Origin of the sequence: Pseudomonas helmanticensis (assembly GCF_900182985.1) — a bacterium.
Taxonomy (GTDB): Bacteria; Pseudomonadota; Gammaproteobacteria; order Pseudomonadales; family Pseudomonadaceae; genus Aquipseudomonas; species Aquipseudomonas helmanticensis.
Map to the genome: position 1 here is coordinate 4963867 of NZ_FXUY01000001.1, position 88634 is coordinate 5052500.

76 protein-coding genes and 1 tRNA gene (2 of these 77 only partly in view) are annotated in these 88634 nt (G+C 59.5%); 37 read left to right on the forward strand and 40 right to left on the reverse strand.

Annotated features, from left to right (window positions below; genetic code table 11):
* On the reverse strand, nucleotides 1-518 hold the 5' portion of the coding sequence (locus QOL84_RS22155) for a ComFC family protein (protein ID WP_283438553.1). The gene continues 217 nt to the left of window position 1, outside the view; 518 of the gene's 735 nt are visible here — the first part of the coding sequence; the start codon lies at nucleotides 516-518; the stop codon falls past the left edge of the window.
* Between the two features lie 91 nt (nucleotides 519-609).
* Here QOL84_RS22155 and bioB point away from each other — a divergent pair, with 91 nt between their 5' ends.
* From bioB to QOL84_RS22210, 11 genes are all read left to right on the forward strand, one after another.
* Nucleotides 610-1665, forward strand: a complete 1056-nt coding sequence (gene bioB, locus QOL84_RS22160; RefSeq protein ID WP_283438554.1) for a biotin synthase BioB — start codon at nucleotides 610-612, stop codon at nucleotides 1663-1665.
* Between the two features lie 130 nt (nucleotides 1666-1795).
* Complete coding sequence (gene bioF / locus QOL84_RS22165; protein WP_283438555.1) at nucleotides 1796-2974, forward strand: 8-amino-7-oxononanoate synthase; 1179 nt, start codon at nucleotides 1796-1798, stop codon at nucleotides 2972-2974.
* The gene (locus QOL84_RS22170) at nucleotides 2967-3698 is read left to right on the forward strand and encodes an alpha/beta fold hydrolase (protein WP_283438556.1); all 732 of its coding nucleotides are present in this window, start codon (nucleotides 2967-2969) and stop codon (nucleotides 3696-3698) included. The genes bioF and QOL84_RS22170 overlap by 8 nt, the downstream gene beginning before the upstream one ends.
* Nucleotides 3691-4503: a malonyl-ACP O-methyltransferase BioC gene (gene bioC, locus QOL84_RS22175; protein ID WP_283438557.1), complete on the forward strand. Its 813-nt coding sequence runs from the start codon at nucleotides 3691-3693 to the stop codon at nucleotides 4501-4503. Before QOL84_RS22170 ends, bioC begins: the two co-directional genes overlap by 8 nt.
* The gene (gene bioD, locus QOL84_RS22180; RefSeq protein WP_038363263.1) at nucleotides 4500-5180 is read left to right on the forward strand and encodes a dethiobiotin synthase; all 681 of its coding nucleotides are present in this window, start codon (nucleotides 4500-4502) and stop codon (nucleotides 5178-5180) included. The genes bioC and bioD overlap by 4 nt, the downstream gene beginning before the upstream one ends.
* 108 nt (nucleotides 5181-5288) lie before the next feature.
* Nucleotides 5289-5585: a pyrroloquinoline quinone biosynthesis protein PqqE gene (locus tag QOL84_RS22185; RefSeq protein WP_129395789.1), complete on the forward strand. Its 297-nt coding sequence runs from the start codon at nucleotides 5289-5291 to the stop codon at nucleotides 5583-5585.
* 275 nt (nucleotides 5586-5860) lie between these two features.
* The gene (locus QOL84_RS22190; protein WP_283438558.1) at nucleotides 5861-7666 is read left to right on the forward strand and encodes a phenylacyl-CoA dehydrogenase; all 1806 of its coding nucleotides are present in this window, start codon (nucleotides 5861-5863) and stop codon (nucleotides 7664-7666) included.
* A gap of 272 nt (nucleotides 7667-7938) precedes the next feature.
* Nucleotides 7939-10041, forward strand: a complete 2103-nt coding sequence (locus QOL84_RS22195; protein WP_283438559.1) for a cytochrome-c peroxidase — start codon at nucleotides 7939-7941, stop codon at nucleotides 10039-10041.
* Between the two features lie 198 nt (nucleotides 10042-10239).
* On the forward strand, nucleotides 10240-11529 hold the full coding sequence (locus tag QOL84_RS22200; RefSeq protein ID WP_129395786.1) for a GGDEF domain-containing protein: 1290 nt from the start codon (nucleotides 10240-10242) through the stop codon (nucleotides 11527-11529).
* Nucleotides 11530-11619: 90 nt separating this feature from the next.
* The gene (locus QOL84_RS22205; protein WP_283438560.1) at nucleotides 11620-13416 is read left to right on the forward strand and encodes an acyl-CoA dehydrogenase C-terminal domain-containing protein; all 1797 of its coding nucleotides are present in this window, start codon (nucleotides 11620-11622) and stop codon (nucleotides 13414-13416) included.
* A 178-nt stretch (nucleotides 13417-13594) separates the two neighbouring features.
* Nucleotides 13595-15373, forward strand: coding sequence for an acyl-CoA dehydrogenase C-terminal domain-containing protein (locus QOL84_RS22210; protein ID WP_283438561.1), 1779 nt, complete (start codon nucleotides 13595-13597; stop codon nucleotides 15371-15373).
* Between the two features lie 227 nt (nucleotides 15374-15600).
* Here QOL84_RS22210 and QOL84_RS22215 read toward each other — a convergent pair whose 3' ends face one another.
* Complete coding sequence (locus tag QOL84_RS22215; protein WP_283438562.1) at nucleotides 15601-16515, reverse strand: LysR family transcriptional regulator; 915 nt, start codon at nucleotides 16513-16515, stop codon at nucleotides 15601-15603.
* Between the two features lie 169 nt (nucleotides 16516-16684).
* On the opposite strand from QOL84_RS22215, the gene QOL84_RS22220 reads away from it, so the two are divergent.
* Nucleotides 16685-17968 (forward strand): aspartate aminotransferase family protein, encoded by a 1284-nt coding sequence (locus QOL84_RS22220; protein ID WP_283438563.1) that lies wholly within the window; start codon nucleotides 16685-16687, stop codon nucleotides 17966-17968.
* Between the two features lie 193 nt (nucleotides 17969-18161).
* On the forward strand, nucleotides 18162-18320 hold the full coding sequence (locus QOL84_RS22225) for a YqaE/Pmp3 family membrane protein (RefSeq protein ID WP_003228885.1): 159 nt from the start codon (nucleotides 18162-18164) through the stop codon (nucleotides 18318-18320).
* A gap of 100 nt (nucleotides 18321-18420) precedes the next feature.
* Here the strand turns inward: QOL84_RS22225 and QOL84_RS22230 are convergent, their stop codons facing one another.
* From QOL84_RS22230 to rpsU, 15 genes are all read right to left on the reverse strand, one after another.
* Nucleotides 18421-20232, reverse strand: coding sequence for a S9 family peptidase (locus QOL84_RS22230; protein ID WP_283438564.1), 1812 nt, complete (start codon nucleotides 20230-20232; stop codon nucleotides 18421-18423).
* On the reverse strand, nucleotides 20198-21337 hold the full coding sequence (gene pqqE, locus QOL84_RS22235) for a pyrroloquinoline quinone biosynthesis protein PqqE (RefSeq protein ID WP_283438676.1): 1140 nt from the start codon (nucleotides 21335-21337) through the stop codon (nucleotides 20198-20200). Before pqqE ends, QOL84_RS22230 begins: the two co-directional genes overlap by 35 nt.
* On the reverse strand, nucleotides 21330-21605 hold the full coding sequence (gene pqqD, locus QOL84_RS22240; protein WP_129395779.1) for a pyrroloquinoline quinone biosynthesis peptide chaperone PqqD: 276 nt from the start codon (nucleotides 21603-21605) through the stop codon (nucleotides 21330-21332). The genes pqqE and pqqD overlap by 8 nt, the downstream gene beginning before the upstream one ends.
* Nucleotides 21602-22354, reverse strand: a complete 753-nt coding sequence (gene pqqC / locus QOL84_RS22245) for a pyrroloquinoline-quinone synthase PqqC (protein WP_283438565.1) — start codon at nucleotides 22352-22354, stop codon at nucleotides 21602-21604. The genes pqqD and pqqC overlap by 4 nt, the downstream gene beginning before the upstream one ends.
* A 140-nt stretch (nucleotides 22355-22494) precedes the next feature.
* Entirely contained in the window at nucleotides 22495-23406 is a 912-nt protein-coding gene (gene pqqB, locus QOL84_RS22250) for a pyrroloquinoline quinone biosynthesis protein PqqB (protein WP_283438566.1), read from the reverse strand.
* An 81-nt stretch (nucleotides 23407-23487) separates the two neighbouring features.
* A complete protein-coding gene (gene pqqA / locus QOL84_RS22255; protein ID WP_003422658.1) occupies nucleotides 23488-23562 on the reverse strand; it encodes a pyrroloquinoline quinone precursor peptide PqqA in 75 nt (24 codons plus the stop codon).
* A 156-nt stretch (nucleotides 23563-23718) separates the two neighbouring features.
* Nucleotides 23719-26133: a pyrroloquinoline quinone biosynthesis protein PqqF gene (pqqF, locus tag QOL84_RS22260; protein WP_283438567.1), complete on the reverse strand. Its 2415-nt coding sequence runs from the start codon at nucleotides 26131-26133 to the stop codon at nucleotides 23719-23721.
* 38 nt (nucleotides 26134-26171) lie between these two features.
* The gene (locus QOL84_RS22265; protein WP_283438568.1) at nucleotides 26172-26966 is read right to left on the reverse strand and encodes a carbon-nitrogen hydrolase family protein; all 795 of its coding nucleotides are present in this window, start codon (nucleotides 26964-26966) and stop codon (nucleotides 26172-26174) included.
* Between the two features lie 12 nt (nucleotides 26967-26978).
* A complete protein-coding gene (locus QOL84_RS22270) occupies nucleotides 26979-28661 on the reverse strand; it encodes a flavin monoamine oxidase family protein (protein ID WP_283438569.1) in 1683 nt (560 codons plus the stop codon).
* Nucleotides 28662-28885: 224 nt separating this feature from the next.
* Nucleotides 28886-29347: an Lrp/AsnC family transcriptional regulator gene (locus QOL84_RS22275; RefSeq protein WP_038363402.1), complete on the reverse strand. Its 462-nt coding sequence runs from the start codon at nucleotides 29345-29347 to the stop codon at nucleotides 28886-28888.
* Nucleotides 29348-29919: 572 nt separating this feature from the next.
* Nucleotides 29920-29996, reverse strand: a tRNA-Ile gene (locus tag QOL84_RS22280).
* Between the two features lie 15 nt (nucleotides 29997-30011).
* Nucleotides 30012-33758 (reverse strand): bifunctional diguanylate cyclase/phosphodiesterase, encoded by a 3747-nt coding sequence (locus QOL84_RS22285; protein WP_129395772.1) that lies wholly within the window; start codon nucleotides 33756-33758, stop codon nucleotides 30012-30014.
* Between the two features lie 126 nt (nucleotides 33759-33884).
* Nucleotides 33885-35729, reverse strand: coding sequence for an RNA polymerase sigma factor RpoD (gene rpoD, locus QOL84_RS22290; RefSeq protein ID WP_283438570.1), 1845 nt, complete (start codon nucleotides 35727-35729; stop codon nucleotides 33885-33887).
* A 67-nt stretch (nucleotides 35730-35796) separates the two neighbouring features.
* Complete coding sequence (gene dnaG, locus QOL84_RS22295; protein ID WP_283438571.1) at nucleotides 35797-37761, reverse strand: DNA primase; 1965 nt, start codon at nucleotides 37759-37761, stop codon at nucleotides 35797-35799.
* A gap of 485 nt (nucleotides 37762-38246) precedes the next feature.
* Nucleotides 38247-38462 carry a 30S ribosomal protein S21 gene (rpsU, locus tag QOL84_RS22300; RefSeq protein ID WP_002551877.1) on the reverse strand — a complete coding sequence of 72 codons (216 nt, stop codon included), beginning with the start codon at nucleotides 38460-38462 and terminating at the stop codon, nucleotides 38247-38249.
* Between the two features lie 199 nt (nucleotides 38463-38661).
* Here rpsU and tsaD point away from each other — a divergent pair, with 199 nt between their 5' ends.
* Entirely contained in the window at nucleotides 38662-39687 is a 1026-nt protein-coding gene (gene tsaD, locus QOL84_RS22305) for a tRNA (adenosine(37)-N6)-threonylcarbamoyltransferase complex transferase subunit TsaD (RefSeq protein ID WP_283438572.1), read from the forward strand.
* 23 nt (nucleotides 39688-39710) lie between these two features.
* Here the strand turns inward: tsaD and plsY are convergent, their stop codons facing one another.
* Nucleotides 39711-40280: a glycerol-3-phosphate 1-O-acyltransferase PlsY gene (gene plsY, locus QOL84_RS22310; protein ID WP_129395768.1), complete on the reverse strand. Its 570-nt coding sequence runs from the start codon at nucleotides 40278-40280 to the stop codon at nucleotides 39711-39713.
* A 74-nt stretch (nucleotides 40281-40354) separates the two neighbouring features.
* Here plsY and folB point away from each other — a divergent pair, with 74 nt between their 5' ends.
* Nucleotides 40355-40711, forward strand: coding sequence for a dihydroneopterin aldolase (gene folB / locus QOL84_RS22315; RefSeq protein ID WP_064390789.1), 357 nt, complete (start codon nucleotides 40355-40357; stop codon nucleotides 40709-40711).
* Nucleotides 40702-41217 (forward strand): 2-amino-4-hydroxy-6-hydroxymethyldihydropteridine diphosphokinase, encoded by a 516-nt coding sequence (gene folK, locus QOL84_RS22320; RefSeq protein ID WP_129395766.1) that lies wholly within the window; start codon nucleotides 40702-40704, stop codon nucleotides 41215-41217. The genes folB and folK overlap by 10 nt, the downstream gene beginning before the upstream one ends.
* A 90-nt stretch (nucleotides 41218-41307) precedes the next feature.
* Here folK and QOL84_RS22325 read toward each other — a convergent pair whose 3' ends face one another.
* The 11 genes from QOL84_RS22325 to QOL84_RS22375 form a co-directional block, all read right to left on the reverse strand.
* Nucleotides 41308-42531 carry a multifunctional CCA addition/repair protein gene (locus tag QOL84_RS22325; RefSeq protein ID WP_283438573.1) on the reverse strand — a complete coding sequence of 408 codons (1224 nt, stop codon included), beginning with the start codon at nucleotides 42529-42531 and terminating at the stop codon, nucleotides 41308-41310.
* Nucleotides 42532-42595: 64 nt separating this feature from the next.
* Entirely contained in the window at nucleotides 42596-44158 is a 1563-nt protein-coding gene (locus tag QOL84_RS22330; protein ID WP_129395764.1) for a SpoVR family protein, read from the reverse strand.
* Nucleotides 44155-45426, reverse strand: a complete 1272-nt coding sequence (locus QOL84_RS22335; protein ID WP_008085192.1) for a YeaH/YhbH family protein — start codon at nucleotides 45424-45426, stop codon at nucleotides 44155-44157. The genes QOL84_RS22330 and QOL84_RS22335 overlap by 4 nt, the downstream gene beginning before the upstream one ends.
* Before the next feature lie 121 nt (nucleotides 45427-45547).
* Entirely contained in the window at nucleotides 45548-47470 is a 1923-nt protein-coding gene (locus tag QOL84_RS22340; protein ID WP_007910115.1) for a PrkA family serine protein kinase, read from the reverse strand.
* Nucleotides 47471-47767: 297 nt separating this feature from the next.
* On the reverse strand, nucleotides 47768-48097 hold the full coding sequence (gene glpE / locus QOL84_RS22345; protein WP_283438574.1) for a thiosulfate sulfurtransferase GlpE: 330 nt from the start codon (nucleotides 48095-48097) through the stop codon (nucleotides 47768-47770).
* A gap of 33 nt (nucleotides 48098-48130) precedes the next feature.
* Nucleotides 48131-49012 carry a symmetrical bis(5'-nucleosyl)-tetraphosphatase gene (locus tag QOL84_RS22350; RefSeq protein ID WP_283438575.1) on the reverse strand — a complete coding sequence of 294 codons (882 nt, stop codon included), beginning with the start codon at nucleotides 49010-49012 and terminating at the stop codon, nucleotides 48131-48133.
* Complete coding sequence (gene apaG, locus QOL84_RS22355) at nucleotides 49012-49392, reverse strand: Co2+/Mg2+ efflux protein ApaG (protein WP_283438576.1); 381 nt, start codon at nucleotides 49390-49392, stop codon at nucleotides 49012-49014. Before apaG ends, QOL84_RS22350 begins: the two co-directional genes overlap by 1 nt.
* A gap of 113 nt (nucleotides 49393-49505) precedes the next feature.
* Nucleotides 49506-50324 carry a 16S rRNA (adenine(1518)-N(6)/adenine(1519)-N(6))-dimethyltransferase RsmA gene (gene rsmA, locus QOL84_RS22360; protein ID WP_283438577.1) on the reverse strand — a complete coding sequence of 273 codons (819 nt, stop codon included), beginning with the start codon at nucleotides 50322-50324 and terminating at the stop codon, nucleotides 49506-49508.
* Nucleotides 50321-51310, reverse strand: coding sequence for a 4-hydroxythreonine-4-phosphate dehydrogenase PdxA (gene pdxA / locus QOL84_RS22365; RefSeq protein ID WP_283438578.1), 990 nt, complete (start codon nucleotides 51308-51310; stop codon nucleotides 50321-50323). Before pdxA ends, rsmA begins: the two co-directional genes overlap by 4 nt.
* Entirely contained in the window at nucleotides 51307-52623 is a 1317-nt protein-coding gene (gene surA / locus QOL84_RS22370; protein WP_283438579.1) for a peptidylprolyl isomerase SurA, read from the reverse strand. The genes pdxA and surA overlap by 4 nt, the downstream gene beginning before the upstream one ends.
* Nucleotides 52604-55402 carry an LPS-assembly protein LptD gene (locus QOL84_RS22375; protein ID WP_283438580.1) on the reverse strand — a complete coding sequence of 933 codons (2799 nt, stop codon included), beginning with the start codon at nucleotides 55400-55402 and terminating at the stop codon, nucleotides 52604-52606. Before QOL84_RS22375 ends, surA begins: the two co-directional genes overlap by 20 nt.
* Nucleotides 55403-55532: 130 nt before the next feature.
* Here QOL84_RS22375 and QOL84_RS22380 point away from each other — a divergent pair, with 130 nt between their 5' ends.
* From QOL84_RS22380 to QOL84_RS22390, 3 genes are read left to right on the forward strand one after another with little or no spacing between them, the layout of a single operon-like run.
* Nucleotides 55533-56552, forward strand: coding sequence for an aminoglycoside phosphotransferase family protein (locus QOL84_RS22380; RefSeq protein WP_283438581.1), 1020 nt, complete (start codon nucleotides 55533-55535; stop codon nucleotides 56550-56552).
* Nucleotides 56549-57220 carry an N-acetylmuramate alpha-1-phosphate uridylyltransferase MurU gene (gene murU, locus QOL84_RS22385; protein WP_283438582.1) on the forward strand — a complete coding sequence of 224 codons (672 nt, stop codon included), beginning with the start codon at nucleotides 56549-56551 and terminating at the stop codon, nucleotides 57218-57220. The genes QOL84_RS22380 and murU overlap by 4 nt, the downstream gene beginning before the upstream one ends.
* A 1-nt stretch (nucleotide 57221) precedes the next feature.
* The gene (locus QOL84_RS22390) at nucleotides 57222-57989 is read left to right on the forward strand and encodes a TerB family tellurite resistance protein (protein ID WP_283438583.1); all 768 of its coding nucleotides are present in this window, start codon (nucleotides 57222-57224) and stop codon (nucleotides 57987-57989) included.
* A 90-nt stretch (nucleotides 57990-58079) separates the two neighbouring features.
* Here the strand turns inward: QOL84_RS22390 and QOL84_RS22395 are convergent, their stop codons facing one another.
* Nucleotides 58080-59069, reverse strand: coding sequence for an alpha/beta hydrolase family protein (locus QOL84_RS22395; protein WP_283438584.1), 990 nt, complete (start codon nucleotides 59067-59069; stop codon nucleotides 58080-58082).
* A gap of 73 nt (nucleotides 59070-59142) precedes the next feature.
* Here QOL84_RS22395 and QOL84_RS22400 point away from each other — a divergent pair, with 73 nt between their 5' ends.
* The 10 genes from QOL84_RS22400 (at nucleotide 59143) to trpE (ending at nucleotide 71631) form a co-directional block, all read left to right on the forward strand.
* Nucleotides 59143-61539: a PAS domain-containing sensor histidine kinase gene (locus QOL84_RS22400; protein WP_283438585.1), complete on the forward strand. Its 2397-nt coding sequence runs from the start codon at nucleotides 59143-59145 to the stop codon at nucleotides 61537-61539.
* 85 nt (nucleotides 61540-61624) lie between these two features.
* A complete protein-coding gene (locus QOL84_RS22405) occupies nucleotides 61625-62254 on the forward strand; it encodes a response regulator (RefSeq protein ID WP_008085218.1) in 630 nt (209 codons plus the stop codon).
* A gap of 319 nt (nucleotides 62255-62573) precedes the next feature.
* Entirely contained in the window at nucleotides 62574-63698 is a 1125-nt protein-coding gene (locus tag QOL84_RS22410) for an ABC transporter ATP-binding protein (protein WP_283438586.1), read from the forward strand.
* 48 nt (nucleotides 63699-63746) lie between these two features.
* The gene (locus tag QOL84_RS22415; RefSeq protein ID WP_283438587.1) at nucleotides 63747-64790 is read left to right on the forward strand and encodes a polyamine ABC transporter substrate-binding protein; all 1044 of its coding nucleotides are present in this window, start codon (nucleotides 63747-63749) and stop codon (nucleotides 64788-64790) included.
* Between the two features lie 200 nt (nucleotides 64791-64990).
* On the forward strand, nucleotides 64991-66238 hold the full coding sequence (locus tag QOL84_RS22420) for an ABC transporter permease (protein ID WP_283438588.1): 1248 nt from the start codon (nucleotides 64991-64993) through the stop codon (nucleotides 66236-66238).
* Nucleotides 66239-66250: 12 nt separating this feature from the next.
* On the forward strand, nucleotides 66251-67075 hold the full coding sequence (locus tag QOL84_RS22425) for an ABC transporter permease (protein WP_283438589.1): 825 nt from the start codon (nucleotides 66251-66253) through the stop codon (nucleotides 67073-67075).
* 288 nt (nucleotides 67076-67363) lie between these two features.
* Nucleotides 67364-68512 (forward strand): iron-containing alcohol dehydrogenase, encoded by a 1149-nt coding sequence (locus QOL84_RS22430; RefSeq protein WP_283438590.1) that lies wholly within the window; start codon nucleotides 67364-67366, stop codon nucleotides 68510-68512.
* 79 nt (nucleotides 68513-68591) lie between these two features.
* Nucleotides 68592-69266: a ribulose-phosphate 3-epimerase gene (rpe, locus tag QOL84_RS22435; protein ID WP_283438591.1), complete on the forward strand. Its 675-nt coding sequence runs from the start codon at nucleotides 68592-68594 to the stop codon at nucleotides 69264-69266.
* Nucleotides 69263-70081 carry a phosphoglycolate phosphatase gene (locus QOL84_RS22440; protein ID WP_283438592.1) on the forward strand — a complete coding sequence of 273 codons (819 nt, stop codon included), beginning with the start codon at nucleotides 69263-69265 and terminating at the stop codon, nucleotides 70079-70081. The genes rpe and QOL84_RS22440 overlap by 4 nt, the downstream gene beginning before the upstream one ends.
* A gap of 71 nt (nucleotides 70082-70152) precedes the next feature.
* Nucleotides 70153-71631: an anthranilate synthase component I gene (trpE, locus tag QOL84_RS22445; protein ID WP_283438593.1), complete on the forward strand. Its 1479-nt coding sequence runs from the start codon at nucleotides 70153-70155 to the stop codon at nucleotides 71629-71631.
* A 321-nt stretch (nucleotides 71632-71952) separates the two neighbouring features.
* Here trpE and estP read toward each other — a convergent pair whose 3' ends face one another.
* Nucleotides 71953-73860 (reverse strand): esterase EstP, encoded by a 1908-nt coding sequence (gene estP / locus QOL84_RS22450; protein ID WP_283438594.1) that lies wholly within the window; start codon nucleotides 73858-73860, stop codon nucleotides 71953-71955.
* A 408-nt stretch (nucleotides 73861-74268) separates the two neighbouring features.
* Here estP and QOL84_RS22455 point away from each other — a divergent pair, with 408 nt between their 5' ends.
* From QOL84_RS22455 to QOL84_RS22470, 4 genes are all read left to right on the forward strand, one after another.
* Nucleotides 74269-74862 carry an aminodeoxychorismate/anthranilate synthase component II gene (locus QOL84_RS22455; protein WP_095050324.1) on the forward strand — a complete coding sequence of 198 codons (594 nt, stop codon included), beginning with the start codon at nucleotides 74269-74271 and terminating at the stop codon, nucleotides 74860-74862.
* Between the two features lie 9 nt (nucleotides 74863-74871).
* Nucleotides 74872-75921 carry an anthranilate phosphoribosyltransferase gene (gene trpD, locus QOL84_RS22460; RefSeq protein ID WP_283438595.1) on the forward strand — a complete coding sequence of 350 codons (1050 nt, stop codon included), beginning with the start codon at nucleotides 74872-74874 and terminating at the stop codon, nucleotides 75919-75921.
* Nucleotides 75918-76754, forward strand: a complete 837-nt coding sequence (gene trpC, locus QOL84_RS22465; protein ID WP_283438596.1) for an indole-3-glycerol phosphate synthase TrpC — start codon at nucleotides 75918-75920, stop codon at nucleotides 76752-76754. The genes trpD and trpC overlap by 4 nt, the downstream gene beginning before the upstream one ends.
* Before the next feature lie 125 nt (nucleotides 76755-76879).
* Nucleotides 76880-77581, forward strand: a complete 702-nt coding sequence (locus tag QOL84_RS22470) for a lipoate--protein ligase family protein (RefSeq protein ID WP_283438597.1) — start codon at nucleotides 76880-76882, stop codon at nucleotides 77579-77581.
* Between the two features lie 9 nt (nucleotides 77582-77590).
* Here QOL84_RS22470 and crp read toward each other — a convergent pair whose 3' ends face one another.
* Nucleotides 77591-78235, reverse strand: coding sequence for a cAMP-activated global transcriptional regulator CRP (gene crp / locus QOL84_RS22475; RefSeq protein ID WP_283438598.1), 645 nt, complete (start codon nucleotides 78233-78235; stop codon nucleotides 77591-77593).
* 236 nt (nucleotides 78236-78471) lie between these two features.
* Between crp and QOL84_RS22480 the strand changes: the two genes are divergently transcribed.
* Nucleotides 78472-78894, forward strand: coding sequence for an OsmC family protein (locus tag QOL84_RS22480; protein ID WP_003228794.1), 423 nt, complete (start codon nucleotides 78472-78474; stop codon nucleotides 78892-78894).
* Between the two features lie 237 nt (nucleotides 78895-79131).
* Entirely contained in the window at nucleotides 79132-79926 is a 795-nt protein-coding gene (speD, locus tag QOL84_RS22485) for an adenosylmethionine decarboxylase (RefSeq protein WP_129395745.1), read from the forward strand.
* Between the two features lie 119 nt (nucleotides 79927-80045).
* Here speD and coq7 read toward each other — a convergent pair whose 3' ends face one another.
* The 6 genes from coq7 to hemJ form a co-directional block, all read right to left on the reverse strand.
* Nucleotides 80046-80693 carry a 2-polyprenyl-3-methyl-6-methoxy-1,4-benzoquinone monooxygenase gene (coq7, locus tag QOL84_RS22490; protein ID WP_008077993.1) on the reverse strand — a complete coding sequence of 216 codons (648 nt, stop codon included), beginning with the start codon at nucleotides 80691-80693 and terminating at the stop codon, nucleotides 80046-80048.
* A gap of 228 nt (nucleotides 80694-80921) precedes the next feature.
* Complete coding sequence (locus QOL84_RS22495) at nucleotides 80922-81260, reverse strand: histidine triad nucleotide-binding protein (RefSeq protein ID WP_003228789.1); 339 nt, start codon at nucleotides 81258-81260, stop codon at nucleotides 80922-80924.
* Between the two features lie 80 nt (nucleotides 81261-81340).
* Entirely contained in the window at nucleotides 81341-82129 is a 789-nt protein-coding gene (locus QOL84_RS22500) for an SDR family NAD(P)-dependent oxidoreductase (RefSeq protein ID WP_129395744.1), read from the reverse strand.
* Nucleotides 82130-82190: 61 nt separating this feature from the next.
* Complete coding sequence (locus tag QOL84_RS22505) at nucleotides 82191-83141, reverse strand: DUF805 domain-containing protein (RefSeq protein ID WP_129395743.1); 951 nt, start codon at nucleotides 83139-83141, stop codon at nucleotides 82191-82193.
* A 77-nt stretch (nucleotides 83142-83218) separates the two neighbouring features.
* Nucleotides 83219-84187 (reverse strand): NAD(P)H-dependent flavin oxidoreductase, encoded by a 969-nt coding sequence (locus QOL84_RS22510; RefSeq protein WP_283438599.1) that lies wholly within the window; start codon nucleotides 84185-84187, stop codon nucleotides 83219-83221.
* 33 nt (nucleotides 84188-84220) lie between these two features.
* The gene (hemJ, locus tag QOL84_RS22515) at nucleotides 84221-84649 is read right to left on the reverse strand and encodes a protoporphyrinogen oxidase HemJ (protein WP_047596400.1); all 429 of its coding nucleotides are present in this window, start codon (nucleotides 84647-84649) and stop codon (nucleotides 84221-84223) included.
* Between the two features lie 134 nt (nucleotides 84650-84783).
* Here hemJ and argC point away from each other — a divergent pair, with 134 nt between their 5' ends.
* A complete protein-coding gene (gene argC, locus QOL84_RS22520) occupies nucleotides 84784-85818 on the forward strand; it encodes an N-acetyl-gamma-glutamyl-phosphate reductase (RefSeq protein WP_129395740.1) in 1035 nt (344 codons plus the stop codon).
* A 168-nt stretch (nucleotides 85819-85986) separates the two neighbouring features.
* Nucleotides 85987-86337, forward strand: coding sequence for an iron-sulfur cluster insertion protein ErpA (erpA, locus tag QOL84_RS22525; protein WP_003228776.1), 351 nt, complete (start codon nucleotides 85987-85989; stop codon nucleotides 86335-86337).
* A gap of 73 nt (nucleotides 86338-86410) precedes the next feature.
* Here erpA and QOL84_RS22530 read toward each other — a convergent pair whose 3' ends face one another.
* Both QOL84_RS22530 and QOL84_RS22535 read right to left on the reverse strand, forming a co-directional pair.
* Nucleotides 86411-87502, reverse strand: a complete 1092-nt coding sequence (locus tag QOL84_RS22530; RefSeq protein WP_283438600.1) for an anhydro-N-acetylmuramic acid kinase — start codon at nucleotides 87500-87502, stop codon at nucleotides 86411-86413.
* Between the two features lie 3 nt (nucleotides 87503-87505).
* Nucleotides 87506-88634, reverse strand: the 3' portion of a protein-coding gene (locus QOL84_RS22535; protein ID WP_283438601.1) for a peptidoglycan DD-metalloendopeptidase family protein. 296 nt of this gene lie beyond the right edge of the window; only the last 1129 of its 1425 coding nucleotides appear in the window; its start codon lies off the right edge, out of view — the gene reads right to left on this strand; it ends in the stop codon at nucleotides 87506-87508.

Sequence of the window (88634 nt, forward strand, 5' to 3'; positions counted from 1 at the left end):
GCGCTGGTGTTATGAACCCTGTCTAGAACATCTTCCTCGCAAGGTAAATCCAGCGACTTGCCCAGCCAACGCGCCAACAGCGCCGCTTGATTGAAACCGCGCTGACGCAAGCGTTGTTTCGCCAGTGGCACCGGCAACAACGCATCAGGCCTTGGCAAACCCTCTTCGAAGCGATGTTGCAGGTATTGCCCGAGAACGTCGGCGAGCAGGTGGCCAAACGGCCATTTCGCGTTGTGTTTAAACCGTGTAATCAAACTGTCGAGCGGGAAGCCATACAGCCACGGCACGACCACCTGTTCGAACGCCGGCGGCTCTAGCAGGCACTCGCTACACGTGCGTCCCGCTGCGGTCTGCGGCAAAGCGCAGGTGACGCAATGCTCGCCAAGCCACGGCAGATCGGTTTCGCAGGCGACGCAGATTGGCAATTCTGCGTCTGCGGGCTCATCGCACAACAAACAGGTCTGTACGTTTTTTAAACAGATGTAAACCGACTCTTTGCATGGTGGTTGACAGCGCATGTCTCTTCCTTAAATATGCGGAACATCCGTGTAGCGCCTGTGGGTATTCCATTTCCGCAGTCGCGAGCCAAGCATAACCAAGGAATTACCCATGAGCGCGAGCACCACCGCCACCCTGCGTCACGACTGGTCTGTGGCCGAAGTCAGAGCACTCTTCGTACAGCCTTTCAACGACTTGCTGTTCCAGGCGCAAACGGTGCACCGCGCACATTTCAACGCCAACCGCGTGCAGGTTTCGACGCTGCTGTCGATCAAGACCGGCGCCTGTCCGGAAGACTGCAAGTACTGCCCGCAGTCCGGTCACTACAACACTGGCCTTGAAAAAGAAAAGCTGATGGAAGTGCAGAAAGTCCTCGAAGAGGCGGCACGTGCCAAGGCGATCGGCTCGACGCGGTTCTGCATGGGTGCGGCGTGGAAACATCCGTCGGCGAAAGACATGCCGTACGTGCTGAAGATGGTCGAAGGCGTGAAAGCCATGGGGCTGGAAACCTGCATGACCTTGGGCCGTCTCGATCAGGATCAGACCGAAGCACTGGCCAAGGCTGGCCTCGATTACTACAACCACAACCTCGACACTTCGCCTGAGTTCTACGGCAGCATCATCACCACCCGTACTTACAGCGAGCGTCTGCAAACGCTGGCCTACGTGCGTGAATCGGGGATGAAGATCTGCTCCGGCGGTATTCTCGGCATGGGCGAGTCGCTGGATGACCGCGCCAATCTGCTGATCCAGTTGGCCAACCTGCCGGAACACCCGGAGTCGGTGCCGATCAACATGCTGGTGAAAGTCGCCGGCACGCCGCTGGAAAACGCCGAAGACATCGACCCGTTCGACTTCATTCGCATGCTCGCCGTGGCGCGCATCCTCATGCCGCAATCCCACGTGCGCCTGTCCGCTGGCCGCGAAGCGATGAACGAGCAGATGCAGGCCCTGGCTTTCTTCGCCGGTGCCAACTCGATTTTCTACGGCGACAAACTGCTGACCACCGCCAACCCGCAGGCCGACAAGGACATGCAACTGTTTGCACGTCTGGGCATTCAGCCGGAAGCGCGTGAAGAGCATTCCGACGAAGTTCATCAAGCCGCGATCGAGCAGGCGCTGGTCGAGCAGAAAAGCAGCGAGCAGTTCTACAACGCCGCCGTCTAACCGCCCCATGCATCCCATGTAGGAGCTGCCGAAGGCTGCGATCTTTTGATCTTGTCTGTTAAAAAACAAGATCAAAAGATCGCAGCCTGCGGCAGCTCCTACAGAGTTGTTTTTTACTGTCGAGGCCTGCATGTCTTTCGATCTCGCCGCACGCCTTGCTGCCCGTCGTGCTGAAAATCTGTATCGCCAGCGACCGCTGCTCGAGTCTCCGCAGGGGCCGCACGTGGTGGTCGATGGTCAGCCGTTGCTCGCCTTCTGCAACAACGATTACCTCGGTCTGGCCAATCATCCGCAAGTCATCGAAGCGTGGCGCGCCGGCGCCGAACGCTGGGGTGTCGGCGGCGGTGCGTCGCATTTGGTGATTGGTCACAGCGGCCCGCATCACGCGCTTGAAGAAGCACTGGCCGATCTCACCGGTCGACCACGCGCGCTGCTGTTCACCACCGGTTACATGGCCAATCTCGGCGCCGTCACGGCGCTGGTCGGGCAGGGCGATACGGTGCTGGAAGACCGTCTCAATCACGCCTCGCTGCTGGATGCCGGCCTGCTGTCCGGCGCGCGTTTCAATCGTTATCTGCACAACGACGCGGTGAGCCTGGCCAAGCGCCTGGAGAAAGCCTCCGGCAATACGCTGGTGGTCACCGATGGCGTGTTCAGCATGGACGGCGACCTCGCTGATCTGCCGGCGTTGGCCCGCGAGGCCAAGGCCAAAGGCGCGTGGCTGATGGTCGACGATGCTCACGGTTTCGGCCCGTTGGGTGCCAACGGTGGAGGGATCGTCGAGCATTTCGGTTTGAGTCAGGAGGATGTGCCGGTTCTGGTCGGCACCCTCGGCAAGGCGTTCGGCACGGCGGGTGCTTTTGTTGCCGGAAGCGAGGAACTGATCGAGAGTCTGATCCAGTTCGCCCGCCCGTACATCTACACCACCAGCCAACCGCCGGCACTGGCGTGTGCAACGCTGAAAAGTCTGGAATTACTGCGTTCCGAGCATTGGCGGCGCGAGCATCTTGATCTGCTGATCCGTCAATTTCGCCAAGGGGCCGAGCAGATCGGACTGCAACTCATGGACAGCTTCACCCCGATTCAACCGATCATGATTGGCGATGCCGGGCGCGCCGTACGCCTGTCGCAAATGCTCCGCGAGCGCGGCTTGCTGGTCACGGCAATCCGCCCGCCCACCGTGCCCGCTGGCAGCGCACGACTGCGGGTGACCCTGACCGCTGCCCACAGCGAGGCGCAGGTGCAGCTATTGTTGGAAGGACTGGCCGATTGCTTTGCCCACCTGTCGCCGGAGCCAAGCCATGCGTGATCGCCTGATTCTGCTGCCTGGCTGGGGCCTCGGTGTTTCGCCGATGGAGCCTTTGGCCGCCGCATTGCAAGGCCTCGATGAGCATCTGAAGGTTGAAATCGAGCCGTTGCCGGAGATCGATTCCGGCGACTTGCAAGACTGGCTGGAAGAACTCGATGAACGCATTCCTGAGGATGTCTGGCTCGGTGGCTGGTCGTTGGGAGGCATGCTCGCGTCGGAGTTGGCGGCGCGCCGTGGCGAACGTTGCTGCGGGTTGCTGACGCTGGCGAGCAATCCTGCGTTTGTCGCCCATGAACAGTGGCCGAACGCGATGCCCGCCGAGACTTTCGACGCGTTTCTCGCCGGTTGCCAGGCCGATCCGCGCATGATCCTCAAGCGTTTCTCGCTGCTGTGTGCCCAGGGCGCAGATGACGCGCGCGGCTTGTCGCGGCTGATGCTCGGCGGCGCACCGCACACCACGCCCGCGTCGTTGATGGCGGGGCTGAAATTGCTCGCACAACTGGACACTCGCGAAGCGTTGCAAGCGTTTCGTGGGCCGCAGTTTCATCTGTTTGCCGGCCTCGACGGGCTGGTACCTGCGGAGGCGGCGGGGGACTTGTTCAGCCTGTTGCCGGATATCGAAATTGGCCTGATCGAACAGGCCAGCCATGCGTTTCTTCTGGAGGACCCCCACGGAGTGGCCGGTGCGATCCAGGCTTTTTTACATGAGTGCGGTGATGACTGATTTGTCTCTTGTTGCGCTGCCTGGCGGCTTGCCTGACAAGCGTCAGGTCGCGGCTTCTTTTTCTCGCGCGGCGGCCAGTTATGACAGCGTCGCCGAGTTGCAACGTGATGTCGGTACACAATTGCTGAAGCGCCTGCCGCAGGAGTTCGTGCCTGCGCGTTGGCTGGATCTGGGTTGTGGCACGGGTTATTTCACTCGCGCGTTGGCTTCGCGGTTGGCCGGGAGCCACGGGCTGGCGCTGGACATCGCCGAGGGCATGCTCAATCACGCGCGTCCATTGGGTGGCGCTGAGTATTTCATTGCTGGCGATGCCGAGCGGCTGCCGTTGCAGAATTCGACCTGCGATCTGATCTTTTCCAGCCTCGCGGTGCAGTGGTGCGCGGATTTCGATGCGGTGCTCAGCGAAGCTTTTCGCGTACTGAAACCGGGCGGGATTTTCGCATTTGCTAGTCTTTGTGTAGGGACGTTGTTTGAGTTGCGCGATAGCTGGCGGCAGGTCGACGGGCTGGTGCACGTCAACCGCTTCCGCGAGTTCGCCCGTTATGAGCAGTTGTGTGCAGCCAGTGGCTTGCGCACGTTGAGTCTGGAGAATCAGGCGCATGTGCTGCATTACCCGGATGTGCGCAGTCTGACCCACGAATTGAAAGCCTTGGGTGCGCACAATCTGAATCCCGGGCGGCCGGGCGGGTTGACCGGGCGTGCACGAATCCTCGGGCTGGTCGAAGCTTACGAGCAGTTCCGTGAGGCGTCGGGATTGCCAGCGACTTATCAGGTGGTCTACGCCGTGTTGGAGAAACCCGTATGAGCGCAGCCTATTTCATTACCGGAACGGACACTGATGTCGGCAAGACCACCGTCGCCGCCGGATTGCTGCATGCGGCACGATCCGCCGGGCTGAGTACGGCGGCGGGCAAGCCGGTCGCTTCCGGGTGCGAAGTGACGCCGAAGGGGTTGCGAAATTCCGATGCGCTGGCGTTGCTGGCCGAATGTTCGTTGCCGCTGAGTTATCAACAGGTCAATCCGGTTGCCTTTGAGCCTGCAATCGCTCCGCATCTCGCGGCGCGCGAGGCGGGTGTGGCGTTGACGGTGCAATCGTTGCTGGCACCGATGCGCGAGATTCTGGCGATGAATGCCGATTTCACCTTGATTGAGGGCGCGGGTGGCTGGCGGGTGCCGCTGGCGGATCAGGATAATTTGTCCGACCTGGCAATTGCGTTGAAGCTGCCGGTGATTCTGGTCGTGGGGGTGAGGTTGGGGTGCATCAGCCATGCCTTGCTGACCGCTGAGGCGATCGCCCGCGATGGTCTGCAGTTGGCGGGGTGGGTGGCGAATATCATTGATCCGAAGACATCGCGGCTGGAGGAAAACCTCGCGACATTGGCCGAGCGGATTCCGGCGCCGTGTCTTGGGCGCGTACCGAAACTGAAAGCGCTGAGTGCCGAGGCGGTGGCGGATCATCTGCAACTGGATTTGCTCGACTAAGCTTTTCTCTATGGGCAGGCACTGTGCCATTAGTGTTTTTGACGGGTGTTTTTCTGGCGCCTCTGCTTCAATGGCGACTATTGATCCTTCCCAAGGATGAGAACCGTTATGGAAATCTCCGGTAACACAGCTTTTTATGCGGGTTTGAGCACCATTCAGACCGGGCAGAACCGCGTCGATCAAGCTGCCAGCCAGATCGCCAACAACACGATCGAGCGTTCGGTCACCAGCCAGTCTTCGGAAGCACAGATTGATCGTTTGCGTGGCGTGGATCGCAGCCAGCAAATGGACCTGGGCAGTGACATGGTGCAGATGGCCCAAGGCAAGTTCCAAGTAGAGCTGGGCGCGAAAGTCGCCAAGGCATCCGACGAAGTGCTCGGTACGATCATCGATACTTTCGCCTGAGTTTTTCGCCGTCCGCCTGTTGAGCGCCGCGCCTTGTCGCGGCGTTTTTCGTTGTAAGTCCTTCTCCCTCAACTAATCTTTTTTCAGCGCCCGTGGCTCGTTCGAGTCCATGGCGGTTCGCTGCGTCCGCCGTTTGAAAGAGGCGGGGACGAACGGCAAAACATCGATGCTTGACAAGATTTCGGCGTAAACGTATGTTTCAAACAACTGTTTGACCGTCACAACAAATCAACACGGTCGTTCATTCCCGGTTACATCAGCAGAGGTTTATCGCTATGCCTGACTACAAGGCCCCCTTGCGTGATATTCGCTTCGTTCGTGACGAGCTGCTCGGCTACGAAGCGCACTATCAGAGCCTTCCGGCTTGCGCAGACGCAACTCCGGACATGGTTGACGCCATTCTCGAAGAAGGCGCCAAGTTTTGTGAGCAGGTACTGGCACCGCTGAACCGCGTGGGCGACCTCGAAGGTTGCACCTGGAGCGAGTCCGGCGTGAAAACCCCGACGGGCTTCAAAGAGGCTTACAAGCAATTTGTCGAAGGCGGCTGGCCAAGCCTGGCGCACGACGTTGAGCACGGCGGCCAAGGCCTGCCGGAGTCGCTGGGTCTGGCCGTAAGCGAAATGGTTGGCGAAGCCAACTGGTCGTGGGGCATGTACCCAGGCCTGTCGCACGGCGCGATGAACACCATCTCCGAGCACGGCACGCCAGAGCAGCAAGAAGCCTATCTGACCAAACTGGTTTCCGGCGAATGGACCGGCACCATGTGCCTGACCGAACCGCACTGCGGCACCGACCTGGGCATGCTGCGCACCAAGGCCGAACCTCAGGCCGACGGTTCCTACAAAGTCTCCGGCACCAAGATCTTCATCTCGGCCGGTGAACACGACATGGCCGACAACATCGTCCACATCGTGCTGGCTCGCCTGCCGGACGCACCGGCTGGCACCAAAGGCATCTCGCTGTTCATCGTTCCCAAGTTCATGCCGAATGCTGACGGCAGCATCGGTGAGCGCAACGCAGTGACTTGCGGTTCGCTGGAACACAAGATGGGCATCCACGGCAACGCCACCTGCGTGATGAACTTCGACGGTGCTACCGGGTTCCTGATCGGCCCGGCGAACAAAGGCCTGAACTGCATGTTCACGTTTATGAACACCGCACGTCTGGGTACCGCGCTGCAAGGCCTGGCCCACGCCGAAATCGGTTTCCAGGGTGGCCTGAAATACGCTCGCGATCGTCTGCAAATGCGCTCGCTGACTGGCCCGAAAGCGCCGGAAAAAGCCGCTGACCCGATCATCGTGCATCCTGACGTACGTCGCATGCTGTTGACCATGAAGGCTTTCGCCGAAGGCAACCGCGCGATGGTGTACTTCACCGCCAAACAGGTCGACATCGTCAAATACGGCGTCGATGAAGAAGAGAAGAAGAAAGCCGACGCACTGCTGGCCTTCATGACCCCGATCGCCAAAGCGTTCATGACCGAAGTCGGTTTTGAATCCGCTAACCACGGCGTACAGATCTACGGCGGCCACGGCTTCATCGCCGAGTGGGGCATGGAGCAAAACGTTCGCGACAGCCGTATTTCGATGCTGTACGAAGGCACCACCGGTATCCAGGCACTCGACCTGCTCGGCCGTAAAGTGCTGATGACTCAAGGCGAGGCCCTGAAAGGCTTCACCAAGATCGTCCACAAGTTCTGCCAGACCCACGAAGGCAACGAAGCCGTTGCAGAATTCGTTGCACCGCTGGCTGCGATCAACAAGGAATGGGGCGAGCTGACCATGAAGGTCGGTATGGCCGCGATGAAAGATCGCGAAGAAGTCGGCGCGGCGTCCGTGGACTACCTGATGTACTCCGGTTATGCCTGCCTGGCTTACTTCTGGGCCGACATGGCGCGTCTGGCCGCTGAAAAGCTGGCAGAAGGCACCGGCGACGCAGCGTTCTACACCGCCAAACTGCAAACTGCGCGCTTCTACTTCCAGCGTATCCTGCCGCGTACCCGTACTCACGTGGTCACCATGCTGTCGGGCGCCAACAACCTGATGGACATGAAAGAAGAAGACTTCGCACTGGGCTACTAAGCCTTAACGCGGTCGCTTGAAAAAACCGCTGCGCCTTCGGGTGCAGCGGTTTTTTTTGCGTTGGATTTTTCCCCAACTCCGGGGGCGATTCCCCAGCAGAAACGGTGGCTGCCAGCGCGCGGCCCCGCGTTTATTGATGCAAAATGTTTCTACAAGAGCTGGCCAATTAATTGCACTGCGCAGATTAACCGGCGCTCACGAGAAATCCACCGCTGTTTCACGACGCCTCTCGCCCGGCAAAACTCATAACAACAACCGTCAGGGTGAAGCACATGAACATCTGCCGACTTGTCTGGTTAGCCCTTGCATTTGCGGTCTCTGGCGCGATGGCCGCGACGCCCGCCGAAGTAGATCCGCCCGTGCCGGAAGTGCCGAGCCTGCAATCGCTGCGTGGCATGGTGCCGCCCGATCCCTCCGGGACAGAAGGCGGACGCAAAGTCGACTTGATGACCGACTACGTGCTCAACCGCTCCGCCGCGATCCTGCTGGGCAAAGCGCTGTTCTGGGACATGGAAGTCGGCAGCGATGGCGCTACCGCTTGCGCGTCCTGCCACTACCACGCTGGCGTCGATCACCGCAGCACCAACCAGCTCAACCCCGGCCAGGCGCACACCAACACCAACGTCGCCTCGATCTTCAACAAACCTTTCCTAGCGTCGGACATTCCCGGGGACGTGGCGTCCTACGCGACACTGTCTGGCGGCAAGGGCGGGCCGAACTACACACTGAAGAAAACCGACTTCCCGACTCACGTGCTGAGCAATCCACTGGAGCGTAATTCGCCAATCGTTTACTCAAGCGATGATGTCGTCGGCTCGCAAGGCGTGTTCGACGCCAACTTCGTCAAACCCAACCAGCCGCGTTTCGACAAATGCACCCAGCAACCGGACGGCATTTTCCAGGTCGGTGGCATCAACGTACGGCGCAGCACCGGACGTAATGCGCCGTCGGTAATCAACGCCGCGTTCAATGTGCGTAACTTCTGGGATGGCCGCGCGAATAACGTGTTCAACGGATTCTCGCCGTTCGGCAATCGTGATCCCGATGCAGGGATTTACGTGACCGCCGAGCGCAGCACCGTGGCGACCAAAGTCAGGCTGGCGCTCAACGATGCCTCCGCCGCGTCGCAAGCGGTGGGCCCGCCCGGCAGCGCGGTGGAAATGTCCTGCGGCGGCCGCACCTTTGCCGACATCGGCCGGCGCATGCTCGATCAGTTGATGCTCAAGCAGCAGCGGATCTCCTCCAACGACTCTGTACTCGCCTCGGTATCCGGCGCGCGGCGTCCGACCTATCGTGAACTGATCAAGAACGCCTTCCAGCCACGCCTGTGGAACGCTACGCAAAACGTGCTGGTTGGCGGCGCACCGTACACGCAGATTGAGGCCAACTTCCCGCTCTTCTTCGGGCTGGCAATTCAAATGTACGAGTCCACGCTAATATCAGACCAAGCGCCGATCGATGCTTACCTGCAGGGCGATTCGACCGCCATGAACGCGCAGCAAGTGCTGGGCATGAACCTGTTTCTCGGCAAAGGCAAATGCGTCAGTTGCCATGGCGGCGCGGAGCTGACCAACGCTGCCAGCCGCCTGTTGATGCATCCGCGTGAGCGCATCGAACGTATGGTCATGGCCGACAACCTCACCACTCTTTACGACAACGGCTTCTACAACACCGGCGTGCGTCCGACGTCCGAAGACCTGGCCCTTGGCGGCACCGATGCCTGGGGTAATCCGTGGTCGTTCAGCCGGCAATACAACAAGTTGCTGCAGGGTGGCAGCATTCCCGATCCGCTGGACGTCGATGTCTGCACCTTCGAGGCACCGCTGAGCGCAGCGATTCCGTGCGATGCGACGCTCAAACCCAACGTCAACTTCCGCGATTCGGTCGACGGTGCCTTCAAGACTCCAACCCTGCGCAACATCGCCCTGACCGGGCCGTACTTCCACAACGGCAGCCGCGCGACGCTCAAGCAAGTGATGGAGTTCTACAACCGTGGCGGCGACCGCCGTGGTGAGGATGCCAACAACACCAGCGGTTTCGAACACCCGTCGGCCAATCAGCACAACACCTCGAACCTCGATCCGGACATGACCAACCTCAACCTGACCCCGGATGAGATCGATGCGCTGGTGAAATTCATGGAAGTCGGCCTGACCGACCCACGCGTGGCCTGGGAGCGGGCGCCGTTCGATCATCCATCGCTGGTTATCCCGCAGGGCCATATCGGCGATGAAAACGCCGTGACCCAGCGCCCGGCCAGTCCGAAGGTCACGACTCGTCAGGCAGCGGATGCATCGCTCAATCTCAAGCCTTACGGTGCCGAAGGACGGAGCCCGGCGGAGGGGCCGCTGCTGCCGTTTTACAACGATCTTTGAGGGGAATTTCCCAGCCTGGCCACCATTGATGGTGGCCAGCGGCTGGTCGAAGGCAAAAAACTTGGCAAATTGCTCAGATAGTCAGGTTTTCTGCCGTTAAAGAGACTGCGTGTGATCTGGATCACATTGTGTGTGCTTAACTGCATGCATTGCAGGCACAATGCCACCTCTTTGCCATGACGGGTCGGAGCTTTACCCTTGCCGCGTTCTTCCGCTGTACGTTTCAGCCATTTCCTACCTTCACTGCTGTTGTTACTCGCGGGGTTGGCGGCTGCGTACGTCAAAGACCTCAACGTGTTCTTCACTTCTCTGTTCAACGTGTTGCCGACTCTGGTTCTGCTGCTGGGTGGCGCTTACTGTGCGGTTTACCGACGCCAGCGTGAACTGTTTCTGATGCTCACGGTGTACATCGCCTATTTTCTGCTCGACACCCAGACCGACTATTACCGTGACAACGGCAAGGTGCGCGAAGACGCCGCGGTGGTGTTTCATCTGGTCTGCCTGCTGCTGCCGTTGTTGTTCGGCCTCTTCGCCGCGTGGCAGGAGCGCACGCACCTGTTTCAGGACATGGTTGCGCGGTTTGCCGTGTTGCTGGCATTCGGCAGTGTCGCGCTGGGACTTGAGCAAAGTTATCCCCAGGCGCTGCTGATCTGGCTGTCAGAGATACGCTGGCCGGCGCTGCACGGCGCATGGATGAGCCTGATCCAGCTGTCCTATCCGGTGTTTATCTCGGCATTCCTGCTCTTGGCCTGGCAATACTGGCGCAACCCGCGCCCCTTGCACGCGGCGCAACTGGTCGGCTTGCTCGGTGTGTTCTGGATGCTGCCGAAAACCTTCATCCTGCCGTTCACCCTGAACATCATGTGCAGCCAGGTAATGTTGATGATCGCGGCGGCCGTGGCGCACGAGGCTTATCAAATGGCCTTCCGCGACGAACTCACCGGCCTGCCGGGACGCCGCGCACTCAACGAACGCATGCAGCGCCTCGGGCGCAACTATGTGCTGGCGATGAGCGACGTCGACCACTTCAAGAAATTCAACGACACCCACGGCCACGATGTCGGTGACCAAGTGTTGCGCCTGGTCGCCAGCAAACTGTCGAAAATCAGCGGTGGCGGTAGGGCATATCGCTATGGCGGCGAGGAATTTGCCCTGGTATTCGCAGGCAAAACCCTTGAGGAATGCATGCCGCATCTGGAAGTGATCCGCGAGTCGATCGCCTCTTACAACATCCAGCTGCGCAATCAGGAAAACCGCCCGCAGGATGACCAGCAAGGTCGTCAGCGTCGTGCTGGTTCCGGCGCATCAAGTGTGTCGGTGACGGTGAGCATCGGCGTCGCCGAACGTCTGGAACAACGAACGCCAGAGCAAGTCCTCAAATCTGCCGACGAGGCGCTCTACAGTGCCAAGGGCGCAGGGCGCAACTGCGTGGTTGCGTTCGGTCAGAACCGCCGTGGCGCCGTACGCATGGACGCTGCTGCGGGTTGAGTGATGACGGCGCATTCAGCGTCTGCACAGTGATTGTGAGGCGTGGTGGCCGGCAGTAGGTTGAGGAAATCTGCTGACGGAGAAGCCACCATGCCCGAGTACAAAGCCCCCCTGCGCGACATGCGTTTTCTGATTGACCACGTCTTCGACTTCCACACCAACTACGCCGCGCTCGGCGCCGACGATGCCAGCCCGGACATGATCAACGCGATCCTCGAAGAAGGCGCGAAGTTCTGTGAGAACGTGCTGGCACCGCTCAATCGCAGCGGTGACGAAGAAGGCTGCCATTTCGACAACGGCGTGGTGACAACGCCTACAGGCTTCAAGCAAGCGTTCGCACAATATGTCGAAGGTGGCTGGCACGGTCTGGCGGCAGATCCGGTGTATGGCGGCCAAGGCTTGCCGAGTTCGCTGGGGCTGGTGATCAGCGAAATGGTCGGTTCCAGCAACACGTCCTGGGGCATGTACCCGGGCCTGACCCACGGCGCGATGTCGGCGATCCACGCGCATGGCACCGCTGAACAGAAAGAAACCTATCTGAGCAGACTCACCGCCGGCCAGTGGACCGGCACCATGTGCCTGACTGAAGCCCATTGCGGCACCGACCTGGGCATCATCAAGACCCGCGCCGTGCCCCAGGCCGACGGCAGTTACGCGGTCACCGGCAGCAAGATTTTCATCTCCGCCGGCGAGCATGACATGAGCGACAACATCATCCATCTGGTGCTGGCGAAACTGCCGGACGCGCCGGCCGGCACCAAAGGCATTTCGCTGTTTATCGTGCCGAAGTTCTTGCCGGACACGGCGGGCGAAGCGGGCGAGCGCAACGGCGTGTCCTGCGGTTCAATCGAGCACAAGATGGGCATCAAGGCCTCGGCCACCTGCGTGCTCAACTTCGACGGTGCCACGGGTTACCTGATCGGCGAGCCGAACAAGGGCCTCAATTGCATGTTCACCATGATGAACCACGCACGGCTCGGTACCGGCATGCAGGGTTTGTGTCTGGGCGAGGCAAGTTTTCAGGGCGCGATCAAATACGCCAACGATCGTTTGCAGATGCGCTCGCTGACGGGCGCCAAAGCCCCGGACAAAGCCGCCGACCCGATCATCGTCCACCCGGATGTGCGGCGCATGCTGCTGACCATGAAAGCCTTCAACGAAGGCAATCGCGCACTGACCTACTTCACTGCGCAACTGCTCGATGTCGCACACCTGAGCAACGATGCCGAGGCGCGTCTGGAGGCTGAAGACCTGTTGGCGTTCCTCACGCCGATCTGCAAAGCGTTCATGACCGATACCGGGCTGGAAGTGACCAACCATGGCATGCAGGTGTTTGGCGGCCACGGTTTTATTCGCGAATGGGGCATGGAGCAATTGGTGCGCGATTGCCGGATTGCGCCGATCTACGAGGGCACCAACGGCATTCAGGCGCTGGACCTGCTCGGGCGCAAAGTGCTCGGCAGTCAGGGCAAGTTGCTGCGCGGGTTTACCAAGATCGTCCACAAGTTCTGCGCGGCCAACGCTGAGCATCCGCAGTTGGGCAGTTTTGTTGCGCAGCTCAACGAGCTGAATCAGCAGTGGGGCGAGCTGACCATGAAGGTCGGCATGGCGGCGATGAAGAATCCAGATGAAGTGGGCGCGGCGTCGGTGGATTATTTGATGTACAGCGGTTACATCATTCTCGGTTATCTGTGGTTGCGCATGGCGTTGGTAGCGCAGGCGCAACTGGAGGCGGGCGAAGGGGAGGCGGACTATCTGCGGGGGAAATTGGCGACGTGCGAGTTTTACTTCAAGCGACTGTTGCCGCGTACGGCGGCGCATCGGGCGGCTGTAGAGGCGGGGAGTGATTGTTTGATGAAGTTGCCGGCGGAGGTGTTTGCGCTTTAAGGAAGATCAAAAGATCGTCCGATCGCGGCCCGAGCCTTCGGACGATCTTTTTTCGGTGACTAAAAATAACAAATCAGTCACTGGTTGACCCTATGTGTCGCAAAAGTTGTTGAGGTACACTCCGGCTCAACGAAAACACCCTTCACGAATAACCTGTTTAGATCTTGCGAGGTTTGCCATGGCTGACTACAAAGCGCCGCTGCGCGATATGCGCTTCGTCCTCAATGAAGTGTTCGAGGTCGCCAAACTCTGGGCCGAACTGCCGGCTCTGGCCGACACCGTCGACGCCGAAACCGTTGAAGCGATTCTCGAAGAGGCCGGCAAGGTCACCAGCAAAAGCATCGCGCCCTTGAGCCGTGCCGCTGACGAAGAAGGTTGTCATTGGGCTGACGGCGCCGTCACCACTCCGGCCGGTTTCCCACAGGCCTATCAGACTTACGCCGAAGGCGGTTGGGTCGGCGTCGGCGGTGATCCCGAATATGGCGGCATGGGCATGCCCAAAGCCGTATCGGCGCAGGTTGAAGAAATGGTCAACTCCGCCAGCCTGTCCTTCGGTCTGTATCCGATGCTGACTGCCGGCGCCTGCCTGTCGATCAACGCCCACGCCAGCGAAGAGCTGAAAGCCGCGTACCTGCCGAACATGTACGCCGGCATCTGGGCCGGTTCGATGTGCCTGACCGAGCCGCACGCCGGCACCGATCTGGGGATCATCCGTACCAAGGCCGAACCTCAGGCCGACGGTTCCTACAAAGTCAGCGGCACCAAGATCTTCATCACCGGTGGCGAACACGACCTCACCGAGAACATCATTCACCTGGTGCTGGCGAAACTGCCGGACGCCCCGGCGGGCCCGAAAGGCATTTCACTGTTCCTGGTGCCGAAGTTCATGGTCAATGCCGACGGCAGCCTGGGCGCGCGCAACCCGGCGAACTGCGGTTCGATCGAACACAAGATGGGTATCCAGGCTTCCGCGACCTGCGTGATGAACTTCGACGAAGCCGTGGGTTATCTGGTCGGCGAGCCGAACAAAGGCCTCAACGCGATGTTCACCATGATGAACTACGAGCGTCTGGGCGTCGGCATCCAAGGCCTGGCGACCGGCGAGCGTTCGTACCAGAACGCCGTTGAATATGCCCGCGACCGTCTGCAAAGCCGTTCGCCGACCGGCGCGCAGAACAAAGACAAAGTCGCTGACCCGATCATCGTCCACCCGGACGTGCGTCGCATGCTGCTGACAATGAAAGCCTCGAACGAAGGTGGCCGTGCGTTCTCCACCTACGTGGCGATGCAACTCGACACCGCCAAGTTCAGCGAAGACGCCACCACCCGCAAGCGTGCGGAAGATCTGGTGGCTCTGCTGACGCCGGTTGCCAAGGCGTTCCTCACCGATCTGGGTCTGGAAACCACCGTGCACGGCCAGCAGATTTTTGGCGGCCACGGCTACATCCGCGAATGGGGCCAGGAGCAACTGGTGCGCGACGTGCGCATCACCCAGATCTACGAAGGCACCAACGGCATTCAGGCGCTGGACCTGGTCGGTCGCAAGATTGTCGGTAGTGGCGGCGCGTTCTACAAGCTGTTCGCTGATGAGATCCGCCACTTCACCGCGACCGCCAGTACCGATCTGGGCGAATTCACCAAGCCGCTGAACGATGCCGTCGGCACCCTCGACGAGCTGACCTCGTGGCTGCTGGATCGGGCGAAAAACAACCCGAACGAAATCGGCGCGGCTTCGGTCGAATATCTGCAAGCGTTCGGCTACGTTTCCTACGCGTACATGTGGGCACTGATGGCCAAGGCTTCGCTGGGCAAAGAAGCGCAGGACGATTTCTATGCGAGCAAGCTCGGCACTGCACGGTTCTACTTCGCCCGTCTGCTGCCGCGCATTCACTCGTTGAGCGCGTCGGTGAAGGCCGGTAGCGAGTCGTTGTTCCTGCTGGATGCAGCGCAATTCTGATGAGATAGCGTCATGTAAGCATTTGCTTACATGACGTGCTGCTGTTCTCCCATATGCGTGGATTGGATCCACGGCTAATCTACATTTCATGGACGTCGCGCAGGAAGCGCAAAGCAACAACACGGACACGTAGGATTCTGCCAGGGTGGCGGAGTGAAATGGATGTCAGGGAAACAGTCTGCAAAGCCCCGCTTCGGCGGGGTTTTCTTTTGCCTGCAGAAAAGTGCTCAGACCAAAGGGTCGAGCGGCGGCCTTATCTCGCGCTCCATCACCTCTTCCAGCAATGTCTGCAATAGCGCCAAAGGTGCCTGCTGACGTTGCACATCGCGACAGACCAAGCCCACTTTCAGCGGCACTCGGGGTTCGCTCAGCGGTTTCCACAGCAGATCCTGATCGTCGTATTCCTTTTGCGAACGCCCGGGCAGCACCGTCGCCAGTTTGGTGTGCGGCAGACTGTCGAGAATCCCCACCATATTGTTCAGCTCGGCTTGCACCTGCGGGCGGCGCCCCAAAGCTGTCAGTTGCGCCTGCCAGATCTGGCGGATCTGAAACTCTTCGCCCAACAGCAGCATCGGCAACTCGGCGGCCTGGCGCATCGAGACCTTCTTGAATTCGCGCAACGGATGATCTGCCGGAATCACCAGCGTCAGTTCATCTTCGTACAACATCACACCGTGCAGGCCCGGTTGGCGCGGCGGTAGATAACTGATGCCAATATCCAGCGACCCGTTGAGCAGTCGCCGCTCGATCTCAAGTCCAGTCAATTCATAAATCTGCACCACCAGATGCGGCTGCGCCTTGCGCACCCGTTCGAGCATTTGCGGCACCAGACTGGTATGCACCGTTTGCAGCACGCCGATCGCCAGCGTGCGCAGGGCCTGGCCCTTGAAATTGCCCAGCGCCTCGCGCGCTCGTTGCAAACCGTCGAGCAGTGGCAACGCGTGGTTATACAACGTGTGCGCGGCGAGGGTTGGCAGCAGGCGTTTGCTACTGCGTTCGAACAGAGTGACGTCGAGGTTCTGTTCAAGTTGGCGGATCTGCTGCGACAACGCCGGTTGCGAGATCGACAGACGTTCCGCAGCGCGACCGACATGCCCTTCTTCGTAGACCGCGACGAAATAACGCAGTTGTTTGAAATCCATAAGTAATGCTTATCGAAAATGCTGGGAAATCGAAATGGCCCGAAGCCGTCAGTGCGCCTAGTCTAACCGCATTCACAAGGCTTACAGGGCCAGAAAGCGCGATGAATAGCGTTCGCTTCGACAGTGTTTACATAGGCAGTTCAAAAAACCTCGAACGAGGTTTTTTGCAATGAATCTGTTCAGTTTGCGGCGCCAGACGCCGAGTCTTGATGACCTCGCCTTCGAGGCCAATCCCGCTGAAAACAGCGAAAATCTCAGCGCCGAACGGTTGATGCCCAGCGTCGAACGGCCACAGCAGGTGTTCGTCCGCGGGCAAGGCTCATGGCTGTGGGACAGCAACGATCGTGCGTATCTCGACTTTTCTCAGGCCGGTGGCGCCAACAGCCTTGGCCACAGCCCTTCGGCGCTGGTGAAAGCCATCAGCAGTCAAGCGCAGGCGCTGATCAATCCCGGTTTCAATCTGCACAATCGCGGCATGCTCAGCCTCGCCGAACGCCTGTGCACCGCTACCTCCAGCGATCAGGCATACCTGCTCAACAGCGGCAGCGAAGCCTGTGAAGCAGCGATCAAACTCGCACGTAAGTGGGGCCAACTGCATCGCGGCGGCGCCTCGCGGATCATCGTCGCGAAGCAGGGTTGTCATGGCCGCAGCCTGGCGACAATTTCCGCCTCGGACAGCTGCAACCTGCACAACCGTTTCGCGCCGTTACTGCCGGGTTTTGATCTGGTGCCATTCAACGACTTACCGGCGCTGCACGCCGCAGTCGACGCGCAAACCGTGGCGATCATGCTTGAGCCGATCCAAAGTGATGCTGGGGTTGTTCCGGCCACCGAGCATTACCTCAAAGGTGTCGAACGACTCTGTCGTGAACTGGGCATTCTGCTGATCCTCGACGAAGTGCAAACCGGCATCGGCCGTTGCGGCACTTTGCTCGCCGAACAATCCTACGGCGTGCGCGCCGATATCGTCGTGCTCGGTAAAGGGCTTGGTGGCGGTGTGCCGTTGGCGGCGCTGCTGGCGCGGGGCAAGGCTTGCTGTTTCGAGCCTGGCGAGCTCGGCGGCACCCACCATGGCAATGCGCTGATGACAGCCGCCGGGCTGGTGGTGCTCGACAGTGTGCATGACCGCAGTTTCCTCCAGCAGGTCAACGAGAACGGCCAGCACCTGCGCGAAGGTCTGGCCCGATTGGCACACCGCTACGATCATGGCGAACTGCGCGGCCAAGGGTTGTTCCATGGACTGACCCTGTCAGACGATTGCGCCAACGCAGTAGTCCACGCCGCCCTGCACGAAGGCCTGCTGCTCAACGCCCCGCAAGCCAACTGCCTGCGCTTCACCCCGGCCCTCACCGTGAGCAAAACCAACATCGACGAAATGCTCCTGCGCCTGGGCCGCGCCTTCTCGCGAGTGCGCACCGCCCAACTGCAATGCCGCAAAGGGATTGCCGTCTGAACTGAAGTTTCCCACCTGAATTAAAGAACCGTCTCGCGGTATAACGCACGCCCCACGCCTGATTCTTTTGGCGTGGGGCGTTTTTTTGTCGGTGATGGCGATCAAATGGCAGTTGCACTGAACCCTGACGAACGGCGCGGGTCGATTAGCTTGTATGGCTCAAGTGAGCCAACCCCCATTCAGGAGCTGCCACATGGATTTCATTCGCATCATCATCGCTATTTTGTTGCCGCCACTGGGTGTGTTTCTGCAGGTCGGGTTTGGCGGGGCGTTCTGGTTGAACATTCTGCTGACGTTGTGCGGGTATATTCCGGGGATCGTGCATGCGGTGTACATCATCGCCAAGCGCTGAGTCAGCGGCATAAGCCTGTAGGAGCTGCGGCACGCTGCGATCTTTTGATTTTAAGGATCAAAAGATCGCAGCGTGCCGCAGTTCCTACAGGGAGAGGGTTTCAGTCAGAGAGCCCCATCACCCGGCGGTAAAACTTCCATTCATGTTCCAGCGCATGCGCCTGATTGGCGGCGCGGCGGAAGCCGTGGCGTTCGTCGGGGTAGTAATGGACTTCGACCGGGACGGCGTTCTGCTCCAGCGCCGTGACCATGTCACGGGTTTGTTGCGGGACAACCACGGCGTCCAGTTCACCCTGAAAGAAAATCACCGGCACGCGGATGTTGTTTGCGTGCAGCAACGGCGTGCGGGCAGCGTAGCGTTCGGCATCTTGCTCGGGATCGCCGATCAGCCAGTCCAGATAATCCCCTTCGAACTTGTGTGTCGCTCGTGCCAGCGCAACTGGATCGCTAACGCCGTAAAGGCTGGCGCCCGCACGGAAAACCTGTTTGAACGCCAATGCGCATAAAGTGGTGTAACCGCCTGCGCTGCCGCCCCGAATGAAAGCGCGATTGCCGTCGATCAAACCCTGTTCGGCGAGATAGCTCACTACCGCACAAGCATCCTCGACATCCACCTCGCCCCAGCTCAAGTGCAGTGCCTGCCGATATTCCCGGCCATAACCGCTACTACCGCGATAGTTGAGATCGGCGACGGCGAAGCCGCGGTGCGTCCAGTACTGGATGCGCGGGTCGAGCATCGGGTAGCAGGCCGACGTCGGGCCGCCGTGGATGAACACCACCAGCGGCGGTTTCGTCTCGCCGCTCATGGCTGGATAGAAGAACCCATGCGCCTCGCCCGACCCGCTCGGGTAACGCAGGGTTTGCGGGCGGCTGATGTGCTCGGCGGGCAGGGGCGCCACGTCACCGGCCAGCACCTTCACTTCGCGCGTGGTTCGATCAATGGCGATGACCGCCGCTGGGCTGATCGGCGAGGCAGCGATGCAGTAGAGGTTTTGTGCATCCAGCGCCAGATGACGGAAGCGACTGTAGTCGCCTGTGAAATCTTCATCGCCGAGGGTCAGACGGCCGAAACCACCTTCGGTCCAACTGGCTAAAAAAGAACCCTCGACAGACAACCAAGTGCAGCCGCCCAATTGCCAAGGCGCCGGTGCATGATCGGCCGGCGCTGCGGACAAAGGCTCCAGACCATCGGAAGTCTCAGCCCACGGCTGCCAGAATCCACCGCGATCGGTCAGGCAATACAGCCGACCTTCAGTATCAAATCGTGGTTGTTGAATGGATTCTTCAACCTCACCGCCAGCAACACATCGTGGCGAACCGAATGTGCCGGCAGCCAAGCATTCAGCCACCATCAACCGGGTCGAGGTCCACGGCTGATGCGGCCGACTCCACTCGATCCACGCTAAACGCTGACCATCCGGGCTGATAGTTGGCGCAGCATAGAAATCCGCGCCCTCAGCCAACAAATGCCGCGCGCCGTCAGCCAAATCAATCGCCACCAGCCGATGCTTATCACGCTGTTCTTCCACCGCCAGCACCTGGCCATTGGCAAAATGCAGATCGCCATAACGACACTCACCCGACGTCAGCGCCTCAGGCTCGCCATCCAGCGTCTGCCGATACAACTGCTGATCTGCCTCCGCGACGAAAACCACCCCATCTGGCGTCAGACAAAACGCGCCACCACCATATTCGTACACCCGACTGCGCACGCTGAAGCCGTTCGGCGTCAGACATTTCGCCACGCCATCACGCCAATGCCAGATCCGGCAGGCGGCATCTTCCGGACGATATTCATTCCAGAACAATCCATTGGCACCGAGTTGCAGCTCGGCGAAGTCCATGCCGGCGGCGACGGCTTGCGAGGCGCTGAAAGGCTCAGCCCTTGGCGATGAGGCGCGAGTTTCGTTCATTGCGGAAGGCCAATTGTTCGATGGTTTGGGTGGCGGTCTCGGCTTCTTCGCGGGCCTTGAGGATCACGCCGTGATGTTCGGATTTGCTGCACACCGGGTCGGCATTGCTCGCATCACCGGTGAGCATGAACGCCTGGCAGCGGCAGCCGCCGAAGTCTTTTTCTTTCTCGTCGCAGGAGCGGCACGGCTCGGGCATCCAGTCGTAGCCGCGAAAGCGATTGAAACCAAACGAGTCGTACCAGATGTGCTGCATGCTGTGATCGCGCACATTGGGAAATTGCACTGGCATCTGCCGGGCGCCGTGGCAGGGCAGGGCGGTGCCGTCCGGCGTGACCGTCAGAAAGATGCTTCCCCAGCCGTTCATGCAGGCTTTCGGGCGTTCTTCGTAGTAATCCGGGGTGACGAAAATCAGCTTGCACGGATGCCCTTCGGCTTCCAGTTTCGCGCGGTATTCGTTGGTGATGCGCTCGGCGCGCACCAGTTGCTCTTTGGTCGGCAACAGGCCGACACGATTGAGCTGCGCCCAACCGTAAAACTGGCAGGTGGCGAGTTCGACGAAGTCGGCTTCAAGTGCAATGCACAGCTCGATGATGCGGTCGATCTTGTCGATGTTGTGCCGATGGGTGACGAAATTCAGCACCATCGGATAGCCGTGGGCCTTCACCGCACGGGCCATCTCCAGCTTCTGCGCGAAGGCTTTTTTCGAGCCGGCGAGGAGGTTGTTCACTTGCTCGTCGCTGGCCTGAAAACTGATCTGTATGTGATCGAGGCCGGCCTTCTTGAAGTCGCTGATTTTCTGCTCGGTCAGGCCAATGCCGGAGGTGATCAGGTTGGTGTAGAAACCCAACTGCCGCGCTTCATGAATCAGCTCGGCGAGATCCTGACGCACCAGCGGCTCGCCACCGGAAAAGCCCAGTTGCGCCGCGCCCATCTCCCGCGCCTCGCGGAAGACCTTGATCCACTGTTCTGTGGTCAGCTCTTTGCCCTGCTCGGCAAAATCCAGTGGATTGGAGCAGTACGGGCATTGCAGCGGGCAGCGGTAGGTCAGCTCGGCGAGCAGCCACAGCGGCAGGCCGATTTCAGGCTTGGGCGGCAGATCAGGCAAGTTCGATCCAGTGCTGTGCACGGGCAACCTCCATGAATTGCTCGATGTCGTCACCGAGCTCGGGCACGCCGGGGAACTGCTCATCGAGTTGGGCGATGATCGCCGCGACGTCGCGTTCGCCGTCAATCAAACCGCCGATCAGTGCAGCGGTTTCGTTGAGCTTGATCATGCCTTCCGGGTACAGCAGCACATGGCCTTTCTGCGCCGGTTCGTACTGGAAACGGTAGCCGGGGCGCCAGCTCGGGACTTTGCTGCGATCGAAACTCATAAGGTGATTCCTTTATGCCAGACGCGTTGTTCGGTCACGCTGTGGTACGGCGGGCGGTTCAATTCGTAGGCCATGCTCATGGCATCGAGCATGCTCCAAAGAATGTCCAGTTTGAACTGGAGAATTTCCAGCATGCGCTCCTGGCCTTCGCGCGTCTTGTAGTGCTCGAGCGTGATCGCCAGACCGTGCTCGACATCGCGCCGGGCCTGACCGAGGCGGGTGCGGAAGTATTCGTAACCGGCCGGGTCGATCCACGGGTAATGCTGCGGCCAGCTGTCGAGGCGCGATTGGTGGATCTGCGGCGCGAACAGTTCGGTCAGTGAGCTGCTGGCGGCTTCCTGCCAATTGGCGCGGCGGGCGAAGTTGACGTAGGCATCGACGGCGAACCGTACGCCGGGCAGCACCAGCTCCTGAGAGCGCAGTTGATCCGGGTTGAGACCGACCGCTTGACCGAGTCGCAGCCACGCTTCGATGCCGCCGTCTTCACCGGGGGCGCCGTCGTGGTCGAGCAGGCGCTGAATCCACTCGCGGCGGATTTCGCGGTCCGGGCAGTTGGCGAGGATCGCCGCGTCTTTCAGAGGGATGTTCACCTGATAGTAGAAGCGGTTGGCGACCCAGCCCTGGATCTGTTCGCGAGTGGCGCGGCCTTCATACATCGCCACGTGGTACGGGTGGTAGATGTGGTAGTAAGCGCCTTTGGCGCGCAGGGCCGCTTCGAATTCGGTGGGGGACAGCGGGGTGTCAGTCATTGCGGTTCTCCGGGGAACAACCCTAGAAATATCTAGTGTATGTGCCGGCCTTATCGCGAGCAGGCTCACTCCTACAGGTGATCGCATTCCAATGTAGGAGTGAGCCTGCTCGCGATAGACCGCGCAGCGGTCTCAAATGCTTACAGCACAATACTCATGCCGTCATACGCCACTTCAACATCACGCCGCGCCAATTCCGCACGCTCCGGCGAATCCTCGTCGAGAATCGGATTGGTATTGTTGATGTGGATAAGCACCTTGCGCTGTTCAGGCAGTTGCTCCAGTACTTCGAGCATGCCGCCAGGCCCGTTCTGTGCCAGATGGCCCATCTCGCGTCCGGTGCGGGTGCCGACGCCACGACGCTGCATTTCATCGTCATCCCACATCGTGCCGTCGACCAACAGGCAATCGCTGCTCGCCATGATTTCCAGCAACGGCGCATCGACCTTGCCCAGTCCTGGCGCATAGAACAGCTTGCCGCCGGTGTTCAGGTCTTCAACGATCAAACCGATATTGTCGCCCGGGTGCGGGTCGAAGCGGTGCGGCGAGTACGGCGGCGCGGCGCTGCGCAATGGCAGCGGGGTGAAACGCAGGTTCGGGCAGGCGGCCACGGTGAAACTCTGGTCGAGTTCGATGCGGTTCCAGGCAAGCCCGCCGTTCCAGTGGGTAAGCATCTTGAACAATGGAAAACCGGTGCTGAGGTCTTCGTGAACCATGTCCGTGCACCAGACCTGATGCGGGCAGCCTTCGCGCAGGCTGAGCAGACCGGTGGTGTGGTCGATCTGGCTGTCCATCAGGATGATCGCGCTGATGCCGGTGTCACGCAGGGCGCGGCCCGGTTGCATCGGGGCGAAGCTTTGCAGCTGCGCGCGGATGTCCGGCGAGGCGTTGCACAGCACCCAGTTCACGCCGTCATCGGAAATCGCGATGGACGATTGGGTGCGGGCCTTGGCATTCAGGCTGCCGTCGCGAAAGCCTGCGCAATTGACGCAGTTGCAATTCCACTGCGGAAAACCGCCACCAGCGGCCGAACCCAGAATCTGGACGAACATGAACACTCCATCATTTCAACGCGGAAAATAAAACGCCCCGGCGAGCCGAGGCGTTGCACTGCAGTTCTATGTAAGCAGAACTCAGCGGCTGGCGAAGTACATGGTGACTTCGAAGCCGATACGCAGGTCGGTGTAAGCAGGTTTTGTCCAGGACATGATGTGTCTCCTCGGGGTGGGTGGGATAGCGCTGTCCATAGGTATAGTCCACGGCAGCGCAAAGATGTTCCAAATAGTTAGGCTGCTATGTTACTCAAAATGTCACCGGGTTTGCCCGTGAATCTTTGAGAAAGCTCCTTGCAGCCTTGGTAATGATCATTTTGTCGCTTGCCATGCGGTTTGCGGCGCCGGATCGCTGGCGAGGCAGAGCCAGCCACCTTCTGCGTTGATCACACGCTGAGCAGCGGCGAGCAATGTCTGGCGGTCGAGTTGGCCGATTGCGCTGATCAATTGCTCAAGATAATCCGACGAGTGGCCCGCGAGCCTGGCCTGCCACAGCAGTTCGGCGGCATCTCTGCTGGCCAGTGTGGCGTCACCGAATTGATCCGCGAGATTTTGCCGTTGCTGGCTGAGACTGGCTTCATCAAGTTGTTCGATCAGCGCGGGAATTGCGATGAGAAACTGTTGAATGTGCTTGAGCAACTCCGCAGGTTTGGCACTTGGCGATTGCACGCCGAACAGCAGGGCGGTCTGCCCCTGAATCTGGCGAAGCGCAATGAACACGGCGTAGCCCAATTGCAACTCGACGCGCAAACGCTGATAGAACGGTGTCTGACACAGCTGCGCGAGCATTCGCCATGCAGCTTCGTCGGCGATATCGCGATTGGCGGTTGGGCAGAACAGCAACAAGGCGTGTTCGCTGGAGGCGGTATCGATGTGGCTCCAGTGTTTGTGCGCCGTGATCGCCGCCGGCGTTGGCAACTGATTGTCCGGGGTCCCGGGAATACGGCTCAGGGCCAGGCCCATGGCCGATTGCGTCTGCTGATCAAGACCCAGAGCAAGGCCGTCCCAGCGTGAAGTTGTCCACAGGTGCTTGGCATCGTCCCCGGTTTTGGCTGATGGCAGAACATGTTCCGGCAGCAGTTCAAGCAGTTGGCGAATGAGGATCAGCGGCGGTTTCGGCTCAGCAAGCGTTGAGTCGGCGTCAACCTGTATCAGACATTTCAGCGCGTGCTCGAGAACGCCGGGCATTGGCTCCTGCAGACCGCTGAGCTTCAGCAACCATTGGTTGCCAGTGGCGCTGAAAGTCAGCTCGACGCCGGCCTCACGCGCATCTTGCTGCGTTTGCCGAAGACTGCGCTGCAACCGCGAGTGCAGATCAGTGCTGGCGGCGGCCTTCATCTGCCAGCGCAGATAAATCGCGCCTTCATCAGTGCTGTCCGGCAACGCCTGGCTGAACTGCATCGGCGAGCGTTCACGACGGCCGCGCGATCGATCCTGAGCGAACGTACGCAGGCCTCGGTGGGCGCTGGTCTGGCCGCGAATCAGTCCGGCGTTGGCCAAAGGCTCATTGGCTCGCAGGAATGGATTGGCGGCGGGCAGATGCCAGTGCTCGCTGAAGTTATCCACAGTGCCGATTTCGCTGAGGATCTGTGTGAGGGCTTCAGCGCCTCTATCGGACAAGCCATTTTCAAGCTGCTCACTGTCGAGCCGCGCCAGTTGCAGCGCGCCGCTGACTTGCTGCTGACGTTCAAGCAGGGCCGCGTATTCTTTGCGCAGTGGCGCCCAATCTTGCTGAGCGAAGAAATTCAGCCAATCCAGGATCTGCTCGCGAATGGCATTTAACGATTCCGGTGGCGCGGTGAATTCCAGCTGCAACAACGCTTGCCCGTTGAAGTGATAAACCGGCGCGGCTTTCAAGCCATCTGCCAGCTTCTGCTGCTGCAAATGCGCGGGCAACCCGCCGGGTTTGGTGCTGTTCAGCCAATGACAAAGAAACGCCAAAGCCTCGACAGACGACTCAGGCAAGTAATCAAACGCAAACAGAAAATTGCCGCGTCGCTCACTGACCTGTTGATAACTTTTCACCGTCAGCGGCACGGTTGCCGCCTGCGCAACGTTATCCCCAGCCGGTAAGGCTTGTGAAAACTGCTCAGCCAGCGCTTTCAATTCTTCGAAACTCTGCGGCCCAACCAGGCTCAAGGTCATCTGCCCAGTCTGATAAAACTGCTGATGGAAATCGTTGAGCGCCTGTTGAAACGCAGCCTGCTCGACTTGCAGGCTGTCCCGATTCCCCGCATGAAACCCGCGCAACGGATGCTCTGCCGGTAATCCTTCGAACAAGGCAAATTGCTGCTGCGCCGCAGGATCTTGCGACCAGGCGATAAATTCTGCCTGCAACACTTCCCGTTCCCGCAACTGATCTTCCGGTTTCATACGTGGCTGGGCGAGCATGTCTGACAGACGCTCCAGCCCAGCGCTGAACGCTTTAGTCGGCAACTCAAAGAAATAATCAGTGGTACGTTCCCGGGTGCTGGCGTTCACCTGGCCACCGTGACCTTGCACGTAGGCCATCAGCCCTTCGCCCGCAGGAAAACGCTCGGTGCCGAGAAACAGCAGATGCTCAAGGAAATGCGCCAGCCCCGGCCACGCCAGCGGCACGTCATGACTACCGGCAGCCACGCGCAATGCGGCGGCGCTGCGCTTCAAACCGGGCACATGACGCAGGGTCACACGCAAGCCGTTGGCCAGGGTTTCAGTATGGGGGCGGGGGTGAGTCGGCGCAGGCATGGGCACTTCCAGAACAGTGAAGTGCCAATGCTAGCGGATTAGCGCTGGTTCAGCGCGCCGTAAAGCTCGGGGCGACGATCGCTGAGGTAGAGATTGGCTGCGCGCGAGTCGAGCATCAACTGCCGATCAAGCTCGCCGATGATCAACGCTTCGTCGAGTCCGGCCTGGGCGATGCGACTACCATCCGGCGCGGCGAGGCTGCTTTGCCCGCAATAATGGATGTCGCCTTCGTGGCCGCAATAGTTGGCGTAGGCCACGTAGCACTGGTTTTCGAAGGCGCGCGAACGCACGGTGACATCGGCGACGAAATCGAACGGGATCATGTTCGCGGTCGGCACCAGAATCAACTCGGCGCCGGCGAGTGCCAGACGCCGGGTGTTTTCCGGAAATTCCAGGTCGTAGCAGATCAGGAAACCTAGCTTCCAGCCATTGAGTTCGACGATGGGGAAATCATCCTCACCCGGGCTGAACATCGAGCGATCCAGATCACCAAACAGATGCGTTTTACGGTAATTGCACAGGCGCTCACCGTGCGAATCGATCAACTGCACGGCGTTGTAGATCTGACCGTCAGCGGTGCGTTCCGGATACCCGTAAACAATCGCCAGCCCGGCTGCCTTGGCGATCCGGCCGATCTGTTGCGCCCATTCTCCGTTGTAGACCTCAGCCAGCGTGCTGACCGCCTCGGCCCCGATGTTGTAGCCGGTCATGAACATCTCCGGCAGCACCAGCAAGTCCGCACCCTTGGCCTCCATCGCCAGTTGATGCAGGCGCTGCAGGTTGGCGGCGGGGTCCAGTGGCAGCGGTGGACATTGGTAAAGGGCTACACGCATCAGGGATTCCTCTTACTCGGGCAGGGCGATAGGGCCGATGTCTTTGAACACATCACCTGGGCCGGGGTTCGCTTTATGTGTCGAACCGCCGAAATGCTTCATGATCCCCCACACCGCGTTGAGCGAGGTTTGTACCGCGCCTTCGACCCATGCCGGCGTCCACGAAACGTCGTCGCCAGCGATGAAAATTCCGCGTTGCTCGGCGGGCATGTCGTCCTGCATGAAGTGCGCGTACATGCGCTGGTTGTAGCGGTAGTGGCCGGGCAGTGCGCCTTTGAACGCACCGAGGAAATACGGATCGGCTTCCCAGGAAACGGTGATCGGATCGCCAATGATCCGTGCGGCAATGTCGACTTTCGGGTAGATCTTTTTCAACGCGTTCAGCGCCAGTTCAACGCGTTTTTCCACCGGGTGCGGGAGCATCTTCAAGGCGTCGCTCATCCACGAGTACGACAAGCAGATCACGCCCGGTTTGTCGTCTCCGTTGTCGAACAGATAGGTGCCACGGGTCAGGCGATCGGTGAGGGTCATGCTCATCAAATCGCGGCCGGTCTCCGGGTCCTTGTCCTTCCAGAACGGCCGGTCGACCATCACGAAAGTCTTCGAAGATTGCATGTAGCGAGTGCGATCAAGCGCCATCCACATCTTCTGCGAGAACAGGGTTTCGTCGCACTCGATCTGCGTGGTCAGCAGCCAGCTCTGGCAAGTGGTGAGCACAGCAGCGTATTCGCGGGTGTCGCCGTTGTTGTCGGTGACGGCGAAACGGCCATCCGGCGCATGAGCGATTTTCTTCACGCCGGAGCGCGGCGCGCCACGGTGCAGGGATTTCAGACTGGTGCCTTCTGGCCAATGCACGCAGCGCTCCGGCACATGCCGCCAGATGCCTTGCGGTACTTGCTCGACGCCGCCGACCACCAGGTGTTGGTGATCGTCGCAGTTGGTCATCACCACGCGGAAGATTTCCAGCATCGAGTTAGGGAAATCCGAGTCCCAGCCGCCGGTACCGAAACCGACCTGACCGAATACTTCGCGGTGATGGAACGACAGTTTGGCGAAGGCTTCCGAGGTGGCGACGAAGTCATAGAACGTGCGGTCGTCCCACAGCGGCACCAAGGTGTTCCACAACTCTTTCAGGCGCGGCACATCACGGTCACGGATGGCTTGCTGGATATCGGCGAACTGCGAGCCGGCTTCCAGTGCATCCGCCCAGGCGTCAGCCACTTCCTGGAACAGCGCAGGAAGATCCGCCAGTTTCTGTGCGTAGTGGGTTTTGCCTTCCAGGTCGATCACGGTGCTGCCGGAGGCTGGCGTCAACGGGTTCGGAAAAGGTTTGGTCGCAAGCCCGAGCTTGTCGACGTAGTGATAGAACGCCGTGGAAGAGACCGGGAAGCGCATGCCGCCAAGTTCAGCGACGATGCCATCGGTGCCGTTGAAAGCTTGCGAGCGCAAACGACCACCAAGCTTCGACGCCTCATAAACCACCGGTTTCAGGCCAAGCTTCATCAGCTCGTAAGCGGCCACCAGACCGGCAATGCCTGCGCCGACAATCGCCACTTCGGCGCCGTGATTATGTTCAGGAATACTACCGAGGCCGGCCGGGTGTTCGATCCAGTCGTCAAACGCGAACGGAAAGTCCGGGCCGAAAATGGTGACTGGTTTCTTACCGTCTGCAGGATGGCGATTGTTCTTGTTCATGGTTGACCTTGCTGGCGACCCGACGCGGGATGCGCGTCTGAGTATAGGAAAAGATGCCAGCCATTCTAGGGAGCGTAGAGTACGTTAATAAGACGCAAAGTGTCGTCGTTTTGCCAATAAGCTGATCAATCTGACGAATGCTGCCTGCACACCGACCAAAATGTGGGAGCCGGGCTTGCCCGCGAAGAGGCCTTATCAGCCAACCGAAATGATATGGCCAACACTCAAACCGGCTGCCCCCGATCAATCTTGCTACTCAAAATAATCGAGGTCGTCGTCTTCTCCACCCCATCCACGCTACCAATCTGATCCAGTAACTGATCGAGCTGCTCCGGCGAATCCGTACGCAACCACGCCACATAATCAAACTCGCCACTCACCGCACACAACTGCTGCACCTGCGCCATCGCACTCAACCGGCGCACTACCTCTTTGCCGGAACGCGGCTGCACCTTGATCCCGACGTAGGCCTGCAAGCCGCCATCGACCACGCGCTGGCCCAGACGTACGCCATAACCGGTGATGACCTTGGCCTTTTCCAGCCGCGCCAATCGAGAGGTCACGGTGGTGCGCGCAATGCCTAATTGCCGGGCAAGCATGGCCACACTTTCGCGGGCGTTGATTTGCAGTGCGGCGATTAGCTGACGGTCGATTTCATCGAGTGCGGGCGGGCGGGTGTCTGGCAAGGGGCGGCTCCATGAGGGGGGGTGAATTACGCATGTTACAAGACTACCAAGTTGACACGACGCTGATCCTTGTCAAAGATGTGGGCAAGAGCGCGAAATCTGCTGCCTTGCAGGGCTTCAGCAGACGTAGGTACCTCAGCGATGCTGCTACGTCGGTGTAAGGTGAGACCTCTAATCCAATTTCCTGAGGATGCAGATATCAGGATTTGAATACCCATGGGGCAGCCTTAATGCTGCCCTTTTTATTTGCCTGCGTAAGGGGCGGGCACTATCATCGCCACCTCAGCACTGACCGGAACCTTGGTAGCAAGGGGTGTTGATTTCGGTGGCGCAAGTCACTCCCAGCCAGTGAGCGGGATATGCGGGTAGCCGTGAAAGAACAAGCCGATAGAGATTCACAGAAAGCCCTGATGCGAAAGCGTCGGGGCTTTCTGCTTTCCAGTGCTTCCAAAAGTTAAAAGGCTGAAGGAGAAAAATGGTGTGAGTTGCGCGGTTTCGGATAACTGATGTTTTTTGACGTTTACCGATCGACCGCCCAAGAAAAAGCCGCGCATTTAGCGCGGCTTTCAATTTGGTGGGCCCACACGGACTTGAACCGTGGACCAAAGGATTATGAGTCCTCTGCTCTAACCAACTGAGCTATAGGCCCTCAGTAGGTCGCGGATTATAGCGACGGTTTCTCGGCTGTGCTATCCGAATAATCCGATACGGTTACACGAAGAAACGTTGCCGCGAATTCTTCCGGTGGCAGCGGCAGGCTGACGATGTAGCCCTGGATCTGTTCGCAGCCTTCGGCGGCGAGGAATTGCTGCTGTGCCTGGGTTTCCACACCCTCGGCGATGACGGTGAATTGCATGCTGCGGCCCAGTGCGATGATGGCCCGGACAATCGCCGCATCGTGGGGGTCATCGGGCAGCCCACGGACGAAGGACTGGTCAATTTTAAGGATGTCCAGCGGCAAGCGCTTGAGGTAGCTGAGCGAGGAATAGCCGGTGCCGAAGTCATCGATCGCGAGTTGAACGCCGAGGTGTTTGAGTTGGTGCAGCACGGCCAGCGCCTCTTCGGCCTGACTCATGATGAAATTCTCGGTAATTTCCAGTTGCAGTAAATCCGGCATCAGGCCGTTGTCGTTGAGCAATTGTTCGATGCGGCCGAGCAGGTTCGGCTGACGCAATTGTGCGCCGGCGAGGTTCACCGACAATGGGCCGAGGCTGTCATAGACCTGATTCCACTCGAACATCTGCCGGCACGCGGTCTCCAGCACCCAGTCGCCGATCTGCAGAATCATGCCGTTCTCTTCGGCGAGCGGGATGAAGTGCTCAGGTGGTACTTCGCCGAAGGTCGGGTGCCGCCAGCGGATCAGTGCTTCAGCGCCGACCAGACGGTGGTCGTCGAGGCTGATTTTTGGCTGGTAATAGAGGTGCAACTCATCGCGCTCGATGGCTCGGCGCAGTTCGTGCTCCAGCGCCACACGCTCACTGGCTTGGGCGGTGAGGTCGCGGGTATAGCTCTCGACGCGGTTGCGGCCCTTGGCTTTGGAGCGGTACATCGCCGCGTCGGCGTTTTTCACCAGCGTAGCGACGTCGCAACCGTCACGTGGGTACAAGCTGGTGCCGATGCTCGCGCTGATGAAGAACTCATGCTCACCGGCCTGGAACGGCGCGCCGAAGCAGTTGAGCAGCTTGGTGGCGATGTTGTCGGCGTCGCTGGCCTGCTGCAGGCCGGGCAGCAGGATGATGAATTCATCGCCGCCCAGTCGCGCCACGGTATCGATGTCGCGCAGTTGCTCTTTGAGGCGCACGGCGATGCCCTTGAGCAGCAGGTCGCCGACCGGGTGGCCGAGGCTGTCGTTGATGTGTTTGAAGCGATCAAGATCGAGGAACAGCACAGCGCCCTGACCACCGTTTTCCTGCTGATTGTTCAGTGCCATGAGCAGACGACTTTCGAACAGCGTGCGGTTCGGCAGGCCGGTCAGTGGGTCGTGGTGTGCCTGATAGTCGAGCTTGGCCTGCGCATGCTTGAGACTGGAGATGTCGGCGAACACGGCGACAAAGTGGGTAATGAATTTGTCGCGGTTACGCACGGCGCTGATGGTCAGCCAGCTCGGGTACAACTCGCCGTTCTTGCGTCGGTTGGAAATTTCGCCTTGCCAATGCCCCTCGTCGGTCAACTGATGCCACATCGCCGCGTAGAACGCGCTGTCATGCAGGCCGGAGGCGAGCAGACGCGGCGTGTGGCCGAGCGCCTCGCTTTCGCTGTAACCGGTGATTTCGGTGAAGGCCCGATTGACCGCGCTGATGTGCTGCTGGGTGTCGGTGATCAATACGCCTTCGGCGGTGCTCTCGAACACAGTTGCCGCCTGCTGCAATTTTTCCTGCATCAGATGGCGTTCGGTAATGTCCCGGGCGATGGTTAGCATGCAGTCTTCTTCGCCGATTGGCAGAGGTCGGCTGGAGACTTCGCAAAGGCGGATCAGCCCGTCGCTGCGGCGGATATGGCAGGTGAAGTCGCGTACGAAACCGTCACGATGCAGCAGATCGAGCATCTGTTTGCGTTCGTTGAGATTGACCCAGATGCCCAGATCCAGCGCCGAGCGATCCACCGACATCGCGCTGTTGAAACCGGTGATGCGGCTGAAGCCTTCGTTGACCTCCAGCAGCAGGCCATCGCTCTGGCGTGACAACAGCAAGCCATCGGGCGAGGCATGAAACGCCTTGGCGAACTTCTCTTCCGAGGTTTGCAGTTGCTGCTGGGTTTCCTTGAGCTGAGTAATGTCGCGCACCACTACCACCAGTGCCGGAGTGGTGTCGAGGTCGAACGGCTCGGCGGAAATCAGGCCGGTAAATACTTGGCCGTTGTTGCGGCGAAAGGGCATTTCCAGGTTGCGGATGCTGCCGGCCTGCAAGCGCTGCAACAGGCCCGGACCGACCCCGGGAATGCCCCAGATATTCAGATCGGTGGCGGTCTGGCCAATGACTTCTTCGGCCTTCAGTCCGATCTGTTCCTCAAACGCTTCGTTGACCTCCAGCAAACAGCCATCGGACAGCCGCGCGATTACCAGAATGTCCGGGCATTGCTGGAATACCGAAGCAAATTTCTGCTCGGACAGGCGCAAAGCCTCTTCGGTGCGCTTGGTCTCACTGATGTCGATCATCAAGCCGCGCATCACCGGCTCATGACCGTGTTCGATCAGGCTGACAATGTCGCGCACCCACAGGCAGCGCCCATCGGCGGTGATTACCCGATAGTCGAGCGTGTGATCGCGACCCTCGCGTACGGCGTCATCACAGATGGCCTGAGCTCGGGTCAGATCTGCCGGATGAATGATATTTCGCCAGAAACCCGGAATCAGCCAGTGCGATTGTGGATAACCGAGCAGATCTTCGGCGTGCGGGGACACATAGCTGTAGGTGAAGTCGCTCATCCGCGCTTCCCAGGCGATGGCCGACAGGCTCTCCACCAGCCCGCGATAGTGATACTCGCTGCTGCGCAACTCCTGCTCGAGGTCGATTCGCCGGGCGATTTCCGAACTCAGGCGCCGGTTGATGCGGATCACCACGGCCAGCACGATCACCAGCAGGAGCAAGCCGGGCAGGCCGTAAACCAATAGATCTGACCAGAATGTCCGATGATCGAGAACGTTGCCGACCCAGTGCTCCTGAATGCTGCTGATTTCGTCCGGACTCATGTCGGCCAGGACTTTATCCAGAATGCCCACCAGCATTTTGTTGTCGCGGGGTACGGCCATCGCCAATTGATAGCGATAAGGGGTTTCGCCGCTGACGTACAAACCGTCGAGTTTGAGCTGGCGCAGGCTCCAGACGCTGGAAGCGAGGTCGCCGACCACCGCGTCGACCTCGTCGGTGGCCAGGGCCTGCAAGGCGGAACTGACATTGGGCATGGCCACCAGATTCAGATCCGGGTGGTGCGTGCGCAAAAGCTCATGCGGCGCGTAGTTTTCCACCACGGCGATTTTCAGACCGTAGAGGTCTTCGAGTTTGCGCGGCTGCGCGCCTCCGACGTGGGCGAGGATGACAATCGGGAAGTCGAGGTAAGGCCGGGTGAATGACAGGTAGGTCTGGCGTTCCGGGGTCGACATGATCCCTGGCAACAGATCGATCTTGCCTTGTTTGACCTGCTCCAGCACTTCTGTCCAGCTCACGGGTTCGATGGGCGTGAGTTTGATCGCGAGGCGTTGACGAATAACGTCGATATAGTCGGCTGCCAGCCCTTGGTAGCGGTTTTGGTCGTCGCGGAACTCGAACGGCGGCCACGACGCGTCCACACCAAGGTGCAAATCCGGGTGAGCCGCCAGCCAGCTACGTTCTTCATCGGTCAGAGTCAGCGCGTCAGCCGTTGCGGTCCAGATCATCAGTGACAGCAAAAAAAGCACGGACGCCAGTCTGGGCATAACGCTCTCGTTATGGCTCGGGGATGATTGTTTCGAGTGTAGACGGGGTATGCGGGGGAGGGGTGGTGCGAGGAACTTAATCTGCCATATAAACAAAACCCCCGGCCTGGGCCGGGGGTTCTGGTATCACTCGTCGAGGAAGGAGCGCAGATGCTCGCTTCGCGTCGGGTGGCGCAGCTTGCGCAGCGCCTTGGCTTCGATCTGACGGATCCGCTCACGCGTTACGTCAAACTGTTTGCCCACTTCTTCGAGTGTATGGTCGGTGTTCATGTCGATACCGAAGCGCATGCGCAGTACTTTGGCTTCACGGGCAGTGAGGCCGGACAGTACTTCGCGAGTCGCTTCTTTCAGGCTCTCAACAGTGGCGACATCGATTGGCGACTGCATGGTCGAGTCTTCGATGAAGTCACCCAGATGGGAGTCTTCGTCATCACCGATCGGCGTTTCCATGGAGATCGGCTCTTTAGCGATCTTCAATACCTTGCGGATCTTGTCCTCAGGCATTTCCATGCGTTCGCCCAGCTCTTCCGGGGTCGGTTCGCGACCCATTTCCTGCAACATCTGCCGGGAAATACGGTTGAGCTTGTTGATCGTCTCGATCATGTGCACCGGAATACGGATGGTGCGTGCCTGGTCAGCGATCGAGCGAGTGATCGCCTGACGGATCCACCAGGTGGCATAAGTCGAGAACTTGTAACCACGACGGTATTCGAACTTGTCCACCGCTTTCATCAGACCGATGTTGCCTTCCTGGATCAGATCGAGGAATTGCAGGCCGCGGTTGGTGTACTTCTTGGCGATCGAGATCACCAGACGCAAGTTGGCTTCAACCATCTCTTTCTTCGCGCGGCGGGCCTTGGCCTCACCGATCGACATGCGACGGTTGATGTCCTTGATTTCAGCGATGGTCAGACCGGTCTCGGTTTCCAGCGCGATCAGTTTCTGCTGGCAACGAATGATGTCCGGCTGAACGCGACCGATGGCTTCGGCGTACTTGCTCTTGCCTTTGGCCAGACCGTCGGACCAGCTTTCGTCGACTTCATTGCCCGGGAACTGACGCAGGAAATCGGCGCGTGGCATACGTGCATCACGTACACACAGTTGCATGATCGCGCGCTCTTGCTGACGCAGGCGATCCAGGGCACCGCGAACACGCTCGACCAAACCTTCGAATTGCTTCGGTACCAGTTTGATCGGCATGAACAGCTCGGCCAGAGCCAGCAATTCGGCAATCGCTGCCTTATTGCTGCGACCGTGCTTTTTCAGCGCCTTGCGGGTGACTTCCATCTGATCAGCCACGGCGCCAAAGCGCTGTGCAGCAATGACCGGATCCGGACCGCTTTCGGCTTCTTCTTCGTCATCGGAAGATTCAGCTTCTTCGTCGTCGGTTTCGTCGTCGGCTTTCGCGACTTTCGCTTCGACTGGCGGCGGCACTTCAGCAGGCGGCGCAATGCCGTCGTCCGGGTCGATATAACCGCTCAGGACGTCGGACAGGCGACCACCTTCGGTGGTGACGCGGGTGTACTCGGAGAGAATGTGGTCAACCGTGCCAGGGAAGTGCGCGATTGCGCCCATCACTTCACGAATGCCCTCTTCGATCCGCTTGGCGATTTCGATTTCGCCTTCACGAGTCAGAAGCTCGACCGTACCCATTTCACGCATGTACATGCGCACTGGGTCAGTGGTGCGACCGATATCGGTCTCCACCGCTGCCAACGCAGCGGCTGCTTCTTCCGCAGCGGCCTCGTCGGTATCGGCGTCGGCCAACATAAGGGCGTCCGCATCCGGAGCACTCTCGTGTACGGGGATCCCCATGTCGTTAATCATGCGGATGATGTCTTCCACCTGCTCTGGATCTGAAATATCCTCGGGCAGGTGGTCGTTGACCTCGGCGTAAGTCAGATACTTCTGCTCACGACCCAGTTTGATCAACTCAATAATACGAGACTGCTGTTGCGCTTTTCCGGACATAACACCCTATCCACTGAAGGTCTTGGCGGGCAAAAAACAAGCCGAGGATTATACCTGAGCTATGACCTCACGCGCCAGTTGAGGTCGGGTTTGATGCGGAAACATTGCGACTTAGAAGGTCGCGCAGTTGATTTTTCTCTTCGAGACTCAGTTCGCCTTGACGCGCTTTCCTGAGTAACTGTTCAAGATTTCGCTCGCGTTGGCGGGCTGACAAGCTAGTAATGGTGTCGAAAAACTGTTGTTCAAGGTTATCTCCGTCAATCAACCATTCCTTTTCTGCCAGTGCCTTGAGCAAGCGACCCTGTTCAGTGCCGTGCCATCGCGCGATCAACTGAAATGAGTTTAGCTTGGGATTCTTCTGTACGGCTTCGAGCAGCGCCACAAGTAGCTGGGCGTTGGTCTGATTTTCGTCGGCAATGTGCCCGGCATCTTCGACGCGCTCGGCCAATTGCGGGTGATGAAGCAGTGTGCGCAGGGCGGTCAGGGTCGGCGACTCGACGCCAATCGGCGTGCGCGGGCGTTGCTGATCGCGATCACCGCCACGCTTGCCGTTCTTGTCCCAGGGCTTCTTGTCCCATTTCTTGCCGCCGGCACCGGGTTTCTTCGGCGTCCATTCCTGCTGCGGCACATACATGTCCTGTGCCTGCGGCTGATGGTAGTCGCTGTAGTCCGGCATTGCGTCGTAATTGATGCCCGGATCGTAGGCCGGCGGCGCTTCCTGCGGCGCGCTTTGCGCCAGCTGACTGACGGTTTCGCTGCTCAGGCCGGTGATTTCGCTCAGGCGCTGACGCATCAGGATGCGCAGGTTGGCACCTGGCACCTTGTCGATCAGCGGTGTGGCGAGGGTGGCCATATGGGCCTTGCCTTCGAGCGAGCGCGGATCGGCTTCCTCGGTCAATTGCTGGAAGAAATAGTCGGCCAGCGGCTGCGCGTGCTGATTGATCCGCGCCTTGAACGCGTCAGTGCCTTCTGCGCGAACCAAGGTGTCCGGGTCTTCGCCTTCTGGCAGAAACAGAAAGCGCGCACGACGGCCGTCCTGCAGGCTCGACAGCGTTGCTTCGAGTGCGCGCCAGGCGGCATTACGGCCAGCCTGGTCACCGTCGAAGCAGAACAGCACGTTCGGTACGACGCGGAACAGGCGCTTCAAATGTTCTTCGCTGGTCGCTGTGCCCAGCGTCGCGACGGCATTCTTCAGGCCTTGCTGGGCGAGAGCGATGACGTCCATGTAGCCTTCGACGACGATGATTTCGTCGAGGTTGCGGTTGTTCTTGCGTGCTTCATAAAGACCGTAGAGTTCCTGGCCTTTATGGAATACCGGGGTTTCCGGGGAGTTCAGGTACTTGGGCTTGTCGTCGCCGAGTACGCGACCACCGAAGGCGATGATGCGGCCGCGGGTGTCGCGGATCGGGAACATCACGCGATCGCGGAAGCGGTCATAGCGTTTGCCGGTTTCGGCGTTCTCGATCAGCAGGCCGGCGTCGATCATGGCTTTTTGCTGAAGCGTATCGCTGCTCAAGTGCTTGAACAGGTTGTCCCAGCCCGGCGGCGCGAAGCCAAGGCCGAAATCCCGGGCGATCTCACCGGTCAGGCCGCGGCCCTTGAGGTAGTCCACCGCAGCTTTGCGCGATGGATGGCTCTTGAGCGCCTGCTTGTAAAAGTCGGCAGCGGCGGTGAGCAACGGGTACAGCGGCGAATCGGTCGGCTGGCGCGGTTTGTGCGCGCGGCCGCTTTCTTCGCGGGGGATTTCCATGCCGGCGGCTTTCGCCAGATCCTCGACCGCCTGGGGGAAATCCAGGTTGTCGTGATCCATGAGAAAGCCCAAGGCATTACCGCCGGCGCCGCAGCCGAAGCAGTAATAGAACTGTTTGTCGGGGCTGACGCTGAAGGACGGGGTTTTCTCTTTGTGAAACGGGCAACAGGCGGTGTAGTTCTTGCCGGCCTTCTTCAATTGCACGCGCGAGCTGACCACGTCGACGATGTCGGTGCGGTTCAGCAGGTCGTCAATGAAGCTCTGGGGAATTAGCCCGGCCATGGCATTCTCGTCGTCTGCGCTGCAATAAGTCCGATGCGTAAGGCTGGCGGGCGCGGGTCGTTGTTTGAAGCGCGCAAAAGGTGCGGCTCGACCGGTGTCGTCTGCGTAATCGCTGTCGGGAAGTGTATCTGCCGAAAATCCACTGACGTTAGTACCCATCAGTTTTCGACTATTTGAAAGTGTTGCGCTGAATCCGCTGGCGGCCGTTAAAGGGCCTCGGATAGCTCAATAAAGCGGGCACGCATGCAGGTGCCTTGGGCTGATCGTCGTAAGAGGAATCAGTGGGTGTGCTCGTCAGTAGCCTTGAAAGGCTCGTCAGAAAAGACGTGCACCGCTGGCAAAAGAGCCAGGTCTGACGTTTGAAGCAGATTTGTCTCGGTCGCGTGTGCGGCTTCGACATTGAAGCATCAAGCGTTTTACGCAAATGCCATTAGCCCGGCTCAGAGCCGGGCTTAGGCAAGAAGCTTGCTACGAACGTCTGTGTATTAGTACAGACGAACGGCGCGGCGCTGTTCGCGCTGAACTTTCTTGGCGTGACGCTTAACAGCGGCTGCTGCTTTGCGCTTACGCTCAGAAGTTGGCTTCTCGTAAAATTCGCGGCTACGAACTTCAGCCAGTACACCGGCTTTTTCGCAGGAGCGCTTGAAACGACGCAGAGCTACGTCGAAGGGTTCGTTCTCTTTAACTTTGACGGCTGGCATCCAGAGCTACCTTCATTCATTACCGGGGTCAACATCCTCGCGGCAAAAGAGCACTTGAAGACGTCGGTTTTTAAGGGTTGCGGATGTTAACCCCTCATCGCTCGGAATGCAAAGCCTCTGATCGAAAACCGCTGGTCGGGGCATCCCGCGACGACTATTATGCGCGCCTTCGAATTCAGCCTAAACAAGGCGCAAACCCATGCTAGTACTGGGATTAGAAACCTCCTGCGACGAAACCGGCGTCGCATTATATGACAGTGAACGCGGCCTGCTGGCCGACGCACTGTTCAGCCAGATCGACCTGCACCGCGCTTATGGCGGTGTGGTGCCGGAACTCGCCTCGCGTGACCACGTCAAGCGCATGCTGCCCTTGATTCGTCAGGTGTTGGCCGAGGCTGACTGTGTGCCGACCGAGATCGACGCAATCGCCTATACCGCGGGTCCTGGCCTGGTTGGTGCGTTGCTGGTCGGTGCTTCCTGCGCCCAGGCGTTGGCGTTTGCCTGGGGCATTCCGGCGCTTGGCGTGCACCACATGGAAGGGCATTTGCTCGCGCCGATGCTGGAGCCAGAACCGCCGGAATTCCCGTTCGTCGCTTTGTTGGTCTCCGGCGGTCATACGCAGCTGGTTCAGGTCGATGGCATCGGTCAATACAGCCTGCTCGGCGAGACACTCGACGACGCTGCCGGTGAAGCATTCGACAAAACCGCGAAGATGATGGGCCTCAATTATCCGGGTGGGCCGGAAATCGCCAAGTTGGCGGAGAAGGGCGTCGCAGGACGTTTCACCTTTCCGCGTCCGATGTGCGATCGCCCTGGTCTGCAATTCAGCTTCAGTGGTCTGAAAACCTCTGCGCTCAACGCCTGGCAGCAGTGCGTCAGCGCCGGGGACGACAACGAGCAAGCCCGTTGCGACATCGCGCTGGCGTTCCAGCAGGCCGTGGTGGAGACTTTGACCATCAAGTGCAAGCGCGCCCTGAAACAGGCGGGCATGAAGCGTCTGGTGATTGCTGGCGGCGTCAGTGCCAACAAGGCCTTGCGCGTTTCGCTGGAGAAAATGCTCGGCGACATGAAGGGCGATGTGTTTTATGCCCGTCCCGAATTCTGCACCGACAACGGCGCGATGATCGCGTTTGCCGGTTGCCAGCGTTTGCAGGCCGGTCAGCAGGAAAGCCTGGCGATCAGCGTGCAGGCACGTTGGCCGATGGAGCAGTTGTCGGCGTTGTGATGAGCGGCGCTCATGAGCGGTATTTAAAAATGCCGTTCGCGCCCGGCAAACAGGTCGCGTAGATTGCCGCGGTGACGCCAGACGATCAGCAGTGTCAGCGCGCTCATCGGCAACAGCGCCTCCGGTTCCTGCCAGGCCAGCAACGGCAGGGTCAGTGGCGTGGCGATCAGCGCAGCGAGCGAGCTGGTGCGGGTCAGGTAAAACGTCAGCAACCAGGCGCATACTGCCAGCAGCGCGGCGGGGGGATACAGGCCCAGCAGCATGCCGGCAGCGGTGGCGACGCCTTTGCCGCCACGGAAGCGAAAATACAGCGGGAACAGGTGACCGATCACGGCACACACGCCGATCCACGCCTGATCCTGAAGAGAAAGGCCCACAGCCGCTGCGATCAGCACCGGCACGAGGCCTTTGCACAGATCACCCAGCAAGGTCAGGATCGCCAGTTTGCGACCGACCAGGCGCAGCATGTTGGTGGCGCCGGCATTACCCGAGCCACTCATTCGCGGATCCGGATTTCCGGTCAGGCGGCTGAGCAAAATGGCGAAGGACAGCGAGCCGAGCAGGTAGGCGAGAGTCGCCAGTAACCAAAACATGCTAACTATTCCGGGCGAGGACGCCCTGATTCTAACGGCGCATTGCGCCCTTGTCGTGCAGCGGAGAAAAGTGCTTGGACAGAGTGTTTATCGAGGGCCTGGAAGTTGACACCGTGATCGGTGCCTACGACTGGGAGCGCGGCATCCGACAGTGCCTGCGTCTTGATCTGAGCTTCGCCTGGGACAATCGCCCGGCCGCCGCCGGTGACGATCTGACCCTGGCGCTCGATTACGCCAGTGTTTCCACGCGCATCCAGGCCTTTGCCGAGCAGGCGCAGTTTCAACTGGTCGAGACCTTCGCTGAGCGTCTGGTCGAAGTGCTGATGAGCGAGTTCAAGATTACTTGGGTTCGCTTGAAGCTGACCAAGCCTGGCGCTGTACCGGCTGCGAAGGGTGGCGTGGGTGTGGAGATCGAGCGCGGATGTCGCTGACTCAGGTCTATCTCGGGCTCGGTAGCAATATCGAGCGCGAAACCCATTTGCGCGCAGGTCTCGATGCATTGGCGAAGTTTCTTGTCGATATCCGCTGTTCGGCGGTGTTCGAGAGCGCGCCTGTGGGCATCAAGAGCGGGCCGTTCATCAACTTTGTGGTCTCGGCCTATACCGATCTGCCGTTGATGGAGCTGGATCGCCGCTTGAAATTCATCGAGGCGGATAACGGCCGTTACGCGCCGGATCGCAAGGGTTTGCCGCTGGATATCGACGTGCTGCTGTATGGCGAGCTGGTCGGTAACTTTGACGGACTGGTACTGCCGCGTGCTGAAATTCTGAAGAATGCCTTTGTGCTGTGGCCGTTGTCGCTGATTGCGCCGGATCGCGTGCATCCGGGTGTGGGAAAAAGCTTCGCGACGTTGTGGGCAGAGGCGCAGATTGATCAGGTGCTGGCACCGGTCGGGTTTGAGTGGCGCGGCGAGCAGCTCACGCCTGAGAACCTTTAAAAGCAAAAGATCGCAGCCTGCGGCAGCTCCAGAAAAAACGCGTATTTTCCATGTAGGAGCTGCCGCAGGCTGCGATCTTTTGATCTTGCTTCAAGCGTTGTCTTTGTAAGCCTTCAAGGCCTTGAGCCGCTCACGCTTCAGCGCTTCGCCCAATTCAGGCCCTTTGAATCCCTTCTCCAGCAACGGCTGCACCGCGACCTCCCGCGCAACCTTCGCCGCCCCGCGCAAATAATCCGCCTGTGGGTAACTTCTCTGTTCCAGCCCTTTGCGGCCCCGGGCATCCATCTCGCACGCGGCAATAAACTCTTCAAACCGCTGTGGCCGGCGATAAACATCGAAACTCTGCAACAGTTCCAGCAGCGTCGATGCTTTCAACTCCAGTGCCCGGTGCCCATGGGTGTGATACTTGCCCACCAGCAAGGCTAATTCCTGACAGTCCTTCGGCGCCTTGAAGCGTTCGTTTACGGCTTTGATCAGCTTCAGTCCGGTGTGCTCATGGGCGATATGCCGTGGCCATTCTTCTTCAGGCGTCAGGCCTTTGCCAAGGTCATGCAGCAGGCAGGCCCAGCGTACGGTCAGCGGTTGTTTGTGCAGCGCCGATTGCTCCAGCACGCTGAGGGTGTGCAGGCCGGTGTCGATTTCCGGGTGATGGGCTTCCGGTTGCGGCACACCAAACAGCGCGTCGACTTCCGGCATCAGCACTTTCAATGCGCCGCAGTCGCGCAGTACCTGGATAAATACCTGCGGCTGATCTTCCATCAGCGCCCGGGAGATTTCCTTCCAGCTGCGTTCAGCGGTCAGCGCTTGCAGTTCGCCGGATTCGCTGAGTTGACGCATCAGTTCCAGCGTCTCCGGCGCGACGGTAAATCCTAGCCCGGCATAGCGCGCGGCAAAGCGGGCAACGCGCAGAACACGGAGAGGATCTTCGGCGAACGCCGGGGAAACGTGGCGCAGGATTCGCCCTTCAAGATCGCGTTGGCCGTGGTACGGATCGGTGAGGTTTTGCTGATCGTCCTCGGCCATGGCATTGATGGTCAGGTCGCGGCGGATCAGATCTTCTTCGAGCGTCACTTCCGGGCTTGCGTGAAAGGTGAAGCCGCCGTAACCGCGCCCGCTCTTGCGTTCGGTGCGGGCGAGGGCGTACTCCTCTCCGCTTTTCGGATGAAGAAATACCGGGAAATCTGCGCCGACCGGGCGATAGCCTTTGGCGAGCATTTCCTCTGTGGAAGCGCCGACGACGACCCAATCGATATCGGTGACCGGTTTGCCCAGCAAGCGATCACGAACCGCGCCGCCAACCTTGAAAATCTGCATAAAAAAACCTCCGTTAGCCCGACAGGATAACCCTTGCGTCAGACTTTCGGAGGCCAGAACCGTATCAAAGATGGATGACGGCGAGGTCGAGCCGACCGTAATCCCCTTCGCTGTGTTCACTGCGTGGCGGAACGTGATGGGTTTTCATGATCTGGTCGCCTTGCAGGGTTTCCAGATGAATGTCGAAGCCCCACAAGCGATGCAGGTGTTTGAGTACTTCCTCAGTCGAATCACCGAGCGGTTTGCGGTCGTGCTGCTGGTGACGCAGTGTCAGCGAACGGTCACCACGCCGGTCGATGCTGTAGATCTGCACGTTCGGCTCACGATTGCCCAGGTTGTACTGCGCCGCCAGGGTTTCGCGGATGATCCGGTAACCGGGTTCGTCATGGATTGCCGGCACCAGCAAGTCGTCCTTCTGATCGTCATCCATGATGCTGAACAGCTTCAAGTCACGGATCACCTTGGGTGACAGGTACTGCAGGATGAAACTCTCATCCTTGAAGCTGCTCATGGCGAACTTGATGGTCGATAGCCAGTCGGTCCCGGCGATTTCCGGGAACCAGTGATAATCCTCCTCGGTAGGTTCTTCGCACATGCGCCGAATGTCGCGGTACATGGCAAAACCCAGCGCGTAGGGATTTATGCCGCTGTAGTAAGGGCTGTCGAAGCCAGGCTGGAACACCACGCTGGTATGTGACGTCAGGAACTCCATCATGAAGCCGTCGGTCACCAGGCCCTCGTCATACAGGTCGTTCATCAGCGTGTAGTGCCAGAACGTCGCCCAGCCTTCGTTCATGACCTGAGTCTGACGCTGTGGATAAAAATACTGGGCGATCTTGCGCACGATCCGTACGATCTCGCGCTGCCAAGGCTCCAGCAGGGGGGCGTGTTTTTCGATGAAGTAGAGGATGTTTTCCTGCGGCTCGGCCGGGAAACGTGCGTTGTCCTTGTCGCTGTATTTGTCCGCGCCTTTGGGAATGGTCCGCCACAGATCGTTGATCTGCTTCTGCAGGTGTTCCTCGCGATCTTTCTGCCGGCGCCGTTCTTCTTCGGCGGAAATCGGGTAGGGGCGTTTATAGCGGTCAACGCCGTAGTTCATCAGCGCATGGCAGGAATCGAGCAAGTCCTCCACCGCGTCGATGCCATGGCGCTCCTCGCACTGCATGATGTACTGCTTGGCGAACACCAGGTAATCGATGATCGAGCTGGCATCGGTCCAGGTGCGGAACAGGTAATTGCCCTTGAAAAAGCTGTTGTGGCCATAGCACGCGTGGGCAACCACCAACGCTTGCATGCAGATGGTGTTTTCTTCCATCAGATAAGCGATGCACGGATCCGAGTTGATGACGATTTCGTACGCCAGGCCCATCTGCCCGCGACTGTAGGATTTTTCAGTGCTGAGGAAGTGCTTGCCGTAGGACCAATGGTGGTAACCCAGCGGCATACCCACCGAGGCATAGGCGTCCATCATCTGCTCGGCGGTGATCACTTCGATCTGGTTGGGATAGGTGTCCAGCGCATAGCCGGCCGCGATACGGGCGATTTCGCGGTCGTAGGTCTGGATCAGCTCGAACGTCCATTCGGAGCCGGTGGAAATGGGTTGGCGCTTCTGCTCTTTGGCGGTCATGTCACTAACCTGCGCTGGAAGAGTTCACGGAAGACCGGATAGATATCCCCGGCCGAGACCAGTTGCTGCTGGGCAAAAGTGTCAGAGAAGGCGTCGGCGATGCGTTCGTATTCGTACCACAAGGCCTGATGTTCGCGCGGGGTGATCTCCACGTAAGTGTAGTACTGCACAAACGGCATGATCTGGTTGATCAGGATGTCGCGGCAGATCGGAGAGTCGTCGTTCCAGTTGTCACCGTCGGAAGCCTGCGCCGCGTAGATGTTCCACTCGTTGCTTGGATAACGCTCGGCCATGATCTCCTGCATCAGTTTCAATGCGCTGGAAACGATGGTGCCGCCGGTTTCCCGCGAATAGAAAAACTCCTCCTCGTCGACCTCCCGTGCGCTGGTGTGGTGGCGGATGAACACCACGTCGATCTTGTCGTAGTTCCGTTTCAGGAACAGGTACAACAGGATGAAAAAGCGTTTGGCAATGTCCTTGGTCGCCTGGGTCATGGAGCCGGACACGTCCATCAGGCAGAACATCACGGCTTTCGAGCTGGGGTTCGGTTGTTTGATCAGCAGGTTGTATTTCAGGTCGAAGGTGTCGAGGAATGGTACGCGATGAATACGCGCGCTGAGTTTCTCGATTTCTGCTTCGAGTTCCTGAATATCGCCGAAGTTGTCCGGCTCTTCGCGTTTCAGCCGTTCAAGTTCTTCTTTAGCCTCACGCAGTTTTGCCCGGCTGCTGCCGGACAGGGCGATGCGTCGTGCATGGGCCGAACGCAGAGTGCGGATGATGTTGATGCGCGAAGGATTGCCTTCGTTGCTGATCCCGGCACGTACGGTTTTAAAGGTGTCGGTGCCGCTCAGGTTGCGTTTGACCAGGTTGGGCAGTTCGAGGTCTTCGAACATGAATTCGAGGAATTCTTCCTGAGTGATCTGGAAGACGAACTCGTCCATGCCTTCGCCGGAATTACCGGCCTTGCCCGGGCCACGTCCGCCGCCACCGCCCGGTGGTCGGGCGATGTGCTCGCCGGCAGTGAACTCCTTGTTGCCGGGATGAACCACGGTCTGCTTGCCGCCGCGGCCGTGGTGAAGCACCGGCTCGTCGATGTCGCGACCGGGGATGCTGATCTGTTCGCCGTGCTCCATATCGGTAATGGAACGGCGGCTGACCGCCTCTTCGACAGCCTTCTTGATGTGGTCACGGTAACGCCGCAGGAAACGCTGGCGGTTCACCGTGCTCTTGTTCTTGCCATTGAGACGTCGGTCGATCACATAACTCATAGGAAGCCCTCCGGGCAGCTTCAAGTTGTGAGCCTCAAGCTGCAAGTAAAAGCAGTTTCCCGGGCATCCGTGGGTTACGCGCTTTGTTCTTGCAGCTCGTAGCTAGAAGCTTGCAGCTGCTTCACTGCGACTTCCGTACCCGCAGGTACCATTCGGAAAGAAGCCGTACCTGTTTGTCGGTGTAGCCGCGTTCGACCATTCGAGTGACGAAGTCGTTGTGCTTTTGCTGATCCTCTTTGCTGGCCTTGGCGTTGAAACTGATGACTGGCAGCAGATCCTCGGTGTTCGAGAACATTTTCTTCTCGATGACCACCCGCAGTTTTTCGTAGCTGAGCCAGGTCGGATTCTTGCCGTTGTTGTTGGCCCGTGCGCGCAGTACGAAGTTGACGATTTCGTTGCGGAAATCCTTCGGATTGCTGATGCCGGCCGGTTTCTCGATTTTCTCCAGTTCTTCGTTGAGGGCAACACGGTTGAGGATCTCGCCGGTTTCCGGATCGCGGTATTCCTGATCCTGAATCCAGAAGTCCGCGTACAGCACGTAACGGTCGAAGATGTTCTGGCCGTACTCGCTGTAAGACTCGAGATAAGCTGTCTGGATCTCCTTGCCAATGAATTCGATATAACGCGGCGCCAGGTATTCCTTCAGGTAGCGCAGATAGCGCTCGCGGGTCTCGGCCTGGAACTGTTCCTGTTCGATCTGCTGTTCCAGCACATAGAGCAGGTGCACCGGGTTGGCGGCGATTTCATGCGGATCGAAGTTGAAGACCTTGGAGAGGATCTTGAACGCGAAGCGCGTCGACAGACCGTTCATGCCCTCGTCGACACCCGCCGAATCGCGGTATTCCTGAATCGACTTGGCTTTCGGATCGGTGTCCTTGAGGTTTTCACCGTCGTAGACGCGCATCTTCGAATAGATGTTGGAGTTTTCCGGCTCCTTGAGGCGCGAAAGCACGGTGAACTGCGCAAGCATCTTCAAGGTGTCTGGTGCGCAATGCGCTTTGGCCAGAGAACTGTTGAACAGCAGTTTGTCGTAGATCTTCACTTCGTCGCTGACGCGTAGGCAATACGGCACTTTGACGATGTAGATCCGGTCGATGAACGCTTCGTTGTTCTTGTTGTTACGGAAGGTGTGCCACTCCGATTCGTTGGAGTGGGCAAGCAGGATCCCTGTGAACGGAATCGCGCCAAGCCCTTCGGTACTGTTGTAGTTGCCTTCCTGGGTGGCAGTCAGTAACGGGTGCAGCACCTTGATCGGTGCCTTGAACATTTCGACGAATTCCATCAGGCCCTGGTTGGCCCGGCACAGCGCGCCGGAATAGCTGTAGGCGTCGGCGTCGTTCTGTGGGTATTCCTCGAGTTTGCGGATGTCGACCTTACCGACGAGCGCCGAGATGTCCTGGTTGTTCTCGTCGCCCGGTTCGGTCTTGGCCACGGCGATCTGATTGAGGATCGAAGGGTACAGTTTGACCACGCGGAACTGGCTGATGTCGCCGCCGAATTCGGCCAGGCGCTTGGTCGCCCAAGGCGACATGATGGTGTTCAGGTAGCGCCGCGGGATGCCAAAGTCTTCTTCGAGGATCGCGCCATCTTCGGTGGCGTTGAACAGGCCCAAAGGCGATTCGAATACCGGCGAACCCTTGATCGCGTAGAAGGGCACTTTTTCGATCAGTTGTTTCAGCTTCTCGGCCAGCGACGATTTACCGCCGCCGACGGGGCCGAGCAGATAGAGGATCTGTTTCTTCTCTTCCAGGCCTTGGGCGGCGTGGCGGAAATACGAGACGATCTGGTCGATGCATTCTTCCATCCCGTGGAAGTCTTCGAAGGCCGGATAGCGACGGATCACCTTGTTGGAGAAGATGCGTGACAGCCTCGAGTTGGTCGAGGTGTCGAGCAGTTCCGGTTCGCCGATGGCCAGCAATAGACGCTCGGCGGCGGAAACGTAGGCGCTACGGTCTTTCTTGCACAGCTCCAGGTACTCTTGCAGCGAGAGTTCTTCCTGGCGTGTGGACTCGAAGCGTTGTTGGAAGTGGCTAAAGATACTCATGACGTCACCTCGCTCGATACGTGGAGCCGACGCCGGATCACTCAGTCGATGCTGGCAAACAACCGCTACGGCAGCTGTTTGTTTACCCCCCAGAACACTTTCACGATCGACAATCGCGAAAGTCACTCCCGATGACCCGTGCGCCGGTGTACCGGCTCTCCCCTGTTTTGGATGGCCTGGGCTTAAGGATAGTTGGGAATTCGGGAGGTAAAGGCGAGATACGTAATTATGTGTGGCAAGACCGTTCGTCTGCCCGCGCAGGCCCACGGGAGCCGGGGCCTGCGCGTTGCAAAAAAATTATTCGGCGGTGCCTTGGGCGGTTTCCGCAGGATAAGTCGTACGCCACAGCTCAAAGCCGCCGTCCATGCTGTAGACGTCGGAGAAGCCTTGGCTGATCAGGTAAGCCGCAGCACCCTGACTGGAATTGCCGTGGTAGCAGACAACCACGGTCGGTGCATCAAGGTCGGCGCCTTGGATGAAGGCGTGCAAGGAATGATTGTCCAGATGCTTCGAGCCGCTGATGTGCAGGGCGGCAAAAGTTGCCGGGTCGCGTACGTCGACGACGACAGCACCTTGTTCACGCAGGGTCTGGGCCTGTTCCGGGGGGATTCGTTTGAATTCGCTCATGGCGGGTTCCTGTTGCTCGGCTGAAAGCGCAGTCTAACGCGGTGCGCTGACTGGCGAAGTTTCGGGGATAAGTGGTGCGACAGTCTGGGCGAGGCCGCCGTGTTCGTCGCATTTGCATGACAGGCGTTCGCCGCTGTCGACGTTCATCAGGGTCAGGCTGCCGCCCCAGACGCAACCGGTGTCCAGCGCCGAGATACCCGGCTCATGGATGTTGCCTTCGAGTGCTGCCCAGTGACCGAAGATAATCCGCAAGCCGCGGGTTTTGCGCTCCTTGTGCTGGAACCAAGGTTTGAATCCGGGAGGGGCGGTGTCGAGGCCTTCTTTGCTCTTGAGGTCGAGTTTGCCTTCGGCGGTGCAAAAGCGCATGCGCGTGAAATAGTTGGTGATGACGCGCAAACGGGTCACGCCTTTGAGATCGTTGTCCCATTTCGCCGGATCGTTGCCGTACATGCCGTCGAGGTAGGCAGGGAACAGATTGTCGTCACGCAGGGCGGCTTCGACTTCGGCGGCGCACTTCAGCGCGCGGCTCAGCGACCATTGCGGTGGAATGCCGGCATGCACCATGGCGACATCGCGTGTTTCGTCGTAATGCATCAGCTTTTGCTGGCGTACCCATTCCAGCAATTCGGCGCTGTCCGGCGCCTCGAGAATCTCGCGCAGGGTGTCGGACTTCTTCAGGCGCTCGATGTTTTTCGCCGCTGCCAGCAAATGCAGATCGTGATTACCCAGTACGCAGACCATCGATTCGCGCATGCGGTACAGAAAACGCAGGGTTTCCAGCGATTGCGGGCCACGGTTGACCAGATCGCCGACCAGCCACAGGCGATCGAGCTTGGCGTCAAACGCCACTTGCTTGAGCAGGCATTTGAGCGGTTCGAGGCAGCCTTGCAGGTCGCCGACGGCATACGTTGCCATCAGTGCAGAGCTCCGGGTACGGCGAGACGGAACGGCTTGATGATGGCGTCGAAATGTTTGCCGTCGGTGGCGACCATTTCGTAAGAGCCCTGCATGGTGCCGACCTTGGTGGTCATCACCGTGCCGCTGCTGTAGGTATGGCTCTGGCCTGCGTCGATCAGCGGTTGCTGGCCGACGACACCGGCGCCGCGCACTTCTTCGACATGCCCGTCGCCATCGGTGATCACCCAATGTCGCGACATCAGGCGCGCAGGCTGCTCGCCATTGTTCTGCACGGTGATGGTGTAGGCGAAGGCGAAGCGGTCGTGCTCGGGTTGCGATTGGTCTGCCAGATAGCGGGTAACGACACTGACATCGACCTGGTAACGGGAATCGGACATGCAAAAGGCCTTAAACGAAGCGGAACGCGGGGCGTAGCTGATGGGGAATCAGTCTAGGCAAGTATCGGGCAGTAAACCAGAGTGGCGTCCTGCCCGATAGCGTTCATCGCTTGTCAGTCGGCGGCGGGGGAGGCCGGGACTTGTATGGCGAGCTGGTCGGCCAGGCGTACGAACGCGGCCAGGTCCAGTTGCTCCGGACGCAGGCTGCCATCGACACCGGCGGCTTCGATCTCGGCATTGCTGAGCAATTGCTTGAGCGTGTTGCGCAGGGTCTTGCGGCGCTGGTTGAAGGCTTCGCGGACGACGCGCTCCAGCAGCTTGTGATCCTTGGCCGGGTGCGGCAGCACTGCGTGCGGGACCAGGCGGACGATGGCCGAGTCGACTTTCGGCGGCGGGTTGAACGCGCCCGGACCGACGTTGAACAGGTGCTCTACGCGGCAGTGGTACTGAACCATGATCGACAGGCGACCCCAGTCACCGCCGCCAGGGCCTGCGGCCAGACGCTCGACCACTTCCTTCTGCAACATGAAATGCATGTCGCGAATGATGCCGGCGTTATTCAACAGGTGAAAAATCAGCGGCGTCGAGATGTTGTACGGCAGGTTACCGACCACTCGCAGGCTGTTCGGCGCGGCATTGAGCGAGTTGAAGTCAAACTTCAGCGCGTCGCCCTGGTGCAGGTTGAAATTGCTCTTGCCGGCAAACTGCTGGTTGAGGATCGGGATCAGATCCTTGTCCAGTTCCACCACATCGAGTTGCGCGCCCGAGGACAACAGGCCGGCGGTCAGCGCGCCCTGGCCCGGGCCGATTTCCAGCAGGCGGTCTTCGGCTTTGGCATGGATGGAGCGCAGGATGCGGTCGATGACGCCAGCATCGTGCAGGAAGTTCTGGCCAAAGCGTTTGCGCGCCTTGTGTTGATATAGCTCGGTCATAAACGGGTCTCGGCCATCTGGTAGGCGGTTTCCAGGGCGACTTGCAGGCTGCCGGTGTCGATCTTGCCGCTGCCGGCCAGATCCAGGGCGGTGCCGTGGTCGACCGAGGTGCGGATGATCGGCAGGCCCAGTGTCACGTTGACGGCAGCGCCGAAGCCTTTGTACTTGAGCACAGGCAAACCCTGGTCGTGGTACATCGCCAGCACTGCGTCGCAGTGCTCCAGATATTTGGGGGTAAACAGAGTGTCGGCAGGCAGCGGGCCACGAAGGTCCATGCCCTCGCCGCGCAGGCGCTCTAATGTGGGTTCGATGATGTCGATTTCTTCATGGCCCAGGTGGCCGCCTTCACCGGCGTGCGGGTTAAGCCCGCAAACCAGAATGCGTGGCCGGGCGATGCCGAATTTTTTTTGCAGGTCGCTGTGCAGGATCCGCGTGACCCGCTCCAGTCGCTGCGGCGTGATCGCATCGGCGATCTCGCGCAGGGGCAAGTGAGTGGTGACGAGTGCCACACGCAAGCCGCGTGTCGCCAGCATCATCACGACCTGGGCGGTATGGGTCAGGTCTGCGAGAAATTCAGTGTGTCCGGAGAATGCGATGCCCGACTCGTTGATCACGCCTTTGTGCACCGGCGCAGTGATCATCCCGGCGAAGTCGCCGTTGAGGCAGCCGTTGCCGGCACGGGTCAGGGTTTCAAGGACGAAAGCAGCGTTAGCCTTGTCCAGTTGCCCGGCGACCACGGGTGCGCTGAGCGGTGTATCCCAGACATACAGGCTATTGGCGGGCGCCGGGGCGTCCGGCCAGTGATTCGGGCCGACATCCAGCAAGTTGACGACCAGCCCCAGCTGCGCGGCCCGCTCATTGAGCAGGTCGCGGCTGGTGATGGCAATCAGGGGATGTGGCTGGGCTTGCGAGGCGAGCAGCAGGCACAGGTCGGGACCGATGCCGGCTGGTTCGCCGGGTGTCAGCGCGAAACGCTTGGGTTTCACTGCGCTGCCTGGTCTGCACCAGGGAGTTTGATCTCTACGTACGCTTCGTCACGGATCTGACGCAGCCAGGTTTGCAGCTCTTCGTCGTATTTGCGGTTACGCAGTACGGTCATGGCTTGCTGCTCGCGAGCCTGTTCGGTGCTGTCGGTGGCACGACGGCCAAGGACTTCGAGAACGTGCCAGCCGTATTGGGTCTGGAATGGCTTGGACAGCTGACCTTGTGGAGTCTTGGCCATCACTTCGCGGAATTCCGGCACCAGTGCGTTCGGATCGATCCAGTTCAGATCGCCGCCGTTGAGGGCCGAACCCGGGTCTTCGGAGTAGCTCTTCGCCAATTCGGCGAAATCTTCACCTGCCAGGATGCGGTCATACAGGGATTGAACCAGCGCCTTGGTCTTGGCTTCGTCGCGGATCGGGCTTGGCTTGACCAGAATGTGGCGCACATGCACTTCGTCGCGCATCTGCGCTTCGCCGCCACGCTTGGCCAGCAGCTTCAGGATGATGAAACCACCCGGAGTGCGTGCAGGCTGCGTGATGTCGCCGACAGCCATGCTGCTCAGCTCGCGGTCGAACGGCGGTGGCAGTTGCGCGGCTTTACGCCAGCCCATGTCGCCGCCTTCCAAAGCGTTGTCGCTACCGGATTTGGCAACGGCCAGTTGACCGAAGTCAGCGCCTTGCTTGAGTTGCTGGTAAACGTCCATGGCCTGACGGGCAGCGCTCTGAATGGCTTCAGAGTTGGCGCTTTCCGGTGTCGGGATCAGGATGTTGGCCAGGTGCAGTTCTTCGGACAGTTGCATCTTGCCCAGGTCGGAAGCGAGGAAGTTTTTCACTTCCTGCTCGGACACCTGAATGCGCTCTGCCACACGACGCTGACGAACACGGCTGATGACCATTTCACGCTTGATCTGGTCACGAGCGTCGTCATAAGACAGACCATCGTGAGCCAGGGCCGCGCGGAATTGATCCACGGTCATGTTGTTGCGCTGGGCAATCGTACCGACAGCCTGGTTCAGTTCTTCATCGGTGATGCGGATGCCGGAGCGTTCGCCGATCTGCAATTGCAGGTTTTCGACGATCAGGCGCTCAAGCACCTGCTGATCCAGTACGCCTGGAGGTGGCGAGCCACCCCCACGCTTGGCGATGGTCTGTTGAACTTCGTGAACACGCTGGTCCAGTTGGCTCTGCATGACCACGTCGTTGTCGACGATCGCTACCACTTTATCGATGGACTGTACGGCGGCGTTGGCCGCCGTACCCAGGAACAACGCGCCCAGCATCAGCGGGCGCAGACAATCAGAAAGCTTGGTCTTCACGTTGACGATAACCTTGGATGCCTTTGTCGAGGAAGCTCTCTACCTTGGCGCCGGTGAGGCCGCCGAGTCCCTTCAGAACAATTTGGAGGAAGACGCCGTGGTCGCCTTTTTCGTTTTCCGGGGCGTTCTGACTGAATTCGTCATAGCTGACCCAGTAACGGTTGATCAGGCGCAGTTTCCAGCAGCAGTTGTCATATTCGAAACCACCGAAGGCTTCCAGCGTACGGTTGCGGTTGTAGTCGTACTGCCAGCGGCTGATCGCGCTCCACTGCGGAACGATCGGCCAGATGACCGAGAAATCATGCTGCTGGATCTTGTAGTAGTCCTTCACGTAGCCAGGTTGCCCCGGAGTGCCGTAGTCACCACCACCCACCGACCATTTACCGGTGTTCTGGTCATAACGAACCTGGTCGTTGCGATAGCGATAGCCGAGGTTGACCACCTTGTTCGGGTTGTCTTCCGGCTGGTAGTGGAACATCGCGCTGCCGGAACGTGGGCTGCGGCTGTCCGGATCCCAGTTGTAGTCGGCCGTGGTCCGCCAATCGCGGTTCCAGCGATATTCGTATTCCAGTGCGTAAGGCGAGACATTGGCCTGAGCATCGTCGCGGGTTTTCGCATCGATACCCGGCAGCTGTACTTCACGATCCTTGAAGTACAACGCCTGGCCGACGCTGATGCGTTGACGTTCGAAACCGTCGTCTTCGATCCAGCGGCTGGTTACGCCCAGCGACAGTTTGTTCTCGTCACCGACACGGTCGGAGCCGGAGAAGCGGTTGTCGCGGAACAGCGAGGCGTAGTTGAAGGTGTATTCGCTGGTGTCGAATACTGGAATGTCTTCTTGATCAACCTCGGGTACATAGAGGTAGAACAGGCGCGGTTCCAGGGTTTGACGGTAGTTCTTGCCAAAGAACGAGGTGTTGCGGTCGAAGTACAGGCCGCTGTCGATACTGGCAATCGGTACGCCACGGTTCTGGTTGCTGTCGAACCGGCCGTAGAGTTTCTGTTGTTCGGCAGGCATTGCCGCAATCTGCGACTTGCCGGTGCCGTCCAGATCAAGCTGGTACTGCGTGTACTGGTACTTGAGCGATGGCTTGAGGAAGCCATAAGTCCAGTTCATCGGCAGGCTGACGCCCGGCTTCAGGTTCAGACGATCGCCGTTGGCGCGTGCCAACCCGGTAACGTTGTTGTCGAGGCGCGGCTCGACAGTGCCGTCTTCGTTAGTGAAGTTGCCGTTTTCCAGGTCGCGGTCAAAGCGGACCAGTTCGGTCTCGTAATCGAAATTCAGACCTTCTGGATGATACGGCAGCTGACCAGTGAAGGTGATCTGCGGCAGGCGGTCATACGGCGTGATGTTCGATACGGTGGCCAACTGATACGCCTGAGCGTTCAGACGGGCGGTGTAGCTGTCGCCGCGATAGGTGACCGAACCCTGCTGGTTCACGTAGTCGGCGTTCTTCACACCGATCTGATCGGTTTGCAGATCCTGGAAGTAGTACGGATCGCTGATCTTGGTGTAGTCAACCTGGGTGAGCACGCGGGAGTCGAGACCGCCCTTGTGCTGCCAGTTGTACATGTAGCGATTCTTTTCGTAGTCGGTCTGCTTGCTGCGATCGGTATCTTCGTCGTTCAGATACGCCGCGCCGAACTGACCTTCGGTGGACTTGGTCAGGTAACGGAACTCGCCTTCCACCAACATGCCGCGCTTGCTCATGTAACGCGGGTACAACGTGGCATCGTAGTTCGGCGCCAGGTTGAAGTAGTACGGAGTCACCAGCATGAAGCCGGTATCGCTGCCGGTACCGATGGTCGGCGGCAGGAAGCCCGACTGGCGACGGTCGTCGATCGGGAAGTAGATGTACGGCGTGTACAGGATCGGGATGTCTTTGACGCGCAGCGTCACGTTGGTCGCGGTACCGAAACCGGTCGCCGGGTTCAAGGTGATGTTGTTGCCCTTGAGCTGCCACGCGTTGCTGTTCGGTTCGCACGTGGTGTACGTGCCGTCCTTCAAGCGGATGATCGCGTTTTCGGCACGCTTGGCGTACAGCGCATTACCGCGGATGCGCGATTTGTGCATCACGTATTCGGCGTTGTCGACCTTGGCTTCACCGGTGTCGAGCTGCACATCGGCGTGGTCGCCGACGATCAGCGCGCCGTTGTCACGGATGCGCACGTCGCCATTGAGTTCGGCGCGGCTCTCGGCCTGGTACAGGCTCGCCTCGTCGGACTCGACCTGCATGCTGCCCTGACGCAAGACAACATCACCGGCCAGCGTACCGACTTGATCATCGGTGTTATAGCGCGAGGCTTTTGCGCCGATAAAGGTCGGAGCGTCGCTTTTGTTCGTCTTGTCATTCATGCCAGGACGAGTCGGCTCGATGTAGGCACCCGAGCAATAAGGACCGGTCTCGGCCAGTTGGGCGGCGGTGAGTTTCTCGCGCGGAACCCAGTCGAGGTGACTGAAGTCTTCGCTACGGGATTTCAGGCCACGGCCCTTGGCTTCGGTGACCAGTGCCGTTTTAGGGCCTGTGTCGGCAACCGAACCGTTCTCGCTCGCCGCTTCGCCGGTGGCACTGACGGCACTGCCGTCATGCACTGGACGTGGCGGCAAAGCTGCAGCGGTTGATTTGGGCGCACAGGCCCAACCACCCGAAGCCGAGACGGAGCAGTCATACTGCTCGGCGGCGACAACGAATTGACTGGCCAGAGGTTGCATAGCCAGCAGACTGCCGGTTACCAACAACGGAAATTTTTTACGAAACGCGGGGGATTTCAATGCCATCTTATTAGTCCGGGCTTCCTGCGTGCCATCTGCCCGCGGTGTGGGCCGCACGCCTCTCGATGGTCTGAAAAAGATGCTGGATAATAAAGCATGACCCGCTTGACGGCTAGCGCCGTCGGAGACCCTTGCAATGCCTGATCAAGATGTACGCTTGCAACACCTGAAAGTTTGGCTCGATGAGCAGTTGGCAATCCTTTTTGCAGATCAGGGTTGGGGCGCCGTGCCCCCGGCCACGTTGACTGCGGCCAGTAGCGACGCGAGTTTCCGCCGTTACTTCCGCTGGGAAGGTGCCGGTCGCAGCTTCGTCGTGATGGACGCGCCGCCACCGCAGGAAAACTGCAAACCGTTCGTGGATATCGCTTTTTTGCTGGCGAAATCCGGAATAAACGTGCCGAAAATTTATGCCGAAGACCTCGATCGTGGATTTCTTTTGCTCAATGACCTGGGCAACAAGACCTATCTCGACGTGATCGATGGCGAAAACGCCGAGAAATTGTTCAGCGATGCCCTGCAAGCGCTGCTGGCTTTTCAGCAGTTGCCGATGGTTGCACCGTTGCCGAGTTACGACGTGGCGTTGCTGCGCCGTGAGCTGGAACTGTTCCCGGAGTGGTACGTGAAGCGTGAACTCGGTATCGAGTTCGATGCGACCCAGCAGCAACAATGGCAGCGCATCAGCGATCTGTTGATCGACAGCGCCCTGGCGCAGCCCAAAGTGCTGGTTCACCGCGACTACATGCCGCGCAACCTGATGATCAGCGAACCGAACCCTGGCGTGCTGGATTTTCAGGACGCGGTCTATGGCCCGGTGACGTACGACGTGACCTGCCTGTTCAAGGACGCTTTCCTGAGCTGGCCTGAAGAGCGCGTGCGCGGCTGGCTGGAAAGCTACTGGCAACAGGCTTCGGCGCTGAATATTGCAGTCCAGCCGGACTTCGAAGATTTCCTGCGCGCCAGCGACCTGATGGGCGTCCAGCGCCATCTGAAAGTCATCGGCATCTTCGCCCGCATCTGCCATCGCGACGGCAAGCCGCGTTATCTGGCCGACGTGCCGCGCTTCTTCTCTTATATAGAAGCAGTGATCGCCCGTCGCCCGGAACTGGCGGAGCTGCAAGCGCTGTTCACCAGCCTGCGAGGCGGAGCGACGGCATGAAGGCAATGATTCTGGCGGCAGGCAAAGGCGAGCGCATGCGCCCGCTGACCCTGACCACACCGAAACCGCTGGTGCGTGCCGGCGGTGTTCCCCTGATCGAATATCACCTGCGCGCGCTGGCAGCGGCAGGTTTCAGCGACATCGTCATCAACCATGCCTGGCTCGGTCAGCAGATCGAGGATTACCTCGGTGACGGTGCGCAGTTTGGCGTGAGCATCGAGTACTCGCCGGAAGGCGAGCCGCTGGAAACCGGCGGCGGGATCTTCCGCGCGCTGCCATTGCTCGGCGACGACGCGTTCCTGGTGGTCAATGGCGATATCTGGACCGATTACGACTTCAGCGTGCTGCATCAGCCGATCAACGGGCTGGCGCATCTGGTCCTGGCCGACAATCCGCCGCATCACCCGGCGGGCGATTTCGTGCTCGTCGACGGCAAAGTGCGCGATGGCCAGGCGGATCTGCCGACCCTGACCTACAGCGGCATCGCCGTGCTGCATCCGCAATTGTTCGACGGCTGCGCGGACGGCGCCTTCAAACTGGCGCCGCTGTTGCGCACAGCCATGGCCGCCGGACAGATCACTGGCGAGCGTCTGAAAGGTCATTGGGTGGATGTCGGTACGCATGAGCGTCTGGCGGAAGCTGAACACCTGATAGAAGCGAGTCGCTGATATGTTGTGGCCAGGGACTCTGATTGGAGCCGGAGCAGGTTTTGCTATCGCGAGCATTCCGGGGGCCATGCTTGGTGCATTGCTGGGGCAGGCGCTGGATCGGCGCCTGCACCTGCAGAGCTGGGGGCATTTGCGTGAAAAGCTTGGCGGTCGACCAATGCTGCGCAACGACGAATTGCTTTTTGTGTTGCTCGGGCGGCTGGCCAAGAGTGACGGGCGGGTTACTGACGGCCATATCCATCAGGCGCGCAACGAGATGCGCGCGCTGGAGATGGGAGAGCCTGCGCAGCGGCGGGCCATCGCCGCGTTCAATCGCGGCAAGTCCGGCAGCGATAGTCTGCGCGGTTACCTGCGCCGTCTGAGTACGCAGCCGCATGCCGCCGAGGGGGTGTTGCGTGCGTGTTGGCGAATGGTCTGGGCTGACGGTCGCGCAGGCGTCAGTGAGCGTGAATTACTCGCGCAGTGGGGCAAATGGCTGGGCTGGACGACGCATCAGGTGCAGGCGCTGGCCAGTGATTACGAACCCGGCAAACGGCCGATCGTCAGTGCGGCGGTGAGTTATCAGGAGGCGATGAAACTGCTTGGCGTGTCAGCGACCAGTGAGCCGGCGCAGATCAAACGCGCTTATCGGCGTTTGCTCAGTCGTCATCATCCGGACAAGATTGCCGGCAGCGGGGCGACGCCGGCGCAGGTGCGTGACGCGACCGAACGTACTCGGGAGCTGCACAACGCCTACACGTTGATTCGTGAACGGCGGGATTTTCGTTAGTTGTTGGAAGATCAAAAGATCGCGGCCTGCGGCAGCTCCTACATTGGTTTCCTGTAGGAGCTGCCGAAGGCTGCGATCTTTTTGCTTTTATCAATCGGTGTTCTGCGGACTCAGCCAGCCGCGCACCCGGCGGAACAACTGTTCCTGTTCGGCCTTGTTATCCGGCAACGCCTTCAACGCCACCTGGCTGAACGCTGACGTCTTCAAGCGTTTGCTCGCCTGCATACGTTCCAGCGCCGCGTTGCGATCCAGCGTTTTGTCCATGTAGAAAATGTCTGCGGTCGGCAACTTCAGTGTCGGTGTCAGCTCCGCCAGTTGCGGCTTGGCCTTGGCCGGCATCTGCGCGTCGACCATGACGAACTTCTCCACCTGCGCGGTTTGCTTCTCGCTCAGATAACGCGCCGCCCAATAGGCGCCCGTGCCATGGCCGAGCACGACAATGCGTCGCGCACTCTGCTGTTCGGCATAGCCAATCGCGGCATCGATGCGTGCGAAGATGCGTTCGGCGTCGGCCTTGGCTTGTTCTTCGGTGGTTTCGGCAACGACCTGATCGGCGACTTCCGCTTCCCCACCCGCTGCCTGTTCGATCGGTTGTGCGGTGGTCGAATCCTTGCTGCCGGTTTCTGCTGCTTTCGGTGCGGCGGCGGGCTCGATTACACGCGGTGCGATGGCATCGCTTTGCAGATCGGGCAGGGTGATACTCAGGCTGCTCCACTCGACATCCGGCAGTTTGCGCCGCAACGGACCGATTGCCTGCGGCCAGTCAGCCGTCTCGCCGGCGCCGGGGATGATAATCACCGCTCCTTTGGGTTCGGCGGTGTTGGCCGGTTTCCACAGGGCCAGAAAGGTGTCGCTGCCAGCCTGCAATTGCTGTTGTTCCTGCGCCGGCACCTTACGTTCCAGTGCGGCGGCCTCTTCCTGACTACGCTCAAGCAGTGGCTGGCGTTCGGCCGGTTTTTCTTCGGCAGGTTTTTCTGCCGTGGCGGCGGGCGCCGGGTCGGCGGCTTCAACGGAAAACGCACAAGGCAGGATCAGCGACAGGCACAATGCTGGCATTGCCAGGCGATAAACAGAGGGCATCGGTTATTCCAGGCCAGAAAGTATCCCGGCAGCCTAATGGGTTGGTCAGAATTTGTCAGTGTATGAGACTTCAATGAAGCGATTTTGCTGCCTGTGGGTTATCGGCTGTTTGTGGTTTCCCTTGATGGGCTGGGCGGCGCCTGCGCCACCGGCACACCTCGCGCAATTGTCATCGGGTCAGCAGCAATGGCTGGCGCAGCATGCTGAATTGCGCGTCGGCCTGGTGCTGCAAGCGCCCTATGCGCAATATGACCGACGCTCGCAACGCCTGTCCGGGGCCAACGTTGAGGTGATGAAGTTATTGGCCAAAGCGCTCAATGTCGAACTGAGCTGGCGCAATTTTCAAGACCTCGCGCAACTGGAAGCGGCCCTGAGCGCGGGTGAAATCGATATCGCCCCCGGCCTGACACAGACACCGAGCGCGTTGCGCCTGTGGCAGTTTTCCGATCCGTACATGCGCGTGCCGCAGTTGATCGTCAGCGATCAAAAGGCCAGCGGCGCCATCGATCTGGAAAAGCTCGACAGCCAGACCCGTGTTGCCGTGCGCATGCCGAGTACGACGGCAGACTATCTGCGCGGCAACTATCCACATCTGAACTTGCAAGGCGTGCCGCTGGACCGTCAGGCGTTGCAGTTGCTGTTGAGTCAGCAGGCGTCTTATGCGGTGATCGATGAAGCGCAGCTCGGGCGTTTATCGGTAGAGCCCGAGTTCGCCGAATTGCTGGTGGTCGGCGATATCGGTTTGCCGCAATTGCTGCGCATCGCAACGCGCCGCGACTGGCCCGAGCTTGCCGGCATCGTGCAGAGCGCCTTGCGCGCGATTCCGGGGAAAGACCTGGAGCGCCTGCACAATCAATGGCTGCAACCGAAATATCCGCGACTGTCCGAGTCGCCGGGGTTTTGGCAGAACCTCAGTCTGTTGTTCGCGGTGATGCTGCTCAGTTGCGTGGCGATCGTGTTCTGGCAGCGGCGTCAGCAGCACAGTCTCGAACAGCGTCTGCTCGCCGCCCGCGAAGACATCGCCCTGCGCGCGGCAAGTGAGGAAGCCCTGCGGCTGACGCAGTTTTCCATCGATCAAAGTACCGTCGGCATTCTCTGGGTCAATTGGGACAGCCACGTGCGTTACGCCAATCGCGCGGCAGAAATCATGCTCGGTTATCCCTCGGGCGGGCTGATCGAGCGACCTTTGATCGACTTCGAGCCGGGCCTGCACATGGATCGCTGGCTCAATCTGTGGAAGCGCGCGCGGGCCAGCGAAGAAGGGCCGCTGAGTTTCGAAACCAATTGCGTGCGCGCCGATGGCAGTGTCTTGCCGGCGGATGTGTCGCTGAGTTTTCTGCGCTTTCGCGACAGCGAGTATCTGGTGGTTTATCTCAACGACGTCACTGAGCGTCGCCGTGCATTGGCCGCGTTGCAGGAAAGTGAGGCGCGCCTGCAAGGCATCGCCGCCAACGTGCCGGGGCTGGTGTTTCGTCTGGAGCGGGCGCCGGTGACCGGGCAGATCGACTTTGCCTATATCAGCGAGGGCAGTGAAAGCCTGGTCGGCTACGCGCCGGCCGTGATTGCCCACCGTGACATGGGCCTGCGCAGTCTGGTGCACCCGGACGACAAGGCCAGTTATCACCGCACCCAGGATCAGGCGCTGGACACCGACAGCGACTGGTCGTGGCAGGGCCGGATCGTCACGCGTCAGGGTGAACAACGCTGGGCCGAGATCAAGGCGATCACCCGCCAGCTGGAGGATGGCGCTTACGTGTGGGATGGCATCGTCTGGGACATCACCGAGAGCAAGCGCATCGAGCTGGAACTGGCCGATTCTCGCGAACAACTGCGCGAACTGTCGGCGCACCTTGAGAGCGTGCGCGAAGAGGAAAAGGCGCGGATCGCCCGCGAAGTGCACGATGAACTGGGGCAGATGCTCACCGTGCTGAAACTGGAGACGTCGATGTGCGAATTGGCCTATGCGCAACTCGACCCAGGCCTGAATGAGCGGCTGAACAGCATGAAGCGCCTGATCGCCCAGTTGTTTCAGTTGGTGCGGGATGTGGCGACGGCGTTGCGTCCGCCGATTCTCGATGCCGGGATTGCTTCGGCGATCGAGTGGCAGGCGCGACGGTTCGAGTCGCGTACGCAGATTCCGTGTCTGGTGCAGGTGCCGGACAACCTGCCGCCGCTCAGCGATGCCAAGGCGATCGGGCTGTTCCGGATATTGCAGGAAGCGCTGACCAACGTGATGCGTCATGCTCAGGCGCATACTGTTGAGCTGACACTGGAGCTTGCGGGCGACGAATTGTGCCTGACGGTTGCCGATGATGGCGTAGGATTTGTCGCCGCGACGGGGCGGCCGACTTCGTTCGGGCTGGTCGGCATGCGTGAGCGGGTGTTGATCATGGGCGGGCGGTTGGTGCTGGAGAGTGAGCCGGGGGAGGGCACTAGTCTGGTGGTGCGCGTGCCGGTGAGTGAGGCCTGAAAGTCTGTGGTGTTTGAGCTGACGCTATCGCGAGCAGGCTCACTCCTACAGGGATTAGTGTTTGCTTGAAGTCTGGAGAAAAAATTTGATCCGTGTACTGGTAGCCGAAGACCACACCATCGTCCGTGAGGGCATCAAGCAATTGATCGGTCTGGCCAAGGATCTGCAGGTGGTGGGCGAGGCGAGCAACGGCGAGCAACTGCTGGAGACGCTTCGCCATGTTCCGTGCGAAGTGGTGCTGCTCGATATCTCCATGCCCGGCGTCAACGGCCTCGAAGCGATCCCGCGTATTCGCGCACTGAACAATCCGCCGGCGATTCTGGTGCTGTCGATGCACGATGAAGCGCAGATGGCCGCCCGCGCGCTGAAGGTCGGTGCGGCCGGGTATGCGACCAAGGACAGCGATCCGGCGCTGTTGCTCACGGCGATCCGCAAGGTCGCGGCGGGTGGGCGTTATATCGACCCGGATCTGGCCGATCGCATGGTCTTCGAAGTCGGCCTGACCGATGCCAGGCCATTGCACTCACTGCTTTCCGAGCGCGAATTCTCGGTGTTCGAGCGCCTGGCCCAAGGCGCCAACGTCAACGACATCGCCCAGCAACTGGCGCTGAGCAGCAAAACCATCAGTACCCACAAGGCGCGGCTGATGCAGAAGCTCAACATCACCTCCCTCGCTGAACTCGTCAAATACGCGATGGAACACAAACTCCTCTAAACCCGTCCCCTGTAGGAGCTGCCGCAGGCTGCGATCTTTTGATCTTGCTGTTTATAAAGTCAAAAGATCGCAGCCTTCGGCAGCTCCTACAGTAGAGCGCGTGGGCATATCTGTTAGCGACACACTTTTTCGCCCTCGCTTGCGGCTCGCAGCTTGTCACTCGCCATTGCCGTATCCGTTAGCGCCATCCTTGTAGGGCAATCCCTACCCCCAACCTTCCATCCGGCTGAGGCGATTCTCTCCTGCGCCCCGATTTGCGTGCCTGTCAGCAACCACTAGGCTTAATCCACAAGCAGTCATCAACAACAAAGGTGTGGGTATGAGCCAGGTCGATTCAAACGCAGGGGCCAGTGATGTGCTGGTCAGCTTTCGTGGAGTGCAGAAGAGCTACGACGGCGAGAACCTGATCGTCAAAGACCTTAACCTGGACATTCGCAAAGGCGAATTTCTCACCCTGCTCGGGCCGTCCGGTTCCGGCAAAACCACCAGCCTGATGATGCTCGCCGGTTTCGAAACGCCGACTGCCGGTGAAATCCTGCTGGCCGGGCGTTCGATCAACAACGTGCCGCCGCACAAGCGTGACATCGGCATGGTGTTCCAGAATTACGCGCTGTTCCCGCACATGACCGTGGCTGAAAACCTCGCCTTCCCGCTGACCGTGCGCGGTCTGAACAAAAGCGACGTCAGCGACCGCGTGAAGAAAGTCCTCAGCATGGTTCAGCTCGACGCGTTCGCCTCGCGCTATCCGGCGCAGTTGTCCGGTGGCCAGCAGCAACGGGTGGCACTGGCCCGCGCGCTGGTGTTCGAGCCGCAACTGGTGCTGATGGATGAACCCCTCGGCGCCCTCGACAAACAACTGCGTGAACACATGCAGATGGAAATCAAACACCTGCACCAGCGCCTCGGCGTGACCGTGGTCTACGTGACACACGACCAAGGTGAAGCGCTGACCATGTCCGACCGCGTCGCGGTTTTCCATCAAGGCGAAATTCAGCAGATCGCCCCGCCGCGCACACTTTACGAAGAACCGAAAAACACCTTCGTCGCCAACTTCATCGGCGAGAACAACCGCCTCAACGGTCGCTTGCTCAGCCAGACCGGCGAGCGTTGCGTGGTCGAATTGGGTCGTGGCGAAAAGGTCGAGGCACTGGCGGTCAACGTCGGCCAGACCGGCGAGCCGGTGACCCTGTCGATTCGTCCGGAGCGCGTCAGTCTCAACGGTTCCAGCGATCAATGCGTTAACCGCTTCTCAGGGAGGGTGGCGGAATTCATCTATCTGGGCGACCACGTCCGGGTGCGCCTGGAAGTCTGCGGCAAGACCGACTTCTTCGTGAAACAACCGATTGCCGAGCTCGATCCCGCGCTCGCTGTCGGTGACGTGGTACCGCTTGGCTGGCAGGTCGAGCACGTTCGCGCGCTTGATCCACTTTTAGAGGCGCATTAATCGCCCCGGCAATACCAACACCAACCCTGCACGTGGAGAGAACAATAAATGTTGAGATCCCTGAAGTTCACCGCCCTGACCCTGGGCCTGATGGGTGCGGCAAGCGCGATGGCCGCAGGCCCCGATTTGACCGTGGTGTCGTTTGGCGGGGCGAACAAGGCGGCGCAAGTCAAAGCCTTCTATGCACCGTGGGAAGCGGCGGGCAACGGCAAGATCGTCGCCGGCGAATACAACGGCGAAATGGCCAAGGTCAAAGCCATGGTCGACACCAAGAGCGTGTCGTGGGATCTGGTCGAAGTTGAATCGCCAGAGCTGTCCCGTGGTTGCGACGAAGACATGTTCGAGCAACTCGACCCGGCGCTGTTCGGCAAATCCGAAGACTACGTCAAAGGCGCGATTCAGCCGTGCGGCGTGGGCTTCTTCGTTTGGTCGACCGTGCTGGCCTACAACGCCGACAAGCTGAAAACCGCGCCAACCAGTTGGGCTGATTTCTGGGACACCAAGAAATTCCCGGGCAAGCGTGGCCTGCGCAAAGGCGCCAAGTACACCCTTGAGTTCGCTTTGATGGCGGATGGCGTGGCGCCGAAAGACGTCTACAAAGTGCTGGCCGGCAAGGACGGTCAGGATCGCGCGTTCAAGAAACTCGATGAGCTGAAACCGAGCATCCAGTGGTGGGAAGCTGGCGCGCAGCCGCCGCAATACCTCGCTTCCGGTGACGTGGTGATGAGCTCGGCTTATAACGGCCGCATCGCTGCCGTGCAAAAAGAATCCAACCTGAAAGTGGTGTGGAACGGCGGCATCTACGACTTCGATGCCTGGGCGATTCCGAAAGGTCTCGACGCCAAGCGTGCCGAAGCGGCGAAGAAATTCATCGCCTACTCGGTACAGCCGCAGCAGCAGAAGACCTACTCGGAAAACATCGCCTACGGCCCGGCCAATACCCAGGCTGTGCCGCTGCTGGCCAAGGATGTCCTGAAAGACATGCCGACCACCCCGGAAAACATCGCCAACCAGGTGCAGATCGACGTCAGCTTCTGGGCTGACAACGGCGAGCAACTGGAGCAGCGCTTCAACTCCTGGGCCGCGAAATAACCCGAGCATACGGGCCGACGGCTTTCCGGATGATCATTCCCACGCTCTGCGTGGGAATGCCGCCCGGGACGCTCCGCGTCCCCGTGTGACGCAGAGCGTCACTGGATTCATTCCCACGCAGAGCGTGGGAACGATCAGTAGCAAAAGTTCGAGGTGGTATTCGCCACCTCTGTAACGATCAAAGATTTGCGGAGTACGTCATGGCCATCGCCGTTCCCCTGAACGAGGGCAACAGCCCCACCTTGAAGCAGAAGCTCAAACGCGCCGAGCGGGTCAACCGCTGGAAAGCTCAAGCGCTGATCGCGCCGTTGGTGCTGTTTCTGCTGCTGGTGTTTCTGGTGCCGATCGTGGCGCTGCTCTACAAAAGCGTCGGCAACCCCGAAGTGGTCGGCGGCATGCCGCGCACCGTGGCGGCCATCGCCAGTTGGGACGGTCGCGGCCTGCCCGCTGAACCGGTCTACAAAGCCGCCGGCGAAGACCTCGCTGAAGCGCGTAAAAACCAGACGCTGGGCGATCTGTCCAAGCGCTTGAACATGGAGTTGGCCGGCTATCGCAGCCTGCTGACCAAAACCGCCCGGGCGCTGCCCTTCGCCAGCGAACCGGCCTCTTATAAAGAAGCCCTGGAAGGTCTCGACGAACGTTGGGGCGACCCGGCCTACTGGCAAGCGGTCAAACGCAACACCAGCAGCATCACCCCGTATTACCTGCTGGCAGCGGTCGATCACCGTATCGACGACCTCGGCGAAGTCGCCTCGGCCACTCCGGATCAGGCGATCTACCTCGACATCTTCGCCCGCACGTTCTGGATGGGCCTGATCATCACCGTGATCTGCCTGCTACTCGCTTATCCACTGGCGTACCTGCTGGCGAACCTGCCCTCGCGCCAGAGCAATCTGCTGATGATTCTGGTGCTGTTGCCGTTCTGGACCTCGATTCTGGTGCGCGTCGCCGCGTGGATCGTGCTCCTGCAATCGGGCGGTCTGATCAACAGTGGCCTGATGGCCATGGGCATCATCGATAAACCGCTGGAACTGGTGTTCAACCGCACCGGTGTGTACATCTCGATGGTGCACATCCTGCTGCCGTTCATGATCCTGCCGATCTACAGCGTGATGAAAGGCATCTCGCCAACCTACATGCGCGCGGCAATTTCCCTTGGCTGCCATCCGTTCGCCAGTTTCTGGCGGGTGTACTTCCCGCAGACCTATGCCGGCGTCGGCGCCGGGTGCCTGTTGGTGTTCATTCTCGCCATCGGCTACTACATCACCCCGGCACTGCTCGGCAGCCCGAACGATCAAATGGTCAGCTACTTCGTTGCCTTCTACACCAACACCAGCATCAACTGGGGCATGGCCACCGCACTGGGCGGGCTGTTGCTGCTGGCGACCGTGGTGCTTTATCTGATTTACAGCTGGCTGGTCGGCGCCAGTCGCCTGCGCCTGAGCTAAGGGGAATTCGAGATGCTGAGTCCTTATATGTCACCCATCGAACGGGTGTGGTTCTACGGCTTGCGGATCCTCTGCGGCTTGATCCTGCTGTTTCTGATTCTGCCGGTGCTGGTGATTATCCCGCTGTCGTTCAACTCGGGCAGTTTCCTCGTATACCCGCTACAAGGTTTTTCGCTGCACTGGTACCAGGACTTTTTTGCCTCGGCGGAATGGATGCGTGCACTGAAGAACAGCATCATCGTTGCCCCGGCGGCGACGGTGCTGGCGATGGTCTTCGGTACGCTGGCGGCGATTGGTCTGACGCGCGGTGACTTTCCCGGTAAAGCGCTGGTGATGGCACTGGTCATTTCGCCAATGGTGGTGCCGGTGGTGATCATCGGTGTGGCGAGTTATCTGTTCTTCGCCCCGTTGGGCTTGGGCAACAGCTTCTTCTCGTTGATTGTGGTGCACGCGGTGTTGGGTGTGCCGTTTGTGATCATCACGGTGTCGGCAACGTTGCAGGGCTTTAACCACAACCTGGTGCGGGCTGCCGCGAGTCTCGGTGCTTCACCGCTGACGGCGTTCCGTCGGGTGACCTTGCCGCTGATTGCGCCGGGGGTGATTTCCGGGGCGCTGTTCGCGTTTGCGACTTCGTTTGATGAAGTGGTGGTGACGCTGTTTCTCGCAGGTCCCGAGCAGGCGACCTTGCCCCGGCAGATGTTCAGCGGGATTCGCGAAAACCTCAGTCCGACGATTGCCGCTGCTGCGACATTACTGATTGCCTTCTCCGTGATCCTGCTGCTGACCCTGGAATGGCTGCGTGGCCGCAGCGAAAAACTGCGCACCGCTCAGATTTAAGGTCCAGATCAAGAGCTTACCCCCTCACCCCAGCCCTCTCCCCCATGGGGGCGAGGGGGAAAGGGAGCAGATCTTTATGGTTTTCAAAACCTGAGTTCGACTCGATAATTCAGGTCGGCGTATTGCGAGAGTACAACTCGGTCAGTCCCCTCTCCCTCTGGGAGAGGGCTAGGGTGAGGGGCTCTTGCTCTTGCGCTCGATGAGTCATTCACCACCTGAATAGCAGACAACCCCAAATCCCCAGCTAATCTTGTGCCCAGCTCCCACATCTATAAGAGGCTGCGCACGATGAGTCTGTCCCAGTTCAAAATCGCTCACAAACTGATCACCGGCGCCGGCGCCATCGAACAACTGGCCGCCGAACTCACGCGCCTCGACATCGACAACCCGCTGATTGTCACCGACGCCGCGCTGGTCAAATCTGGCACGGTCGAGCTGGCGCTGGTGCAACTCGGTGGGCGTGACTACGAGATTTTCGACCGCGTGCTGCCCGACCCGGAAATCGCCATCGTCGAGGACTGCATGCGCGTTTACCGCGAGGGAGGGCATGACGGTTTGATCGGCCTCGGTGGCGGCAGCGCCATCGACATCGCCAAAAGTGTTGCCGCCTATGCCGGTTACCACGGCGCGCTGGAAGACCTGTTCGGCGTCGACCAGGTGCCGCGCAAAGGCCCGCCGCTGATCGCCATCCCGACCACCGCCGGCACCGGTTCCGAAGTCACCAACGTGGCAATCCTCTCGGACAAAGTCGCACAACTGAAGAAAGGCATCGTCAGCGACTTTCTATTACCGGACGTCGCGCTGGTCAGCCCGCAGATGACCCTGACCTGCCCACGCAGCGTTACCGCCGCCAGTGGTGTTGACGCGTTGGTGCACGCCATCGAATCCTATCTGTCGGTGAACGCCTCGCCGATCACCGACTCCCTGGCCATTGGCGCGATAAAACTTATCGCCAAAGCCCTGCCCAAGGCTTATGCCAATGGCGCCAACCTGCAAGCCCGCGAAGACATGGCCACCGCCAGTTTGATGGCCGGCATGGCGTTTGGTAATGCCGGGGTCGGCGCGGTGCATGCGCTGGCGTATCCGCTGGGCGGGCGTTTCAACATCGCCCATGGCGTGAGCAATGCCCTGTTGCTGCCCTATGTCATGACCTGGAACAAGATGGCCTGTGTCGAACGCATGCAGGATATTGCCGAAGCCATGGGCGTAAAGACCGCTCATCTGAGCGCAGCCGAGGCGGCGGACAAAGCCGTGCAGGCGATGACCGATTTGTGCGCAACGGTGGAAATCCCGGCCGGTTTGCGCAGTTTCGGTGTGCCGGAAGAGGCGATCCCAGCGATGGCGGTGGAAGCCGCGGGGATCGAGCGCTTGATGCGCAATAACCCGCGCAAACTCAGCGCCGTCGATATCGAGAAGATCTACCGAGCGGCGTACTGATCATCGCGGTCACGGTGCGCGCGCTCAAGCATGAGGCTACAATGCGCGCCATCGTGATTTAGCTCAGAAAAGGTGCGTCATGCAGCCCTTCGTAATTGCTCCGTCGATTCTCTCCGCCGACTTCGCCCGCCTCGGCGAGGAAGTGGACAACGTTCTCGCCGCTGGCGCCGACTTCGTTCACTTCGACGTCATGGACAACCACTACGTGCCGAACCTGACCATCGGTCCGATGGTTTGTGCGGCATTGCGCAAGTACGGCGTCACCGCGCCGATCGACGCGCACCTGATGGTCAGCCCGGTAGACCGTATCGTCGGCGATTTCATCGAAGCCGGCGCGACCTACATCACCTTCCACCCGGAAGCCACGCTGCACGTCGATCGTTCGCTGCAACTGATACGTGAAGGCGGCTGCAAATCCGGTCTGGTGTTCAACCCGGCGACCCCGCTGGACGTGCTCAAATACGTGATCGACAAAGTCGATATGGTCTTGCTGATGAGCGTCAACCCAGGCTTCGGCGGGCAGAAGTTCATTCCCGGCACCCTCGACAAACTGCGCGAAGCGCGGGCGATCATCGATGTCTCGGGCCGTGACATCCGTCTGGAAATCGACGGCGGCGTCAACGTCAACAACATCCGCGAAATCGCTGCGGCTGGCGCTGACACTTTTGTCGCCGGCTCGGCAATCTTCAATGCGCCGAACTATCAGGAAGTCATCGACAAGATGCGTTCCGAACTGGCGCTGGCTCGCCCATGAGCGGGTTTGAGCAGCTGTTCCCGGGAAAACTGCCTCGGCTGGTGATGTTCGATCTGGATGGCACGCTGATCGACTCGGTTCCGGACCTGGCAGCAGCGGTGGACAACATGCTGCTCTCCCTCGGCCGCAAGCCTGCCGGCATCGAATCGGTGCGCGAGTGGGTGGGCAACGGCGCGCCGGTATTGGTGCGCCGCGCTTTGGCCGGTAGCATCGATCATTCGGCGGTGGATGACGTCGAGGCCGAACATGCGCTGGAAGTGTTCATGGAGGCTTACGCCGCCAGCCACGAGCTGACCGTGGTCTATCCCGGCGTGCGCGACACCCTCAAGTGGCTGCAAAAGCAGGGTGTGGTCATGGCGCTGATCACCAACAAGCCGGAGCGCTTCGTCGCGCCGCTGCTGGATCAGATGAAAATCGGTCGCTATTTCAAGTGGATCATCGGTGGCGATACCTTGCCGCAGAAAAAACCTGACCCGGCGGCGCTGTTCTTCGTGATGAAAATGGCCAATATCCCTGCCTCGCAATCGTTGTTCGTCGGCGACTCGCGCAGCGACGTGCTGGCGGCGAAAGCGGCGGGGGTCAAATGCGTGGCGCTGAGTTATGGCTACAACCATGGCCGGCCAATTGCCGAGGAATCGCCGGCATTGGTGATCGACGATCTGCGCAAACTAATTCCCGGTTGCCTCGTCACGGCCGCTGAGATAACGTTGCCCGACGCTTCTCAATCCCATTCTGGAAACGCCATCGTGGTGGTCACTCGCAAACTCTGGATGAAAGTCATCAAGGCCCTGGCCCGCTGGCGTTGGCGCGCCTGACTTGTTCCTCGCCGGCCTGCCGGCACGTTTGCCTACCTGACTGATTTGCCCCTCACACCACGAGGCACCTTATGATCCGCGAAGAATTCCTGCGCTTGGCCGCTGACGGCTACAACCGCATCCCGCTGGCCTGCGAAACCCTGGCCGACTTCGACACGCCGCTGTCGATCTACCTGAAACTGGCCGACCAGCCCAACTCCTACCTGCTCGAATCGGTGCAGGGCGGCGAGAAATGGGGCCGTTATTCGATCATCGGCCTGCCATGCCGCACGGTCATGCGCGTTCACGACCATCACGTCAGCATCACCGTCGATGGCGTCGAAACCGAAAGCCACGACGTCGAAGACCCGCTGGCCTTCGTCGAAACCTTCAAGGCACGCTACAACGTGCCGACCATCGCTGGCCTGCCGCGTTTCAACGGCGGCCTGGTCGGTTACTTCGGTTACGACTGCGTGCGTTATGTCGAGAAGCGCCTGGGCAAGTGCCCGAACCCGGATCCTTTGGGTGTGCCGGATATTTTGCTGATGGTTTCCGATGCCGTCGTGGTGTTCGACAACCTCGCTGGCAAGATGCACGCGATCGTGCTGGCCGACCCTGCGCAGGCCGATGCCTTCGAACAAGGTCAGGCGCAATTGCAGGCGTTGCTGGAGAAACTGCGTCAGCCGATCACCCCGCGCCGTGGCCTGGATTTCAGCAAGCAGCAGTCGGCTGATCCGGTGTTCCGTTCGAGTTTCACTCAGGACGACTACGAAAAAGCCGTCGATACCATCAAGGAATACATCCTTGCCGGTGACTGCATGCAGGTTGTGCCGTCGCAGCGCATGTCGATCGACTTCAAGGCTGCGCCGATCGATCTGTATCGCGCACTGCGTTGCTTCAACCCGACGCCATACATGTACTTCTTCAACTTCGGCGACTTCCACGTCGTCGGCAGTTCGCCGGAAGTGCTGGTGCGGGTCGAAGACAACCTGATCACCGTGCGCCCCATTGCCGGTACACGCCCACGTGGCGCGACCGAAGAAGCCGATGTGGCGCTGGAAGAAGATCTGCTGTCGGATGAAAAGGAGATCGCCGAGCACTTGATGCTGATCGACCTGGGTCGTAACGACACCGGTCGCGTATCGGAAATCGGTTCGGTGAAACTCACCGAGAAGATGGTCATCGAGCGTTATTCCAACGTGATGCACATCGTCTCCAACGTCACCGGCCAGTTGAAGGCCGGGCTGACGGCGATGGACGCGCTGCGGGCGATTCTGCCGGCGGGCACTTTGTCCGGCGCGCCGAAGATTCGTGCGATGGAAATCATCGACGAACTTGAACCGGTCAAGCGTGGTGTGTATGGCGGCGCGGTCGGTTACTTCGCCTGGAACGGCAACATGGACACTGCGATTGCGATTCGCACGGCGGTGATCAAGAACGGTGAACTGCACGTGCAGGCCGGTGGCGGCATTGTCGCCGACTCGGTACCGGCGCTGGAATGGGAAGAAACCCTGAACAAACGCCGCGCGATGTTCCGCGCCGTTGCCCTGGCCGAACAAACCCCGGACTGATCGCAGATCCCTAGTGGGAGAGGCCATGTGTGGTAAGGGGATTTATCTGTGGTGTGGGATTCATTGTGGCGAGGGGATTTATCCCCGCTCGGCTGCGCAGCAGTCGTAAAACCATTACATGCGGTTTGCCTGATACACCGCGGTGTTTGGTTTAGGGGCTGCTTCGCACCCCAACGGGGATAAATCCCCTCGCCACAGGTTAATGTCTCTCACCCCAGAAATGATCCATAAAAAGCGGCGCCTGTGAGGGCGCCGCTTTTTTATGACCTGCAACAACCCTCCGTAGGAGCTGCCGCAGGCTGCGATCCTTTGATCTACCGCTTAAAAATCCAGCACCACCCCAACATTCAAACCCTGCTGGGTAAAGTCATCATCCTTGCGGAACGTATACCCGCCACGCAGCGCCAGATCAGCGGTGAGCTTGTGGCTGACGCCCAGACTCAACCGGTTCAAATGGCTCTGCGGCGTGTAACCCTCAAGTTTGAAGTCGTTCGCCGGCAAGGTATTGAGTGCGATGTTGACCTTTTGCACGTCATCCTCGTACTCACGCTCGTGAGCGTACTCACCATACACCTGGGTTTGCGGAGTGAAGTTGTACTTGCCCTGCAAGCCGAGGCCGAGGCGTTTCGAATCGCGGGTCTGGTCGTCAAAGGTCAGGGCCGTGGCGCGGTTGCTTTTCTCCGAGTAACCGTCGACATCGACGCTGGCGTAGTCGGCGCTGATGAACGGCGACAGGTGCCACTCGCTGCCCGGCTGGGCAATGTCATAACCGATACGCGTGCTGAACGCCCACAGGCTGCCGTCGGTATCGCCTTTTTCTGCACCTTCGCTGACGCCCAGATCAAACTTGCGCTTGAGGTTGTCGTACTCGAGTTTGCCGCCGGTCAACGCCATGTCAGCCCACCAGCGATTCTGCTGGAACTGGGCGAACGCGGTGGCCATGTAGCTGTTGAGTTTGTAGTCGGAATCGTTATGACCAGCCTCGAGGTTCTGCCGGTAGAAACCGCCCGCCACACCGACACGCCACGCCTCGTTGAGACGATAGCTGCCGCCGACGTTGAGGTTGTAACCGCTGCCATCGGCGCTGGCGCCGCTGCTTTGGCTATCGACGTCGACATGCTGACCACCCGCTGAAACGATCGCGCGCCATTGGCCAACCGCTTGCCAGTTTTCCCAATCGGCTTGCCATTGGCTGCGCAGTTCATCCTGATGCGCGCGGACGGTGGCGTGGGCCATTTCCGGCAGCAATGTCAGTTCCCATGGCGCCGCCAGCAGGGAATAGGCGTAGTCGGAGATCAGTTTCTGGCCGGCTTCGGTCGGGTGCACGCCGTCGTTGTAGATCAGCTTGCTCGGATCCGGGGTCGCACTGTTGATGCCGTAACGGGCGTTTTCCGGGCAACTGCTGCCGCTGAAGCAGGTCGCGGTCAGATTCTGATCGGTGGCCAAGCCAAAGCGCCCGGGATTGGCGAACACTTCCGACAGCAGTACCGGAATGTTCAACGGAATGATTTCGGCGTTGATGCCTTGCAGGCGTGTCACCAACTGGCTATTGAATTGCGCGGCGAGCTGGCTGCTGAACGACTGCAGCGGTGTGCCATTGATCGCCGGAGTCAGGCCGACGTCAGGCAGCAACCAGACCATCACGTATTTGGCGCCGGCGGTTTGCAGCGCTTGCACACTGTCGGCCAGGCGATCGGCGCCGGCATTGGCTTGCGGCAGGCTGAGAATGCGACCCTGGAGGAAGTCGTTACCGCCGCCGGAAATGTAATACAGCGCATTCGGGTCGGCACGGAAGCCGTTCGATGGCAGGTAACCGGCGCGGGTGCGTTCGCCTGTGGCGGATTGTGTAGTGATCGAATCGAGGATCTGATCGGTTCGATAACCGCCAACCGCCCAGTTATTGCCGTCGGGCTGACCGTTTTCGGCGCGCACTGCCGAACTCGATGAAGCTGTCTGATCCGGGGTGAAGCCCAGTCGTCCACCGAGTAATTGCGTGGAGTTCAGCGAACGTACTTCGCCGCTGCCATCCAGGTAAACCGGGCCGGTGCGGTTGGTGTAACGCTGGGTGGCACCGGCCGGGCCGCCGGTGTCCCTGAAGGTGCCGGCATCGTTGAGGCTGTCGCCAAACACCACGAAATTCGAGTAAGGATTGGGTGCGGCATTGGCCTGGGCACAGGCCAGTGCGAGGAGGCAGCCGGCCAGCGGTACAAACAACGTCTGTTTGATCATGAGCAAGTCCGTTTATTTATTGTTGTAGGTGAACGAAACGACAGTACCAAAAACTTCCGGCCTTTTGCCATCGGTCGCGAATCCTCCCCTGGATTTATCCCCCAAAGCCCCGGCCATATTGCACGCTCCGCCCAGCTAAGTTACTGTGCCGGAACGTATGAACGAGACCTTCCCCGTGTTGATCACCAGCAAACTTCTGGATCAAGTCATCAAGGCACACGCCCGCTGGCGTTGGCGCGCCTGAATCTTTTCTGCCGGCCCCGCCGGATCTGTATCGCTTTGCCTTCCTTGCCTGTTTGAAATGCCGCTGTGCCGACGCGTCTACCTGCGTCCGACATCGTGCAGCGCCCTGCGGGCAAGTCATCTGAAGGCTGTCTCCAAGTCAGAATTCAAGAGGTTCGAAACGCCATGTTGCTGATGATCGACAACTACGACTCCTTTACTTACAACGTTGTGCAATACCTCGGCGAGTTGGGTGCCGAAGTCAAAGTAGTGCGCAACGACGAATTGACCATCGCCGAAATCGAAGCACTCAAGCCTGAGCGCATCGTGGTATCGCCAGGCCCTTGCACGCCGACCGAAGCCGGCATCTCCATCGAAGCCATCAAGCACTTCGCCGGCAAACTGCCGATCCTCGGCGTCTGCCTTGGCCACCAGTCCATCGGTCAGGCCTTTGGCGGTGACGTCGTGCGTGCGCGTCAGGTAATGCACGGTAAGACTAGTCCGGTATTTCACGAGGACAAGGGTGTTTTCGCCGGTCTGAATCATCCGCTGACGGTTACCCGCTATCACTCGCTGATCGTCAAGCACGATACTTTGCCCGATTGCCTGGAACTGACCGCGTGGACTCAGCACGATGACGGTTCGGTCGACGAAATCATGGGCCTGCGTCACAAGACCCTGAACATTGAGGGCGTACAGTTCCACCCCGAGTCGATCCTGACCGAGCAGGGTCATGAACTGTTTGCCAACTTCCTCAAACAAACCGGCGGCACGCGCTAAGGACTTCCCGTGAATATCAAGACAGCCCTGAGCCGTATCGTCGATCACCTCGACCTCAGCACCGATGAAATGCGCGATGTGATGCGTGAAATCATGACCGGCCAATGCACCGACGCGCAGATCGGCGCGTTCATGATGGCCATGCGCATGAAGAGCGAGAGCATCGACGAGATCGTCGGCGCCGTGTCGGTCATGCGTGAACTGGCCGATCAGGTTGAACTGAAAACGCTCGACGGCGTGGTCGATGTGGTCGGCACCGGCGGTGACGGTGCGAACATCTTCAACGTGTCGACGGCTTCTTCCTTTGTTGTCGCGGCGGCTGGCTGCACGGTGGCCAAGCACGGTAACCGCGCGGTCTCGGGCAAGAGCGGCAGTGCCGACTTGCTCGAAGCTGCCGGCATCTACCTGAACCTGACGCCGGTTCAGGTCGCACGTTGCATCGACAACGTCGGCATCGGTTTCATGTTCGCCCAGACCCACCACAAAGCCATGAAATACGCCGCCGGCCCGCGCCGCGATCTCGGCCTGCGTACGCTGTTCAACATGCTCGGCCCGCTTACGAATCCGGCCGGTGTGAAACATCAGGTGGTGGGCGTGTTCACCCAGGCACTGTGCCGGCCATTGGCCGAAGTGTTGCAGCGTCTGGGCAGCAAGCATGTGCTGGTGGTGCATTCGAAGGATGGCCTGGACGAGTTCAGTCTCGCCGCGCCGACGTTTGTCGCCGAGCTGAAGAACAACGAAATCACTGAGTATTGGGTCGAGCCGGAAGACCTCGGCATGAAGAGCCAGAGCCTGCACGGTCTGTCGGTCGAAGGCCCGGAGGCGTCGCTGGCGCTGATCCGCGATGCACTGGGCAGGCGCAAGACCGAGAACGGCCAGAAAGCGGCCGAAATGATTGTGCTCAACGCCGGCGCCGCGCTGTATGCCGCCGACGTGGCCAGCAGTTTGAAACAGGGCGTGGAGCTAGCGCACGACGCTCTGCACACCGGTCTCGCTCGGGAAAAGCTCGAGGAGTTGGGTGCCTTTACCGCGGTATTCAGAGTGGAGAATGAGGGATGAGTGTACCGACGGTTCTGGAAAACATTCTGGCGCGCAAAGTTCAGGAAGTTGCCGAGCGTAGCGCCCGCGTCAGCCTGAGCGAGCTGGAAAGTCTGGCCAAGGCGGCCGATGCACCTCGCGGTTTTGCCAATGCGTTGCTGACGCAGGCGAAGAAAAAACAGCCTGCGGTGATTGCCGAAATCAAAAAGGCTTCGCCGAGCAAAGGCGTGATTCGCGAGAGCTTCATTCCCGCCGACATCGCCAAAAGCTACGAGAAGGGCGGGGCGACCTGTCTGTCCGTACTGACCGATATCGATTATTTCCAGGGCGCCGATGCTTATCTGCAGCAGGCCCGTGCTGCGTGCAGTCTGCCGGTGATCCGCAAGGACTTCATGATCGATCCGTACCAGATCGTCGAAGCCCGCGCGCTTGGCGCCGACTGCGTGCTGCTGATCGTCTCCGCGCTGGATGACGTGAAAATGGCCGAGCTGGCCGCCGTCGCCAAAAGCGTCGGCCTCGATGTGCTGGTGGAAGTGCACGACGGCGATGAGCTGGAGCGCGCGTTGAAAACCCTCGACACGCCGCTGGTCGGGGTTAACAACCGCAACCTGCACACCTTTGAAGTCAGCCTGGAAACTACCCTCGACCTGCTGCCGCGCATTCCGCGCGATCGCCTGGTGATTACCGAGAGCGGCATCCTCAATCGTGCCGATGTCGAACTGATGGAAATCAGCGACGTGTATTCGTTCCTGGTCGGCGAAGCGTTCATGCGTGCGGAAAATCCGGGCACTGAACTGCAGCGCTTGTTCTTCCCGGAGCGTGGCGTGCCGATCAGCGGTTCGACCCTCGACTGACCGAGTCGACCTCATTCGCGAGCAGGCTCGCTCCTACAGGGGAACGCGTTCCAATTGTAGGAGTGAGCCTGCTCGCAATGAGGTACTAGAAATCCCTAAAGATTCCAAATCTGCCGGAGCCCTCAATGTCGCTGCCCACCCCCCTGACCATCGAAGCCGGCCTGCAAGCCGAACAGGATTTGCTGGCCTCGGTCTGCGGCGGCGACTCAGAATTCGGCCTTCTATTCTGGCAACCCAGCGATCGCGCCTTGGTCATGCCACGCCGCCTCAACCGCTTACCCGCTTTCGATCACGCCTGCGAAGTCTCCGCCGCTGCCGGCTGGCCTGTTCTGCTGCGTGAAACCGGCGGCGAGCCCGTCCCGCAATCCGCCGCCACGATCAATATCGCTTTGGTCTACGCGCCACCGCGCAGCGAAGGCGATCTGAACCGCATCGAAACAGGCTATCGCCGTCTCTGCGATCCGATCTGCCAGTTGCTCGATGAGCTGGGCGGCACGGCATCATTGGGCGAAATTGATGGCGCATTCTGCGATGGTCGTTTCAACGTCAATCTCGACGGCCGCAAAATGGTTGGCACCGCACAACGCTGGCGCCAGAGTCAGGGCGGACAGCGTCCGGTCGGTCTGGTCCACGGAGCGATGCTGATGGATAACGAGCGCGAGTCGATGGTCGCAGCGGTCAATCGCTTCAACGAAGCGTGCGGCCTGGAGCAGCGGGTGAGGGCGCAGAGCCACATTGCCCTGCATGAGAAATTCGACGCGCCAGATGCCTTGGCGCGTCTTGATGAACTGTTTCGTCTGATGCTGGCGCAGATGTACAGCGCCTGAGTTTCGGCTTTAGCGGGTACCGAAGACCACCATGGTCTTGCCCTTCACATTCACCAGGTTGCGTTCTTCAAGATCCTTGAGCACGCGACCAACCATCTCCCGCGAACAACCGACAATCCGGCCGATCTCCTGACGCGTCACCTTGATCTGCATGCCGTCCGGGTGGGTCATCGCATCTGGCTGCTTGCACAGTTCCAGCAGGCAACGCGCGACTCGACCGGTGACGTCGAAGAACGCCAGGTCGCCGACCTTGCGCGTGGTATTGCGCAGGCGTTGTGCGATTTGTCCGCTGAGCACGTAAAGAATGTCCGGATCCTGCTGCGACAGTTCGCGGAACTTGGCGTAGCTGATTTCTGCCGTTTCGCATTCGACCTTGGCCCGCACCCAGGCACTGCGCTCCTGCTCCAGGCCTGCTTGCTCGAACAGGCCCAGTTCGCCAAAGAAATCCCCGGCATTGAGGTACGCAATGATCATCTCGCGGCCGTCGTCATCCTCGATGAGGATGGTCACCGAACCCTTGATGATGAAGTACAGCGTGTCCGAGCGGTCGCCGGCACAGATGATGTTGCTCTTGGCCGCATGACGGCGGCGCTGACAATGCATCAACAGCTTGTCGAGGTTCTTGATTTTGGGTGTGGGGGTAATAGCAACCATGGTTGTATCCCGAAAAGACTGCACGGTAATGTTTGATTTTTTTATGAGGCGCTGAAGGCGGTCGCTACACAGCTGACATGGGCGCCAGCGAATTGGCGCCAGCTTAACAGACACTTCGTCGCAAATTCGAGAAATTACCTACGTTGCAGAGGCATCGGTCCTAGGAACGACGCTCGCTGCCAGAGCAAAGCCCTGTGCTAAGCTGGCGACCCTTTTTTTACAGTGGAGTCTTGGCGATGAAGGCACGCATCCAATGGGCTGGCGAAGCCATGTTCCTCGGCGAATCCGGCAGCGGTCATGTCGTGGTAATGGACGGTCCGCCGGACGCCGGTGGTCGTAATCTGGGTGTTCGTCCGATGGAAATGCTCCTGCTGGGTGTCGGCGGTTGCAGCAACTTCGACGTGGTCAGCATCCTGAAGAAGTCGCGTCAGGCCGTTGAAAGCTGCGAAGCCTTCCTCGAAGCCGAGCGCGCGACCGAAGATCCCAAGGTATTCACCAAGATTCACATGCATTTTGTGGTCAAGGGCCGTGGCCTGAAAGAAGCTCAGGTCAAACGCGCCATCGAACTGTCCGCGGAGAAATATTGCTCGGCCTCGATCATGCTCGGCGCGGCTGGCGTGGCAATCACCCACGATTACGAAATCGTCGAACTCGGTTGAACCGACATTCAACTATCATAAAAGCAGTGCAGACTCTGGCGATCCCCCGCTGACGTCTGCATAATGCGCCACTTTTTTCAGGGCAGTGATCGGTCAGTCGACGGGTCATCCGCCTGAACAGATAACCAAAATCGCCATCGCGAAGAGGTGTTAACCGTCCTACGCAGGTGCGTTGTTCGCATTTGACGGGCATGCTTGATCACGCGGCCGGGCCGCATACATAGAGAGTTTTTAACGGTGAAAAGCAAACTCAAGCTCCACGGGTTCAATAACCTGACAAAGACCTTGAGCTTCAACATCTATGACATCTGCTACGCGGAAACCCCGCAAGACCAGCAGGCTTACGTCGAGTACATCAATCAAGAGTACAACGCGAAACGCCTGACGCAGATTCTCACAGAAGTTGTCGAGATCATTGGTGCCAACATCCTGAACATTGCCAGTCAGGACTACGAGCCTCAGGGTGCCAGCGTCACGATTCTGATTTCTGAAGAGCCGGTGACCCCGACTGAAAGTCAGATCGAAGAATCCCCGGGTCCATTGCCCGAAATCATCCTTGCCCACCTCGACAAGAGTCACATCACGGTGCACACCTATCCGGAGATCCATCCGGACGCTGGTATTGCGACTTTCCGTGTGGACATCGACGTGTCGACCTGTGGCGTAATTTCACCGTTGAAAGCGCTCAACTTCCTCATTCATCAGTTCGATTCGGACATTGTGACTGTGGATTACCGTGTGCGCGGCTTCACCCGTGACGTTGAAGGCAACAAGCACTTCATCGATCACGAGATCAACTCGATCCAGAACTATCTCTCCGAAGACACTCGCGACGCGTATCAGATGACCGACGTGAACGTGTACCAGGAAAACCTGTTCCACACCAAAATGCTGCTGAAGAACTTCGAACTGGATAACTACCTGTTCGGCGACGCCACCAGCAACCTGTCCGCCGAGCAGCGTGCTCAGGTGACTGATCGGGTGAAACACGAAATGCTTGAAATCTTCTACGCGCGCAACATGCCGACCTAAGATTTCCGGGCACAAAAAAAGGCGACTGTCTCAGGGCAGTCGCCTTTTTTATTACTGAAACAAAGCCCCCTGTAGGAGCGAGCCTGTTCGCGATGAGGCCCTCAGCACCAGCACAGACCTCAAATCCGATAAGTACTCTTGGTCATCACCTTCGCCAGAATACTCATCCCGAACTTCACCGGCGCCGGAAAGCGGAAACCCCCAGCCTCCAGCGCACTCTCCGCATGATGTTCTTCATCAATGCGCATCTGCTCGAGAATCGCCCGGGACTTTTCGTCCTCGGCCGGCAATTGTTCCAGATGTTCATTCAAATGTTTGCACACCTGATGCTCGGTCGCCGCGACGAACCCGAGGCTGACCTTGTCGCTGATCAACCCGGCAACTGCGCCGATGCCGAACGACATGCCATAAAACAGCGGATTCAAAACACTGGTATGGCTGCCTAACTGGTGAATGCGCTGTTCGCACCAGACCAGATGATCGATCTCTTCTTCGGCAGCGTGCTCCATGGCCTCGCGTACCTGCGGCAGCTTGGCGGTCAGCGCCTGGCCTTGATACAGCGCTTGGGCGCAGACTTCACCCGTGTGGTTGATGCGCATCAGGCCGGCGACGTGACGGGTGTCTTCGTCGCTCATCTGCGTGTCCGGCTGCAGGATTGCTGGCGACGGACGGTACGGCTGGCCACTGAAGGGCAGCAAGGTACGCATCGCGGCATCGGCTTGCAGCAGAAGACGGTCAATCGGCGAGTAGTGACGTTGGGTAGTCATGCTGACCTCCGGGAAGAATCTCGGCGGCCAGTTTAACCGAATCGGCCGGGGAAGGTTTGCGCTGGGTCATTTGCCACGCTTTATGTGCTGGATGTACGGGGTGTGCTTTATGTAGGAGCTGCCGAAGGCTGCGATCTTTTGATCTTGTTATTGCTAACTCGAAGATCAAAAGATCGCAGCCTTCGGCAGCTCCTACAGGTGACAAACCGCAGGCCTGGTCGGTGAATCTTAACCCGGTGGCCAGTTCATCTGGCGCTGACCGAGGACGTGCATATGAATGTGATAGACGGTCTGCCCGCCCTTTTCATTGCAGTTCATCACGACCCGGAAGCCTTCCTCGCAACCTAGCTCCAGCGCCAGGCGCTGCGCGGTGAACAGGATATGCCCGGCCAATGCCTTGTCGTCTTCGGTCAGGTCATTGAGGGTGCGTACCGGTTTTTTCGGGATCACCAGGAAATGAACCGGTGCCTGAGGGGCGATATCGTGGAAGGCCAGAACCTGGTCGTCCTCGTAAATGATCTTGGCCGGGATTTCCCGGTTGATGATCTTGGTGAACAGAGTATCCACTGCTGTTTTCTCCGTTGTATGGGCTGGCCTGAGTGTACTCATGGGAAATCAACCCGCCCAGTGTTTTGCCGCAGGACCGTTCAGCGCGGGCAGTAAGCCTTGTTGACCATGCCGACGATGGTGCGATTGAGCCAGCGCGAGCCGAGTCGTGGCAGGAAGGCGAACCAGCGGTTGCGTCGTCCCGGAATGATGATCGCGCGGTTCTTGGCGAGGGCGCGCACGGTGTACAGCGCGACTTCCTCGGGGCTCATCAACAACTTGCTGTCTTTGAGTTTGTCGCTGTTCAGTTGCGCCGTGCGGAAAAATGCCGTGCGGGTCGGGCCGGGGCAGAGCACCGAAACCTTCACCGCACTTTGCTTGAGTTCAACCCGCAGCGCCTCGGAAAAGTGCAGCACGTAAGCCTTGCTGGCGTAATACGTGCTCATCCATGGCCCGGGATTGAACGCCGCCACCGAGGCGACATTGAGAATCTGCCCGCCGCCCTGCAGCGCCATGCTGTTGCCGATTGCATGGCACAGACGGGTGAGGGCGAGGATATTCACCTCGATCAGATCCTGTTCGGTCATCCAGTCCTGGGCAAGGAACGGCCCGCAGGTGCCGATGCCGGCGCAGTTCACCAGTAAATCGATCTGCCGGTCGCCTTCTTCCAGCTCAAGCAGAAAACCGGACAAGCGCAAAGGTTCGCCCAGGTCGCAGGCGCGAAACAGCACCTCGACGCCGAAACGTTGGGTCAACTCTATCGCGATACTTTCCAGCTGATCACGCTGTCGTGCCACCAGAATCAGGCTGCGGCCACGGCGGGCCAGCGCTTCGGCCATGGCCAGGCCGATGCCGCTGGAAGCGCCAGTGATCAGAGCGTAACGGGTCATGCAATTCTCCATCGCAACAGCTCCGCGCCGACGACGCGGGTGTCACGGCGGGGAGCGCTGTTCATTCTTTCGCAGAGTCTACAGGGGCCTGCGCCGCTTCGGCTGCATCGTCGGCGGAATTCGCTGCGGGTTCGACTTCCACGTCGATCTCGTCAGTGGTCACCGAGCCGCTTTCGTAGCTGCTTTCCAGGTTGCTTTCGTATTCCTGCTGGATGGCCGAGATTCCGCCAAGAATGCCGCCGACAAAAAACAGCGCGATAAACACGATCCACAGCGAACACAGGACTTTGACCGCCGTGCTGTTCGGTGGCGGTGGCGGGCCATAGCGGTTGGCGACGCTATTGCCCGGAACGATCATGACCACAAACGGGAAGAAGCTGCCCACGAAAGGTACCAGGGTCAGCAACCAGAGCCAGCCGGACCAGCCAATATCGTGCAGGCGTTGGACACTGAACATGATGCTGGCGATGAGCAGTGCCAAGAACAGAAAGACCGCGAAGATGCCGCCGATGATCAGGCCGCTGGTGGAGTCGGCACCGACGAGTCCCAGCGCGATCAATGCAAAGATGCCGATAATCGGCAGCGTCACCAGCGTCAGCACCATCGACCAGGCCAGGTAGCGCAGACGACCGATCCGGCCTTCCACACTAAACGGTTTGAGCGTGGCAAACGCTGGCAGGCTTTCGCCGACGTTCGCGCGAGGTGGCGCGTACGGCGAACTCGGTTCCATCACGGCCGCGGTGTGTTCGTGCACATCCGACAGATTCAGTTCGATGGGGGTTTCGCTTTCGATGCGGGCATTGATGCCGGTTTTGTTCAGCGCTTGCAGATAGGTCTGCGCATCGCTGTGGGAGAGATCACGCTTGATTGCGACGACACTGCCATTGAAGAGCCGTTCGATGGCGGCTACTTCGCTTTTGAACAGGTCGGCCAGATTGAGTTTGGCAGTGGTGATGTCGACACCGGGCTGTAGAGCACCGTCGAAAACGATCTTGTAACGGGTGTCACTCATGGCCGAGGCATCCTTGTCGCGAATAGATTGAAAGGTCGTCAGTGTAAGGCCTGTCCGCTAGCGACTGGCCTGATTTTTTACCGTGGCCAGCGTTGTGGCAACTGCGCTGCGCTTTGCTGGGCCTGCCGGTATTCCGCATCAAGGCGAGCGATCAACTGATCGACGCTGGGCAGATCGTCAATCTGCCCGACGCCCTGGCCGGCCGACCACACAGTCTTCCAGGCTTTGGCTTCGTCGCTGATCGGTTTGAGCTTGTCGCCGAAGTTCACCTCGCCCTTGCCTTGCAGGGCGGCCATGTCGAAACCGGCCGCCTGCAGACTCTGGCGCATGAAACTGGCTGGGACGCCCGACACCGCTGGAGTATGGATGATGTCCGCAGCCTTGGCTGTCAGCAGCATCTCCTTGTAGGCGTCAGGCGCATGGCTTTCTGTGGTGCCGATAAATCGCGTACCGAAGTAGGCCAAATCCGCGCCGAGCAACTGCGCGGCGAGAATCTCATGGCCGTGGTTCAAACATCCTGCAAGCAACAGTGTCTTGTCGAAGAACTGGCGAATCTCGGCGATCAGTGCAAACGGACTCCATGTGCCGGCGTGGCCACCGGCGCCGGCCGCAACAGCGATCAATCCATCGACACCGGCCTCGGCGGCTTTCTCGGCATGTCGCCGGGTGGTGACGTCGTGGAAGACCAGGCCGCCATAGCTGTGCACGGCGTCGACCAACTCCTTCACCGCGCCGAGGCTGGTAATGACGATGGGGACTTTGTGCTCGACGCAGATATTCAGATCCGCCTGCAAGCGCGGGTTGCTGTTATGAACGATCAGGTTCACCGCGTAGGGTGCAGGGTTGTCCAGAGTCGCCAGTCCCGCTTCGATCTGTTCCAGCCAGGCCTTGAAGCCGCTGCTTTCACGCTGGTTAAGCGCCGGAAAACTGCCGACCACACCGTTGCGGCAACAGGCGAGCACCAACTCGGGGTTGGAAATCAGGAACATCGGCGCGGCAACGACAGGCAAACGCAGACGTTGTTCGAGCAGAGCGGGCAGCGACATGATGAACACCCCAGTGATCTGTAGTTATTGAAGTTAGAACGGCTTGACCACGACCAGAATTACGATAGCCAGCAATATCAGAACCGGCACTTCATTGAACCAGCGATAAAAGACATGGCTGCGGGTGTTCTCGCCACGGGCGAAACGTTTTACCTGCGCGCCGCACATATGGTGGTAGCCGATCAATAGAACCACGAGGGTCAGTTTGGCGTGAATCCAGCCACCCATGCTGAAGATGCCCGGGTTGAGGTAGATCAGCCAGCCGCCAAAGATCAGTGTGGCGATCATTGCCGGGCCCATGATGCCGCGATACAACTTGCGCTCCATGATGCTGAAGCGTTCTTTGCTGATCGTGTCTTCGCTTTGCGCGTGATAAACGAACAGTCGCGGCAGATAGAACAGTCCGGCAAACCAGCAAACGATGCTGACAATGTGAAAAGCTTTGATCCATAGATAGAGCATTTTTAGTTATTCCAGGTTCACGGTAAGCCGGATAGTAGAGGCTTGAGCGTCCGCACGTCACCTTGACGGTTGTCGCAGGGGCGCGCGGCCCCTATTATCGACGGCTTTCCAGTGGGTTCGTTGAGGGCAGGTTTATGGTCAAGGTCGGTATCGTCGGCGGCACGGGTTACACCGGTGTCGAACTGCTGCGTCTGTTGGCACAGCATCCGCAGGCAGAAGTGGTGGTGATCACTTCCCGATCCGAGGCTGGCCTGCCTGTGGCTGACATGTACCCGAACCTGCGCGGTCACTACGACGGCCTGGCTTTCAGCGTGCCGGACATCAAGACCCTGGGCGCTTGCGACGTGGTGTTTTTCGCGACTCCGCACGGTGTTGCTCATGCCTTGGCTGGCGAACTGCTCGCTGCCGGCACCAAGGTGATCGATTTGTCGGCGGACTTCCGTCTGCAGGACGCTGAGGAATGGGCCAAGTGGTACGGTCAGCCGCACGGCGCGCCAGAGTTGCTGGACGAAGCGGTTTATGGCCTGCCGGAAGTCAATCGCGAGCAGATCAAAAAAGCTCGCCTGATCGCCGTGCCGGGCTGCTATCCAACCGCTACGCAGTTGGGGTTCCTGCCGCTGCTGGAAGCCGGTCTGGCGGATACTTCGCGTCTGATCGCCGACTGCAAATCCGGCGTCAGCGGTGCCGGTCGTGGCGCCTCTGTAGGTTCGTTGTACTCCGAGACGTCGGAAAGCATGAAGGCTTACGCGGTGAAAGGTCACCGTCACCTGCCGGAAATTCGCCAGGGCCTGCGTCGCGCAGCGGGTAAGGACGTTGGCCTTACTTTCGTTCCGCACCTGACGCCGATGATCCGTGGCATTCACTCCACGCTCTACGCGACTGTGGTTGATCGCTCGGTGGATCTGCAGGCGCTGTTTGAAAAGCGTTATGCCAACGAGCCGTTCGTCGATGTGATGCCGGCTGGCAGCCATCCGGAAACCCGTAGTGTGCGCGGCGCCAACGTTTGCCGGATCGCGGTGCATCGTCCGCAGGATGGCGACTTGGTGGTGGTGCTGTCGGTGATCGACAATCTGGTCAAAGGCGCTTCGGGCCAGGCGGTACAGAACATGAACATCCTGTTCGGGCTGGACGAGCGTTTCGGTCTGTCGCACGCCGGTATGCTGCCGTAACACTTTAATCTGTACAGCAAAAAGGCCCGTCATTCGGGCCTTTTTGCATTCTCGACCATGGGTCGGGTTTATTGATATACCGTAACAATAGTTGACCGATTTTCTAGGACAAGCGGATAATGCGCGTCATCACGCATTATGGCGGCGTAACGCCGGGAGATAGTCAGCATGAGCGTCGAATCCTTCACCCCCACGGCTTTGCAATTCACCCAAGGTGCTGCGCACAAGGTGAAGAGCCTGGTCGATGAAGAGGGGAATGATCGCTTGAAGCTGCGCGTATTCGTTACGGGCGGCGGTTGTTCAGGGTTTCAATACGGTTTCACCTTCGATGAAGATGTGGCCGAGGACGACACCATCGTCGAACGCGAAGGCGTAAGTCTGGTGGTTGATCCGATGAGCTTCCAGTACCTGGCCGGTGCTGAAGTGGATTACCAGGAAGGTCTGGAAGGCTCGCGCTTCGTGATCAAGAACCCGAACGCCACCACGACTTGTGGTTGTGGGTCTTCGTTCTCGATCTGATCGTTTTTCGTTCCAGATAACAAAACGCCGCAGAGCCTTACGGTTCTGCGGCGTTTTGCTGTGTGCGATTTAGTCAGGCTGGGTAGATGGCGCCGAGTACCCGAAGACCGCGTGCACCGGTGACACTGGGGCGATTGGCGGCGATGCCTTCGAGGCAGCAGTGAGCCAGCCAAGCGAAAGCCATGGCTTCGACCCAGTCTGGATCAACGCCGTGGGTCGCGGTGCTCGCAACCGTTGTATTTGGTAGCAGGTCGGCCAGCCGACTCATCAGTGTCGCGTTGTGCGCGCCGCCGCCGCAGACCAGCAGCTCTTGCGTATCGGCTTGAGCACTCTGCAGCGATTCGATGATGGTCAGGGCGGTCAGCTCAAGCAGGGTGGCTTGCACGTTCTCGGCAGCAAAGGCTGGCAGGCGTGCGAGATGTTGTTCCAGCCAAGGCAGGTTGAACACTTCGCGGCCGGTACTTTTCGGGCCTTTGGTGACGAAGAACGGATCGCTGAGCAGTGCCTTCAAAAGGGACGGTTCAACAGAACCTGTTTTTGCCCAGTCGCCATTGCGATCATAGTGTTCGCCACGCTGCTGGTGAATCCAGGCGTCCATCAGAACATTCCCCGGGCCGCAGTCAAAACCGGCTACAGGCCGGGTCGGCTCTATCAGGCTCAGATTGCTGAAACCGCCGACATTCAAGACGGCCTGGTTGCCGGTACGCTCTTCGAATAACGCTTCATGGAAGGCTGGAACCAGAGGTGCACCCTGGCCACCGGCAGCGACATCGCGGCTGCGGAAGTCGCTGACTACGGTGATGCCGGTCAATTCCGTCAGCAGGGCAGGGTTGCCGATCTGCACGGTGAAGCCGCGCGCCGGTTCATGGCGAATGGTTTGGCCGTGGCTGCCAATCGCACGAATGGCGTCGGGTTTGAGTTTCTGCTGATCGAGGAGAGTGTGGATGCCCTGCGCTGCGAGCTTGACCCAGTGTTGCTGGGCAATCGCCGAGCGGGCGATCTCGTCGGGGCCGCTGGCGCACAAGCCAAGCATCTCGGCGCGCAGGGATTCAGGCATGGGGATGTAGTGCGTGGCGACCAGTTTGATCGCCGAAGTCTGTTCGATCAGGGCGATGTCCAGGCCATCGAGGCTGGTTCCGGACATCACACCGATATAAAGAGCCATGGCTTAGCGCTTGCTCGAAGCCAGCATCGTGGCCTTCTCTTGATCCATACGCGCCATCAACGGCTGACTCTGAGCAAGGAAGCGAGCGCGCTCGGCTTTGGCGATCGGATCGGCCATTGGCAGCTTCTGACCCAGTGGATCGACGTGAACGCCGTTGACCTGGAATTCATAGTGCAAGTGCGGGCCGGTGGACAGGCCGGTAGTGCCGATATAGCCAATCACTTGACCTTGCTTGACGGTGCCGCCGGTTTTCACGCCTTTGGCGAAGCCCTGCATGTGGCCATACAGCGTACGGTAAGTGTTGCCGTGCTGAATGATCACGGTGTTGCCGTAGCCACCACGACGGCCAGCCAGCAGCACTTTGCCGTCACCGGCCGCCTTGATTGGCGTACCGCGAGGTGCGGCGTAATCGACGCCTTTGTGGGCGCGGATCTTGTTGAGGATAGGGTGCTTGCGGCCCATGGAGAACTTCGAACTGATGCGGGCGAAGTCCACCGGGGTGCGGATGAACGCCTTGCGCATGCTGTTGCCGTCTGCCGTGTAATAGCTGCTGTTGCCCTGTTTGTTGGTGTAACGCACGGCGGTGTAAGTCTTGCCGCGGTTAGTGAAGCGGGCCGACAGGATCGGGCCGGTACCGACGGCTTTACCGTTGACTACTTTCTGTTCGTAGATCACATCGAATTCGTCGCCAGGGCGGATGTCCTGGGCGAAGTCGACGTCGTAACCAAACACGCTGGCCATGTCCATGGTCATGCTGTGAGACAGCCCGGCGCGGGCGGCGGACTGTGACAAGGAGCTGTTGATGACGCCGTGAACGTAAGCGGTGCGAACGGTCGGTTTTGCGGTGACGCGGTTGAACGCGTATCCCTTGTCATTCTTGGTCAGGGTGATGGTTTCAACGTCACTGACCTTGCTGTGCAGGCTGGTCAACTGGCCTTCAGGGTTCAGTTCGAACTCGAGTTTCTGGCCATGCTTGAGCTGGCTGAACTGTTTGGCCTGTTTGTCGCTGGCCAATACTTCATGCACGGCGGCGGCCGGCAAACCGACCTTTTCGAACAGTGTAGACAGCGTATCGCCCTTGGCGACGACGACTTCGCGATGGCCGGGAGACTTTGGTTTTTCAGCTGTTGGC

Bases quoted from the DNA above. Each gene is read 5' to 3' on its own strand.
- bioB (WP_283438554.1), top strand. From the start codon at position 610: ATGAGCGCGAGCACCACCGCCACCCTGCGTCACGACTGGTCTGTGGCC.
- bioF (WP_283438555.1), top strand. From the start codon at position 1,796: ATGTCTTTCGATCTCGCCGCACGCCTTGCTGCCCGTCGTGCTGAAAAT.
- QOL84_RS22170 (WP_283438556.1), top strand. From the start codon at position 2,967: ATGCGTGATCGCCTGATTCTGCTGCCTGGCTGGGGCCTCGGTGTTTCG.
- bioC (WP_283438557.1), top strand. From the start codon at position 3,691: ATGACTGATTTGTCTCTTGTTGCGCTGCCTGGCGGCTTGCCTGACAAG.
- bioD (WP_038363263.1), top strand. From the start codon at position 4,500: ATGAGCGCAGCCTATTTCATTACCGGAACGGACACTGATGTCGGCAAG.
- QOL84_RS22185 (WP_129395789.1), top strand. From the start codon at position 5,289: ATGGAAATCTCCGGTAACACAGCTTTTTATGCGGGTTTGAGCACCATT.
- QOL84_RS22190 (WP_283438558.1), top strand. From the start codon at position 5,861: ATGCCTGACTACAAGGCCCCCTTGCGTGATATTCGCTTCGTTCGTGAC.
- QOL84_RS22195 (WP_283438559.1), top strand. From the start codon at position 7,939: ATGAACATCTGCCGACTTGTCTGGTTAGCCCTTGCATTTGCGGTCTCT.
- QOL84_RS22205 (WP_283438560.1), top strand. From the start codon at position 11,620: ATGCCCGAGTACAAAGCCCCCCTGCGCGACATGCGTTTTCTGATTGAC.
- QOL84_RS22210 (WP_283438561.1), top strand. From the start codon at position 13,595: ATGGCTGACTACAAAGCGCCGCTGCGCGATATGCGCTTCGTCCTCAAT.
- QOL84_RS22215 (WP_283438562.1), bottom strand. From the start codon at position 16,515: ATGGATTTCAAACAACTGCGTTATTTCGTCGCGGTCTACGAAGAAGGG.
- QOL84_RS22220 (WP_283438563.1), top strand. From the start codon at position 16,685: ATGAATCTGTTCAGTTTGCGGCGCCAGACGCCGAGTCTTGATGACCTC.
- QOL84_RS22225 (WP_003228885.1), top strand. From the start codon at position 18,162: ATGGATTTCATTCGCATCATCATCGCTATTTTGTTGCCGCCACTGGGT.
- QOL84_RS22230 (WP_283438564.1), bottom strand. From the start codon at position 20,232: ATGAACGAAACTCGCGCCTCATCGCCAAGGGCTGAGCCTTTCAGCGCC.
- pqqD (WP_129395779.1), bottom strand. From the start codon at position 21,605: ATGAGTTTCGATCGCAGCAAAGTCCCGAGCTGGCGCCCCGGCTACCGT.
- pqqC (WP_283438565.1), bottom strand. From the start codon at position 22,354: ATGACTGACACCCCGCTGTCCCCCACCGAATTCGAAGCGGCCCTGCGC.
- pqqB (WP_283438566.1), bottom strand. From the start codon at position 23,406: ATGTTCGTCCAGATTCTGGGTTCGGCCGCTGGTGGCGGTTTTCCGCAG.
- pqqF (WP_283438567.1), bottom strand. From the start codon at position 26,133: ATGCCTGCGCCGACTCACCCCCGCCCCCATACTGAAACCCTGGCCAAC.
- QOL84_RS22265 (WP_283438568.1), bottom strand. From the start codon at position 26,966: ATGCGTGTAGCCCTTTACCAATGTCCACCGCTGCCACTGGACCCCGCC.
- QOL84_RS22270 (WP_283438569.1), bottom strand. From the start codon at position 28,661: ATGAACAAGAACAATCGCCATCCTGCAGACGGTAAGAAACCAGTCACC.
- QOL84_RS22285 (WP_129395772.1), bottom strand. From the start codon at position 33,758: ATGCCCAGACTGGCGTCCGTGCTTTTTTTGCTGTCACTGATGATCTGG.
- rpoD (WP_283438570.1), bottom strand. From the start codon at position 35,729: ATGTCCGGAAAAGCGCAACAGCAGTCTCGTATTATTGAGTTGATCAAA.
- dnaG (WP_283438571.1), bottom strand. From the start codon at position 37,761: ATGGCCGGGCTAATTCCCCAGAGCTTCATTGACGACCTGCTGAACCGC.
- rpsU (WP_002551877.1), bottom strand. From the start codon at position 38,462: ATGCCAGCCGTCAAAGTTAAAGAGAACGAACCCTTCGACGTAGCTCTG.
- tsaD (WP_283438572.1), top strand. From the start codon at position 38,662: ATGCTAGTACTGGGATTAGAAACCTCCTGCGACGAAACCGGCGTCGCA.
- plsY (WP_129395768.1), bottom strand. From the start codon at position 40,280: ATGTTTTGGTTACTGGCGACTCTCGCCTACCTGCTCGGCTCGCTGTCC.
- folK (WP_129395766.1), top strand. From the start codon at position 40,702: ATGTCGCTGACTCAGGTCTATCTCGGGCTCGGTAGCAATATCGAGCGC.
- QOL84_RS22325 (WP_283438573.1), bottom strand. From the start codon at position 42,531: ATGCAGATTTTCAAGGTTGGCGGCGCGGTTCGTGATCGCTTGCTGGGC.
- QOL84_RS22330 (WP_129395764.1), bottom strand. From the start codon at position 44,158: ATGACCGCCAAAGAGCAGAAGCGCCAACCCATTTCCACCGGCTCCGAA.
- QOL84_RS22335 (WP_008085192.1), bottom strand. From the start codon at position 45,426: ATGAGTTATGTGATCGACCGACGTCTCAATGGCAAGAACAAGAGCACG.
- QOL84_RS22340 (WP_007910115.1), bottom strand. From the start codon at position 47,470: ATGAGTATCTTTAGCCACTTCCAACAACGCTTCGAGTCCACACGCCAG.
- glpE (WP_283438574.1), bottom strand. From the start codon at position 48,097: ATGAGCGAATTCAAACGAATCCCCCCGGAACAGGCCCAGACCCTGCGT.
- QOL84_RS22350 (WP_283438575.1), bottom strand. From the start codon at position 49,012: ATGGCAACGTATGCCGTCGGCGACCTGCAAGGCTGCCTCGAACCGCTC.
- apaG (WP_283438576.1), bottom strand. From the start codon at position 49,392: ATGTCCGATTCCCGTTACCAGGTCGATGTCAGTGTCGTTACCCGCTAT.
- rsmA (WP_283438577.1), bottom strand. From the start codon at position 50,324: ATGACCGAGCTATATCAACACAAGGCGCGCAAACGCTTTGGCCAGAAC.
- QOL84_RS22375 (WP_283438580.1), bottom strand. From the start codon at position 55,402: ATGGCATTGAAATCCCCCGCGTTTCGTAAAAAATTTCCGTTGTTGGTA.
- QOL84_RS22380 (WP_283438581.1), top strand. From the start codon at position 55,533: ATGCCTGATCAAGATGTACGCTTGCAACACCTGAAAGTTTGGCTCGAT.
- murU (WP_283438582.1), top strand. From the start codon at position 56,549: ATGAAGGCAATGATTCTGGCGGCAGGCAAAGGCGAGCGCATGCGCCCG.
- QOL84_RS22390 (WP_283438583.1), top strand. From the start codon at position 57,222: ATGTTGTGGCCAGGGACTCTGATTGGAGCCGGAGCAGGTTTTGCTATC.
- QOL84_RS22395 (WP_283438584.1), bottom strand. From the start codon at position 59,069: ATGCCCTCTGTTTATCGCCTGGCAATGCCAGCATTGTGCCTGTCGCTG.
- QOL84_RS22400 (WP_283438585.1), top strand. From the start codon at position 59,143: ATGAAGCGATTTTGCTGCCTGTGGGTTATCGGCTGTTTGTGGTTTCCC.
- QOL84_RS22410 (WP_283438586.1), top strand. From the start codon at position 62,574: ATGAGCCAGGTCGATTCAAACGCAGGGGCCAGTGATGTGCTGGTCAGC.
- QOL84_RS22415 (WP_283438587.1), top strand. From the start codon at position 63,747: ATGTTGAGATCCCTGAAGTTCACCGCCCTGACCCTGGGCCTGATGGGT.
- QOL84_RS22420 (WP_283438588.1), top strand. From the start codon at position 64,991: ATGGCCATCGCCGTTCCCCTGAACGAGGGCAACAGCCCCACCTTGAAG.
- QOL84_RS22425 (WP_283438589.1), top strand. From the start codon at position 66,251: ATGCTGAGTCCTTATATGTCACCCATCGAACGGGTGTGGTTCTACGGC.
- QOL84_RS22430 (WP_283438590.1), top strand. From the start codon at position 67,364: ATGAGTCTGTCCCAGTTCAAAATCGCTCACAAACTGATCACCGGCGCC.
- rpe (WP_283438591.1), top strand. From the start codon at position 68,592: ATGCAGCCCTTCGTAATTGCTCCGTCGATTCTCTCCGCCGACTTCGCC.
- QOL84_RS22440 (WP_283438592.1), top strand. From the start codon at position 69,263: ATGAGCGGGTTTGAGCAGCTGTTCCCGGGAAAACTGCCTCGGCTGGTG.
- trpE (WP_283438593.1), top strand. From the start codon at position 70,153: ATGATCCGCGAAGAATTCCTGCGCTTGGCCGCTGACGGCTACAACCGC.
- estP (WP_283438594.1), bottom strand. From the start codon at position 73,860: ATGATCAAACAGACGTTGTTTGTACCGCTGGCCGGCTGCCTCCTCGCA.
- QOL84_RS22455 (WP_095050324.1), top strand. From the start codon at position 74,269: ATGTTGCTGATGATCGACAACTACGACTCCTTTACTTACAACGTTGTG.
- trpC (WP_283438596.1), top strand. From the start codon at position 75,918: ATGAGTGTACCGACGGTTCTGGAAAACATTCTGGCGCGCAAAGTTCAG.
- QOL84_RS22470 (WP_283438597.1), top strand. From the start codon at position 76,880: ATGTCGCTGCCCACCCCCCTGACCATCGAAGCCGGCCTGCAAGCCGAA.
- crp (WP_283438598.1), bottom strand. From the start codon at position 78,235: ATGGTTGCTATTACCCCCACACCCAAAATCAAGAACCTCGACAAGCTG.
- QOL84_RS22480 (WP_003228794.1), top strand. From the start codon at position 78,472: ATGAAGGCACGCATCCAATGGGCTGGCGAAGCCATGTTCCTCGGCGAA.
- coq7 (WP_008077993.1), bottom strand. From the start codon at position 80,693: ATGACTACCCAACGTCACTACTCGCCGATTGACCGTCTTCTGCTGCAA.
- QOL84_RS22500 (WP_129395744.1), bottom strand. From the start codon at position 82,129: ATGACCCGTTACGCTCTGATCACTGGCGCTTCCAGCGGCATCGGCCTG.
- QOL84_RS22505 (WP_129395743.1), bottom strand. From the start codon at position 83,141: ATGAGTGACACCCGTTACAAGATCGTTTTCGACGGTGCTCTACAGCCC.
- QOL84_RS22510 (WP_283438599.1), bottom strand. From the start codon at position 84,187: ATGTCGCTGCCCGCTCTGCTCGAACAACGTCTGCGTTTGCCTGTCGTT.
- hemJ (WP_047596400.1), bottom strand. From the start codon at position 84,649: ATGCTCTATCTATGGATCAAAGCTTTTCACATTGTCAGCATCGTTTGC.
- argC (WP_129395740.1), top strand. From the start codon at position 84,784: ATGGTCAAGGTCGGTATCGTCGGCGGCACGGGTTACACCGGTGTCGAA.
- erpA (WP_003228776.1), top strand. From the start codon at position 85,987: ATGAGCGTCGAATCCTTCACCCCCACGGCTTTGCAATTCACCCAAGGT.
- QOL84_RS22530 (WP_283438600.1), bottom strand. From the start codon at position 87,502: ATGGCTCTTTATATCGGTGTGATGTCCGGAACCAGCCTCGATGGCCTG.